Source organism: Peribacillus sp. TE19612 (assembly GCF_056279465.1).
Genome location: NZ_JBWCCL010000002.1, coordinates 1 through 115,343 on the forward strand (window position 1 = coordinate 1; position 115,343 = coordinate 115,343).

A 115,343-nucleotide genomic window follows, 5' to 3' on the forward strand; every position below is an offset into this window, starting at 1 on the left:
TGCGGGAAAAGCGTGTCTAGGGGAGACCCCGCAGGCGCAAGCCGAGGAGGCTTCCCGGACCGCCCGCGGAAAGCGAGTGCCTGAAGTGGAAATCAAGTCCCCCAATAACATTTCATGGTTCGGGGTGTGACCAGTCCTAGCCACCTTTTAGAAAAAAGGTTTTCTATCCAATTTCAAAACAAAGTTGATTGGAACGTAAGGTACGAGACTCCTGCGGGAAAAGCGTGTCAGGGGAGACCGCGCAGGCGCAAGCCGAGGGCAGACGTCCGCAGAAAGCGAGTGCCTGGAGCGGAAATCAACGTCCCCCAATAACATTTCATGGTTCGGGGTGTGACCAGTCCTAGCCACTTTTTAGAAAGAAAGGTTTTCTATCCAATTTCAAAACAAAGTTGATTGGAACGTAAGGTACGAGACTCCTGCGGGAAAAGCGTGTCTAGGGGAGACCCCGCAGGCGCAAGCCGAGGAGGCTTCCCGGACCGCCCGCGGAAAGCGAGTGCCTGAAGTGGAAATCAGTCCCCCAATAACATTTCATGGTTCGGGGTGTGACCAGTCCTAGCCACTTTTTTAGACAAAAGAGTTTCTATCTAAATTTCAAAACAAAGTTGATTGGAACGTAAGGTACGAGACTCCTGCGGGAAAAGCGTGTCTAGGGGAGACCCCGTAGGCGCAAGCCGAGGAGGCTTCTCGACCGCCCGCGGAAAGCGAGTGCCTGAAGTGGAAATCAATGTCCAAATTTTACACCTTGTATTTAATTTTCCTTTTACTTACTCATGGGTAAAATTTTGTAAAGGGAGTGGGCGCGAGAGATTCCTTAAATGAGGAATTTCAAAACGGAAAACGGTACATTAAATAATCGAAGAATGATGAGCAGGACGTACGGCTTGTATCTCTTTCTTCTTACCTTTAAAATAGGGACAGAATCAAACAGGAGGAATTAATAAGTGAAGTCTACCCCAGTTGAACAATTATTTTATGAATTTGATGAAACAGCTCAAATATTGCAAAGTGAACTATCATGTACGTATCTGGACGCCTTGGGCGAAACGGGCGAGAATTTCTTCCAAGGGAAAGTCCTGCAGGATGAAATCAGTGAAGTATCGAAGAAAAGGTTAGCGAAGCATTATGCAGATTTTTCACCAGAGAAATATGAGAAGGAAGCAATCCGTAAAGCGTATCAGCTTGCCATTTTAAAAGGCATGCAGCAGAGCGTTCAGCCGAATCATCATATGACTCCTGATGCAGTCGGCATGTTCGTCAGCTATTTAGTCGGTAAATTCACCAAGGACCAAAAAGAGATAGTCATGCTCGATCCAGCCATTGGGACGGGGAACTTACTATTTGCGATCATGAATCAACTTACTGATAAAAACATCGCTTCATATGGTGTCGAGATTGATGAAACCTTGATCAGGCTTGCTTATGCTGGTGCCAACTTGCAAGAACATCCACTGGAATTTTTCAATCAGGACAGCTTGGAGCCACTTTTCATCGATCCTTCAGATGTTGTGGTCAGTGATTTGCCGATTGGTTATTACCCGAATGATGTGCGTGCAGCTGAATATGAATTGAAGGCCGACAAGGGACATTCGTATGCACATCATTTGTTTATTGAACAAGGTGTTAAACACGCGAAGGATGGCGGACACCTATTCTTCATTGTCCCGAATAACCTGTTCGTCTCGGAAGAAGCTCCGAAACTCAATGATTTCCTGAAGAAGCATACACATATTCAAGGGATGGTGCAACTGCCGCTTTCCATGTTCAAGAATGAATCGGCTGCCAAAAGCATCCTGATTCTTCAAAAGAAAAAAGAGGGTATCGAAGCTCCGAAGAAGGCATTGCTTGTACAACTTCCGAAGTTGTCGGATTTCGAAGCGACAAGGTCTGTCATGCAACAGATGGATGATTGGTTTAAAGAGGAAAAATAATCAATGAAAGCTGATGCCGCAGGCATTGGCTTTCATTTTTTTTTGGAAAAGTGATGATTGGCAATTTTTCATTATTATTTGGTTGTAATCGCATGCCATGATAAGATTGTACAATACACTGCACGTCATCATTGAGATGCATATGGAAGAACTAACTTAGAGTAAAGGAGCAGGATCGATGTCAAAAGTCATGGCTATTAATGCGGGCAGCTCTTCATTGAAGTTTCAGCTTTTTGAGATGCCTTGTGAAAAAGTAATTACAAAAGGTATTGTAGAAAGAATCGGTTTAAAAAATTCCGCATTCACTTTAAGCGTCGAAGGCGAAGAGGTTTCTGAAACGGTGGATATACCCAATCATGAAGTGGCTGTAGGGCTTTTATTGAAAAAGCTCATTGACCATCGTATCATTGACTCCTTTGAAGAGATAGATGGCGTAGGGCATCGGGTGGTGCATGGCGGTGAGGTATTCAGTGAATCGGTCTTGATCACGGAGGATGTAATAGAGGAAATCGAAAAGCTTTCCGAGTTGGCGCCCCTTCATAATCCAGCCAATATCACCGGAATCCAAGCCTTCAGGCGAATACTTGATGATGTGCCAGCGGTTGCAGTATTCGATACGGCCTTCCATCAAACGATGGCAGCAGGTTCCTATTTGTACAGCTTACCTCTTGAATATTATGAAAAGTACGGAATAAGGAAGTATGGGTTTCATGGTACTTCACATAAATATGTATCGCAGCGTGCTGCCGAAATGATTGGCCGCCCAATTGAACAGCTTCGATTGATATCCTGCCATTTAGGGAATGGTGCAAGCATTACGGCCATAAAGGGAGGCAAATCAATTGATACATCAATGGGGTTTACTCCCTTGGCCGGTGTTACCATGGGAACGCGTTCAGGGAACATCGACCCTGCACTGATTCCTTATATCATGGAGAAGACGGGAAAAACAGCAGATGAAGTGCTGGATGTCCTGAATAAGAAAAGCGGCATGCTGGCCCTTTCCGGATTTTCCAGCGACCTGCGCGATATTCAAGTTGAAGCGGATAAAGGAAATGAACGGGCTGAACTTGCACTTAAAGTATTTGCAGACCGGATTCACAAGTACATAGGCTCCTATTCAGCTAAAATGGGAGGTGTGGACGGCATCATTTTTACAGCGGGCATCGGTGAAAACAGCCAAAAGATTAGAGGGCGTATCTTGGAGGGACTTGAATTCATGGGGGTATATTGGGATAAGGATCTCAATCATACCAAGGGCAAGGAAGCGTTCATCAATACACCTTATTCCCCTGTCAAAGTCATGGTCATCCCAACCAATGAAGAAATCATGATTGTCAGGGATACCGTGAAAATAGCTTTGAAAGAAACCTGGAAAGCATGACTTCCTGTTTTTTTATAATGATCTCCTTATCTCTCTGGTAAGGGGGTCTTTCCAGTGAATGCAGTCTATCAAATTTCTCGCCTTCTCATGGATTTTTTGTACTGGCAATCCATACCTTTGAACGCCGGATCGCCATCATCTATTCTCAGAAGTGCTTCCTTCTATGGTATACTTAAGGGAGAATCCACCAATTCTGTACATAGGAGGCTTGATGCATGGAATTCACGAACCGGGAAATGAAAGTTTGGAATGAAATTAGTGAATGGCAGGAAAAACTCTATCAATATGAGCCAACGGATCTTGCTGCATTGTATGATAAATGGTTGGAGCAGGGGTTTGCCCTGCTTCCGGAAAACGTCCAACAACAGTTTTTTGAAAAGCTTGATACTTGGCTTTTTCATTTGCATGCCATGGTTCAGAGCTCACAAGTTCAAATAGATGCAAGAGAGCGGATTTTAGCATCTGCGCGCGTGTTTGATGAAGAAATCGAAACGTTGAGTGATTTGAATCACTTATCGATCGATCAGTTGAATTACATAGCCAATCAGCATATCGCTAAGCATCGTTTATATTCTTTTGCACAAGGCGGGATGAGCGGATCAGGAGGCCTGCTTCTGCTGGGGAGCGATATTCCGGCCATGACCGTCATCAATGTCAGGATCGTACAGCTGATTGCGATGTCTTATGGTGTCGAGGTGAATACACCGTTTGAAATGATGCTGGCCCTTAAGGTATTCAATGCAGGAGCGATGCCAAAGAGGCTCCAAGGAATAGCCTGGGAAGAATTGATCCGGGAGGTCCAGACCGCAGAAGATGACTATTTTTATTTAGGAATCGAAGAATTGACAAACCCTACATGGATGGAACAGCCGCTCAAGCAGCTGTTGAAAGCATTATCCATTGCCGTTTTCCGCAAAAAACTGGTTCGGGGCATACCGTTCATCAGCATGGCCATCGGGGCTGGATCCAATTATCAAATGACCCGGAATGTCAGTGAATTTGCACAGAAGTTCTATCAATATCGTTATTTACTGGAAAAGAAGGCTGATGGTGAATGAGTGTCAAGAATCATAAAAAAGCCGTCACGGAGGCAGTTCGCTGCATGGTGATAACCGTCAGCGATACGCGTGATGAAGAAACGGATAAAAGCGGGGCACTGATGAAGGAATTATTGAAATCGAGTGGTCATGAAGTGACGGAATATGTAATCGTTAAAGATGAGCGGAAGGCGATTCAGGATGCGGTCACTTCTGGCAGCCAAAGCGGCATGGTTGATGTCATATTAACAAATGGGGGCACTGGCATCGCCAAAAGGGATGTAACGATCGAGGCGGTCAAAGAATTGATGACCAAGGAAATACCCGGTTTTGGTGAGATTTTCCGTATGCTCAGCTATCAAGAGGATATCGGGGCAGCTGCCATTCTCTCCAGGGCGATTGCCGGAGTCGTGAACAACAAAGCGGTTTTTTCCACCCCGGGTTCATCAGGGGCGGTTCGGCTTGCGATGAATAAATTGATTCTTCCGGAATTGGGACATGTCGTCGGTGAACTCCGCAAGGATTTATAAGAGGGATGCAAAAAAAGCCACAGTTTAAAACTGTGGCTTTTTTTTGCATGGAATAGGCCTTAATTATGCATCTTTTCCGTCACGGCTTGATTGGCACGATACCAAAGCCATAAATCATTGATGATGGAAGCAAGTTCCGCAATTTCGGAATTGAGCTGGCATGATTTGGCGAAATTACTCTCATCGGAGAGCCGAAACTGCTTTCGGTTAATCGTGGATTCCAGTTCCTTGATGCGGTCCGGGATGCTTCCCCGGATATTCTCCCAATGTACGAGTATTTGCTGCTGCTCGCCTTTTGTATATTCATCCCACTCCAGATTCAAATCGGGAATGGAGATGCCGAGCCTTTCATCATAGATAAATAGTTCTCTCATATGCCCTCCGCTTTTCGATTTATCATACTCCTAGTTTACTATATTCTCGCGGAAGCATCCAATGTGTAAATTCCCTGAAAATATTAGCGTATTATTTAGCGAAATCTTTAAAATACCCCTTGTATTCCATTAATAAAGATGATAAAGTACTAATCATAGATTGAATAAAAATAACAAACGATGAATTTTTATTCACACGAAAGGACGATGGAAATGGAAAATCAAAAAGTTGTTTTAGCATATTCCGGAGGTTTGGATACTTCCGTTGCAATTAAATGGTTACAAGATCAAGGGTACGAAGTTGTGGCATGCTGCTTGGATGTCGGAGAAGGAAAAGATTTGGACTTCATTAAGGAAAAAGCGATCACTGTCGGTGCGGTAAGTTCCTATGTCATTGATGCGAAGGACGAATTCGCTGATGAATTCGCATTGACGGCTCTTCAGGCACATACTTTGTATGAAGGGAAATATCCATTGGTATCTGCTTTATCACGTCCGCTGATCGCGAAGAAATTAGTGGAAGTGGCTGAAGCGGAAAACGCGGTAGCCGTTGCACACGGTTGTACGGGAAAAGGAAATGACCAAGTGCGTTTCGAAGTATCCATCTCCGCATTGAACCCTAATTTGCAAGTCCTTGCACCTGTTCGTGACTGGAAATGGTCTCGTGAAGAGGAGATTGAATATGCAGCGAAAAATGGCATTCCCGTTCCGATTGGCATGGCGAGCCCGTTCTCGATTGACCAAAACCTTTGGGGAAGAAGTAACGAATGCGGAATCCTGGAAGATCCTTGGGCAGCTCCGCCGGAAGAGGCCTATGATTTGACTACAAGCCTTGAATGTACGCCAGATACTGCCGATATCATTGAAATTGGTTTTGAACAAGGTGTGCCGGTTACATTGAATGATAAAAGCTATAAATTGGCTGACCTGATCGTCGAGTTGAATCAAATTGCCGGCAAACACGGAGTTGGACGTATCGATCACGTTGAAAATAGATTAGTAGGAATCAAATCACGTGAAGTCTATGAAGCTCCTGGTGCGATGACATTGATAGCTGCACACAAAGAACTTGAAGATATCACGCTTGTTAAAGAACTGGCTCACTTCAAACCGGTGATCGAGAAGAAAATGACTGAATTGATTTATGAGGGACTTTGGTTCTCTCCGCTTCAAAAAGCTTTGGCTGCATTCCTGAAAGAAACACAAGTGAATGTAACGGGTACGGTCCGTGTGAAACTATTCAAAGGTCATGCGATTGTTGAAGGAAGAAAATCCGAGTACTCCCTATATGACGAAAAATTGGCTACCTATACAAAAGCAGACGAATTCGATCATGATGCAGCAGTTGGATTCATTAAGCTATGGGGACTTCCGACGAAAGTGAACAGCATGGTCAATAACAAGAAGGTGACAGTGTGAGCAGCAAGCTTTGGGGAGGAAGATTTACGAAATCTGCCGAAGAATGGGTAGATGAATTTGGAGCTTCCATTTCCTTTGACCAGGAACTTGTCCTTGAAGATATTCAAGGCAGTTTAGCTCATGTAACCATGTTAAAGCAATGCAGCATTTTACCTGAAGAAGATGCGGATCAGATCATTGCGGGTCTGAAAAGTTTACAGGAAAAAGCTGAGAAGGGTGAATTGACTTTTAAGGTTGAGATGGAAGATATCCACCTCAACCTGGAAAGTATGCTAATAAGCGAAATCGGTCCAGTTGGCGGAAAGCTTCATACAGGAAGAAGCCGTAATGACCAAGTTGCGACCGACCTTCATCTGTATATGCGGAACCAAACGAAAGTGATTCTGGAACTCATCAATGATTTGCAAATAGCGATTTTGGGACAATCCAAGAAAAATGTGGAAACACTAATTCCAGGTTATACACATTTGCAGCGTGCACAGCCCATTTCGTTTGCCCACCATTTAATGGCTTATTTTTGGATGCTTGAGCGTGACAAGCAGCGCTTCACCGAGAGTTTCAAAAGAATCAACATTTCTCCATTGGGTGCTGGGGCATTAGCTGGGACGACTTTCCCGATTGACCGTGCCCTCAGTGCGGAGCTATTGGGGTTTGAGGGAATTTACGAAAACAGCCTTGATGCGGTAAGTGATCGTGATTTTGCCATTGAATTCATGAGCAACAGCGCGACAATGATGATGCATTTATCCCGTTTCAGCGAAGAAATCATTCTCTGGTCAAGCCAGGAATTCCAATTCATTGAATTGGATGATGCGTTTTCCACTGGAAGCAGCATCATGCCGCAAAAGAAAAACCCTGATATGGCGGAATTGATCCGTGGTAAAACAGGACGGGTTTACGGGAACCTAACGGGGTTATTGACTGTTTTGAAAGGACTGCCGCTTGCTTATAACAAAGATATGCAAGAAGATAAAGAAGGCGTTTTTGATACGGTTAAGACCATTGTTGGTTCACTTAAAATATTTGCCGGCATGATTTCAACGATGAAAGTGAAAACGGACGTAATGGAAAAAGCAACAAAAAATGACTTCTCGAATGCGACGGAATTAGCTGATTACCTGGCTTCAAAGGGAATGCCTTTCCGTGAGGCGCACGAAGTGGTCGGGAAGCTTGTATTATTCTGTGTCCAGAATGGCTGCTATTTAGTCGACCTGAGCATTGAACAATTCCAGGAAGCTTCCGAGTTGTTTGATCAGGATATTTATGATGCATTAAATCCTTATGAGGCAGTTAAACGCCGTAACAGTGCGGGCGGTACAGGTTTTGCCCAAGTCCTGCTGGCGATTGAAAAAGCGGAAAAACTGGTAAGTGAATAACAGGAAAAAGCTCGTTCACCAATTTGGCGAACGAGCTTTTTATCATTTTCTCTTATTGATTCGTACGCACGACCATTACATCACAGTTTGAATGGCGAACGATGCCTTCCGACACGCTGCCGATAAGGAAACGTTCGACTGCATTAAGGCCTGTTGCACCGCAGACAATTAAATCGATCGAATGCTTTTTCGCTAAATCCCTTGGAATTTGAACTTTAGGAGAACCATAGGCAACTTCTGTTTGGACCTTTGTAATCCCGGAGGCAATGGCTTCCGTTTTATACTTGTCCAATAGCTCATTGGCAAAGGTTTCAGAGTGATCACGGATAGTCATATCATAAGCTTCGACAGTAGGGAAATTCCTTGTATCCACGATGTGTGTGAGCACAAGGGTAGCGTCACTGAGTTTTGCTAAGTAGATGGCCTTTTTTAAGGCCCACTCTGCTTCTTCCGAGCCGTCCACCGCTACAAGAATATTTTTATAATCTATACTATTCAAGTGAATCTCCTCCTTCTATTTCATTCCTATTATACAATGATTTACCTAATGTATCTGATTTCAATTGTAACAAATTAGCGAATGTTTATGCCAATAATCTGGAAATCGCAAAATGAAACAATATGATTCCAACCTTATTATGATGTAATGAATCATGCAGTAACGAAAATCTCTCCTTTTTACCTTATTTATTTATTAATGGTAACCTTTGATGTGAGAGGGGAGTTTTTTCATTGAGTGTTTCAAAAATAGTAAACTATGCTTTATATTCATTTATGCTTTTGTATGCTTTGATCTATTTCATTTATATTTTCTTCATCAATTTTGTACATGCTTCGATCAGTTTTATGAGTATAGCAGCACTGCTGCTTCCATTTATTCTATTACTATTTTTTCAATGGATTTCATGGAAATATACCAATAAGCATAATAAAAGGAAACTCAAGATTAGATTTATAGTCATATTAAGCCTTGGCTTTGCCCTTCTAGTTTTTTGTGTGGTTCTGTTAGGGGTAAATGAATCTGAATCAAGGTTCACCAGTGTAAGATGGTTAAATGATGATAAAGGAAGAGTCTACCTGGTAGATGACTTAATCAATGAACATGAATTGATAGGCATGACAAAAGATGAAGTGTTCACGCTTTTAGGGTCTCCAACAGAAACGGAATATTTTAAAGAGGAAGATAATGTTGTTTATTATCTCGGTGACGAGAGGGGAATCATAAGAATAGATAGTGAATGGCTGGTCATTTGGTTTGACGGCAGTGATAAAGCAATGAAGTATGAACTGCGGACCGATTAGTTGATATGTTGAAAAAATACCCCCGTCTTAAATGAAGGCGGGGGTATTCGGATTTCGTTATATTAAATGGTTCATGCATTATCACTTTATGATTTGCAGGCTCTTCGGGAATTTGGTCAAAACCTCACAGCCGGCATCGGTGATCAATAGATCATCTTCAATCCTGACACCTGCAACATTTGGAACATATATGCCAGGTTCGATGGTATAAACCATTCCGGATTGAAGTTCGAGGGAATTCGTTTCAGTCAAGGATGGATACTCATGGACACTGATCCCAAGTCCGTGGCCGAGCCTGTGCGGGAAGAATTCACCGTATCCTTTATCCCTGATGATGTTTCTGGCCGTCAAGTCTATCTCGGAACAGGATACACCAGGTTTACTGGCTGCAACGGCAGCTTCTTGTGCTCTACGTACAGTTTCATATATTTCTGCCTGTTTATCATTGATATCTCCATAAGCAACCGTTCTAGTAATGTCAGAGCAGTACCCTTCATGAACGACGCCAAGGTCAAAGAGGACAAGGTCGCCGCGCTGAACCTTCGTATTCCCAGGTGTGCCATGCGGGGAAGCGCCATTTTTACCAGTCAGGACCATGGTGGAGAAAGACATTTGGCTCACTCCGGCCTTTTTCAATTCGTATTCAATCGCTGCAAGGATTTCCATTTCCGTTTTACCTTCATGAATTTCGCTGACACCCACTTCAATCGCAAAGTCGGCAAGGCGGCATGCTTCACGGATTTTGACCATTTCATCTTCCGATTTGATCATTCGCATCTTTTGAAGTTTTTCTTCTGCGGAAACAAGCTTCGGTGCTCCGAAGTGTTGTTGGACCTTTTCATAACGTTCCACATTCATATGCTCTTTTTCAATGGCCATTGTATGAATGGTTAAACCGCGATCCTTGACTGCTTGCTTAACTTTTTCCCAAGGGTTTTCAATGTCGGTGTAACCGATGATATCTCCATCCCATCCAGCCTGTTTAGCATCCGGAACTTCCATCTGCGGGCAGACAAGGAAAGGTTCGGCATTTGCAAAAATGGCAAGTGCCAGCAGTCTTTCATGAGGATCACTAAAAAACCCGCTCAAATAGAAGATGCTCTCTGTAGATGTAAGTAAAGCGGCTTCAGCTTCATTCGCCTGTAGCCAAGTTTGTAGTTCTTTCAAACGTTCATTCATGACGGTACCTCCATTAATAAGATATAATTACCTTAGCAATATTTAAAAGTATAGTAAATGGGAAAGGCCTAAGAAAGCTACATAAAAAAATTGTTGGTATTGGGAAGGGAGCATCAAAAATGAAAGTATCTTTTCATGGACATGCAGTTGTAAAAGTCGAAACGAATGGTAAAACGATTTTAATCGATCCATTCATTACTGGAAACGAATTGACCGATTTGAAGGTGGAAGATGTGAAACCGGATGTAATCATCTTAACACATGGCCATAATGACCACGTCGGTGATACGGTTGAATTGGCCAAAAGGCATGATGCGCTTGTCATCGGCATTGCAGAGATTGCCGACTACCTGGGTGATCAAGGGGTCAGGACCCACGGGATGAGCATCGGCGGAGCTTTCGAGTTCGACTTTGGAAAAGTGAAACTGACGCCAGCTTTCCATGGAACGGGATTCAATAATGGAGAGGGGCAAATCATTTATTTAGGAATGCCTGCTGGAATATTGCTTACGATAGAAGGGAAAACGATCTATCATGCAGGGGATACAGCGGTATTTTCCGATATGAAACTGATCGGGGAACGACATCCGATTGACTTGGCATTCTTGCCTATCGGCGACAATTACACCATGGGCCCGGAAGATGCAGCACTTGCAGCGAAATTCCTTCAAGCCAAACAAGTCGTGCCGATTCATTACAATACTTTCCCTGTCATCAAACAGGATCCTGAAAAATTCCTCGACTTGCTTGAAGAGGAAAATGGACTGATCATGGAAGCCGGGGATGAAATAGACTTTTAAAAGGAGCGGGAGCCTGCAGGGGCTTCCGTTTTTTATTTGGATTGTAAATGACGGATATACCTGTAGCATTTCCTTTTACGAAGATGATCCCGGCAAAATGAACGTTCAGCAGCCAAGTCTTTTTTCCTTTCACAGGCATAAAATGAATAGATGAAAAAAAAGGGGGGATTGGATGAAACAGAGGTTATTACTGTGTTTGCTTTTATGCGGTGTGATGCTGTATTATGCCGTGCCGCGCTTGTCGTTGGAAAGTGGCGGTCTGGAGGGTCTGTTTGCTGGATCCTGGCTGTTGTTTGCATTGTTGGCGGTAGCTGGAAACTTGACGGGCATACTATATTCTCCTAAGAAACAAAAGGTAAAACGCCAGCCGGAATACAAAAGGTTGCGCCAATACTAGTAGTTGTTTGATAAACTAGGCTCTTTGACCTTATAATGGAGAATAGGAATACCGTGAAAAGGGTGAAGCGCTTGGCTACAAAGCATGAACAAATATTAAAACATATCGATGGGCTCCCTGTCGGCGAAAAGATTTCCGTCCGTCAAATAGCGAAAGCATTGAATGTTAGTGAAGGTACGGCATACCGGGCAATTAAAGAGGCGGAGAACCAGGGCTACGTGAGCTCGATTGAGCGGGTAGGCACGATCCGCATTGAGAAAAAGAAAAAAGAGAATATTGAAAAGCTCACTTTTGCAGAGGTAGTCAATATTGTTGACGGACAAGTTCTTGGAGGGAAAACGGGACTTCATAAAACATTAAATAAATTCGTCATCGGGGCGATGAAGCTGGATGCCATGATGAGATATACAGGGGCAGGAAACCTGCTGATCGTCGGGAACCGTACACAGGCCCATGAGCACGCGTTAAAAGCGGGTGCAGCGGTGCTGATCACCGGGGGATTCGATACTGAAGAGCCTGTTAAAAGGTTAGCCGATGAATTGGAGATGCCTGTCATCTCAACGAGTTACGATACGTTTACCGTCGCAACGATGATCAATCGGGCGATTTATGACCAATTGATCAAAAAGGAAATCTTGCTGGTGGAGGATATTTTGACACCCGTACAGGAAACGACCTTTTTGACAGTGGGTGACCGGGTTCAGACCTGGCATGAACTGAATCAGGAATCGGGGCATAGCCGTTTCCCTGTTGTCGATGACAATATGAAGGTTCAAGGAATGGTCACATCAAAAGATATCATCGGACAGGAAGAGATGACTCTCATCGATAAGGTGATGACGAAAAACCCGATGACCGTAGGCGATAAAATGAGTGTGGCATCTTCTGCACATATGATGGTTTGGGAAGGGATCGAGTTAATCCCGGTCGTGAATGACAGTCATATCCTAAAGGGTATCGTGAGCAGGCAGGATGTGCTGAAGGCATTGCAAATGAGTCAAAGGCAGCCTCAGGTCGGCGAAACGATCGACGATACGATCACCAGCCAGCTTGTGATGACTTCGAATCGCGGCAAGGGCGAGGAAGTGTATAACTATGGCGTCACCCCGCAGATGACCAATTACCTTGGTACCATTTCAAGCGGTGTGTTCACGACATTGGTCACCGACTCGGCAAATCGTGCACTTAGAGGCTATAAGCGCGGTGACTTGGTCGTGGAAAACATGACGATCTACTTCATCAAGCCAGTCCAGATCGACAGTACACTTGAAATCCATCCGCGTGTCCTTGATGTAGGACGTAAATTCGGAAAAGTAGATGTCGAGGTGTTTAACCAAGGCAAACTTGTCGGCAAGGCGATGTTGACCTGTCAATTGCTGGACCGATCATGAAAAATAAAAAGGATAATCGAAATTCGATTATCCTTTTTGATTTGCAGCTTCTTCGATTGCATGCGGCAAATAAAATTTATACATTTTATAGCCGCCCCAAATACTGAATAAGCCAACGAAGATGAAAACGGCGGCAATGATATAAGTGATGGTCGTGTGGAATAGAAAAAGCTGATTGATTCCGAATAGTGCGACAAACGCACCGAGGGCAATGGAAGACTTCCCTGAAATCCACTTTTTCTCCATCGGCATTCTGGTTCGGACCGATTTGATTTTATAAAACAGATAGACCCCTAGTGAAAGAACGATCAAGGTGACAAGAATAGGCATCGTTTGAAATTCCCCCAATTTAACATATGTACCTTTTTATTGTAGCGGGAAATGAAAGAGAATGCCACAGTAAACAAGATGAGTCTTCCTATTTCCGCAATTTTTTGATTAAATGAAATATATCATCTTTATAAGGCTCGATAATACATATGTTAAGGGGAGATCAATATGAAAGCTGAAATATTAGCAGATATAAAGCGTTATGATACTATCATTCTCCATCGTCATGTCCGTCCAGATCCGGATGCTTATGGTTCTCAGGGGGGATTGGCGGAAATCCTGAAAGCATCTTTCCCCGAAAAGCGAATTTATACGGTCGGGAAAGAGGAACCGTCATTGAATTATTTAAGAAGGCTCGATGTGATTTCGGATGAAACATATCAAGGTGCTTTGGTCATCGTTTGTGATACCGCAAATACGGACCGGATTTGTGATGCACGTTACACGACGGGGGATAAACTGATTAAGATCGATCATCATCCTAATGAAGATCCATATGGGGATATGCGTTGGGTCGATACATCGGCAAGTTCCACAAGTGAAATGATTTACGAGTTTTACCAGTTCGGTAAAGAACAAGGCTTGAGAATGAGTGATGAAGCGGCACGCCTTCTATATGCAGGCATTGTTGGCGATACAGGTCGTTTTCTATTCCAAAGCACGACTGAAAAGACATTTGCCTATGCCAGTGAATTGATTCACTATTCGTTCTCCCGCCCGCAGTTATATCAGGAGATGTATGACGTTGAGGAAAGCATAGTCCGGTTGAATGGATATGTGCTGCAGCATTTTGAAATCCTTCCATATGGAACGGGGAAAATGATCATCACGAAAGATATACTTGAAAAATTCAATGCTTCCACATCTGAGGCATCGCAGCTCGTTTCCTCGCTAGGTTCGATTAAAAATGTTAAGTCATGGGTCTTTTTCATTGAAGAGGATCAAGAAATCAGGGTCCGTTTCCGTTCTAAAGGACCGATCATCAATACGATTGCCCGTAAATATAACGGCGGAGGCCACCCGTTTGCAGCAGGGGCTTCGATCTATTCTTGGGATGAAGTGGATAATATCCTTGCCGACATGGAAGAGTTGAATAAAGCGGAATGATAAAAACTTAAAGACCAAATCACAAATGATTTGGTCTTTTAAATTCGGTGGACACTCACCCATCCTTAAGAAGTAGTCCTTTTTAGTTTGATTTCTATATTCATTTTCGTATAAAACATGATTTCAACGACTTCAAGTCGATAGCGCTTTTTATTGATGGTCATGATCTTGTTTTCTATCGATTTTTTCAACAGCATCTTTCCGTCATAGACACTGGCGACATCTTTGGCGAGAAGAGAGGATAGGTCGTCCTCAATCACATCCTCCGCTTCTGCAATACTCAGCTGATCCAGACTGTATTTTTCATTCGTGATCGTTACTTCCACTTCCTGAATCGTCAGGATTTCCTCGTTTTTCTCGTTCAATTTTTTATAATCCTGCTCCCAAATTGCGATCTTCCCGTTTAAATCCTTGATCTTTTCTCTTTGTTCGTGAAGGGTCAGGATCTGCTTCTCCTGCTGGACACCATGCATATAAAAGAATATCCCCCAGCTGATCAATCCGCCAAGTGCGGCCCCGGCAAAAAAACGCTGCCAGGTAGGAGTCCGGTGATAGGGAGGAATCCTCATGGTGAAATATGCTCCTGCGTGAACCAGTTGATGATCAGTGCTCCTGTCTGTGCCCCTCCAAGTGCAGATAGTATCAATAGGACCTGCTTGACTATATCCTTCGTTTCCCCGTGGAAAATACCGCGTTCAAAATTATAGACCATATCAAAAGTTCCCCCGATCGCAGCGACAATCGCCCAAATACGAAGGCTGTCCGACAGCCGGAATACAGTCGTCATCGGGGCTTGTCCTGTAAAAAAAGCGGCGAGGCCCCCGATTATCGAGCCGCCAAGCAATACGCCAAGCGATATGAAAAAGCTGTTGAGGAAGGCTGGAACAAAGGCTTCATTCATATATCATCATCCTTTTTTGCTTGATATTCTTCTATACCATTTATATGGGATGTTCAGAGGTATTATGATAGTCGCCGGAAATCAGGAAGTTAAATTGCATTGGTAATGAGAACATATTTTCTTTTTTTGAAATAAACACTATAATGAAAAGAAACATGCCTTACAAAGGTGGGAGAAAAAAACGTGTATACTCATCTCCATATTCAGAGCGGATACAGCCTGCTGACAAGTACGGTGAAGATCACTGAACTTGTGGCCAAAGCGAAAGCGGATGGCTGTACAAGTCTTGCCTTAACCGATCGAAATGTTATGTACGGTTCGGTCTATTTTTATAAAGAATGCAAGAAGCAGGGCATTAAGCCGATCATCGGCATACTTGCGGATGTCCTTGATGAACGGGAATCTCCACATGGACTTCTTTTATTGGCAAAGAGTCTGCAAGGATATCAAAACCTGCTTAAAATAAGCAGTGCCATAAAAACGAAATCCCCGTCAGGCATTCCAATGAATTGGCTTAAAGCCTATTCCGGGGGCTTGATTGCAATCACACCAGGTGCAGAGGGGCAAGTAGAAACGCTATTGAGAGAAGAAAACCCTGAAGAAGCCAAACAGGCAGCAGGGCGATTTCTGCAAATTTTTGGTCATGATAACTTTTATTTATCCATACAGAGACTGTCGATTGCGGATGAGGAAAAAGGTAACGAAGCCATAAGTCAGTTGGCGAGAGATTTAGAGATAAAGATTGTCGCGACGAATCCAGTCTATTATTTGAACGAAAGCGATGCACTCGCTCATGAAGTCTTATTGGCAATCGGAAATGGCGACAAGCTTGCGGATGAGACGCATACGGTTCTTGAATCCGATCAATTTTATTTGAAAAGCCGGGCTCAGATGGCAGAACTATTCCATGACAGACCGGATGCACTCGAAAATACACTGCATATTGCCGCGCAATGCAATCTGGACATTCCATTTCATCGTTCACTTCTTCCTAAGTACCCTACTGAGGATGGAGCCACAGCCGAGGAAATGCTCGAAGCCATCTGCTTCCAAGGGCTGAAGAAAAGAGTGCCGGAACCATCCATTCAATATGAAGAGCGCCTGCGATATGAATTGGATATAATCACCAAGATGAAATTCAGCGATTACTTTTTAATCGTTTGGGACTTCATGAAATTCGCTAAGGACCATCAAATCCTGACTGGTCCAGGAAGGGGGTCGGCCGCAGGGTCGATGGTCGCTTATGTGCTGTCGATCACGGATGTCGATCCAATCGAACATTCCTTGCTATTCGAGCGTTTCCTGAATCCGGAACGTGTCTCGATGCCGGATATCGACATTGACTTTCCGGATAACCGCCGTGAAGAAGTGATTGCCTATGTCGCGAAGAAGTACGGGGAACTTCATGTAGCACAGATCATTACATTCGGAACATTGGCTGCCAAGGCTGCGTTAAGGGACACAGGACGTGTTTTCGGCCTGAATTCAAAGGAACAGGAAGCGGTATCGAAAATGATTCCAGGCCGTCTGGGCATCACGCTTCCCGAGGCTTTCAAGGAATCGAAAAGGCTTAGGGAATTCGTTAATGAGAGTGACCTGAATCAAAAATTATTTCAAACCGCGTTATTGCTTGAAGGGCTCCCTCGCCATGCTTCGACACATGCCGCCGGCGTCGTCATCAGTGACCAGGCACTGACCGAACATATCCCGATTCAGGGAGGGCATGAGGGCATCCACCTGACTCAATATCCAATGGACCTTCTCGAAGAACTGGGACTTCTTAAAATGGATTTTCTTGGACTCCGCAATTTAACGCTCATCGATAATATTATAAATAACATCAAAAAGGGAACGGGGAAAAAGCTCGACTTGTCCCATATTCCGATGGATGACCCTGAGACGCTGGCCCTTTTAGGCAGAGGCGAAACAACCGGAGTGTTCCAATTTGAATCGGATGGCATCCGAAAGGTTTTGATCAAGCTGAAACCGAACCGATTCGAGGATATCGTCGCGGTCAATGCCCTATATCGTCCAGGTCCGATGGAAAATATACCGCTGTTCATCGAGCGAAAACATGGACTTGCTCCGATTGATTACCTGCACGAGGATTTGAAGGATATCCTCGAGCCTACATACGGGGTCATCGTTTATCAAGAACAAATCATGCAAATCGCCTCCCGCTTAGCAGGGTTTTCATTAGGGGAGGCTGACCTGCTCCGACGTGCCGTTTCGAAGAAGAAGAAGGATGTTCTGGATCAAGAGCGGCAGCATTTCGTGAGCGGCGCATTGAAACAAGGATACTCCGAAAAAACGGCAGATGAGATTTATTCCTTGATTGTCCGCTTCGCTAACTATGGATTCAACCGAAGTCATGCGGTGGCGTATAGTTTCATCGCTTATCAGCTGGGTTACTTGAAAACCCACCATCCGGAATATTTCATGGCAGCACTTTTGACATCGGTCGTCGGGAATGATGAAAAGATTTCGCAATATATCCGAGAAGCAAAGAAGAAAGGGATAGCGGTTCTGCCTCCCTCGATTAACCGGAGCGGTTACCCGTTTTTACCGGAAAAGGAAGGGATCCGTTATAGCCTTGGAGCCATAAAAGGGATAGGCGGGACGGTCCTAAAAGATATCTTTGCTGCGAGGCGTCAGAAGAAGTTCGCTGATTTATTCGATTTCTGTTTGCGCGTTTCGGGGAAAATTGTAAATAGAAAAGTGTTGGAGGCGCTTGTCCATTCAGGTGCATTTGATGAATTCGGTGAAGACCGGGCAACATTGTTGGCGAGCTTGGACGTAGCGATCAATCATACGGAATTGGTTAATCCGGATGATGACCTATTCGATATGTTTTCGGATGGCGAGTTTTCACTCAAACCGAAATACCACCGGGTCGATCCTATCCCAATCGAGGACAAACTCTCGTTGGAAAAAAGCGCATTGGGGCTTTATCTATCGAATCATCCTGTGACAAGCTACAGAGAACTTTTTCAGCACTTCGGCTGTTTGACTATAGATGAAGCTATTAATAAAAAGGAATCAAAAGTCTTACTTGGCGCTTACATTACGTCGGTTAAAACCATAAGGACAAAAAAGGGCGATGTGATGGCTTTCTTGAGCGTCAGTGATGAAGAGGGGGATATTGAAGCGGTTGTTTTTCCGAATATTTACAAAAACCACTCTGCCGACTTGAATCATGGACAACTCGTTATGCTGCAAGGGACATTGGAAGAGCGGGATGGAAAAACACAGCTGCTCATCCGGAACGTATACCCGCTTGAAAAAGTGAAGCAGATGAAAGAGGAAAAAAACGGAACGATATTCCTGAAAATTGAGGCTGGCAAGCAAACGAAGGATACGCTGCAAAAAATAAAAAAAATTTTAATGCAGCATAGCGGTGAAACCAAGGTCATGCTTTTTTACGAGAGGGAAAACCGCTATGTACAGCTATCTTATTGGGATTGGGTCAATCCTACAGATAGATTGATGCAGGCATTATTTGACTTGGTGGGAAAAGGGAATGTGGTTTACAAGAAAGAATAACTGTTTTACAACTTTAATAGTTATGTTATATTGAAAACAGGCCGCTGTGGTCTGACCACTAGATTTCAGCATATAAGATAATGGGTTACCCAATTTGTTTTAGGAGTGAAACTATGACATTAAGAGAAGAAGCATTACATATGCACCGCTTGAATCAAGGAAAATTAGAAACAGTTTCGAAAGTGCCGGTTAGGAACGCAGTAGATTTGAGCCTGGCTTATTCTCCTGGTGTCGCAGAACCGTGTAAAGATATTTACGATAAGCCGGAAACCGTTTATGACTATACAATGAAGGGGAATACGGTTGCCGTCATTTCTGATGGAACGGCTGTTTTGGGACTTGGAAACATCGGTCCGGAAGCTGCTATGCCGGTCATGGAAGGAAAAGCCGTTTTATTTAAAAGTTTCGCCGGAGTGGACGCTTTCCCGATTTGTTTAAAAACGACGGATGTGGACAAAATTGTAGAGACCGTTAAATTACTCGAACCGACTTTCGGTGGAGTGAACTTAGAAGACATAGCCGCACCAAATTGTTTTGAAATTGAAGAACGACTCAAGAAAGAAATGAATATTCCTGTTTTCCATGATGATCAGCACGGTACAGCCATTGTTACTGTTGCCGGTCTTGTGAACGCGTTACGACTGGTGAATAAATCAATGTCAGAAATTAAAGTGGTAGCGAATGGCGCAGGTGCTGCGGGCATTGCCATCATTAAATTGCTTTATAGCTATGGAGTTCGCGACATCATCATGTGTGATACGAAGGGTGCCATTTATGAGGGCCGTTCGACAGGTATGAATGATACAAAAGAACAAGTGGCGAAAGTGACCAATCGAAATAAGGTTTCAGGACCTTTGGAATCTGTCATTGAAAACGCTGATGTATTTATAGGTGTTTCTGCCGCAGGTGCATTGACAAAAGAAATGGTTTCTTCGATGAATCGGGATGCGATCATTTTCGCTATGGCTAATCCAGATCCGGAAATCATGCCGGAAGATGCAAAAGCAGCGGGTGCCAAGGTTGTTGGAACTGGCCGTTCGGATTTCCCGAATCAGGTCAATAACGTCCTTGCTTTCCCAGGGATTTTCCGTGGTGCCTTGGATGTACGTGCGACTCATATCAATGAAAAAATGAAGGTCGCTGCAGTAAAAGCCATTGCTGGATTAATACAGGAGCATGAGTTGAACGAAGACTACGTGATCCCTGCTCCATTTGATGAGAGGGTGGCACCTGCCGTTGCGGCTGCTGTTGCCAAGGCAGCGATGGAAACTGGAGTAGCTAGAATCAATGTAGATCCAGAGGTAATTAAAGAAAAAACAAAGAAATTAGCGATCATTGGAAAAAGTGAGGAATAATTAATTTGGCAGGTCGTACTTCTTCATCCAAAATTTATCTCGATGTCGTTGAGAGCCTACGTAGCATGATTGAAGCGGACAGCCTCCTGCCGGGAGATAAAATCCCATCAGAACGGGAGTTATCGGATCGTTTTAATGTTGGGCGTTCCTCTGTCCGTGAAGCATTGCGTGCCTTAGAGCTATTAGGTTTAATAGAAACAAGGCGTGGTGAAGGGACGTTTATTAGGGATTTCCAGGAGCATAAGCTAGTCGAGCTTCTGGGAACCTTTTTTTTGCAAGATAAAAAAGTACAAGAAGATTTGGCTGAGACGAAAAGGCTGATTGAAATTGACTGTTTGCGGATCGTCGCTTTTTTCGCTACGGCTGAGGATATCAAAAGATTAATGGCCTGGGTCAAAGCGGATATGTTTCATGATGATGATTTCTTTTTAAGAATTGCCATTATGAATCGCAATCGTTTGCTGGAAAGAATTTGGCGCATTGTCAACAGCTATGCTAGAACATCAGAGATGGTACAGGGTAATGTGAAAAAAGAAGATTATCTGGCACTTCTTACATATTTGCTCGAACGTGATGAAGAAAAAGCCATCGAAACGTATCTTATTAGAATTAGAAATATGTCGAAGGGCGAATGACACCTTTTTACACGATACTAATTTTATTTCTGATATAGTTTTTACCAAGTATCATAAAATAGATAATTGGTGGTAAAGGGAGGATTAAGCTTGCTTAAAGAGCTATTTGCGAAGTCTAAGAAGAAATATGCAACGGTTCCTTTAGATCGGGAGAAACAAGATGTACCAGAAGGAATCATGACAAAGTGCACCGGCTGTAAAAAAATCATGTATACAAAAGAATTGGTGAAAAACAAGAAAGTCTGTCTGCATTGCGGGTACCATCATCCGATGTCTTCCCATGAGCGCATCGAATTTTTATTCGACGAAGGCACTTTTAATGAATTTGATAAAGAAATGATTTCCGTTAACCCGCTTGATTTTCCGGATTACTTGGAAAAATTGGAAAAAGATAGAAAGAAAGCCAAGATTAATGAGGCGGTTGTCACAGGAGTCGGAAGCATCAATGGGTACCAAGTTTCAACTGCCATCATGGATTCGAATTTCCGGATGGGAAGCATGGGATCCGTTGTTGGCGAAAAAATTACCCGTGCCATTGAACGTGCTGGTGAATTGAAGATTCCGTTCATCATATTTACGGCATCAGGCGGCGCCCGGATGCAGGAGGGTGTTTTGAGCTTGATGCAGATGGCAAAGACAAGTGCAGCACTCAAGATATTCAGCAATGAAGGCGGACTGATCATATCAATGATGACCCATCCTACCACAGGTGGGGTTTCGGCAAGTTTCGCGTCACTTGGCGATATTAATCTAGCCGAACCTGGAGCCCTTATTGGATTTGCGGGACGAAGAATCATTGAGCAGACGATTCGTGAAGAGCTTCCTGAAGATTTCCAAACGGCTGAATTCTTGTTGAAGCACGGTCAATTGGATGCGGTCGTCAAACGTACGGAAATGAAGGAAACCTTGACGACGATCCTTAAAATCCATGCCCCGGGCGGTGAGTGGTTATGATTTACGAATTAGAGTTCGAGCGTCCCATTACGGACCTGAGAAATAAAATTAAAGAGCTAAAGGCAATTTCGAAGGATGCTGATGTAGACCTTACAGCAGAAATCGAAACATTGGAAAAGCGTTTAGAGAAGCTGGAAGTGGATATCTACAACCATCTTAAACCGTGGGATCGTGTTCAGATTGCCCGGCATCCAGCCCGTCCGACGACGCTTGATTACATTCCGCTGTTATTCAATGACTTCATCGAGTTTCATGGTGATCGTTATTATGGGGATGATGAAGCGATTGTCTCTGGAATCGCAGAATTTAATGGACTTGCCGTGACTGTCATCGGTCATCAACGCGGGAAGGATACGAAGGAAAACATCCGTCGTAACTTCGGCATGCCCCATCCTGAAGGCTATCGAAAAGCTTTGCGTCTGATGAAACAGGCTGAAAAATTCAACAGGCCGATTATTTGTTTCATTGATACGAAGGGAGCTTTTCCTGGTAAAGCTGCTGAAGAGCGCGGGCAAAGTGAAGCCATTGCGAAAAACCTTTTCGAAATGGCAGGGCTGAAGGTGCCGGTCATCAGTATTGTCATTGGTGAAGGCGGAAGCGGCGGTGCATTGGCGCTTGGCGTCGGAGACCGAATTTTCATGCTTGAGAACTCAACATATTCCGTGATTTCCCCTGAAGGGGCTGCAGCCTTGCTGTGGAAGGATGCCTCTCAGGCTAAGAGGGCTGCGGAAACGATGAAAATCACGGCTCCCGACTTAAACCGCTTAGGAGTCATCGATGAGATCATTCCTGAAGTGAGGGGCGGCGCCCATCGGGATTCGAATTTACAGGCAGAAGCCATCAAGGAAATCCTGAAACGTTCATTCAATGAACTGTTGCCATTGAATAGTGATGATCTTATCAACCAGCGTTATATGAAATTCAAGAAAATCGGTGAATATGAATTTGCAAAACAACAACCTGAGGGCGAACCTAAGGAAGTGGAACAGCATTCATAAACACATTTTGGAAAAGGAAAAACGTGCTGCCTGGGGCAACACGTTTTTTCATCCTTTCATTCGCGCATATGTATTCATTACCGAAACGAGTAAAGAATATGGTTTGTGGGTAGAATGTAAAGTTTCACACCATTTTACTTCAATTTCTGAAGAGAATCGGTTAGGCTTATAACATCAAGTATGCATAAGTGAAACAGTTACTGCTTATTGAAGCTTGAAAAAGGGTACAATGATATAGCGAAGCTTAAAATTGATTAGTGCTGTAGAGAGGTGACATTTATGAAAAGAATAGGTGTATTGACAAGTGGAGGAGATTCTCCAGGAATGAATGCGGCAGTCCGAGCAGTTGTCCGGAAAGCAATTTTTCATGAAATGGAGGTCTTCGGTATTTATCATGGCTATCAGGGTCTGATAAATGGCAATATAAAGAAGCTTGAACTTGGGTCGGTCGGGGATATCATTCATAGAGGCGGCACGATGTTACATACGGCTCGCTGTCCGGAATTTAAGACGGAGGAAGGCCAGCTGAAAGCGATTGAACAATTGAATAAACATGGTATCGAGGGCATTGTCATAATTGGTGGCGATGGTTCTTACCGCGGGGCGAGAGCTTTAACGGAAAGGGGTTTCCCTTGTATCGGGGTTCCTGGAACGATTGATAATGACATACCGGGTACGGACTTTACGATTGGTTTCGATACGGCCCTGAATACAGTCATCGATGCTATCGATAAAATTCGGGATACGGCTACTTCTCATGAAAGGACTTATGTGGTTGAAGTGATGGGAAGAGATGCCGGTGATATTGCGCTTTGGGCTGGATTGGCTGGCGGAGCTGAAACGATTCTTTGTCCTGAATATGAATATGAAATAGATGATTTGATTGGAAAGCTGAACCGCGGACATGACCGAGGGAAAAAGCACAGTATCATCATAGTAGCTGAAGGTGTAGGAAGTGCCGTTGATATCTCCAGGAGTATTGAGGCGAAAGCAGGAATTGAAACCCGTGTAACTGTACTGGGCCATGTTCAGCGCGGAGGATCTCCCTCTGCAAATGACCGGGTATTGGCAAGCCGGCTTGGGGCAAGAGCCGTTGAATTGCTTCTTGAAGGAAAAGGGGGCAGGGCTGTCGGAATCGAACAAAATCAACTTGTTGATTATGATATCATCGAAGCTCTTGCCAAACCGCATACAATTGACAAGAAAATGTATGAATTATCCGCTGAGCTATCCATTTAATCATTTTTATTGACCGATAGGAATCGCTTTTTAGTAATGGGTATTTAAAAGAAGACATAAAACACTGCGCCCCCTGTCTTCAAGAAGTGGACAGGCGGCGAGTTTTCCTTAAAGGAGGATGACACTATGCGTAAAACCAAGATTGTTTGTACGATTGGCCCCGCAAGTGAAAGTATAGAAAAGCTGGTTCAATTAATAGAGGCGGGAATGAATGTAGCACGGCTTAACTTTTCTCATGGAAATCATGAAGAACATGCAGCTAGAATCCGCAATATCAGAGAAGCGAGCGAAAAAACGGGTAAACAGGTTGCCATCCTGTTGGACACAAAAGGACCTGAAATACGGACAAATAATATGGAAAATGATTCTATGGAGCTTGTAGCCGGCAATGAAGTCATTATTTCCATGAATGAAGTCCTGGGAACACCTGAAAAATTCTCCATTACCTATGAAGGGCTTCTGCATGATGTCCACCCAGGATCTAAAATCCTTTTGGATGATGGATTGATCGGGCTTGAAGTGTTGAAGATTGATGAGGTCAGAAAAGAAATCCATACGAAAATCTTGAATAGCGGTACACTTAAGAACAAAAAAGGCGTCAATGTTCCAGGAGTTTCGGTTAACCTGCCTGGCATAACGGAGAAAGACGAACAGGATATCCTTTTTGGGATCGAACAGGGTATCGACTTCATTGCTGCCTCATTTGTACGCAGGGCTTCCGACGTGCTTGAAGTAAGTGAATTATTGCAGCAAAATGGTGCGGATCATATTCAAATCATCCCTAAAATCGAAAATCAAGAGGGCGTGGACCGTCTTGATGAGATCTTGGAAGTTTCAGATGGCTTGATGGTGGCACGTGGAGACTTGGGAGTGGAAATTCCTGCAGAAGAAGTGCCATTAGTCCAAAAACAAATGATCAAAAAATGTAATAATGCCGGGAAACCAGTCATAACGGCTACACAAATGCTCGATTCGATGCAGCGTAATCCAAGGCCGACCCGTGCAGAAGCAAGTGACGTGGCCAATGCCATATTTGATGGAACGGATGCAATCATGCTTTCTGGCGAAACAGCTGCTGGAACCTATCCTGTCGAAGCGGTGCAAACGATGCATAACATTGCTTCACGTGCTGAAACTGCCCTTGATTATCGGGATATATTATCAGTCAGAAGCAAAGTGAACCGTCATAATGTCACGGATGCTATTGGTCAATCCGTTGCCCACACTGCGCTTAATCTTAATGCCGGGGCAATCATCACGCCTACAGAAAGCGGTCATACGGCAAGGATGATCTCCAAATACCGCCCTAAAGCACCGATCATTGCGGTTACATCCAATGATCATGTTTCAAGAAGGCTTGCTTTGGCATGGGGAGTCTATCCGCAGATTGGTCCAAAAGCGACGACTACCGATGAAATGCTTCAAACCGCAATAGATGAAAGCCTGCATTCTGGCTTAGTTTCCCATGGGGATTTAGTCGTCATTACAGCCGGTGTGCCTGTAGGTGAAACAGGTACGACTAACTTGATGAAAATTCATGTGTTAGGAGAGGTTCTTTTGAAGGCTCAAGGAATCGGCAGGAAATCAGCGAAAGGTGAAGTGGTTATCGCTAAGAATGCCAAGGAAGCTTTGGAAAAAGTGAAGGAAGGCTCTGTATTGGTTACAATCGGTTCTGACCGCGAAATGATGCCGGCAATTGAAAAGTGTGCGGCATTGATTACGGAAGAAGGCGGTTTGACAAGCCATGCAGCTGTTGTAGGAGTCACATTGGGCATACCGGTCATAGTTGGGGCGGAGGACGCAACCAAGGTTTTCACGGATGGTCAAAGAATAACGGTCGATGCAGGTCGTGGAGTCATTTATGATGGACATGCAAACGTTCTGTAAAACGAAATTTTGGCTGATTCCTTGCCAATGAGGTAAGATGGATGTACCGCACCAGAAATGGGCTGTGCAGGAGGAATGAAGATGAAATATTTTTTAATGTTTATCATTGCGATGCCGGTCGTTGAAATTATTGTCCTTTTGCTGTCAGGCAATCTGATTGGTTTTTGGCCAACGCTGTTCCTGATTGTAGCCACAGGTTTGATCGGAGCCTATTTGGCTAAACGGCAAGGGATGGAAACGTGGAAAAAGGCACAGGAACAGATTCGTTACGGAATGATGCCAGGAAATGAAATCATTGATGGAATCTGTATCTTTATCGGAGCTGCACTGTTGCTGTCCCCTGGGCTCATCTCGGATATCATGGGATTGATCCTTGTGTTTCCGCCAACCCGGAATCTCCTCAAACCGATTGTTATCCGGTTTATCATGAACAGGATGAATAAAGGGAAAGTTACCATTATTCGGCATAAATAATATAAGGCTGTCTAAAGGCGTAAGCTTTTAGGCAGCCTTTTTGGTCTTTGAAAAAGGTCCGCAACAGCATCCCGGTTTTTTATGGGGTGCTTTTTTGCTTTACAAATGGCTCCCTGTTTCACCATTGAATGATGATTTCCACGAGAATGAAATGTGTATAATAACAGGATTGTTAAATGATTAACCCTTGGAAACATTGGTAAATAAGGCTTTTCCATGCTAAAAAATCTTTTTTTAGATTTTTTTGAAAAAAATGGTGACAAATTTATACAACGTGTTATATAATACAAACAGGAAATAAAACATCTGTATTATAACATAAAAGAGTTGGAAAGGGTGTGGAGAGGCAACATGATTACGGAAGCAAAAGGCTTACAGATTACAGGCAACTTTAAGCCAGGATATGAACAAATACTTACAACGGAAGCTCTTCAATTCATCGAAAGAATGGAACGGCATTTCAGTGGAAGAAGAGCAGAACTTCTAGAACGGCGGAAAAGCGTTCAGGAAGAACTGAATCAAGGCATGCTTCCTGATTTCCTTGAAGAAACGAAGCATATTCGTGCAAGTGATTGGACGATTGCGCCCCTCCCGAATGATTTGCAGGATCGCAGGGTTGAAATCACTGGACCTGTTGATCGTAAAATGATCATAAATGCCATGAACTCAGGTGCCAATGTATTCATGGCGGACTTTGAAGATGCCAATTCACCCACTTGGGAGAATTGCATCGATGGCCAATTGAATCTGCGCGATGCAATCCGCGGAACCATATCATTTAAAAATCCAAATGGCAAAGTGTATGAATTAAATGAAAGAACAGCTGTGCTAAAGGTAAGGCCACGCGGCTGGCATTTGGAGGAAAAACATGTCCTTTTGGATGGACAGCCTATATCAGCCAGCATTTTTGACTTTGGACTATACTTTTACCACAACGCAAAAGCATTGGTCGAAAAACAAAGCGGTCCATACTTTTACTTACCGAAAATGGAAAGCCATCTCGAAGCAAGATTATGGAATGAAATATTCGTATATGCACAGAACGATTTGAGAATCCCGCAAGGAACCATCAAGGCAACGGTCCTGATAGAAACAATTCTTGCTGCATTCGAAATGGACGAAATTCTGTACGAGCTGAAAGAACATTCGGCAGGCCTGAACTGTGGCCGCTGGGATTATATCTTTAGTTTCCTGAAAAAATTCCGTAACTCGGATGATGTCATTTTCCCAGATCGGCAGCAGGTCACGATGACCGTCCCGAACATGAGGGCGTATTCCTTACTGGCAATCAAAACATGTCACAGCCGTAATGCTCCTGCAATTGGCGGGATGGCCGCGCAAATTCCCGTTAAAAATGACCCGGTTAAGAACGATGAGGCTTTTGCGAAAGTAAAGGCAGATAAAGAACGCGAAGCAAGAGACGGTCATGATGGAACATGGGTTGCCCACCCAGGTATGGTAAGCACGGCAAAAGAGGTTTTTGACCTGCTCGTCCCAAAACCGAATCAAATTTTCCGGAAACGGGAAGATGTCCATGTAACAGCACAAGAGTTGCTGGCTGTACCGGAAGGAACGATCACAGAGGCAGGCTTAAGGACGAATATTAATGTAGGCATCCAATATATCGCCTCATGGTTAAGCGGCAGAGGTGCGGCACCTATCAATAACTTAATGGAAGATGCTGCAACCGCTGAAATTTCAAGGGCTCAAGTCTGGCAATGGATCCGTCATCCAAAAGGCATTCTCGAAGATGGCAGGAAAATAACCGAGGAATTATTCCATCAAATCAAAGAAGAAGAATTGGCGGTCATTAAATCGGAAGTAGGGGAAGAAACTTTCAAATCAGGAAAGTTTGAAGAGTCTACTAAACTATTTGAACAATTGATTGAAGCCGATGACTTTGCAGATTTCTTAACTAACGCGGCATATGAAAAATTATCTTAATATTCAAAATATATAATATGAATTAGGAGGAAATAATGATGATGAATGAGAGAGCGCAAAAATTACAACAAAGCTGGGAAAATGACTCACGGTGGACTGGTATTAAACGTCCTTATACGGCCGAGGAAGTCATTAAACTGAGAGGTTCCATCGATATTGAACAAACATTGGCACGCCGCGGTTCAGAAAAACTATGGAATCTATTAAAAACAGAGGATTTCATCAATGCATTAGGAGCATTGACCGGTAACCAAGCCATGCAGCAGGTGAAAGCTGGTTTAAAAGCAATCTACTTAAGCGGCTGGCAAGTGGCGGCAGATGCTAACATCGCAGGGCAAATGTACCCTGACCAAAGTTTATATCCAGCCAACTCCGTGCCGCAAGTTGTTAAACGCATTAATCAGACACTTCAGCGTGCAGACCAAATCAGCTTTGCTGAAGGGAAAAATGATATCGATTGGTTCGCTCCAATCGTGGCGGATGCTGAAGCAGGTTTTGGCGGTTCCCTTAACGTCTTCGAATTAATGAAAGGCATGATCGAAGCTGGAGCGGCTGGCGTTCACTTCGAAGACCAGCTTTCTTCCGAGAAAAAATGCGGTCACCTAGGCGGTAAAGTCCTTCTTCCAACCCAAACGGCAGTACGTAATTTAGTTTCGGCCCGATTGGCAGCCGATGTAATGGGTACACCGACCATCTTGATTGCCCGTACGGATGCTGATGCTGCAGATTTGATCACCGACGATATTGATCCGGTCGATGCACCATTCATCACTGGTGAAAGGACTCCAGAGGGATTCTACCGCACGAATGCAGGTCTTGACCAAGCAATTGCAAGAGGCCTTGCTTATGCGCCATATGCCGACCTTATTTGGTGTGAGACTTCTGAACCTAATCTAGCGGATGCTCGCCGCTTTGCCGAGGCCATCCATGCAGAGTTCCCGGGAAAATTGCTTGCTTACAATTGTTCCCCATCATTTAACTGGAAAGCGAAATTAAGTGATGAAGAGATTGCCAATTATCAAGTGGAATTGGGTAAATTGGGTTATAAATTCCAATTCGTTACACTTGCAGGCTTCCATTCATTGAATCATAGCATGTTCAACCTAGCTCTTGGTTATAAAGAACGCGGCATGGCTGCATACTCTGAACTTCAACAAGCGGAATTCGCTAGTGAGCCGGACGGCTATACAGCAACACGTCATCAGCGTGAAGTGGGAACGGGTTACTTTGATGAAGTGGCACAAGTCGTTTCTGGTGGAACATCATCCACAACAGCACTTGCAGGATCTACTGAAACAGAACAATTCGAGACGTCGAAATAATTCTAGTTTAAAACCAAAAATCCGCCTTGTACCCGAGGCGGATTTTTAAATGGAAAAGAGTGAATGCTAATAGATGTCTGGATTGCCTTAAGTGGTTTTCTTTGTATCCCCGATGATGAAAGTCCATATGGCCTTGAAGACATTGGCACGCTGAAGTGTATTGAATATGACAAGTACGACAGGTCCTGCAATCAGACCTAGGAAACCGATCAATTTGAATCCGATGAACAAGGCGATGAGAGTGGCAAGCGGATCCAAACCAATACTGGATGAAAGTACTTTTGGCTCTATTAGCTGACGCTGGACAACGACGATTATGTACAGGACGGACAAACCGATTGCGAGACTTGTATTCCCGGCGATGAATTCAAAGATGATCCAAGGAATGAAAATCGTACCTGTCCCTAAATAGGGAATAATATCAACCAGTCCGCATATCAGGGCAATGGTAATTGAATAATTCACCCCTAAAATGAGAAATCCGATTAAAATCGTGACAGTCGTCAATGAAACAAGAGTGAATTGTGCCCGGATGAACCCGAATAAAGCCCGTTTTAAATCCCTGAATAATCGCTTTGCACCTGCAAAAATCTTATCAGGCAACACTTTTCCGGTCATGCGGCCGAAGGTATCCCAATCTTTGCTGATGAAAAATGTGCCAAGCAAAGTAAAAAGAAGTGCCGTTGCTGTAGTTGGAAACCATCCGATGATTGTGGGGATGTTCTTCAAGAAGGCTTGAATGAAGCCGCTTACTCCCGTCGTGATGGATTCACCGATATTTTGGATATTCTTGAGGATTGTGTCTTGCTGTTCGGTATCCAAATTATTGAACATGGCAGCTATTTGATTATATAAAGGGATGACGGTGGTAGCGATATATGTTTCTATATAATCCACGATGGTTTCAATGTGTTTCGGGATGACTCCGGCAAGGTAATTGGTCCCTGAAATGATCTCGGTGACCAGTAAGGTGATAAGACCCGCAAATAAAAGGAAAATGAGTAAAAGGGAAACGAATACGGCCAACCCCCGTGGCAGCCGCCCTTTCCTTTCGAAAAAAATGACCAGGGGATTCATCAAGAAAGCGATGATCATGGCAATGATGAAAGGATATGTATATTTAGATAAATAAAACAAGGCAATTCCACCTAAAATTATCCCTCCGACGACCAGTAAAGAACGAATGAAACGATACATATATACCGGATTCAAGTCATATCCTCCTTCAACCATTAAGTTTGTATTATAATTGTAACGATGATGGAAAAGAAAGGAAAGATTCTTTCATCTTTCGTTTTGAATTTTTTCTGCAGATGCATCGTTCCTTACATCATTTTTCTCCCAAGAACAAGGGAGTTTGTTATGTTAAAATAACAAAAAACAGAAGGAAGAAGGTGAAGGGATAATGATAAACGGTCCTGTCGTATTTTTAATTCTGCTTGCTGCAATCGGTTGGTTTGGGAAAAATACCTCACTGATCATGGCTGCGGGTTTTCTTTTAAGCATGAAACTGATTGGCCTTGACGCTAAAGTGTTTCCATACCTGGAAGCGAAAGGAATCAACCTGGGCGTCACGATCATCACGATTTCATACTCATTCCCATAGCAAACGGGGCGATTGGTTTCAAGGAACTAGGAGACGCGATAAAATCCCCTTATGCCTGGATTGCACTTGCATCCGGAATAGCCGTTGCGCTCATAGCAAAAAATGGGATTACACTGCTGTCGCATGATCCGCACATTACCACCGCTCTTGTATTTGGGACGATTCTTGCGGTCGCCTTATTCAAAGGTGTGGCTGTCGGTCCGTTAATCGGGGCAGGAATTGCTTATTTATGCATGCAGATCTTCAATTTTTTTAAATGAAGCGAGAGGCTAAGGGGAGAAAAGCCCGTCAGTACTGGAAATGTAAATTTTCTATTTAATGTTTCGTTTATTCTGCTTTGAGACATTTTTTTTGAAAAAAACGATTTTAAACGCATGAATAAAGCAAGAGAATATGTAGCTAATTTTTCTAATAAAATAATAATTTTTTCACATTTTAAGTGCTTTTCATTCCCAAAAAAGTGTTTATTGTTTATAATAATCATGTAACTGCTCTGATTTATTAAAATTGGGATTCAGAATATCATTGATATTTTTGAGGAATCTTAAAAAAAAGATGTAGTTATTGAGCAAGCGCTCACTAGGAATAGCTACAAGCATTATTTTTAGAATTTCTTATTAAAGATTATCGTACATTTTACTATTGTTGGGGTCATATTCTGTGAACGCTTCCAATACAAGATGTATGTCTTCTGCTAAAAAATAGATGGTTGTTTACAATAGCTAATTTCTTGGAAGCGCTACATTTATACGCTAATAGCAAGGGCATAGGGGAATATCTAGGAAAAGGAGAGATTTAGTATGACAGCAACAAAAGGTCTTGAAGGTGTGGTAGCAACAACTTCATCAGTAAGCTCCATTATCGATGACACATTAACGTATGTAGGTTATGACATCGATGATTTGGCTTCGAACGCAACATTCGAGGAAGTAATCTATCTTTTATGGCACGGAGCTCTTCCGAACAAAAGCCAACTAGAAGAATTAACTAAACAACTTGCTGAAAATGCTGAAATTCCAGCTGAAGTGGTTAATCACTTCAAAACATACCCAATTGATAAAGTACATCCAATGGGAGCTCTTCGCACTGCAGTATCTCTTCTTGGTCTTTATGATGAAGAAGCAGATGTAATGAGTGAAGAAGCTAACTATCGTAAAGCAATCCGCATCCAAGCAAAAATCCCTACATTGGTAACAACTTTCGCTCGCGTCCGTCAAGGGAAAGAAGCTGTTGCTCCACGTACAGATTTAAGCTTTGCTGCTAACTTCTTATATATGTTAAGCGGTAATGAACCAACGGCAATCGAAGAAGAAGCATTCAACAAAGCATTGGTTCTTCATGCTGACCATGAATTAAACGCTTCTACATTCACTGCACGCGTTTGTGTGGCTACATTAGCTGATATCTATTCTGGTGTAACTGCTGCCATCGGCGCTTTAAAAGGCCCACTTCACGGCGGAGCTAACGAACAAGTCATGAAAATGCTTACAGAAATTGGTTCAGTTGATAACGTTGAGCCATATATCAACGAAAAATTAGCCAATAAAGAAAAAATCATGGGCTTTGGCCACCGTGTATACCGTAAAGGTGATCCTCGTGCTAAACACCTTAAAGAAATGTCACAAAAACTGACTGAACTTACTGGACAACCGCAATATTATGATATGTCCATCAAAATTCATGAAATCGTAACCGGTCAAAAGAATCTTCCGCCGAACGTGGATTTCTATTCTGCTTCCGTATACCACAGTTTAGGCATCGAGCATGACCTATTTACACCAATCTTTGCTGTAAGCCGTGCTTCAGGCTGGATCGCTCATATCCTTGAGCAATATTCAAACAACCGCCTTATCCGTCCGCGTGCAGAGTATGTTGGACCAGGTATGCAAAAATATGTACCGATTGAAAACCGCTAATTAAAAGTTTTTTCGAAAAATCATTTTTTATTTCATCGAATTTGTAGTAAATTAATAGATGTGAGTAAAAAAGGTTAGTGGTTCTGCCTTATTTAAGGACAGTCCATCTAACCTTTGAATTTGAATCGGAGGTAAGAGACATGACACAAAGCCAAAAAATCACAGTTACTAACGGTGTTCTTAACGTACCAAACAATCCAATCGTTCCTTATATTGAGGGAGACGGAATCGGTCCTGATATCTGGGCTGCAGCATCCCGCGTTTTAGACGCAGCAGTTGAAAAAGCTTACAATGGCGAAAAGAAAATCGAATGGAAAGAAGTTTTAGCTGGACAAAAAGCATTTGACCAAACGGGCGAATGGCTTCCACAAGAAACTCTCGATGTCATTAACGAATATCTAATCGCTATTAAAGGACCTCTTACAACTCCAATCGGTGGCGGTATCCGCTCATTGAACGTTGCATTGCGTCAAGTATTGGACTTATTCGTATGTCTTCGTCCAGTGCGTTACTTTGATGGTGTACCTTCACCAGTTAAACGTCCAGAAGACACTGACATGGTCATCTTCCGTGAAAACACTGAAGACATCTATGCTGGTATCGAATATGCAAAAGGTTCTGACGAAGCTAAGAAATTAATCGAATTCCTTCAAAATGAATTCGGTGTTCAAAAAATTCGTTTCCCTGAAACCTCAGGTATCGGAATTAAACCGATTTCCGAAGAAGGAACAAAACGTCTTGTTCGCGCTGCACTTAATTATGCGATCAAAGAAGGCCGTAAGTCATTAACGCTTGTTCATAAAGGTAACATCATGAAATTCACTGAAGGTGCATTCAAAACTTGGGGTTATGAAGTTGCAGAACAAGAATTCGCCGATAAAGTGTTCACGTGGAACCAATATGACAAAATTAAAGATGCTGAAGGCACTGAAGCTGCTAACAAAGCACAATCTGCTGCTGAAGCTGAAGGCAAAATCATCGTTAAAGATTCCATTGCTGATATCTTCTTACAACAAATCCTGACTCGTCCTAAAGAGTTTGATGTTGTTGCAACAATGAACTTGAACGGAGATTACATTTCTGATGCATTAGCTGCACAAGTTGGCGGAATCGGTATCGCTCCAGGAGCAAACATCAACTACGAAACTGGACATGCCATCTTCGAAGCAACTCACGGAACGGCTCCTAAATATGCTGGTCTTGATAAAGTTAATCCATCTTCAGTTCTTCTTTCAGGCGTTCTTTTACTTGAGCACCTTGGCTGGAACGAAGCTGCAAACAGCATCACTAAATCAGTGGAACAAACAATCGCTTCTAAAGTTGTTACATACGACTTTGCCCGCCTAATGGATGGTGCAACGGAAGTTAAATGTTCTGAGTTCGCTGACGAGCTTATCAAAAACCTTAAATAATTCATTATATGCTTTCTGGAAAAGTGCCTGAACGGGCTGCTTTTCCAGGAGGCTTATATATATTTTCAGAGGATGTTAAAAGTATTCCAAAAGTATTTATATATTTTAAGGAGGAAATAACATGTCTAAACGTAAAAAAATCACAGTTGTAGGTGCTGGATTCACTGGTGCTACAGCAGCATTCCTGGCAGCTCAAAAAGAGCTTGGTGATATCGTTTTAGTTGATATTCCGCAAGCTGAAAACCCTACAAAAGGTAAAGCTCTTGATATGGCGGAAGCAGGACCTGTTCTAGGTTTCGATGCTAACATCATCGGTACATCCGACTATGCAGAAACAGCTGATTCCGACGTGGTGATCATCACTGCCGGAATTGCCCGTAAGCCCGGCATGAGCCGTGACGACTTAGTTCAAACTAACCAAAAAGTTATGAAATCAGTAACTAAAGAAGTCGTTAAATATTCCCCTAATACAACAATCATCGTTTTGACTAACCCTGTAGATGCAATGACTTATACTGTATACAAAGAATCCGGTTTCCCTAAAGAACGCGTTATCGGACAATCAGGTGTTCTTGATACAGCTCGTTTCCGCACTTTCGTGGCTCAAGAATTAAACTTATCCGTTAAAGATGTAACTGGATTCGTACTTGGCGGACACGGAGACGATATGGTTCCTCTAGTGCGTTACTCTTATGCAGGCGGAATTCCTTTGGAAAAATTGATCCCTCAAGATCGTTTAGAAGCAATAGTGGCTCGTACCCGCACTGGCGGCGGGGAAATCGTAAACCTTCTAGGAAACGGAAGCGCTTATTATGCACCGGCTGCATCCCTGGTGGAAATGGCTGAAGCGATCCTTAAAGATCAACGTCGCGTTCTTCCATCAATCGCTTATCTCGAAGGTGAATACGGATTTGAAGGCATCTACCTTGGAGTGCCGACTGTACTTGGTGCAAACGGCATTGAACAAATCATCGAACTTGATTTGACTGAAGGCGAAAAAGCGGCACTTTCAAAATCAGTTGAATCAGTTAAAGCAGTCATGCAAGTCCTTCAATAAGAGATCATAATCGAACTGCCCGGATATTGGAAGAAAAGGCCAAGGCCTTATTCCGACTCCGGGCGGTTTTTTAATCCGTTTCAAAAGAACCCTGGAACTTATAATCTCCCTGCTGAAGATAGGAATAACTTTATTTCCGTTTTTTTTATGTGTAAATTTCATATAATATTCTTTATAATGGAATTGGATGAGTAGACCAAGAAATTGGTCTTTTGGGTAATACATAATTCAGGAGGATCTAATGTCAAAGAAAATTCTCGTAGTGGATGATGAGCAATCAATAGTTACCTTACTTCAGTACAATTTAGAACAATCAGGCTATACGGTGATCACAGCTTTGGATGGAGAACAAGGGCTGGAGGCTGCCGTGGATATACGACCCGATTTAGTGGTATTGGATTTGATGCTGCCTAAAATGGACGGGCTTGAAGTATGTAAGCAGCTTCGCCAGCAAAAAATCAATATACCGATATTGATGCTGACAGCTAAGGACGATGAATTTGACAAGGTGCTGGGACTGGAGCTGGGGGCGGATGATTACTTGACCAAGCCATTTAGTCCCAGGGAGGTAGTGGCCCGGATTAAAGCCATTTTAAGAAGATCCCAATTGCAATCGAACGGAAGTGAGTCAAATCAGGATCAGGAAGAGGGTCTCCTGAAATTAGGGGAATTGAAAGTGTTCCCGGAACGATACGAAGCATTCTTTGATGAACAGCAATTAGAATTGACTCCAAAGGAATTTGAATTACTTTTATATTTGGCGAAGAATAAAGGAAGAGTTCTGACCAGGGATCAACTTCTCAGTGCGGTATGGAATTATGATTTCGCGGGAGATTCACGGATCGTCGATGTCCATATTAGCCATCTTCGTGAAAAAATAGAGAAAGATACAAAAAAACCACTCTATATTAAAACGATAAGGGGCTTGGGGTATAAGCTTGAGGAGCCTAAAAAAGAATGACGACCTATCGTAAAAAGCTCTTATATACCCTCATCACATTGGTGATGGTCGTCCTGATGGCCGTGGGCTTTTTATTAGGGCACTTGTTCAAAAGTTATTATATTAAAACGTTCAATGAGCGTATACAGAACGAAACATTTTTCATTTCTACATATATTCAGGAGCATGGCGGGATCGAGTCCTTTTTGGAAAAAGGGAAGACGGCAAAACTGACACCCCTTTTAGATTCTAATTTAACCATTCTTTCCACGAGTGGGGAAATATTATACGATTCGACATCATCCAATGAAATACTTAAAAGCCATGCCAATGTCCTTCGCAAAATAACTTTGGAAAAAGGGCTTAAGAATGGGGAAGGGTATGAAGTGGTCGAAGGCGAATCGGACCTCCATTATTATTGGAAGACGGTTGAAAAGGACGGCGAGATCGAAGGCTTTGTCGTCCATAGCAATGAAATAGAGGCCATCCATCAAGTGAATAAACAAATGTGGCAAATATTGATCATTTGTTTAGGGGTTGCCTTGATCATCATCCTGATGCTTGCGAGTAAAATCACTTCATATTATACCCGTCCGATCGAAGAGGCGACGATGGCAGCCATTGAACTGGCAAAAGGGAATTACGGAACCCGGACATTCGGGAGGCATTCCGATGAAACGGGAATGCTGACAACTTCCTTGAACATATTGGCGAGGAATCTCCAGGAAACAGAGATAGCGAGGGAAATGAATCAGGATCGTTTGGAAACTCTTGTTGAGAATATCGGTAGCGGGGTCTTGCTGATAGACAGTAAAGGGTATACGACCTTGATCAACCGGGAATTCAAGAAAAGCTTCCGTGTGAACGCCGCTACGTTTTTGTTTCAGGAATATTATTCGGTCATTAAAGACCAGGAAGTGATAGCCATCATCGAAGAGATCTTTCGAACGGAAAAAACGATAAAACGGCAGGTGAAGATACCGCTTGCCATAGAACGTAAGCATTTTGAGATTTACGGCGCTCCAATAATCGGGAATCATGATGAATGGAAGGGGATCCTCCTCATTTTCCATGATATCACCGAATTGAAAAGGCTCGAGCAGATGCGGAAGGATTTCGTGGCTAATGTGTCCCATGAATTGAGGACTCCGATCACTTCCATTAAAGGCTTCTCTGAAACATTGTTAGATGGCGCCTTAAAAGACGAAAAGACCTTAAAGCACTTTTTATCGATTATCTTGAAAGAAAGTGACCGGCTGCAAGAACTCATTCAGGAGCTTTTGAATTTATCCAAAATGGAGCAACAGGAATTCGTTTTAAATGCAGGGGTCGTGGATATTACGAAAGTGCTTGGTGAAATACAAGAGATGCTTATAGGCAAGCTGAAGGAAAAAGAAGTATCCCTTGAAATTAAAACATCACCGGAACCAGTTTTCATTGAAGGGGAATCTGACAGGATCAAACAGGTTTTCATCAATTTGATTACGAACGCATTGACCTATACACCAAATGGCGGCAGGGTCACCGTTGACATCATTGAAAATGAACAGACCGTCGATATTACAGTTCAAGACAACGGGATCGGCATCGAAGAAAAAGAACTGCCAAGGATCTTTGAACGGTTCTACCGGATCGATAAGGCGAGGAGTCGCGATTCAGGAGGAACGGGCATTGGACTGGCAATCGTCAAGCATATAATAGAAGTCCATAAAGGTAAAATCAACGTGGAAAGCACACCTGGAACCGGGACGACTTTTACAGTGACTTTAAATAAAAGCTTAAAAGGGAAAATGTAGCGGGCATCTTATTTACATGTCCTTTACAATTCCTTAAAACGGACTTCATAATGCAGGGGTACAATGGTTGTACAACCCCTCATCCAAGGAGTTAAACATTGACAGAGACATAGTCTCTGTTTGATTATTTAGAAGTTCAACCAAAATTTTAAAGCAAAGATGATTGGAACAGGTAGACAAAACTCCTGTAGGAATAGCGTCTAAGTTGCAATCAACATTCAAATCGTACTAAACCCTTAATAAACTGTAGGCAGAGACATGGTCTCTGTCTTTTAATTTTGGCTATATTCCCCGGGAGCCATTCCTCTATCCTATTTTTCTAGGAAAATATTTGATTTTCATGAAACTTTAGGCCCTTTCTTGCGTAAATAAGATATAACTGCAAAGAAGGGGTGATACATATCGTTAGCTTAAAAAGGATATATACAATTACAGGACTTGTCTTTCTTATTTTAATTTTGGGTGTAGTTGCGATATCGACCTGGTACACGGTTGATGAATCCGATCAAGCTGTCATAATGACGTTTGGTAAAGTGGAGGAGACGATAACGGAACCGGGACTTCACTTTAAACTGCCTTGGCCAGTTCAATCGGTCGAGAAATTATCCAAAGAAACATTCAGTCTTAAATTTGGATATAAGGAAGAGGATGGAGAGGTGACGGATTACCCGAGTGAGACCAAAATGATTACGGGTGATGAAAATATTGTGCTGGCTGACCTAGTCGTTCAGTGGAAAATCACCGACCCTCCAAAATATCTATACAATGCAGAAGATCCAGAAAAAATATTATATGATACGACTTCAGCTGCATTACGGAGCATAATCGGAAGCACGAAAATCGATGATGCCCTTACATCTGGTAAAGCGCAAATCGAAGCGGATGTACGCGATTTATTGTCACAGCTAATGGAGAAGTATGATGTCGGGATTTCCATATCTGCGGTTAAACTCCAGGACGTGGAGTTACCGAATGAAGAAGTGCGGAAAGCATTTACCAATGTAACGGATGCCCGTGAAACGGCGAATACGAAAATCAACGAAGCGGATAAATATGAAAATAAGCGTATGAATGAAGCGGAAGGGGAAAAAGATGCCATCATTTCACAGGCTAATGGGGATAAAGCTGCCCGTACGGAAGCTGCCCGCGGAGATGTTGCGGTCTTTGAAAAATTACTCAGTGAGTATAAAGGCAATAAGGGGATTACGAAGGACCGCCTTATTATTGAGACCCTTGAGGAAGTATTGCCGAATGCAGAGATTTATATTATGAATGATGATGGAAACACAATGAAGTACTTGCCGCTTCGCTCGCTTGAAAAGGAGGAAACGAAAAAAACTCCTGCCCCTGATGAAGCCGCCATACCTGAAGAAGAAACGAAAAAAGGGAATGCATCGGAAGAAAAAGCGACAGGGGAAGGGGGCACTAAACAATGAGTGGAAAAATAATAGATTTCTCTGAGTTGAAAAAAGGGGATTTTCATTGGAGGGGCTATGTGAGAATCGGCATTTTCCTGATTATTTTCATCGCGCTGCTGCTAATCATCTTCACCAATGTCTATATCGTCAAAGAGGGCGAATACAAGGTCGTCCGCCAATTCGGTGAGGTGGTAAGGATCGATAAGACCCCGGGATTGAAGGCGAAGGTGCCATTCATTCAGAGTATCATGACCTTACCGAAGTATCAGATGACTTCCGATGTTTCCGAAGCGGAAATCAATACGAAAGATAAAAAGCGGATGCTGATCGATAACTATGCAGTTTGGAGAATAGAAGATCCGAAGAAATTGATTACAAATGCAAGGACACTTGAGAATGCAGAAACGAAAATGGAAGAGTTCATCTATTCGGCAGTTCGTTCAGAGCTGGGCCAGCTGAATTATGATGAGATCATCAATGATGAGAAGTCATCCAGGGGAAGTTTAAACGACCGCATAACCGAAAAAGTCAATGATTTGCTGCAAAAGGACAGTTATGGAATCAGCTTGACGGATGTCCGGATCAAGCGGACTGACCTGCCTTCCGAAAACGAAGCATCCGTCTTCAAGAGGATGATTTCCGAGCGGGAATCGAAAGCGCAAGAATACCTGTCCAAAGGTGATGCGAAGAAAAACCGTATCATTGCAGATACCGATCGGAAAGTGAAGGAACTGCTTTCTACTGCGGAGGCTGATGCAGAAGTGATCAGGGCAGAAGGGGAAGGGGAAGCAGCGAAAATCTATAATAAATCGTTTTCCAAAGACCCCGAATTCTATAAACTATACCGGACTCTTGAATCCTACAAGAAAACGATTGGAGATCAAACGGTCATCGTTCTGCCTTCTGATTCCCCTTATGCCAGCTTGTTAATGGGAAATACTAAATAACCTTGATGCCGTCATTTTTCTTTCCGCTTCTACTCATGGTAGAATAGAGAAGGAAAATGAACGGCTTTTTGCGTTTTTATATAGAAGCTATAACTACATAAACCTGTATGACTGGAGGAAGACGGATTTGGATAAAAAGCTAGTGCTCATAGATGGAAACAGCATCGCATACCGTGCGTTTTTTGCGCTTCCGCTCTTGAATAATGATAAGGGGGTCCATACGAATTCCGTGTACGGATTCACCATGATGCTCAACCGCATTCTTGAAGAAGAAAAGCCGACGCACATACTTGTGGCATTCGATGCGGGTAAAACGACATTCAGGCATGCATCATTTAAAGAATATAAGGGGGGGCGCCAAAAAACGCCGCCAGAATTATCCGAGCAATTCCCTTTCATTCGGGAGCTGCTTGATTGTTTTCAAATAAAAAGGTATGAACTTGAGAACTACGAAGCCGATGATATTATCGGTACGCTGTCTTTACAAGCGGAAAAAGATGGTTTTGAAGTGAAGGTAATTTCCGGTGATAAGGATTTAACACAATTATCCTCCCCTAGTACGACAGTTTCCATCACGAAAAAGGGGATTACTGAAATTGAGGAATACACTCCAAAGCATATACATGAAAAATACGGTCTATCCCCTTTGCAAATCATTGATTTAAAAGGGCTGATGGGAGATGCCTCCGACAATATCCCCGGCATTCCGGGTGTTGGTGAAAAGACTGCCCTTAAATTATTGCATCAATTTGAAACGGTTGAAAACCTTCTGCAGTCGATTGATGAGGTAAGCGGACAAAAATTGAAAGAGAAAATTGAAGAACATAAAGACCTGGCCTTATTAAGCAAAGAGCTGGCTACGATAACGAGGGAAGCGCCGCTTGAAGTTTCCGTTAACGAGACCGAGTACACTGGCATGGATCAGGATCGAGTCATCTCATTCTATAAGGAGCTTGGTTTTTCGACTTTGCTCGATAAATTGGATGTAACGGAAAGCGCACCGCTTGAACAGGAGAAGATAGAGGTGCACACTGCTGAAATGACAGAAGGAATGTTTGCAGATGAAAGTGCCTTGTATGTTGAAATTTTAGAAGATAATTATCATCGAGCCGACATAATAGGGATCGCCATCAGTAATGAACAAGGTCATTTTTACTTCAATGGAGAGGATGCTCTGAGCTCCGATGCATTTAAATCCTGGGCAGAGGATGAAACAAAAAAGAAAACGGTTTTCGATGCGAAGCGTACGGTCGTGGCACTGCGTCATCGGGGAGTCGAAATAAAAGGCATCGATTTTGATGTGTTTTTGGCATCCTATATCCTTGATCCGGCAGAGTCAGTGGACGAAGTCGCAGAAATCACGAAAACCCAAGGTACGATCCGGCTTGAAACAGATGATGTTTTTTATGGAAAAGGTGCAAAACGCAAAATACCTGAGGAAGCGGAATTGAGGGAGCATATCGCCAGAAAATCGAAGGCGATCTTTTCTCTGAAAGAACCGATGATAGATAAGCTGCAAGAGTTCGAGCAGTATCACCTATTTACGGAACTGGAGCTGCCATTGTCGATCATCCTGGCAAATATGGAATGGCAGGGAATCAAGGTGGACATAGGCCGATTGAAAAACATGGGACAGGAATTAGCCATTCGCTTAAGAAATATCGAAGCGCGAATTTTCGAATTGGCTGGAGAGGCGTTCAATATCAATTCACCTAAACAGCTTGGGGCCATCCTGTTTGAAAAGTTGGAGCTTCCGGTCATGAAGAAAACCAAAACAGGTTATTCGACTTCGGCCGATGTGCTGGAAAAACTGGAGAGCAAGCATGATATCGTTAAGGAGATACTGCTGTATCGCCAGCTTGGTAAGCTGCAATCCACTTACATTGAAGGATTGCTTAAAGTGGTCAATGGCAAAACGGACAAGGTGCACACCCGGTTCAACCAAGCGTTGACCCAGACCGGCCGGTTAAGTTCTACAGATCCCAATCTCCAGAATATCCCGATCAGACTGGAAGAAGGAAGGAAGATCAGGCAGGCCTTCATTCCTTCCGAAAAGGATTGGATCATTTTTGCTGCCGACTACTCCCAGATCGAGTTACGTGTCCTGGCGCATATCGCCAATGACAGCGGATTGGTGGAAGCATTCCAGGCCGGGATGGACATCCATACAAGGACAGCCATGGATGTATTCCATGTATCGGCAGATCAAGTCACTTCGAACATGAGGCGTCATGCCAAAGCGGTCAACTTCGGAATCGTTTATGGTATAAGTGATTACGGACTATCGCAAAGTCTTGGAATCACGAGAAAAGAAGCTGGAGAGTTCATCGAGAAGTATTTACGAAGCTTTCCAGGTGTTCAGGAATATATGGAAGAAAGCATACATAAGGCCCGTCAAAAAGGATATAGCACGACTCTGATGCAAAGAAGGCGATATATACCTGAGATAACAAGCAGGAATTTCAACATCAGGAGTTTTGCCGAACGGACAGCGATGAACACGCCGATTCAAGGCAGTGCCGCTGATATCATCAAGCTTGCCATGATCAACATGAATAAACGCCTGAAAAGGGAAGGGCTCAAAACGAGAATGCTTCTACAGGTGCATGATGAATTGATTTTTGAAACCCCTCCTGAGGAACTCGAAATCCTTAAAGTGATCGTTCCGGAGGAAATGGAAAATGCCATTGAATTGAACGTGCCCCTTAAAGTGGATTATGCTTTCGGGCCAACATGGTTTGATGCCAAATAATAAAAGATAGGTGATTGCAATGCCAGAACTTCCAGAAGTGGAAACAGTCAGAAGAACGTTAGAGCAGCTCGTACTCGGAAAAGAGATCAAGGAAGTGTCCGTTTTCTGGCCAAAGATCATTAAAGCGCCTGAGCCTGTCGAACAGTTTCAGGATGCCTTAAGGGGGCAGACGATTTCTGCAATAGGCCGTCGGGGCAAGTTCCTCATTTTCACCTTGGATGATTATTCGATGGTTTCGCATTTAAGGATGGAAGGGAAATACGGCGTCCATCCAAAAGAAGAGCCGTATGATAAGCATACCCATGTGATCTTCACTTTCACGGATGGCAGTGAACTTCGGTACAGGGATGTCCGGAAATTCGGAACGATGCATCTATTTGCCAAAGGGGAAGAATTTGAACAGTTGCCCCTGTTGCACTTAGGGCCTGAACCGTTGTCCGAGGATTTTACTGTCGAGGGGCTAAGCAGGAAGTTGGCTAGGACCAACAGGAAAATTAAGCCCGTTCTCCTAGATCAAACCGTTGTCGTCGGGATTGGGAATATATATGTGGACGAGTCGTTATTCCGTTCCGGTATCCATCCGGAGAGAATGGCATCTTCACTCTCGTTGCAGGAAATCGAAACGTTGCATGCTGAAATCATTGCGACGTTAGGTGAAGCTGTGGAAAAAGGCGGAAGCACGATTCGTTCATACATTAATTCCCAAGGGCAAATCGGCATGTTTCAGTTGGAACTGAATGTTTATGGACGAAAAGGCGAGAACTGCAAAACATGCGGCACGCCACTTGAAAAACTGGTTGTTGCAGGACGCGGCACACATATTTGCCCGTCATGCCAGCCGTTAAAATAGGTCAGTTTTTTCAAACACATCGGATGGGCTCCTTCCATATACTAGGGTAGCAACGAGTAGGGAAGGAGTATTATTCCGATGTGGCTACAAATTATTTTTCTCGCTTTTGCAGTTAGTATTGACGGATTTGGCGTCGGTTTGACATTCGGTATGCGGAAGATGAAAATCCCCTTAAGGTCAATAGCGGTCATCTCATTTTGTTCTGCATTGAGTTTAGGTATAGCGATGGTCATCGGACAATTCATCAGTCAGCTCATATCTATCGGGGCGGCTGAAAAAACAGGCGGCATCATCCTCATTTTTCTTGGTGCCTGGATGGTATACCAGTATTTTAAGCCTGAAAAAGATTTGAAAGATGATAGATATCATGAAAAGATCATCTTTAATTTTGAAATTAAATCACTTGGGGTAGTCATTAATATTTTACAAAAACCATTGAATGCCGATTTTGATAAATCAGGTACGATTACAGGTGTTGAAGCGCTTGTTCTGGGGTTTGCACTTTCGTTAGATGCGTTCGGGGCCGGAGTTGGAGCGGCTATGATCGGGATTTCACCGATCATCCTCGCAGGGTGCATCGCTGTTATGAGTTCGATTTTCATTTGGAGCGGAATCCAAAGCGGAAAATTGCTTTCGAATAATAAAGTTGTCCAGCATTTGACCTTTCTTCCAGGAGTATTATTGATTATCATTGGTTTATTCAAGTTATGATAAGGGTAAAAGGGGGAGCTTATGGGACAAATCATCGGAATCACCGGAGGCATTGCCAGTGGGAAAAGCACCGTCAGCCTCTATTTACAGGAACTCGGATTCACGATTGTCGATGCAGATCTGGCTTCCCGTGCTGTCGTTGAGCCAGGTGAAGAAGCCTATCACCAAGTTGTGAAGGCATTTGGAGAAGATATCTTATTGACGGATGGGAATATAGATCGCGTAAAGCTCGGGTCGATCATATTTAATGATCAAGAAAAGAGATTGCTGTTGAATGGCATCGTGCATCCTGCCGTCAGGAATTGGATGCGGGTGAAAACGGAAGCCGCACTAGCATCAGGAGAAGAAACGGTGTTCATGGATATTCCGCTCCTATTTGAAAGCAAGCTGACATTCATGGTGGATAAGACGCTTTTGATTTATGTGGATGAGCAAGTTCAATTGCAGCGATTAATGAACAGGAATGGTCTTTCGGAGACGGAGGCACTTGCCAGGATCAATTCGCAAATGCCCTTGGCCGATAAAAAGGCATTAGCGGATGCCGTCATCGATAATAATGGTGACATTAATGAAACGAAGCGGCAAGTGAAGGCCATACTTAGCGAATGGTATGTCATATAATCATGATAAAAAGAAGAAACCGGGCGGTTTCTTCTTTTTATGTTGAAAAAATAAGAACAATCCGCATTTTTATTAGCACAATTCCTCTGAATTATGTTATACTAATTACATGTGAAAGGTAATAAGTATAACACTAATATTTCTGGAGGGTCCGAACAATGAATTCAAGAATAGCGATTAACGGATTTGGGAGAATTGGAAGAATGGTTTTCCGAAAAGCCATATTAGATGAGAGTTTGGACATTGTTGCCATAAATGCAAGCTATCCAGCTGAAACTTTAGCACACTTACTAAAATATGATACGATACATGGTAAATTCGACGGTATCATTATAGCTGAAGATGATTCACTAGTAGTGAATGGCCGCCGAGTAAAACTAATAAATAACCGCGATCCAAAGCTATTGCCTTGGAAAGAGATGAACATAGATATTGTAATTGAAGCCACTGGCAAATTCAATGATCGTTCTAAAGCGGCTCTTCATTTAGACGCAGGAGCAAAAAGAGTTATATTATCAGCCCCGGGTAAAAATGAAGACGTTACCATTGTAATGGGAGTGAATCAGGAGGTGCTGGAAATTGACAAGCATTTCGTCATATCCAATGCATCTTGTACAACGAACTGCCTTGGACCAGTTGCAAAAGTGCTTGATGAAAAATTCGGCATAGACAACGGTTTAATGACAACGATACATTCTTATACAAATGATCAAAATAATATCGATAACCCGCACAAAGACTTGAGACGTGCCCGTGCCGCTGCGGAAAGCATGATTCCTACGACTACAGGAGCTGCAAAAGCCATCTCACTAGTGTTGCCGCAATTAAAAGGCAAGCTTCATGGAATGGCGATACGCGTACCGACACCAAACGTATCTTTAGTCGATCTTGTTGTGGATTTAAACCGTGATGTCACGATTGAAGAAGTGAACCAAGCCTTCATCGATGCTTCAGAAAATGAACTCAAAGGAATCATGGAATTCACGATGGAACCTTTAGTTTCCAGTGATTTCAAAACGAATCCACACTCTGCAATCATCGATGGATTGACGACGATGATGATCGGGGACAGGAAAGTGAAGGTCCTTGCTTGGTATGATAATGAGTGGGGTTACTCCAACCGTGTAGTGGACCTTGTAAAATTGGTTGGCTCCGAGTTGAAAAAAATGTCCGAAGTCGAATTATCAGTAAAATAAAATGAAAAACCCGAGCCTGCTAAAATTTTTTAGCGGGCTATTTTTCATGCAGTGATCCATGAATTCCCGCCTGCTTTATGCTGCTGAATAAACCGAAGACGGAATTTGGTCCACATTGGAACCTTCGCTATATCCCCATTACATATAAAGTTTATCTTTCCAAAAATTAAATTTGGAGTTGCAAAAAAAATTCAAACCATATATACTATGAATCGTGAACTTCTTCAAAACGGTTTGCATGATGGCTACTTAAAGGGTTAGGACCTCTTTGGACTAACTTTCCCCCGTGGTAGTTATCAGAACTTATTTTTAAATCATGGTAAGGGGGAAGCTTAATATGGAAACAGCTTACACTATGGAAACAATGGGTAGACATGTCATTTCTGAACTTTGGGGTTGTGACTTTGAAAAACTGAACAATATCGATTTAATTGAAAAGATTTTTGTTGACGCTGCTTTGAAATCAGGTGCAGAGGTACGAGAAGTTGCCTTTCACAAATTTGCTCCACAAGGAGTCAGCGGGGTTGTCATCATTTCTGAATCACACTTAACGATTCACAGTTTTCCAGAACACGGCTATGCGAGCATTGATGTCTATACATGCGGTAACTTGGATCCGAATATTGCGGCAGATTATATTGCAGAAGCTTTGAATGCGCAAACACGTGAAAACATAGAATTACCACGTGGATTAGGTCCTGTACAAATGAAAAAAGCCAATATAAGTGCCCTATAAAAAAATGTATACACAGAGATGCCATGGGTGCATCTCTTTTTTAATGCAATGAATCGGCAGTCTGCTTCACTTTATTGGAGAGGATTGCCTTGTAGCACAATGCCCTTGGCAACGGTGCTTCAACGGCAGAACAAAAAGTGCCTGCTGCCGGAAGTTACACTTTTTACTTGTACTGTCCGTTCCTTTTAATATAAGATTAAGATAGAGAAGTAATTCCTTGGGGAACATTTAGATAGGGGAGTCCTACATAAAATACGGAGCTGATAATGATGAAATGCCCATCATGTCAATATAACGGAACAAGAGTGCTCGATTCCAGGCCAGTCGATGAAAGTAAATCGATTCGACGACGCCGTGAATGTGAGGCATGTGGTTTTCGATTCACGACATTTGAAAAGGTGGAGGAAACACCGCTTATTGTAGTGAAAAAGGGCGGGACACGTGAAGAGTTCAGTCGTGATAAAATCCTGCGTGGCTTAATCAGGGCTTGCGAAAAACGTCCGGTTCCCTTGAAAGAACTAGAGCAAATTACCAGTTATGTAGAAAAAGAACTACGCAACCAGGGCATATCGGAAGTGAAAAGCGACAGTGTCGGCGAAATGGTAATGGACAAGCTGGCAGAAGTCGATGAGGTTGCCTATGTAAGGTTCGCATCCGTCTATCGACAATTTAAAGATATCAATGTCTTTATTGATGAACTGAAAGATTTAATAAATAAAGAAAGAAAGTAGAGCTGAAGATTCACTTTGGCTCTTTTTTCACTACATCTTTTGAAAGGTTTGAATGGAGATGTCAATGCATTGGCAAGAATTGCTCCCAGCTGATTCATATTTGGTCTCATCTGCGGGGCTGCTTCATGATTATGATCGGAAAATACTTACCCGACTATATCAACCTCTTATTGGACCTATCTGCATTAGCCTATATATGACGTTATGGAGTGAGTTGGAGGAAAACAGGCTATGGTCGGAAACCTCCTCGCATTATCAATTAATGAATACCATCGGCCTTAAGTTAGGTGATATTTACGAAGCACGCCTTTTACTTGAAGGAATCGGCCTGTTGAATGTATATAAGAAATCGAAAAATGAAACGAAGGAATTCATTTATGAGTTAAACCCGCCGCTTTCACCCCAGCAGTTTTTCACGGATGGAATGCTGAATATTTACTTATACAAAAAAATCGGTAAAGCTCAATTCAACCGGTTAAAGAGATTCTTTTGTGATGACCATATCTTAACCGATCAATATGAAGGTGTGACTAAATCTTTTGCGGAAGTATTCTCATCAGATCATTTGGACTCTTTATATGTAACGGATGAAGCGAAAAACGAATGGAAACCGGTGCCTGAACAGCAATACATCGATCGGGCGGAAGGCGTTGAGCCATCGGGGTTTGATGACTTATTCGATTTTGACCTTTTATTTGCCGGGATGAAATCCTCGATCGTGCCGAAAAAGGCTTTTACTCCGAAAATAAAAAGTACGATTGCCAAACTCGCTTTTTTATATGGCATTGATCCGCTGGAAATGCAAAAACTAGTAATGGATGCCGTTTCATTGGATGATGAGATTGATGAGGAATTGCTTAGAAAGGCGGCAAGGGACTGGTACCAGATCGAACGCCAGGCCGATATGCCTTCCCTTGTCAATCGGGTGCAGCCAATTCGTGAACGGACACAAAAAGAAGAACCGAAAACAAAGGAACAAGAGTTAATCCGTCATTTGGAGACGATTTCCCCGAGGGAGCGGCTAATGCAATTGTCTGGCGGTGCAGAGCCGTCAAGCGGTGATTTGAAAGTGGTTGAGGGCGTGATGATCAATCAAAAGCTGAATCCGGGTGTCGTCAATGTCTTGATTGAATATGTCATGCTCAAAACGGATATGAAGTTCACGAAGGGTTATGTGGAAAAGCTGGCAGGCCATTGGGCACGGCTAAAGGTCTCAACAGTCGTCGAGGCGATGGAACTGGCCAAAAATGAACATAGGAAATATCAGGACTGGGCTCAAGGAAGCAGGAATGCTGCGAAGGGCAGCCGGAAAAAGGCGATACGGGAAGAAGTGGTTCCTGAGTGGCTTGAGAAAAAAGAAGAAGCACAGCAGGAGCAGAATGCGGATCAGCCTGAATTGGATGCTCAGAAACGCGAACTTCTGGAGAAATGGAAGCTGTGGAAAGCGGGAGGTGAAATGAACGATGGAAAAGATTAATAGGTCCCTTAATAAATTGGCCAATACAAATCAATTTCAACAGCGTTATGAAAAGCTGAAACAGGAGATTTTTGAAAACGAACAAGTGCGGTTATTCATGAATGCCAACAGCTCGACGGTCACGAAGGAAATGATTGATAAAAACTTGGGGAAGCTTTATGAGTTCACTTCACAGAGCAATAAGTGTGATAAATGTCCGAGCTTGGATGGCTGCATCAATATGATGCAAGGGTATTATCCTAAATTGGTGGTTCAAGGAAAAGCCCTGAACCTGCATTATGAAGTCTGCCCGAGGAAATTGGCAGAGGATGAAAAGCGGAAACGGGAAAAGCTGATCCGCAGCCTGTATGTACCGAAGGATATTTTAAAGGCGAGCATTGAAGATTTTACCCAAACGGATAATGAAAACAAACGCTTGTCTGTTCTAAGTAAAGCGATGGCGTTCATTATGGAATATGAGCCGGGTAAAAGGCAAAAAGGCTTGTATATATATGGGAAATTCGGTGTTGGGAAAACGTACTTATTAGGTGCGATCGCCAATGAACTTGCAAAAAGGCAAATTTCCTCCCTTATAGTCTATGTACCTGACTATTTGAGGGAACTTAAGGGATCTATAGGTGATAATACGGTCAATGAAAAAATTGAAATGGTGAAAACGGCACCTATCCTCATGCTTGATGATATTGGAGCGGAATCCATGACGAGCTGGGGACGCGATGAGGTTTTTGGTCCGATTTTGCAATTTAGGATGCTGGAAAACCTGCCGACGTTTTTCACTTCGAATTTTGACTTGAATGGCCTGGAGAACCACCTGACCTTTTCACAGCGCGGTGAGAAAGAAGAAGTGAAGGCGGCCCGGGTACTGGAAAGAATTCAATATTTAGCTGAGCCGGTCAAGCTTGATGGCGTGAATCGGAGAAGATGAAGAAAAGTGGTCTCTTAATGGAGGTCACTTTTTTCTTCTTACAAGGCCCATCCTACTTCTAAACACGTCCCCATCCCCATATACATGAAAAAAGAAGCAAGGGGGAAGGGGGGATGTCGTAGTGCAAATTTTGTTTCAAAACGATTCAGAGGCATTGAAATTACTGAATTTCGTTTCTGTCCATCCACTGGGGGCAGAATTTCAAGCATATATTCGATTTATTCCTCAACAAGGCATGCATGTGGATATGACGGATTCTTCAGGTGATGAATGGCTAATTCTGCTTCGTGATGCATTCCATTCTTTTTTATTGGAAGAAAAGACGCTTCCTGTTCTGGAGCAAATAATAGTCGGTAAATTTTTTTATAGGGAACGGGAAGAAATTGAAGCCATCATTGAAATTGCATCATCCATCATCGAGGCGGAAAGAGCCAGGAATCAAGATGAAGCATTCAGTACGGAGAAACGATTGATTGAGGAAGGACTTCAAAGCATTTTGGCTGGAAAGGTATCTTTTTCATTCGATTCTTTTACGACCTTCCGTTTAAAATCGTTTCAGCACACTTTGGAAAAGTATGTCGTCAAGGCGATTGATGAATATAAGCTGGAACAGGACTATCAAAATTTCATTGCTACGCTCCGGGATTGCCTTCAAGGGCAGGAGTCGAAATTAAGAAAGCTTCACCTGGTCAACCGGGATGGTTTTCACTTCTATGATCAGAAATTCAGCAAACTCGACCGTCCAAAAATCAATAGTATGATCGACAGGAGGCTTCTTGCCAAAAGCTCACTTTTTCTCGATACGGTGATACTTGCCCCGCTTTTATCGATTGCTCCTGAAAACTTGTGCATCTATACCGATGACAAGGAAGAGGGGCTCATCCAGACCATTTCAAGGATTTTCGAAGAACGGGCGACTATCTTGCCACTTTCGTCATTTTCTATGCAGTTGAATGAACTTTCGTGGAAAAAAGAAAATTAACCTTGATTTTCACCGTATAACAAATTATAATTTCCTACATACTATTAAAAAACTAAAAGTTATGATGAGGACAAGGGTATTCTAGTCGCCGATTATCAGAGAGGGAAGCCAACAGGCTGTAAGCTTCCTATTCGCATGGAACACTTACCACCTTTAAACTTCGGCTCGGAAAGCAGTCATTCTGCGAATATGAGCTGACGGGAAGCTGCCGTTACCAAGTTACAAGTGCCATTTTGCCGTGAAAAGCAAGCTGGAACGAGGGTGGAACCGCGGGTTAATGATATTTATTACTAAGCTCGTCCCTGTTTTATACAGGGGCGGGCTTTTTTGTGTTGTAATGGAATCAAAAACCTGTAATTTGTTCGAACAAATAAGAAGGAGTGAAACTGAATGTCAGAACTACTGAAAATATCTTTTCCTGACGGAGCGGTCAAGGAGTTTGCTAAAGGCACAACAACTGAAGACATCGCTGCATCCATCAGTCCTGGTTTAAGGAAAAAATCCATTGCCGGAAAATTCAATGGTGAATTATATGATTTAAAACGTCCGATTGAACAAGATGGTACAATCGAAATCGTCACACAGGACGCAGCGGATGCTCTTGAAGTATTGCGTCACAGTACAGCGCACTTGATGGCACAAGCGGTCAAACGTTTGTACAAAAACGCTAAATTCGGCGTAGGGCCAGTCATTGAGGGCGGCTTTTACTATGATATGGATCTGGAGGAATCCTTGACTCCCGAAGACCTTCCATTGATTGAAAAAGAAATGAAGAAAATCGTCAATGAAAACTTGGCAATCTCCCGCATCGAAGTGAGTCGTGATGAAGCGATTTCCCGTTTTAAAGAAATCGGCGACGAGTATAAATTGGAGTTGATCGATGCAATTCCTGCCGATCAGCAGGTAACACTTTATGAGCAAGGGGAATTCTTTGACCTTTGTCGTGGAATTCATGTTCCATCTACTGGGAAAATCAAAGAATTCAAGCTATTGAGCATCGCTGGAGCTTACTGGAGAGGCGATAGCAAAAATAAAATGCTTCAACGCATTTACGGTACGGCTTTCTATAAAAAAGAAGATTTGGCCGAACACCTGCGTCTCCTTGAGGAAGCCAAGGAACGTGACCATCGTAAAATCGGCAAAGAATTGAACTTGTTCATGAGCTCACAGAAAGTGGGGCAAGGGCTGCCGATGTGGTTGCCAAAAGGCGCGACAATTCGCCGTACAATCGAAAGATATATCGTCGATAAGGAAGAACGTTTAGGCTATGACCATGTCTACACACCTGTAATGGGAAGCGTGGACCTTTATAAAACATCCGGACACTGGGATCATTACCAGGACGGCATGTTCCCGGTCATGGAGATGGAAAACGAACAGCTTGTCCTGCGTCCGATGAACTGTCCGCATCACATGATGGTCTATAAAAACAGCATCCACAGCTACCGCGAACTGCCAATCCGGATTGCCGAGCTGGGCTTGATGCACCGCTATGAAATGTCAGGTGCCCTTTCAGGCCTTCAGCGTGTACGTGGGATGACATTGAATGATGCGCACATTTTCGTCCGCCCCGACCAAATCAAAGAAGAGTTCAAGCGCGTTGTGAACCTTGTTCTGGAAGTATATAAAGATTTCGATATCAAGGATTATTCATTCCGTCTGTCTTATCGCGATCCTCAGGATACAGAAAAATACTTCGATGATGATGACATGTGGGAAAAAGCGCAAAGCATGTTAAAAGGCGCCATGGATGAGCTTGGTCTTGATTACTTTGAAGCGGAAGGTGAAGCGGCATTCTACGGTCCTAAGCTTGATGTTCAGGTGCGTACTGCCTTAGGGAAAGATGAAACGCTTTCCACTGTTCAGCTTGATTTCTTGCTTCCTGAACGTTTTGACCTTAATTACGTCGGTGAGGACGGCAAGCAGCACCGTCCGGTTGTTATCCACCGCGGCGTCGTTTCCACAATGGAACGTTTTGTCGCTTACTTGATTGAAGAATACAAGGGGGCATTCCCGACTTGGCTTGCACCTATCCAAGCACAAGTGATCCCGGTCTCACCTGAAGTGCACTTGGATTATGCGAAAGAAGTACAGGAAAAACTTAAAGCGCAAGGCATTCGTGTCGACCTGGATACACGTGACGAGAAAATCGGTTACAAAATCCGTGAAGCGCAAATGCAAAAAATCCCGTATATGCTGGTCGTTGGAGATAATGAAGCCAAAGAAGGCAGCGTGAATGTACGTAAATACGGTGAACAAAAATCCGAAACGATCGCTTTTGAAGATTTCGTTTCAGCGATTAAGGCGGAAGTGAGCCGTTAACAGCAAAAAGAGGGGCACATATAGTTGTGTCCCTCTTTTTAATTATGGCATGATGAAATCATCATGTGAAAATATGTACAGCAATGAAAAGGAGGGGCAGCATGAAAAAGAAATTTACTTATCTATTCGGACCGACATTCCTTGTCATCATCATCTTATTGTTATTGGATGGTTATCGACAATATGCCATCGTCCCGGTCCTGTTTTTTTGGATAGCGCTATTTTCTTGGGACGCCATTGAGAAAAAGAAAAAGGCGAAAGAAGACTCTTAACTTTGGATGGCTTCGGCCAGTATGGACTGTAACTAAAGGGGGAATGGGGATAAATGGAGATTAGAAAGGCTTCAAGGAAAGACGCGGATAACTTGGCTGCTCTGATCAATCATGTAGAAAATTCCGGGTATATGCTGTTTAACCCTGGGGAAAGAAAAGCTACGGCGAAACAAATGGAAAAGCAATTGGAGCAAATCGAAAAAAATCCCCCTTCCATTGTCCTCGTTTCTGCTAGCGGCAATGAGTTGAATGGTTACCTAATCTTATTGGGCAATCAAATGGGCCGAACGAGGCATTCCGCCAAAATCGTCATCGGTATCCATGAACAGGATAGAGGAAAAGGCATCGGTCCGAAGCTATTTCAGAAAATGGAGGAGCATGCACGGACAAACGAAATACGGCGCCTGGAATTGTCCGTGATTGCAAACAACGCCCCTGCGCTTTCCTTATATCGAAAGATGGGGTTCGAAAAGGAAGGAATAAAGCGGGAATCACTGTTTTTTGATGGAAAGTATCATGATGAATATTTTTTGTCCAAATTACTTTAAAAAAACGTATTGTCAAATAACTGAATGTCTGATAATATTAATTTTGTTGTGAAAAACGAATAAATTAGCATTTGACAAGTCATCAGTGTTTATGATATATTTCTAAAGTGAATTGAATACGTGTTTGAGGAAAAGAAGAAGCACCCGCTTCTCACCTGGTTGACGCAAACAATGCAGTTAACAGGTCATGATTTGATTATTTGGATCTTTCTGAATGAGTCTATCAGTGTGGGTGCAACATGCATCCACACTTTTTTATTATGATTATATCCTGTAAGCGAGTTGTGAGCGTGACCGAATTTATTCAAATATTCGTATTCGCCAATATCTTTGGAGGTGGCTAACTATTAGTAAAGACGCGATGGTAAACGAGGGCATCCGAGCCCGTGAAGTTCGTCTTATTGACCAAAACGGAGAACAACTTGGAATTAAAACGAAATTCGAAGCATTGGAAATTGCCGCTCGTGTAAATCTTGATCTAGTTTTAGTTGCTGCAAATGCAAAGCCTCCGGTAGCCCGGATCATGGACTACGGAAAACACCGCTTCGAGCAGCAAAAGAAAGACAAGGAAGCACGTAAAAATCAAAAAGTCATCAGTCTGAAAGAGGTTCGTTTGAGCCCGACGATTGAAGAGCATGATTTCAATACGAAGCTTCGCAACGGTATTAAATTCCTTGAAAAAGGCGATAAAGTAAAAGCTTCTATCCGATTCAAAGGACGTGCCATTACGCATAAGGAAATTGGTCAACGTGTACTCGTTCGTTTTTCTGAAGCATGTAAAGAAGTGGCTACAATCGAGCAACACCCAAAAATGGACGGGCGCAGCATGTTCATTATCTTAGCACCGAAAAACGAAAAGTAATTGTAAAGTAATTTGTAATGAGGAGGAATACCTTATGCCTAAAATGAAAACTCACCGCGGATCTGCTAAACGTTTCAAAAAGACTGGATCCGGCAAACTTAAGCGTTCTAACGCTTACACAAGCCATTTATTTGCTAACAAATCTACTAAGCAAAAGCGTAAGCTTCGCAAAGCTAGCCTTGTAAGCAAAGGTGACTTCAAACGTATTCGTCATATGCTAGACAACATTAAATAAGTTCGATTTATCGAGTTAAATAGGAGGGAAATAACATGCCACGTGTAAAAGGCGGTACTGTTACTCGCAAACGTCGTAAAAAGGTAATAAAATTAGCTAAAGGTTACTATGGCGCGAAACATATTCTTTTCAAAGTAGCTAACCAACAAGTAATGAAGTCAGGAAACTATGCTTTCCGTGACCGTCGTCAAAAGAAACGTGATTTCCGCAAACTTTGGATCACTCGTATCAACGCTGCAGCACGCATCAACGGTCTTTCTTACAGCCGTTTAATGCATGGCCTAAAGCTTGCTGGTATCGAAGTGAACCGCAAAATGCTTGCTGATCTTGCTGTTGCTGACGAACAAGCTTTTGCTCAATTAGCAACTGCTGCTAAACAACAATTAGACAAATAAGTCTGACTGATACAGCCACTCTCTTTTCAAGAGGGTGGCTTTTTACATATTTAAAGGAGGGAATGGAATGCAAGGAGTATGGTTCATTGCTGCTTATATGATCATCACGAACATCATCGGCTTTGCCTTAATGGGAATCGATAAAAGGAAAGCGCGTAATGGGGAGTACAGGATCAGCGAAAAGACACTTTGGTTTTGGGCAGTCATAGGAGGAGGGACTGGGTCCTTTTTGGGGATGAAGCAATTCCGCCATAAGACGAAGCATGCCGCTTTTAAGTGGGGCCTGCCTATATTGATGATTCTTCAGATAGGCTTATTGATTAAGTTATTCATTCAATTGTAATATGTAGCCCGTATAGTGTATATGCTTGTAGAAGCAGCAAAGAGTAGCTGGAGGGAGAGCATGAATGATAAACTGACACTTGTGATGAGCTACGTTCAATCTGGAAGCGTGTTTGCACCGTTGATTTTTATCACTTTTCATTTATTAAGGCAATTTTTATTCATTCCCGTCATTGTGGTTTGCATGTCTGGAGGAGTATTATTCGGGGCAGCTTTTGGAACCATCTATTCGGTAATCGGTTTGACGCTGTCCAGCCTGGCCTTTTATTTCGTGATAGGCAAATTTCCGAAAACAAAGGATAGGCTGCTGCGGCTTAAGAATAAGCTGTTTGGAAACCGAAAGCTGAACAGCCGGCAAATTGCAGTACTCAGGCTAATACCATTCATACACTTTTATTTACTGTCGCTTTGTTTATTGGAATCCAATAAAGGACTGAAAAACTATTTTTACCTATCCTTCATGACCAATCTCCCTGTAGCATTCGTATACACGGTTTTTGGCCACTATATTGCAGATTTCAGTCCCACGCTGATCGTCATCATTTTATTATCCTTAACCTTATTGATCTATTTGTTGAGAGAGAAGCAGACGGTCGTCCCCTGGAAGGAATTTTTTCGTTCAGATGATTAATATAGAGCCTTGAGTCCATTTTCCTCAAGGCTCTTCATTATGCGTGATTTTTTTCAATTTTGTAAGAACTCCTTGACCGGGCTCTTCCAATCAATAACGGCATCCGGGTATTGTTTTTTTATGGCTGCCTCGATTTTTAAGAAATCATTTCGCTTCAAGCCTTTCAGGCCTGCCACTTTTTTAGGCCAAATGAAGATGGAGATGACCTCGAAGGAGCGTTCCGTCGTCCCTAAATACTTTTCCCCTTCAAACATCACCCCGTTGTACGTCAATAGAAAATTCTTTCGTATATTGGCTGTATCGTCGAGCAGAAAGAATTTTTTCTGTTCATGTGCCAGCTCTAATTTTCTTTTCGGATTAAATAGGTATTTAATGACTGTATAAATTAAGAAAATGATGAGAGCCAAAAGAATGAACCGCATGATCAATACCATGGAGCTACCTCCTTAAACAGAGTGATTCCCTTTCATTTACGTATGGGTTTTTAATAAGTTTCATTTATTTGATATAATTTAGGGGAGACGAAGGAAAGAAGTGATGAAAATGAACATAAGTAAATTAATGGAAATGCAGGCAGCTTTGGATGAGCATATACAATCCAAGCATGATTTGGGTGCGGAAGACTTGGTGGAACGGAAGATACTTGCTCTTTTAGTGGAGCTTGGAGAGCTTGCCAATGAAACAAGATGTTTTAAATTCTGGAGTCTTAAAGGACCCTCTGATAAAGAAACGATTTTGGCTGAATACGTGGATGGCATTCATTTCATTTTGTCACTCGGGATCGAACGGGGATTTGTACCGGAAGCTCCATCTGCCCTAAAGTTCCATCAGGAGGATTTGACGGTTCAATTTACTGCCATTTACGGCTACATCAGTGAATTTCGCACACAGTTGACAGAGTCATCTTACCAAAAGGTTTTTACCGCTTATTTACAGTTAGGGGAGTTGCTTGGATTCTCCGCAGCGGATGTGGAAAAAGCATATGTAAGCAAAAATGAAGTGAATTACGAAAGGCAAAAGCAAGGCTACTGATTGTTTATGAAATCGATTGTCTGTATAATTATTCTTGTAATGTAAGTTATAAGGAGGTAAGGGAATGGCTCAATTGGATGAAACGTTAAAGATGCTTGCTGCCTTAACGGATGCTAAAGGCATTGCAGGAAATGAAAGTGAAGTAAGAAAAGTGATGACCGAATACATAACACCATTTGCGGATGAAATATCGACAGATGGCCTGGGAAGTTTGATTGCCAAGAAAACGGGAGATGAAAACGGACCGAAAATCGTCGTTACCGGGCATATGGACGAAGTCGGTTTCATGATCACCCAAATTGATGATAAAGGCTTTTTGCGTTTTCAGCCGGTAGGGGGCTGGTGGTCACAGGTAATGCTGGCCCAGCGCGTGACGATCGTTACGGGTAAAGGGGATATAACTGGCATTATCGGTTCCAAGCCGCCACATATCCTGTCAGCGGAAGCGCGGAAGAAGCCGATTGATATTAAGGATATGTTTATTGATATTGGGGCATCCAGTAAAGAAGAGGTTAAGGAATGGGGCGTCAAGCCAGGGGATATGGTTGTGCCATATTTTGAATTCACGGTTATGAATAATGAAAAGATGCTGCTCGCCAAAGCCTGGGACAATCGAATTGGCTGTGCAATCGCCATTGATGTGCTTAAACAGCTGAAAGACAGCGACCACCCTAACGTAGTTTATGGAATTGGCGCAGTGCAAGAAGAGGTCGGCCTGCGTGGCTCCAAAACATCCACATTCAAAATTCAGCCGGATATCGGTTTTGCCGTCGATGTCGGCATTGCTGGTGATACACCGGGGATTTCCGAAAAAGAAGCGATGAGCAAGATGGGGGAAGGCCCGCAAATCGTCATCTATGACTCATCAATGGTGGCACATAAGGGATTACGCGATTTCGTCACCGACACAGCTGATGAAATGAATATTCCTTATCAATACGAATCGATTCCGGGCGGCGGGACGGATGCCGGCTCCATCCATTTAACGGCAAATGGTGTTCCCGCTCTGGCGATCACGATTGCCACACGCTACATTCATTCACACGCAGCAATGCTTCACAGGGATGATTATGAGAATGCAGTTAAGCTCATTGTCGAAGTGATTAAACGACTCGATCGCGAAGCGGTTGATCGGATCATTTATGAGTAATATAGTAAGTTAAAAATGGAGAGGCCTAATTTAGGTCCTCTCCATTTTCTTTTTCTTATTTCTACTTGTCTTCGACCATAATATAGACGGCTTTGATGGGTCCATGGACGCCGACGACAAGGTCCATTTCGATATCAGCCGAATTGCTCGGCCCTGTTATGAAATTGATGCAGGAAGGAACGACTTCGCCCCGGGTAACCTTTGAACGGATGGCCGCAGCAGCCTGGGTCATTCGCGGAACGATGGTGCTTTTTGGAATGATGGAAACATGGCAGGAAGGAAGGAAGCTTATGGAACGGCCGTGGTCCTTGTCGCTGAACAAGACGACGGTCGCTGATTCTGCTAGTGTCATCTCACTGAATGTGATTCCGATGTTAGCACTTTCTGCTTTTTCGATATTTTCATTCCCGGCTTGGTGATCCCATATATGGACATCTTTTTCCTTTAAGATACCCTCTAACCCATACTCGGTAAATCGATCGTCCTTAGGGATGATCACGGGGCCGTTTCCAAGTTCCTCGATCACCTGTGTTAAGCAATTCACCACTTGCTTGGAATCGGTAATGTGAAATTGAGTATGCACCCGTTTACATTGCTCCTTCAATTCCGCGACAAGATCATTTTGTGTCGCATGTTTCATAACTTCTTTTTGGGGGGCATGCTTCCATTCCGGAACGGAGATGCCTTCCGTAATAGGAGCCCTTCCCAGGTTTTTGGCTATATTGTTTAAAAATGTCCCTTCATTATGGATGGTTCCATTCATGATGGTTTCCCTCCTTTTTCCCGATTTTTGAACCAGTCTCGAAAGCTCTCTTTTCCTGGAGCAGGGAACTCGCGGCTTTCTGTCCAAGTTTTGAGCGGTCCCGGTCCTTTCGAGATGATATCCCCGGTTTTAAAAGGTGACATCGCTGATGGGGCCATTTTGGAGCCGAACTTATAAAGCATAGGCGATGCCGCACCAATTCCGAAGGCCTTCATGGCCATCTTTTCTGAAAACGGCGCCATTTTTTCCTTTTCAACGATGACTTCCCGATGCTTCCTCAGTAAATCATGGAGAGGAATCTTAACCGGACAGGCATCCGTACAGGCTGCACAAAGAGTGGAGGCATATGGCAGTTCCTTGAAATCATCATATCCTCCGAGTAAAGGTGAAAGCACAGCACCGATTGGTCCGGGGTATATTGAACCATATGAATGACCGCCAACCTGGCGATAGACCGGACAGACATTTATACAGGCAGCACAGCGAATGCATTGAAGAACGGATTGAAACTCAGTCCCTAAGATGGAGGAGCGGCCATTATCTACGATAACAAGGTGAAACTCCTCGGGTCCGTCTGCATCGCCTTCATCACGCGGACCGGTAAGTGCGGTGATGTAACTGGTCAATCTTTGGCCGACAGCGCTTCTTGTCAATAAGCTGACAAGGACTTCGAATTCATCGAATGTAGGTACAAGCCGTTCCATTCCCATCACGGTGATTTGCGTTTTTGGGAGGGCAGTGACCAAATCGGCATTTCCTTCATTCGTCACCAGTCCGATCGAGCCCGTTTCCGCAATCGCAAAATTACAGCCGGTAATGCCCACATCGGCGCTTAAGAAATCTTTCCGCAGAATGCCCCGCACATGGGCGGTAAGCTCCTCCGGTTTTTCGGTTTGCGTATAAGCAAGCTTTTCTTTAAAAACATCCCTAATCTGCTCTTTATTTTTGTGGAGCGCAGGTGCGACGATATGGGAAGGGGGATCATGATCATCCACTTGTAAAATGTATTCTCCAAGGTCTGTTTCAACGACATCGAGGCCAACTGCCTCAAGAGTTGCATTCAAATTGATCTCTTCCGTGACCATCGATTTGGATTTCACGACCTTTTTGGCATTCTTTTTTACAATGACATCCTTAATGTAGCCGCTTGCTTGTTCAGTGGTTTCAGCGAAAAAGACATGACCGCCCCTTTTCGAAACGTTTTCGGCAAGCTGGTGCAAATAGAAATCAAGGTTACTGAGCACATGCTGCCGGATTTCTTCCCCAAGGGAACGCCAATCCTCCCAGCTCCCCAATTCATCAACGGCAGTCAGCCGCCTTCCGTGTAATCGTTCTTGGGCACTGGATACGGCCAATCGCATAAAGTCATTATGTATTCCTTCATCCACCCGGTCTTTAAATTTGGCAGAGCTGGTTTTCATAGCCATAAGTTTTTCCCTCCTCGCTTTCTTTAAATGCTATTCAGGACTTCCGCAATGTGAAGGACTTTCACCGGTTGCCCCTTCCTTTTGATCCGTCCGCCGATATTCATCAAACATCCTGCATCCCCGCCGATTAAAAAGTCGGCACCGGTAGCTTCAATATTGCATACCTTCTCCTCGACCATTTGCCCGGAAATGTCACCCATCTTAACCGAAAAGGTCCCCCCGAACCCGCAGCAGTTTTGGGCATCCGGAAGTGGTGTCATTTCCAGCCCCCTGACATGGCTTAATAAAATGGCAGGGGCTTCCTTCACCTTAAGCAGCCGTGTCATATGGCATGAAGTATGATAAGTGGCCTTTCCCTTGAGGGTAGCCCCGACGTCGGTCACTTTTAAGACATCCACGATGAATTGGGACAATTCATATGTTTTAGCAGCTAATGATGCCGCTTTCCTTTCCCATACGGCATCGCCTTTGAAAAGAACCGGATATTCCTTGAACATCGCTGCACAGGAACCGGAAGGGGTTACGATGTATTCAGCATCCGCGAACGTTTTAATCATCTTTTTCATGGCTTCCTTCGATTCCTTCGTATACCCGCTATTATATGCCGGCTGTCCGCAGCATATCTGGGACTCCGGGAAATCGATCTCACAGCCTAATCTCTCGAGTAGCTCCACTGTCGCTTTGCCGACATTGGATTGAAACAAATCCACTAAACATGTTGCAAAGAGAGTAACTTTCAATCTGAACTCCTCCTTTTTCAAAATAGGTTAACAGGTCATCTGATGACTAGAAAATGGAAAAAGGAAATGGCTAAGAGAAGATACCAATTTCCAAGATTTTTTAAATGAAGTAATCGTTTTCAAAATAATATATCAATTTAATCCTTTTTTGTATAGGGTATTTTTGAAATTTAAAGGAATGTCAATGATTCTTTTGCTGATTTTTTTGGATGACCCGGTCCAGCGATTCCTCGACGCTTTGAAGATGAAACAGCATGGCACTGCGGGCTCCGTCTTCATCCTGTGCCACGATTGCATCATATATCCTGACATGCTGCTGGTAAAGCTGCTTGAGTGTCATCTCTTCGGAATAAAGCGCAACCCGGCGGATATCACGCATCTTTTCCGTCATTAATTCTGAAACATGGTTCATCAATGTAATCAGCAGCTCATTTTGTGATGCGTTTGCCACGGCAACATGGAAGGAGATATCCGCTTCATCACTTAGTTCTTCATCATCCGAGACCTTGTCCATATTAAAAAGCATGTCCTTGAGTTCGATAAGGTTTTCTTCCGTTCTCTTCTTCGCTGCCACTTCTGCCGTACCGGACTCAAGGATTTTCCGAACTTCCAGTAAATGCTTGATATTGTCTTGATCCATCAAAAGGGCGGCAGACAATGGGTGGTTCATGATGGCGGGGTCGAAGGTTTTGACGAATGTTCCTTCACCTTGTTTTATTTCAATAAGACCCATTGAACTCAATGCACTTAATGCTTCGCGGATGGCCGGGCGCCCGACTTGGAAATTTTCCGCAAGCTGCTGAATGGAATCCAATTGTTCACCTGGTTTCAGGCTGCCTGACCGAATCATTTCATAAAGTTCATCGCTGACTTCTTCATAAATTTTTTTCGGCTTTATTTTTTTATATACCAAGTAGTAGCACCTCTATTTTCTATGAGTTTCTCTAGTTAATATTATATAACACAAATGATCTTTGACACTTCCAGAAGCGTTAAAAAATCAACAAAAAATAAAAAAAATCTTGATTTTATATTTTCAATCATTTAATTTAAATGAGTACTCATCAAGTCATCTGATGACTTTGAATATTTGAATATGTAAGGGGTTTCAATTATCGTTTAATTTCTGAATTTTTTAAAAAATTTATTGAAAAAGGAGTCGAAATGAATGACATGGACACAAAACTTTACGCCGATTACCGATAATTTAGTTTTATCATCTCTTGCCGCACTCATTCCAATTCTTTACTTTTTCTGGGCGCTTACCATCAAACGCATGAAAGGTTACATGGCAGGTATAACCACGTTGCTTGTAGCTCTTGCAGTGGCTGTATTGATATATGGGATGCCTGCAGGAAAAGCAGTGATGTCCGCTTCACAAGGAGGCGTATATGGGCTGCTCCCAATCGGATGGATAATCATCACTTCCGTATTTTTGTACAAGATGACTGTTAAAAGCGGACAATTCAATATCATTCGTTCTTCTGTGCTTTCGCTTACGGAAGATCGGCGCCTCCAGGCATTATTGGTGGCATTTTCTTTCGGGGCCTTTTTAGAAGGTGCTGCGGGATTTGGAGCACCGGTCGCCATTTCAGCCGCGCTTTTAGTCGGTCTCGGCTTTAACCCGCTATATGCAGCCGGGATTTGTTTGATCGCGAATACCGCTCCGGTAGCATTCGGGGCGGTTGGAATACCGATCATCGCCATGGAAGGCCCTACTGGCATAGCCGCCATGGAGATTTCCAAAATGGTCGGCCGCCAATTGCCATTCCTTTCGGCTTTCATTCCGCTTTATCTCATTTTAATCATGACTGGGTGGAAGAGGTCGCTTGAGGTCTTGCCGGCAATTTTGGTTTCCGGAATTTCCTTTGCCATCACACAATACTTAAGTTCGAATTTTCTTGGGCCCGAATTACCGGACATCCTTTCCGCGTTAGTGTCACTGTTTGCTTTGGCGATTTTCCTTAAATTCTGGAAACCTAAAACGATCTTTCGCTTTGCATCAGAGGAAACGGCAGCTGCTGTCGAACCATTATATACAGCCGAAACGGAAACAAAATACACGAAATGGCAGATATTCCATGCTTGGTCACCATTCCTTCTGTTAACGCTTTTCATCACAATATGGGGGATGAACCCAATAAAGCCGGCACTATCCGGACATTATGAAGGCAACAATGTGCTGCTTGGCGGAATCAATGAAATCGGGAAACTATTAACCTTCCAAATCGAAGTGCCAGGTCTGCATAATGAGATAATCGGAAGCAATGGATTGCCGATTGCGGCTTTCTATAAAATAGAACTGCTCGGAGCAGCCGGGACGGCCATTTTACTGGCTGCCATCGTAACGAAGTTCATCGCACACATGTCTGCAAAAGACTTTTATGGCACCTTTGTTGAAGCGATGAAAGAGTTGGCCAAACCAATCTTGATGATTTCTACCGTGGTCGCTTTTGCTTATGTGACGAATGCTTCAGGCATGTCGACAACATTAGGGATGACCCTGGCAAAATCGGGTGATTTATTTCCGTTCTTCGCACCTGTTCTCGGCTGGCTGGGTGTGTTCATTACCGGATCGGATACATCAGCCAACCTCTTATTTGGCAGTCTGCAGAAAGTGACTGCGCTTAAAGTGGGGATGGAACCGGTCTTGGCACTGGCGGCGAACTCTTCCGGAGGGGTCACCGGAAAGATGATTTCCCCCCAATCGATAGCGATAGCTTGTGCTGCCGTAGGATTGGCGGGCAGGGAATCGGAATTATTGAGATTCACGCTTAAACATAGCTTATTTTTATTGCTGCTTGTTTGTGTGATTACCTTCTTGCAAAATGGCGTCCTTTCCTGGATGATTCCATAAGTAGAATGAGGCTCCCTTTTCATCGGGGAGCCTCGAAATATTTTCAAGTCCATTCAAAAAAGGAGGACATATCATGCAATTGGCAGCTGTTGCAGGAAAATTGGTGCATGAGGTTCGAAAACTGATTGATGAGGAGATCATCATTATTGATCATGCTGGCATGATTATCGCCAGCACCGATGGCAGCCGTATTGGATCTTTTCATGAAGGAGCCATCCACGCTTTCAACAATCGTGAGAAATTGATCATCAATAAACAGGATGAACGAAGTTGGAAAGGAGTGAAGGCAGGGATAAACCTGCCTATTTTCTTTAATCAGGAAGCCGTTTGTGTCATTGGAATTACAGGTGACCCCAAACATGTTTCCCCTTATGCGGAACTATTAAAAAAGATGACGGAGATGTTCATTCAGGAAAGCTATCATATTGAACAAGCAGAATCCCAATCACGTCTGATGGAATTCTTTGTATTTGAATGGCATCAGCTGCAGACGTTCAATGAGCACTTCCTTCAGAAGGCCAAGTTGCTTGGGGTCGATGTTCATGCGGACCGGATCATCACCCTTGGTGAATTCAAGACGGAGGAAATCATTGAACCTCATGTATGGAGAACGCTTCAGATATTCATAAGACAGCAGCATCCCAATGACATCGCAGTACGTTGGGGGAGGAACCGATTCGTCATTCTTTCAATGGCCGATTTCATCGGTTCAAAAAACCAGCAATATATGAAACTAAGTAAACTGCAAAAAAAGCTGGAAGAGAGTTCGGGTTATAAAGTGTGTGCAGGAGTTAGTTCGCGTGCATCAGGATCCGCTTTCAGGCCAGCGTTTTTTAAAGCGGAACGTTCCTTGAAAATCGCGTCTTCTTCATCAGGTATCATATTTGACGAGGACTTGAAACTTGAGGTCCTGCTTGATGAAGTTACCGCTGAAACAAGACAGGAATATTTATCCCGGACGATTCAGGAGTTGCTACCTAATGAGGAGCTGCTTAAAACCCTTTCCATGTATTTTGCATGTGATCTATCTTTAAAAGAGACCGCTAGAGCCCTCCATATTCATATCAATACCCTCCATTACAGGCTCAAGCGCATAGAGGATTTGACCCGGCTGAATCCTAGGAAACCAGTCGATTTAGTCACGATATATCTAGCATTAAGTGTATTGGATAAACATACAAATTAATTCTATGAAAAGCTCAAAATTCTATATATTCATACATAGAAGGCCGAGTGTTTTTTTCTTATACTTACATCATATAAAAAATCTCGAATTTCCTATGTTTATATGAGGAGGATGTACATGTTAACAAAGCAGGTTAAGCAGCTACTTCTTACCATCGTCGGTCAGGAGAATTACGATGACTCGAAAGTGGAATGTCTAGTCTATTCATATGATGCAACGCCTGGGTTTCAAGCGATGCCGGATGCTGTCATCAAACCGGGCAGCACAGCTGAAGTCGCAGCCATCGTCAAAGTTTGCAACGAATACAATGTTCCGATCGTTCCACGCGGGTCTGGGACGAATTTAAGCGGAGGCACATGCCCGACAGACGGGGGGCTTGTCCTTTTATTCAATCGAATGAATTCATTACTTGAAATAGATGAGGAGAACTTAACGGCGACCGTACAGCCTGGGCTCATCACTTTGGACTTGATTTCAGCAGTTGAAGAGAAGGGGTTGTTTTATCCGCCGGATCCAAGTTCGATGAAAATCTCCACGATTGGCGGCAACATTAATGAGAATTCAGGTGGACTGCGAGGCTTAAAGTATGGAGTCACCCGGGATTATGTCATCGGGCTTGAAGTGGTCCTTCCAAATGGGGACATCATTCGAACAGGGGGCAAGCTTGCCAAAGATGTAGCCGGATATGATTTAACGAAACTTTTTGTCGGATCGGAAGGGACCTTGGGCATCGTTACGGAAGCGACCTTAAAGCTGATTCCAATGCCGGAAACGACTAAGACGATGCTTGCCTTATATCAAGATCTGGATGCTGCAGCCCAGTCAGTGGCCAAGATCATTTCAAATAAGATCATTCCTGTGACATTGGAATTTCTGGATCGGCCGACGTTGATCGTGGTTGAGGACTTTGCGAAAATCGGTTTACCTACCAATGTGGAAGCCGTCCTGCTGATTGAACAGGATGGACCGCCTGAAGTGGTGGAACGTGATATGAAAAGAATGGCCGATATCTGTCTAGAGGAAAAGGCGGTTTCCGTGGAAATTGCCGAAACTGAATCTGACGCTGTCGCCTTGAAAACGGCAAGACGGACAGCACTTTCCGCATTGGCACGCCTCAAGCCGACGACCATTTTGGAAGATGCCACCGTTCCTCGCTCGGAAATTGCCAAAATGGTTAGAGCGATTAATGAGATCGCTGACAAGCATAACGTGGACATTTGCACGTTCGGTCATGCTGGGGATGGGAACCTCCATCCGACATGCATTACCGATGCTCGTGATCATGAGGAAATGGAGAGGGTGGAGCTCGCTTTTGCCGACATTTTTGCCGCGGCTATCGACCTTGGCGGGACGATAACCGGTGAACATGGTGTAGGAGCGATGAAGGCCCCGTATCTTGAATGGAAGCTGAAGAAAGAAGGGATTGATGCCATGAGGGCGATTAAACAGGCTTTCGATCCCAATAACATCATGAATCCCGGCAAAGTATTTGCCAAGGAAACCAGGAAAAGGGTGGTGGTTTCTACATGACGACAGTTCAGGAAAGGGAAACCATTGCCATTCAATTCGCGGAAAAAATGAATGAAGATGAATTGTTGAATTGTATGCGCTGCGGCTTTTGCTTACCCCATTGCCCGACATACATAGAATCGGGGCTGAAGGAATCCCATTCACCAAGGGGCCGGATTGCACTTATGAAAGCGGTGGCCGATGGCGTGATTGAGCCAGATAGGGATGTAGAACGGTCGTTGAGTCTTTGCCTCGGCTGCAGGGCTTGTGAACCTGTGTGCCCTTCAGGTGTGAAATACGGACATCTTCTTGAAGAAGCAAGGGATATCATCCATCAGAATAAAAAACACAGCTTCCCTGTAAAAACGATCCGCAAGGCCGTTTTTAGTGGACTATTCCCGCACCAGGAGCGAATGCAGACCATGACAAGTTTGCTTGGCTTCTATCAGAAATCAGGCCTTCAATACATGGCCCGTAAAACGGGAGTCCTCAACATGCTTCCGGATAATTTGGCAGCCATGGAAAAAGTGCTGCCGAAAGTCCCGAAAAAATCAGAAATGAAAAATCGGCCAACCGAACTGCCTGCTATCGGAACCCCCCTCAAAAAGGTGGCTTTCTTTTCCGGCTGCTTGATGGATACGATGTTTTTGGAAACGAACAAGGCCACACTAAAGCTTCTTCAGCTGGCCGGATGTGAAATCGTGATTCCGAAATCCCAGGCCTGTTGCGGGGCGCTGCATGGTCACAGTGGTGAAAAAGCAGGTGCAAAGCAACTGGCCAAGCGTAATATTGAAGCCTTTGAAACGGAGGAAGTTGATTATATCATTACGAATGCCGGCGGCTGCGGCGCTTTTCTCATAGATTATGATCATCTGCTCCAAGATGAACCGGAATGGCACGACCGTGCAATCTCATTTAAAAATAAGTTGAAAGATATCAGCCAGATCCTTGTTGATTTGCGTTTTCAGGAAAAAGTTCGCCTGAAACTGCCAGCTCAATCCGTAACTTTCCAGGATTCCTGTCACTTACGGAATGTGATGAACACCTCCTCGGCTCCGCGAATTCTCCTTCAATCAATAGAAGGAATCGATTTCAGGGAAATGAAGGATGCCGATCGCTGCTGCGGCTCAGCTGGGATATATAATATTGTTGAATCAGAGATGTCCATGAACATTCTCGACTCTAAAATGGAGCACACTAAATCGACACAGGCAGATATTGTTGTCACGGCAAACCCTGGCTGCCTGTTGCAAATGCAATTGGGGATCGAGAGGGAAAACTTGGGGGAATGCACAAAAGCGGTGCATATCGCGGACCTGCTAATAAAGGCTGTGGCTTTATAATAGAAGAAAAAAGATCACAAGCAGTTTATGAAAAAATGAAATGGCAGGATTTGGTTAAATGTTACATTTTTATAAAGGGGGAAACCCTTGTAAAGCTTGGATTTCAATTAAAAATGCGTTCTGTGCTGAGAACGAATTGTAAATGATATAACAAAAATGAAATATGGATTCCTCGTTTACTTAGGAACATGGCGGGTATTGTTTATATATAGCATCCACTAAACGAAACAACAAAACCTAAGGAGGAATGTAAAATGAATAAAACAGTATATGGAGTATATGAATCAAATGGAGAAGTGATCCAAGCAATTAATGCACTTAAGGCAAAAGGCTTTGAAGGGGACGATATTACGGTCGTCGCAGATAAGGAAGAAACACTGGATTTCACGAACCATCAACGTGAAACGGATGTTCACACAATGACGAATGTTCCTAACGACGAATCGTTTATGGACAAGGTGGCACGTTTCTTCATGCCGGAAGATACGGCAGACCTTTCAACAAGATTGGCGAATGCAGGCCTTTCGAATAGTGATGCGGCTGAACATGTCTTTGATGTAGAAAATGGAAAAGTCCTGGTTCTGGTTGAAGAAGGTGAAGGCCATCTTGGAACGGCAAGAGATAAATTCACGACCGGAACAATGGACACTGCCGGTACAAGGCTTGATACCAACTCCACCAACCCACTATATAATGGCACGGAAAAAACCGATGCTTTAAATAAAGAAGATGTTTATGGAGTCAACGGACAAGGCCGTGAATTGCCAGAAGATGAAAGGACACTTACACTTCGGGAAGAACAGCTGAACATTGACAAAGATAGAGTTCAGACAGGAGAAGTCGTCATTAATAAAGAAGTCAATGAACAGCATAAAACGATCAATGTCCCTGTTGAACACGAAGAAGTGACAGTTGAGCATAGATCGGTTTCAGGACGTGAAGCGAATCGGGAAACCGGAACCATTGAAGATGGGGAAACATTACGAATCCCGGTTGTTGAAGAAAAACTGGAAGTTTCGAAAAAACCGGTTGTCACCGATGAAATTGTCATCAAGAAACATGCTGTACAAGAAACGGAACAAGTTCAGGATACTCTTAAAAAGGAAGATATCCAGCTTGATAGTACAGATGAATCGATCGTGAATGAGAAAAAGGCAACTGAACGTAGAACCGACCGCTTCTATGAGTGAAGGAAATGGCCTGCAGTTTTAAAACTGCAGGTTTCCTTTTGGTTTTTAAAGACTGATTAAAGGTTCGAGCCTTAGGGAAGGCAAACCTTTTTGTTTAATTGGCACCCATCAGGGTATAAATACACATATGAAGAAATATCGGAAAAAGGAGGAGGAATATGCATGGGAAAAACGTTATATGGTGTTTTTAATACGGAAAGAGAAATGATCCAGGCTATACAATCCCTCAAGGAAAAGGGGGTTCATGAAGGGGAAATAACGGTAATGGCTGATAAGAAAGAAGATTTGGATTTCGTTAATGAAAAGCATGATCCGGATGTCGAAGTCGTTACTAACTCTAACGAGGAATCCTTCATTGATAAAATGAAACACTTTTTCCTGAACGAGGGTTCTAAAGATATAAGGAACCGTCTAGGTGAGTTAGGTCTTGCCGATAGTGAAGCAACCGCTTATATAAATGAAGTGGAGGCCGGAAAATTCCTCATTCTTTTAGATGAATCGGAAACCGCAACATCACGAGAGAACATAACTTCCAATCGCATCGAGGATACGGACGCACCTGCAGAGAATCCGCTTAAAACAGGGGTGGTGAACAATCCGGACCCGAACCTTTTTCCGGAAACAACCGCGAATGCCTATCAAACAAGGGAAATGGAAGCACAGCCAGGAAGAAGCGAAGAGCTTCACGGAAATTCCGCCAATATCTATGAAAATGAAGAGCTGGATATGAAGCGAGCTCAAGAAAGGGAAATCTGGGGGAATTCCACAGAAAAATTCAAGAAGAAAAAACCAGGGATTCATGAAGGAACACTGGCAAGCGACCCGTTTGCAGACGATGCTGACAAAAACCTGGACGCTCAAGGATCACTGGATCGGACCGCGGGCCCGACAGCCAGCGGACAGCAAGAGGAAGGCTTACAAGATGAATACATCAAAAATCGAATCAATACCGACAATCTGTAATACGCAACAAGAACAGCCTGCATAAGGCTGTTTTTGTTTGTTTTTTCTGTATTCGTTATTGGATTGAATAATGTGCGGCACTCCTGCCGAATTACTGGCTAGCCGAGCCACCGCAGCCGCTTTTTGATGTGGCTTGGCAGACAGTTGGCGGAAAGGGAGCGGATTCTGAAATCAACTGCAACGTTTTTTAATAAAACTGCAGAGTTTGCTACAGGCTGTTATTTTTATAAAAACCCTTTAGGCTGAGGGTTCCCTTGTTCGTCTCCATAGACTATTTGCTTGTTTATTGATAAAGCTGCAAGGTATAATGACAAAGGAATTTTATTTTAAGTAGAGTAAAAAGGAGGGGGAGAAACATGGAAAAAAACGTATATGGTGTTTTTGACTCTAATCCGGAACTACTTGCTGCAATTTCAGACTTAAAAGCAAAAGGCGTATCTGGCACCCAAATGACAGTGGCAGCTGATATAAAAAATTATGTGCAGCTTGGAAATGAACATACGGATATACTGATCATCGCCAATCAGGATAAGGAGGACACTCTTTTTTTAAAAATCTTCCATTACTTCACAGATGAAGGATCTGGAGATTTACGCAGCTTTTTCACGAAATACGGCTACTCCTTTGCTGAGACAAAAGCGATGCTTGAAGAAGTGAAAGCAAAGAAATTCATCTTACTGCTTGATGAAGAAGTCTCCATCCAAGAACTGAAGGCTGGCGAAGCGAGATTAAAAAAATAACAGCCTTTGAAGGCTGTTATTTTTTTAATCCTGCTTCGAGGGCAGTGATCATTTCCTGTTTTTCCTGCTCAGATGAATTTTGCCAGATGACCTCGAATAATACTCCCAATCCAGGAAGCATTTTTTCCTCGCCATTTTGTATGGCATCGACAATCGTGTCTTCCAGCTGCTCTTGCGTATTTCCAGATACATTTTGAATGATCGCATTACGTAAGTTTAAATTCATAATTATTCCTCCTCTAACACATAATGACTGACATTAATAGCATTTCACAAACTCGCATGCAATATGTATGTGAATTGCGTTATAATAGGAAAATCAGTGTGAAGTTAAAGGAGCGTTTACCCTTGAAATATATCGAATCCGTAAAAAACCCGCAAGTTAAGCAATGGAAAAAACTTTTGACGAAAAAAGAACGAGATAAAACAGGTAAATATTTAGTTGAGGGTTTTCACCTAGTTGAAGAAGCTTTAAAGGAAGAAATCGTCTTGGAAGTGATCATCAATGAAGAAACTGAAATGCCTGCCCATTTTAAGGTGGAAGGCACAGAACTCATTTATGTGAAAAATGATATTATGAAGGCGATTTGCGATACCGAAGCCCCGCAGGGAATTGCTGCGGTTTGTGAACAGAAATCAACGAGCATGGCTTCCATCAATCCGGAGAAATTATTGTTGATCGATGCCGTCCAAGATCCTGGGAATATTGGAACGATGATCAGGACAGCGGATGCAGCGGGAATCGATGCGGTCATCCTTGGGGAAGGGTGTGCTGACTTGTATAATCCCAAAGTGGTCCGTTCGACGCAAGGGAGCCTCTTCCATATGCCTGTCATTAAAGGGAACCTATCCGAAATCATCGATGGGCTGAAGCAAAGCGGCACACCGGTTTATGGCACGGCATTAGAAGGGGCATCGCCATTTGAAGAAGTGGAAAAGTCTTCCCGATTTGCCCTGCTGGTCGGTAATGAAGGCCAAGGAGTATCGAAGGAATTACTGGAGAAAACGACTAAAAACCTCTATATTCCCATCTACGGAAAAAGTGAATCTTTGAATGTGGGGATCGCTGCCGGGATTTTAATGTACCATTTACGAAAATCGATTTGAAACTGCCGAAGAATTATAATATAATAAAACAGAATTTTATAATGAAAACAACGATGACAAAGAGTAGTAGCTTAAAGTTAACCATATCCAGGGAGAAAATGCCTTGACTGAAAGCATTTTTATGGCACTGCTTAAGTGAATTCACCTTTCGAGTTGGCATTGGGAAGACAGAATGTCCGAAAAATGTTCCGGTGAAGAGCCGTTATTTTTAATGAAGTGAGTGCAGAAGTTTTTTTGTTTGTGCACTAATAAGGGTGGTACCGCGATACATAAACCTCGTCCCTTTAGGGATCGGGGTTTTTTTGTGTTCATTTTTACAAAAGGAAAATAAAGGAGGAAGACATGATGCAGGAACGTTTACTAGAACTGCAGGAAGAAGCGTTGCAAAAAGTTGCCGCCGCTTCCGAATTAAAAGAACTGAATGAAGTCCGTGTTGCTTATTTAGGGAAAAAAGGGCCAATCACTGAGGTATTGCGCGGCATGGGTAAATTATCTGCCGAAGAACGCCCGAAAATCGGGGCACTAGCCAATGAAGTACGTGAAGCGATCGCAACAAAGATCGAGGAGAAACAAAAAGCGCTTGAAACCGCGGCAGTCAACGCAAAGCTAGCAACTGAAACGATTGACGTCACACTTCCAGGACGTCCGGTAAACAAGGGGAATCTTCACCCATTAACACGAATCGTGGAGGAAATCGAAGACTTATTCATCGGGATGGGTTATACGGTTGCGGAAGGTCCTGAAGTCGAGAGCGACTACTACAACTTCGAGGCACTTAACTTGCCAAAAAGCCATCCGGCACGTGATATGCAGGACTCCTTCTACATCACGGATGAAATCCTGATGCGCACGCACACTTCACCTGTTCAAGCCAGAACGATGGAAAAACATAAAGGTCAAGGCCCTGTTAAAATCATTTGCCCAGGAAAAGTATATCGCCGGGATAACGATGATGCGACACACTCCCATCAATTCCAGCAAATTGAAGGCTTGGTCATCGATGAGAACATCAGCATGAGCGACCTGAAAGGAACGCTAGACGTATTTGCGAAAAAAGTATTCGGTCAAGACCGTGAAATCCGTCTTCGTCCAAGTTTCTTCCCATTTACTGAGCCTTCCGTCGAAGTGGATATTTCTTGTAAAATCTGCAGCGGCAAAGGCTGCAGCGTATGTAAAAAAACAGGCTGGATCGAAGTGCTTGGCGCTGGGATCGTTCATCCGAATGTTCTTGAGATGGCTGGCTTCGATTCCAAGAAATACTCTGGATTCGCATTTGGAATGGGCGTGGAACGGATTGCCATGTTGAAGTACGGTGTGGACGATATCCGTCATTTCTATACGAATGATGTTCGATTCTTAAAACAATTCAACCATCACGAAGCATAAATTTTTATTTTAAAAAGGAGGACCTACCATGTTTGTGTCATATAAATGGTTACAAGATTATGTTGACCTTTCAGGCATCAATGCGACGGAGCTAGCTGACAAAATCACGAAAAGCGGCATTGAGGTTGAAGGGGTGGAAAAGAAAAGTGAAGGGCTAAAAGGGGTCGTCATCGGGCATGTCTTAGAACGTGAACAGCATCCAAATGCGGATAAATTGAATAAATGCCAAGTTGATATCGGGGCCGAAAATCCCGTTCAGATCATCTGCGGGGCACCGAATGTCGATAAGGGCCAAAAAGTCGCAGTCGCTACTGTTGGCGCAGTCCTTCCAGGTAATTTCAAAATCAAGAAAGCGAAACTTCGCGGAGAAGAATCGCACGGAATGATTTGCTCGCTTCAAGAATTGGGCTTCGAATCCAAGCTTGTTTCCAAGGATTATGCTACAGGAATCTTCGTCTTCCCTAATGATGTGGAAGTAGGGAAAGATGCATTGGAGGAACTTGGTTTAAGTGATGAAGTGCTGGAACTTGGGCTGACTCCAAACCGCTCCGACGCGCTAAGCATGCTTGGTGTTGCATACGAAGTGGGAGCCATTCTAGGCCGGGAAGTGAAATGGCCGGTAGTCGAGAAAGAAGAGGCAGCTGAAAAAGCAACTGATTATATCAGTGTCAAAGTGGAAGCGAAAGAAGATAACCCGATATACATGGCTAAAATCATCAAGGATGTTAAGATCGGACCCTCACCGCTTTGGATGCAGACTAGGTTGATGTCTGCAGGTATCCGACCTCATAATAATGTGGTGGATATCACGAACTACATTTTACTTGAATACGGCCAACCGCTCCATGCCTTTGATTATGACCGCTTTGGTTCAAAGGAAATCGTCATCCGCAGAGCGAAGGATGCTGAAAAAATAGTAACATTGGATGAAGCGGAACGTACTTTGACACCTGACCATTTAGTGATCACGAATGGCAGTGAGCCTGTTGCGATTGCTGGTGTGATGGGCGGAGCGGATTCCGAAGTCAAAAATGATACGACGAACATCATTATTGAAAGTGCATATTTTGCAGGTACAGTAGTTCGCAAAGCTTCAAAGGACCATGGATTACGCAGTGAAGCCAGTGCCCGCTTTGAAAAAGGCGTCGACCCGGCACGTGTTCGTGAAGCAGGGGAACGTGCTGCACAATTGATTGCACAATATGCAGGCGGAACAGTCTTACAAGGAGCAGCAGCAGTTGACGAATTGTCAATGGAACCTGCGGTCATTAGCATCACGCTTGAAAAATTCAACACACTCCTTGGAACAAGCATGACCGTATCAGTTGTCGAGTCAATCTTCAAACGTCTGCAATTCGGCGTGGAACTTGACAATGAAACATTCACGATCACTGTCCCGACGCGCCGTGGTGATATTACGATTGAAGCCGATTTAGTCGAAGAGGCTGCACGTTTATATGGATATGATAACATCCCCGTTACACTGCCGATCGGTTCTGCTAACCCAGGCCAATTGACAGACTATCAAATTAAACGGCGGAAGGCACGCCGTACACTTGAAGGCGCAGGCCTTTATCAAGCAGTGACCTATTCACTGACAAGCCAGGAAAAAGCGTCCCAATTCGCATTGGAAGCAAGAGAATCCATTCGATTGGCAATGCCAATAAGTGAAGAAAGAAGCCAGCTGCGTTTAAGCATCGTGCCTCAATTGCTGGAAGTCGTGAAATATAACAATGCCCGCCAAATTGATTCACTGGCACTGTATGAAATCGGTTCGGTATTCTTTAAGCGTGAGGAACAAGAACTGCCTGAAGAAAAAGAACATGTTGCTGGAGCAATCACCGGCCTATGGGAGTCACATCTATGGCAGGGTGAAAAGAAACCAGTGGATTTCTTTGTAGCCAAAGGCGTGATCGAAGCATTATTCGACACACTTGGATTAGCTGATCAAATCAGTTACCGCCAAGCGGAAATCAACGACATGCATCCAGGACGGACAGCGGAAGTACTATTGAATGGTGAAGTAATTGGCTTTATCGGCCAAGTGCACCCAACTGTCCAAAAAGACTTGGATATTAAAGAAACATACATTTTCGAACTTTCCTTAAAAGCATTGGCCGAAGCAGAAGTCGCGCCGATAGCATACCAAACGATTCCGCGCTATCCATCAACCACACGCGATATCGCGCTCGTTGTGGATCAAGCTACGAAAGCTGGGGACATTCAGGATATTATTGAAGAAGCCGGCGGCAAACTGCTGAAAGAAGTAAGCATCTTCGACTTATACGAAGGTGAAAGAATGGAGGAAGGCAAGAAATCCATTGCCTACTCACTGAAATACTACGACCCGGAACGTACACTGACGGACGAGGACATTACAAAAGCACATGATAAAGTGCTTGATGCCGTTAAAGAAAAAGCCGGCGCAGAGCTAAGAGGATAAAACCAAAAAGACAGCTCCCTGAATCATGGGGAGCTGTCTTTTTTTATTTTACGAGTAAAAGGCGTGAATTCACGAGTAAAAGGCGCAAACTCACGAGTAAATGGCGTGAATTCACGAGTAAAAGGCGCAAACTCACGAGTAAAAGGCGTGAATTCACGAGTAAATAGTGGAAACTCACGAGAAAATGGAGCAAACTCACGAGTAAACCGCAAACTCACGAGTAAAAGGTGCAAATTCACGAGTAACCCGCGCAAACTTACGAGTAAATAGCGTGAATTCACGAGGAAACCGCGTAAATTCACAAGTAAACCGCGCAAATTCACGAGAAAAAGGCGGCTGTTCAGGAAGATCAGCCGCTTTCTTCTATTTATTATATTTCTGTTGATAGAGTCGCTTCGCTTTTTCTGTGTTGGCAAAATGGGTTTTCGTGAATTCGTGTAATGAATCGATTCCTTTTTCGTGAATCAATCTTGCGGCCGCTTCATCGACTGCAAATCCGGCACCTTTAGGGATTTTGAACCCGGCTTTCTCACTCAGCAAGTCAAAGCGTTTGACGAATGCATATCGGGCCAGGATGGATGCGGCTGCCACTCCAAGGTGAACGCCTTCCGCTTTTGTGCATAGATAGGTGGCATTAGCTTGGAATAGTTCTTGGCCTTTTAAGTAATTGAAAAATACCTCTGGTTGAGCAAATTGATCAATAAGGACGGCTTCTGCTTGTTCTGGCTGGATTTTTTGCACGAGGTGCTTGATTGCTTGGTTATGGAGGAGTGCCTTCATTTTTCCTTGTGACATTCCCTTTGCCTGCAGCGCATTATATTTCGGGTTGTCGCATGTGAGCAGGCTGAAGGGCACTACATCCTTAATCTGTTTGGCAATGTCGATGATCTGTGGGTCTTTCAGATTTTTGGAATCCTGGACACCAAGCTCCTTTAATAGAGCGAGTTGCTCCTTCTTGGCATATACGGCTACGACGGTCATCGGGCCGAAATAGTCTCCTGTTCCGACCTCGTCTGAACCAATCACTGACATGGTTCCGATATTTGCAGGCGGCGAATATCGATGGACGTTGACCGATGCAGAGGATGCCTTTTTTTTCTTTGGAGCCGCAGCAGTGGTACCTTTTTGCCATTTTACCGCTTCTATTTCGGCATTCTTACCTTGAAAAAGGACCTTCCCGGATTTATAGGCCGTCACCGTACATAGCGGCGGTTTGGCGGAAAAGATGCTCCCCGGCGGCTGCTTGGCGGCCAAGGATGAGGAATAATGGGACTTCATCGCCTTTATTTGTTCAGGACTGATAAGTAAAACAACATGGGACATAATGGGTTAGCTCCTAACTTCATTTTGTTTAATAGGTAATCTTCTTCCTGAATTCGATATCGTTTGACAAATTATTGAAATTTTTATGCAAGAAATGACGATGTACTCTCTTTCATGACGAAAAACTTCATGATATGATAGAATTAGGATTGTTTAGATTGGGGGCATCATTTTGTCAGACGATAAACGAAATAAAACAACAGTTGATATATACGGACAGCCATATACAATCGTCGGCACAGAAAGCGCAAGTCATATGCGCCTGGTCGCTTCGATGGTTGACGAAAAAATGAGAGAGATCAGGATGAAAAATCCATACTTGGATACAAGCAAGCTAGCGGTGCTAACGGCCGTGAATACCATCCATGAATATATTAAATTAAAAGATGAACTAGACCAGCTTCAACTGGAATTAAAGAGAGAGAAGGACTGAGTACATGCTTGATTTAGCAATTCTGGCCATTCTTTTAATCGGTTTATTAATCGGTTTAAAGCGTGGCTTCATTTTACAAACGGTTCATATGACTGGGTTCATTGTAGCCTTCATCGTCGCCTATGTATTTTACGGAGATCTTGCTCCCAATTTGAAATTATGGATTCCGTTCCCAACGATGGGTGATTCCTCGACCCTTAATATGTTTTTCAATACAGTCGGGCTTGATACGGCGTATTACAATGCAATTGCCTTTGCAATCATTTTCTTTGCTGCCAAGATTCTTTGGCAAATGATAGGATCCATGCTCAATTTCATTACCCATCTACCGATACTAAAGCAGCTGAATCGCTGGGGCGGAGGGATATTGGGTTTTCTCGAAGTCTATCTTATCATGTTTATTATATTAAATATAGCTGCCATGCTGCCAATGGATTCCATCCAGAAACCATTAACCGGCTCATTTCTGGCAGAATCGATCGTGAAACATACGCCGTTCCTTTCCGAGCAAGTGAAGGAACTTTGGTTTCATGATGTAAAACAATCTTAATGTCAGTATAAGAGGGCCTGCCTCCCTTTCTCAAAGTCCTGGATTCCTATACTTTGAACACGGGGGAGGCCCCTTTTTATGTAGCGGCATGTAGCTTCCTTCTATTTGATTCGATGGTTAAGAATCTGACTGCTTGTACTTTACCTCCAAGAAAGGTATCTTTAAGAAAGTGAACATGGGACACCCTACTAATTTTTTCGGCGGTGAATTAAATGACAATTAATAAAAAAGATATCATTAAACTATTAGAAAAAATTGCAATATATATGGAACTAAAAGGAGAGAACCCGTTTAAGGTTTCAGCTTTCCGAAAGGCAGCGGGCGCCTTGGAAACGGATGACCGGAGCCTGACGGAGATCGAAGATTTTACCGCTTTGAATGGAATCGGGAAAGGAACGGCATCCGTCATCGAAGAGTATATAAATGAAGGGAAATCGACTGTACTTGAAGAGCTTCAGGAGCAGGTGCCAAAAGGATTGATTCCGCTTCTGCAGCTTCAAGGTTTGGGCGGTAAGAAAATTGCCAAGCTTCATAAAGAGCTGCATGTCAAAGATGTGAATGATCTTAAAATCGCCTGTGAGGAAGGCAGGGTCGCTGCGCTTGCCGGTTTCGGCAAAAAAACGGAAGAGAAGATCCTGTCTGCAATTGCCGAGGCGGGTTCAAGGCCCGATCGACTGCCCCTAGCCTTCATGAAGCCGATTGCGGCTGATATTGAAACGGCCCTTGCTAACATGGATTACATCATCCGTTCCTCCAGGGCGGGCAGCATCCGGCGTATGAGGGAAACGATCAAGGACCTCGATTTCATCATTTCAACAGATCATCCCGAAGAGGTCAAGAATCAACTGCTTGCAATAAAAGGGATAAAACAGGTGATTGCGGCCGGTGATACAAAAGTATCGGTCGTGCTTGATTATGAATATGACATTTCTGTCGATTTCCGAATCGTCAAGGATAAGGAATTCATCACGACACTTCATCATTTTACAGGTTCGAAGGATCACAATGTGCGGATGCGCCAGCTTGCTAAAGATCGCGGAGAGAAAATCAGTGAATATGGGGTGGAAGTGACTGAAACCGGTGATGTATTGACGTTTGAAACGGAAGAACAATTTTATAATCATTTTGGCCTTCCTTTCATTCCCCCAGAAATACGTGAAGACGGAACGGAAGTGGAGCATTATGATGCTAATGAACCTCTCATATCTTTAGAGGCCATTAAAGGTGATCTGCATATGCATACAACATGGAGTGATGGTGCTCATACGATTGAAGAAATGATTGAAGCATGCCGTGCAAAAGGGTATCGATATATGGCCATCACCGATCATTCGCAATATCTGAAAGTGGCGAACGGCTTGACCGCTGAACGTTTACGTGAACAAAAACGGATCATCCATGAACTTAATGAAAAATACACTGACATTACCGTTCTTTCAGGGATAGAGATGGATATACTTCCTGATGGGACACTTGATTATGACGATGAGCTGCTTGCAGAGATGGATTTGGTGATCGCATCGATTCACTCAAGTTTTTCACAGCCTCGGGAAACGATCATGGAGCGCTTAAAAACGGCTCTGAATAATCCGCATGTCGATATCATCGCCCATCCAACGGGAAGGATCATCGGCAGACGCACCGGTTATGATGTGGATATAGAAATGCTGATTGAACTGGCCCGTGAAACGAATACGGCCTTGGAATTGAATGCGAATCCGAACCGGTTGGATTTGGCACCTCCGCATCTGCGCAAGGCTCAGGAAGCAGGCGTTCCGATCGTGATCAATACGGATGCCCACAGCATCGACATGCTTGAACATATGCCTGTAGGGGTCTCGTCAGCCAAAAAAGGCTGGATTAAAGAATCCACGGTTCTTAATGCAAGGGATACGGATGGCTTATTGGCGTTTTTAAAGAGAAATGATTAACTATTTGCCCATAAATAAGGAGGAGCTTTAACTCCATGCATAATAAAGCTTTAAAGACATTGGAATTTCATAAGATAAAAGAACAATTAATCTCACACGCATCCTCATCCATAGGAAAAGAAAAGGCAGAGCAATTGATGCCTTCCACGGATTTTGAAGAAGTGTCGAGATGGCAGGAAGAAACAGATGAGGCTGCCAAAATCGTAAGGTTGAAAGGTAACTTGCCATTGGGCGGAATTTTCGATATCCGTCCACATGCAAAAAGGGCACAGATTGGCGGTATGCTCTCACCGATGGAACTGATGGAACTAGCGAGTACGATTCGTGCCGGCAGGATCTTAAGCCGTTTCTTCGAAGAACTAGCAGAGCAGGAAATTGATGTTCCGCTTTTAGCCGAATATATCGATTCCCTTCATCCATTGATTGATTTGCAGCAGGAAATTACGTATGCAGTAAGCGAACATGGCGAAGTGATGGATTCGGCCAGCGACAAGCTTCGTACCCTAAGAAACCAAATTCGGACGAACGAAAGTCGTGTAAGGGAAAAATTGGAAAGTATGATCCGTTCTTCCAATGCATCAACAATGTTATCCGATGCCATCATCACCATCCGGAATGACCGATTCGTCATTCCGGTAAAACAGGAATACCGCAGTGTGTATGGCGGGATCATTCATGATCAATCATCATCAGGGCAGACGTTGTTCATTGAACCGCAAGCAATCGTTCAGCTGAATAATGTCCTGCAGGAAACCCGAGTGAAGGAAACGCAGGAAATAGAACGGATATTGGTCGAACTATCGGAAAAAGTCGGTGCGTTCACCCCTGAATTGCTTCATAATGTCAAAGTGCTGGCACAAATCGATTTCCTTGTCGCCAAGGCAAAATATGCAAAAGCGATAAAAGGATCCAAGCCGATTCTGAATAATGAGGGGCGCGTAAAATTATTCAAAGCGAAACACCCGCTCATTCCGAATGATGTCGTCGTGGCCAATGATATTTTTCTTGGTGATGAATTTACGACAATCGTCATCACCGGTCCGAATACAGGTGGTAAGACGGTTACCCTGAAAACGATTGGACTCTGTACGTTAATGGCCCAGTCCGGTCTGCAGATCCCTGCGCTGGATGGTTCCGAAACGGCTGTGTTTTCCTCTGTTTATGCCGATATTGGCGATGAACAGTCGATTGAACAAAGCTTAAGTACATTCTCTTCGCATATGGTCAATATTGTCGATATCCTTAAGCATGTCGATTATGACAGTCTTGTTTTATTCGATGAGCTTGGAGCGGGAACTGACCCACAGGAAGGTGCAGCTTTGGCCATTTCCATTTTGGATGAAGTGTATAAGCGCGGAGCACGTGTGATTGCAACGACACATTACCCGGAATTAAAAGCGTATGGATATGATCGGGAAGGCGTCATTAATGCAAGCGTCGAATTTAATGTGGAAACTTTGAGTCCCACCTATAAACTTTTAATCGGTGTACCAGGGCGGAGTAATGCGTTTGAAATTTCCAAGCGCCTTGGTTTGGAAGAAAACGTGATCAGCAACGCCCGCAGCCATATTGGTGAGGATACGAATAAAGTTGAAAATATGATAGCGTCCCTTGAGGACAGCCGCAAGAAGGCTGAAGAAGAGGAACTGGAAGCCAAGAATCACCTGAAACAGGCGGAAATTCTTCATAAAGACCTTCAAAAGCAAATTGATGAGTACCATCAAGAACGGGATTCGATGGTTGAAAAGGCAGCAAAAGAGGCAGCGGCAATCGTTGAAAATGCACAAAGGGAAGCGGAAGCGATCATTGCCGACTTACGTAAACTGCGACTTGAAAAGCATGCCGATGTTAAAGAGCATGAACTGATCGATGCCAAAAAACGGCTTGAAGAAGCAGCGCCTAAAGTGAAAAAAACAACAAATAAAGCGGCGAAGCCGCTGGATAAAAGCTTGAGACCTGGAGATGAAGTAAAGGTCATAAGCTTTGGTCAAAAAGGTCACTTGATTGAGAAGGTTTCAAATAATGAATGGCAGGTTCAGATCGGCATCATGAAAATGAAGGTGAAGGAGTCTGACCTGGAATTCATCAAGAGCACAAAAGTAAAAGAAACAAAGCCGCTTACCACGATCAAAGGCCGCGATTATCACGTTAGCGTCGAACTTGACCTTCGTGGAGAGCGCTTTGAAAATGCCATATCAAGAGTGGAAAAGTACGTTGATGATGCTCTTTTGGCCGGTTATTCGAGTGTCTCCATCATTCATGGTAAAGGGACGGGTGCTCTTCGGTCCGGGGTCCAGGAATACTTGAAAAATCACCGCTCTGTCAAAAGGATTCGCTTCGGCGAAGCCGGTGAAGGCGGAACAGGTGTTACGGTGGTGGAATTTAAATAAAGGAAAGCGGTCATTCCGGCAATTCAGCCAAGCCGGGTGGCTAGTTACCATTCGGGAGTTGGACCATGGAGAACATGTGGGAAAATGAATATGTATATATAGCTGCTCGTTACAGTGTCGTTATTCTGTGCATGATTGTTTTTTTAGCCATTTTTGAACTTGTCACAAAGTACAAGAACTGGGAGGAAATCAAACAGGGAAACCTTTCTGTCGCGTTGGCAACAGGTGGTAAAATTTTTGGGATCGCCTATGTATTCCAACAGTCCATTCTCCATCAGAATTCGCTTCTTACCATGATTGGCTGGGGCGTCTACGGTTTTGTCCTGCTGTTGATCGGTTATTTCATTTTTGAATTTATGACTCCTGGATTTAAAATAGATGAAGAAATACAAAAAGATAATCGGGCAGTTGGATTCCTATCGATGATCATATCAATCGCATTATCTTTTGTCATCGGAGCCGGAATTTCTTAATGCCCTTCATGAGAGGGAGTAAGCTGTGGAGAAACTTGCAAAAGTCTTAATAGTTTGTTGCGGAATCTTTTTTCTGTTTGGAATCATTTATATGACATTGTTCAACTGAAGCGGCCATTGTGCCGCTTCTTTTATTTGGTTCTATTAAAAAAAATGGGGCGGCATGTATAATAATAATGATCAAATAGACTTTTGGAGAGGAGGAGGAATATGGAACAGTCCAAATGGATACAGAAGATTGAAGAATTATCGCTGAATGCTTTACCCGCCATGCAAACGCAAATCTATGATGGATGGGTTATCCGATTTGCGGATGGATATACGAAACGGGCGAATTCCATCAGCCCCATCTATACATCGAATGAAAATGTGAAAAAGAAAATTTCGAATTGTGAACAATTATATTTTGCAAGGAATGATAAGGCCGTGTACAAAGTGACTCCACAGGCAAACCCTATCAACTTGGATCGTGTACTGGAAGAGTCTGGGTATGCCCTTGAAGGAACAACAAGTGTCCAGGTATTGAATTTGGTAGATACAGAGTCACCGAATGAAACCAATGTCATAAAGTATGATCATTTACATGATGAATGGTTTCACGATTTCTGCCTGCTAAGTAATATTGATGATCATGATCAAACCATCCTGAAAAAGATGTTAGGGAATATCATTCCAAAAACATGCTTTATGTTGTTGACTGATGAAGGCGGAACCGTGACAGCAAGTGGACTGGGTGTTTTGGAAGACGAATACATAGGCCTGTACAATATCATTACCCATGAAAACTTTCGAAACCAAGGCAATGGTGCAATTCTCATTCGTAATCTATTGCATTGGGGTAAAGAAAATGGAGCAAAAAATGCTTATCTTCAGGTGATAGAAACGAACGCACCTGCTTTAAGCTTGTACGGAAAATTGGGGTTTGAAGAAAAATATAAGTATTGGTATAGAATTAAAACCAAGAAGTAGAACGCCTCTTTTCAGTAGACGACAAAAGAGGATCGGAATGCCCTCACCCCGATCTGTGACTTAAAGAAAATTTGAATATCCATTATGTTTTTTACTTGAGGGGTTGTGAAATTTGAGCGTTGATTTCCACTCCAGGCACTCGCTTTCCGCGGGCGGTCGGGGAGCCTCCTCGGCTTGCGCCTGCGGGGTCTCCCCTAGACACGCTTTTCCCGCAGGAGTCTCGTACCTTCCATTCCAATCACTGGAACTTTTTTAAATAGAAATATTGTAGGGAAACTGGCTCTTCTTCTCTAACTCGTCTACAGTCTTGCGGTTCCATCAATTTTCCGGCAAAAGGAGTTCCGAATTGCTCTCGCCCCGAACCAAAATTTTAAAAGTAAACTAGATTATTCTTCATAGTTTTTACAGTATTCCTTAAAGGATTGAAGAGATTTACGACACTCCTGCCGAATAACTGGCTAGCCAAGACCCCAAAGGCGCTTGCGTCGAGGAGGCTCGGCAGGCAGTCGGCGGAAAGGGGGCGGATTTCTGAAATCAGCTGGAACTTTTTTTTTGAGGGGTTGTAAAATTTGAGCGTTGATTTCCACTCCAGGCACTCGCTTTCCGCGGGCGGTCCTCCCTCGGCTTGCGCTTGCGGGGTCTCCCTTGGCGACGCTTTTCCCACAGGAGTCTCGTACCTTCCGTTCCAATCACTGGAACTTTTTTAAATAGAAATATTGTAGGGAAACTGGCTCTTCTTCTCTAACTCGTCTACAGTCTTGCGGTTCCATCAATTTTCCGGCAAAAGGAGTTCCGAATTGCTCTCGCCCCGAACCAAAATTTTAAAAGTAAACTAGATTATTCTTCATAGTTTTTACAGTATTCCATAAAGGATGGAAGAAATGGCGACACTCCTGCCGAATAAATGGCAAGCCGAGACCCCAAAGGCGCTTGCGTCGAGGAGGCTTGGCAGACAGTCGGCGGAAAGGGAGCGGATTTCTGAAATCAGCTGGAACTTTTTTAAAAGAAAAAAATGAGGGTAAAAGGGTTGTCTACATTCTGAAATGAGTTTTGTTTCCCTTTTATATGTTTCATCCAATATTCCCTGTGGTTGGTATAGGATATATTTACTATCCTGCTTCTCATCGTAAGGTCTTTATACTCTGAAATTCGGCAATTGTAAGAAAATCCCGATTGTATTATAATGATTAAGAGTATTGAGAATATTCAGAAGGAGGGGGCAAATGAGCAATAAGCCATGGCAAGCTATTTATCCGGAACAGATACCCGCTGTTTTGTCGTACGAAGATAAACCTCTTTATTCTTTTTTGAAGGAATCAGCCGAAGAATTCCCTGAAAAAGTATCGATTCATTTCCAGGGAAAAGAATTAACTTTCCGGGAAGTGCATGAATCTGCTTTAAAGTTTGCAGCCTATTTAAAAAGTATCGGACTTCAAAAAGGTGAACGCGTTGCTGTCATGCTTCCTAACTGCCCTCAAGGTGTCATAAGCTTTTTTGGGATATTGATGGCCGGAGGAGTCGTGGTTCAAACGAACCCAACCTATACTGAACGTGAATTAGAATATCAAATGAAAGATTCCGGAGCGAAAATGATTTTAGTGATGGATATTTTATTTCCCCGTGTTTCTGCAGTGGCATCAAGAACGGATATTGAACATATAATTGTAACCGCTATCAAGGAATATTTGCCATTCCCAAAAAATCTTATCTATCCTTTTATTCAAAAAAAGCAATACGGCATTGTCATCAATGTGGAGCATGAAGGGAATCATCATTTATTTTCCAAAATCATGAAAAGAAAGATCACTGAAGAAGTCACTGTGCCGATCGATGTGGATAATGACCTTGCCCTTTTGCAATATACAGGTGGTACAACTGGCTTTCCCAAAGGGGTCATGCTTACACATAAGAACTTGCTGGCCAATACGAAAATGTGCAATGCATGGCTTTATAAAAATAAGCGCGGTGAGGAAAGGATCCTTGCGATTCTGCCTTTCTTCCATGTGTACGGTATGACTACAGTCTTGGTTCTTTCCGTCATGGAAGGGAACACCATGATCATCATGCCAAAGTTTGATGTCGAAGCGACGCTTAAAACCATCCAAAAACAGAAACCGACCATGTTTCCAGGAGCGCCAACGATGTATATCGGGCTCTTGAACCATCCGGATATCGCTAAATATGATCTTTCTTCCATCAATGCCTGTATTAGCGGTTCTGCATCATTGCCCTTAGAGGTTCAAGAGCAGTTTGAGAAAATTACCGGCGGGAAGCTTGTTGAAGGCTATGGACTTTCTGAAACCTCACCTGTGACACATGCTAATTTCATTTGGGATCAGCCGCGTGTAAAAGGAAGCGTTGGACTGCCGTGGCCGGACACTGACTCGGCGATCCTATCCCTGGAGTCCTATGAAGAGCTTCCTCCGAATGAAATAGGCGAGATTGCCATAAAAGGACCACAGGTAATGAAAGGTTATTGGAACCGTCCGGATGAAACGGAAAAAACCTTTAAAAATGGCTGGCTGCTTACTGGCGATCTGGGTTATATGGATGAGCAGGGGTTCTTTTATGTCGTCGAGAGGAAAAAGGATACAATCATTGCAGGCGGTTTCAATATATATCCACGTGAGGTGGAAGAGGTGCTATACGAGCATGAGGCCATACAGGAAGTAGTTGTGGCAGGAATCCCTGACCCTTATCGGGGAGAGACCGTCAAGGCCTATGTCGTCCTGAAAAAAAATGCCAGGGTCACTGAAGAGGAATTGAATGAATTTGCCAGAAAGAACCTAGCTTCGTATAAAGTGCCGCGACGCTATGAATTCAGGGATGAACTTCCTAAAACGACGATAGGAAAGATCCTGAGAAGAGTCCTTATCGAGGAAGAAAAGAAAAAAATATCCGAGGAAAGAAAAGAAGCTTAAACAAGCACCCCCTTTTAACGGAGCAGCGGAAGAGGGCTCCGTTTTGCAGAACAGCTGGACAAGCTATGGATGGTGGCTGTACAATGGACAGAAGTGGAATGTAGAGATCCTTAAATAAGTTTTGCTTGACAGTAAAGGGGCATCATTTTATGATAGAAATATGAATGATGGTTCATTCATTTTTCTGAAAGGGGACATCCAGTGAAAAGCAACAGACCAAAGTATAATCAAATTATTGATGCGGCCGTTATTGTCATTGCCCAAAACGGTTACTATCAAGCCCAAGTATCCAAAATCGCCAAGCAGGCAGGCGTAGCGGATGGCACCATATATCTTTATTTTAAAAATAAAGAAGATATCTTAATATCATTATTCCATGAAAAGATGGGCTATTTTGTGGAACAGATCGAAGAAGAGATAAAAGGAAAGAGCACTGCTTCGGAAAAACTGCATGTGCTCATCCAAAAACATTTTAAAAACCTTTCAGAAGACGTGAATTTAGCAATTGTCACTCAGTTGGAATTAAGACAGTCGAATAAAGAATTGCGCCTTAGGATTAATGATGTGTTAAGAGGGTATTTAAATTTAATTGATCAGATCATTATAGAAGGAAAAGAGAACGGCGAATTCCTGCCTGATTTAAATAATTTACTTGCCAGGCAGATGATTTTTGGAACGATTGATGAAACTGTGACGACTTGGGTCATGAATGAGCAAAAGTATTCGCTTCCTGACCTTGCACCAGACGTTCACCGCCTGCTGATTGGCGGTTGTGGCCTAAAAAGTTAACGATTTAAATAGAGGATGGCTAGCCATCCTCGAAAGAATCGGTTAATTCTGCTTCTAGCTTTAACTGGAAGTGATACATATAGAATTTTCAAAAAAGTTTGACTAGCATGACTGGAGGGATTGATATGGAATATCTTAAGCTTTCTGTCGAAAATCATGTGGCTTTTATAACGATTGATCATGCACCAGCAAATGCACTTTCTTCGACTATCATCGGAGAGCTTTCACAGGCATTCGATCAAATTGAGAAAGACGAAGCCGTACGGGTTGTCCTTCTTCATGGTGAAGGAAGATTCTTCTCTGCAGGAGCGGACATTAAAGAGTTTACGGAAGTGAAAAATGGGAAAGCCTTCGAGAAGCTGACCAAGAATGGTCAATCTGTATTTGAGAAAATCGAATCTTTTCCAAAACCGGTCATTGCAGCCATCCATGGAGCGGCGCTTGGCGGAGGATTGGAGCTGGCTATGGCCTGCCACATCCGCTTAGTCACCGAAAGGGCTAAACTTGGTTTGCCTGAGCTGCAGTTGGGCTTAATCCCCGGGTTTGCTGGGACCCAACGTCTTCCCCGTTACGTAGGCATGGCAAAGGCAGCTGAAATGCTGTTTACAAGTGAACCGATTTCAGGCACCCAAGCTGTGCAATGCGGATTGGCGAATCATGCCTTCACGGATGAAGAACTGATTCCAAAAGCTAAGGATCTAGCCAATAAAATTGCCAAGAAGAGCCCACTGGCATTAAAGTCGGCCATTGAATTATTGAATTATTCCAAGCATGATTCCTACCATAAAGGTGTGGAAAGGGAAGCTGCCCTCTTTGGCCAGGCTTTCGATACTGCTGATGCACAAGAAGGAATCGCCGCTTTCATTGAAAAAAGGGAAGCTGTATTCAAAGGGAAATGATGTTTCGGTTTAAATAACTATTTTTATATATCATGCAGGATTTTGGTGAAATCTGTAGAACATTACTATATATCAATAAAATTCATAATCTTCAAAACTCAAATTATTCGGGAGGTATTATCGTGAACATTTATGTACTGCTGAAAAGAACATTTGATACAGAAGAAAAAATTACACTATCCAACGGGAAAATCAATGAGGATGGAGCAGAATTCATCATTAATCCATACGATGAGTATGCAGTAGAAGAAGCAATCCAGGTGCGTGATGCACAAGGCGGCGAAGTAACGGTTATTTCTGTCGGAACGGAAGAGGCTGAAAAGCAATTACGCACAGCGCTGGCAATGGGTGCTGACAAAGCTGTATTGATAAATATAGAAGACGACATAGAAAATGGCGACCAATTCACGACTGCCAAAATTATTGGCGAATACTTAAAAGATAAAAATGCCGATCTAATCATTGCAGGGAACGTTGCAATCGATGGCGGCTCCGGTCAAGTGGGACCACGCGTTGCCGAAATTTTGGAGATTCCTTATATTACAACCATTACTAAATTGGACATAGAAAATGGAAATGTAAGCGTTATCCGTGATGTCGAAGGGGACTCTGAAACGATCGAAGCCTCTCTTCCATTATTGGTGACAGCGCAACAAGGGCTAAATGAGCCACGTTATCCTTCATTGCCAGGAATCATGAAGGCAAAGAAAAAACCGCTTGAAGAATTGGAATTGGATGACCTGGATTTGGAAGAAGACGATGTTGAGGCCAAAACAAAAACGATTGAAATTTACCTTCCTGCTAAAAAAGAAGCTGGAAAAGTTTTGGACGGGGAAATCAGTGCTCAAGTTACCGAGCTTGTTCAGTTATTACGCAGTGAAGCAAAAGTGATTTAATCGAAACGGTACTTCTCAAAACAACAACACACGACAAAAAGAAAAATAGAGCACAGGAGGTTTTTATAAATGGCTAGAAAGTTTCTTGTATTGGGCGAAGTTCGTGATGGTTCACTAAGAAATGTATCATTTGAAGCTATCGGTGCGGCTAAGCTTGCTGCGGATGGCGGGGAAATCGTTGGTGTTTTAGTTGGTGACAGTGTTCAGAATTTCGGTAATGAATTGATCCAGTATGGTGCAGACCGGGTTATTGCAGTCGAAAATGATCAATTGAAACAATATACTTCAGATGGATATGCGCAAAGCTTGCTTGCCGTCATCGAGCAGGAAAAGCCGGAAGGGATTTTCTTTGGACATACGGCCTTAGGAAAAGACCTTGCCCCTAAATTGGCTGGAAAACTTGAATCAGGACTGATTTCCGACGTTACATCCATTGAAGAAGAAGGCGGAAATATCGTTTTCACCCGCCCGATATATTCTGGTAAAGCGTTTGAAAAGAAAATTGTTACAGCTGGCGTGATTTTCGCGACAATCCGTCCGAACAATATCGAACCATTAGCGAAAGATGAGTCCCGTTCTGGTGATGTTTCTACATTAAGTGTGGATATTAAGGACTTACGGACAATCATTAAGGATGTTGTTAGAAAAGCCAGTGAAGGGGTCGACCTTTCAGAAGCGAAAGTAATCATCGCGGGTGGCCGTGGCGTGAAAAGTGAAGATGGTTTTGAACCATTAAAGGAACTGGCACAGGTTCTTGGCGGAGCGGTAGGAGCTTCCCGAGGAGCATGTGATGCAGACTATTGCGATTACTCATTACAAATCGGGCAAACGGGTAAAGTCGTAACACCTGACCTTTATATCGCGTGCGGAATTTCCGGTGCGATCCAGCATTTAGCGGGAATGTCCAACTCCAAGGTTATCGTTGCCATCAATAAAGACCCGGAAGCTAACATATTCAATGTGGCTGATTATGGAATTGTCGGAGATCTTTTCGAAGTCGTTCCATTACTTACGGAAGAATTCAAAAAACTTAAAGTTAACGCGTAATAGAAATAATACAGATGAGGGGCAAGACATTCGGCATAAGCCGAAACATGTCTTGCCCCTTTATTTGCGCTAATGGGGAGGGTTTTTGGCCTGCATAATTACTCTTTTTTTGGACATCCTACCACTGAAGCAAAATATTAGCATCGATTTGAGCACAGTGGTATACTGTTTTTAGTTATTTGAGTAAATTTGAGGAGGAAATATATATGGCTATTGTAAATGCAACTGACCAAACTTTCACAACAGATACTAGCGAAGGTGTCGTTCTTGTAGACTTTTGGGCTCCATGGTGTGGACCTTGTAAAATGATCGCTCCTGTTCTTCAAGAGCTTGATACTGAAATTGGCGATACAGCAAAAATCGTAAAAGTGGATGTAGATGAAAACCAAGAAACAGCTGGAAAATTCGGTGTGATGAGCATCCCGACATTAATCGTCCTTAAAGACGGTGAAGTGGTCGATAAGGTTGTTGGTTTCCAACCTAAAGAAGCACTTGCTGAACTTATTGCAAAACACGCGTAATAGTAAGTTAGCTAAAAAAAGCTTCAAGTCTGCGGACTTGAAGCTTTTTTCGCTATCTTGATATATAATGATTGTAAAAATGGGAGAACAGGAGGCTGAATGCATGAATCAACAAATAAAGAATAAACTTGCCCTTCTTCCCGATCAACCTGGTTGTTATTTAATGAAAGATCGTCAGGGAACGATCATATATGTAGGCAAAGCGAAAGTGTTGAAAAATCGTGTCCGTTCTTATTTTACGGGATCTCATGATGGGAAAACATTTCGACTCGTGAACGAGATTGAGGATTTCGAATACATCGTCACCTCTTCCAATATCGAGGCTCTTATTTTAGAGTTGAACTTAATCAAAAAACATGACCCAAAATATAATGTCATGCTAAAGGATGATAAGACGTATCCTTTCATCAAGCTGACTGCGGAACGCCACCCGCGTCTAATCATTACGCGAAAAGTCAAAAAAGACAAAGGGAAATATTTCGGTCCTTATCCGAATGCATTTGCAGCTAACGAAACGAAAAAATTGCTCGACCGCATCTATCCCCTAAGAAAATGCAATACGTTACCGGATCGCGTTTGTCTCTACTATCACCTTGGCCAGTGCCTTGCCCCATGTGTATATGATGTAGAGGAACAGGAATATAAAAAAATGGTCGATGATATCAACCGGTTCTTGAACGGCGGGCATACTGAAATAAAAAAAGAACTGACTGAAAAAATGCTGGAGGCATCGGAAGAGCTCGATTTCGAGAGGGCCAAGGAGTTCCGTGACAAGATTGCCCACATCGATATTACGATGGAAAAGCAGAAAATGATGACGACCGATTTCATCGACAGGGATGTATTTGGCTTTGCCTATGATAAAGGCTGGATGTGCGTTCAGGTATTTTTTGTCCGGCAGGGTAAATTGATAGAAAGGGATGTTTCGCTTTTTCCGGTCTACGATGAACCGGAACAGGAACTTCTTACATTCCTCGGTCAGTTTTACGAGATTACGAACCACTTTAAACCAAAGGAAATCTTGCTGCCAGAATCTGTGGATGCCGAAATGGCCGAAGGGCTGCTTGGTGTCAAAACGATTCACCCGAAAAGGGGAGCGAAAAAAGACATGCTTAAATTGGCGAATAAAAATGCCTCCATCGCCCTTCAGGAAAAATTCTCTTTGATTGAAAGGGATGAAGAAAGAACGATCAATGCGGTGGAAAACCTCGGGAAACAACTGGGTATCTACACCCCGCATCGAATTGAAGCTTTTGATAACTCCAATATCCAGGGAAGTGACCCCGTTTCCGCTTTAGTCGTGTTCATTGATGGGAAGCCGGAAAAAAGAGAGTACCGCAAATATAAGATCAAGACGGTCCAGGGACCTGATGATTATGAATCGATGCGTGAAGTGGTCAGAAGAAGATATTCACGAGTATTGAAAGAAGGGCTGCCGCTTCCGGACTTGATCATCATTGATGGCGGAAAGGGACATGTCGAAGCAGTACGGGATATTCTGGAAAATGAATTAGGCTTGGATATTCCACTTTCAGGCCTCATTAAGGATGAAAAGCATAGAACCTCGCAATTGATGATCGGAAATCCGCTTGAACTTGTACCTCTTGATTCAAGGAGCCAGGAATTTTACCTATTGCAAAGAATTCAGGATGAAGTGCATCGGTTCGCGATTACGTTTCATCGCCAGCTACGCGGGAAAAATGCGGTTCACTCCCAGCTTGATGATATTCCAGGAGTCGGGGAAAAGCGAAGGAAGCAATTATTAAGGCATTTTGGATCATTGAAGAAAATCAAAGAGGCGACGGCCGAGGAAATCATGGAAGCTGGCATGCCAAAAGGGGTAGCCGAGGGAATCGTTAGAAAATTACAAGAATAATCTTGCTACCGATAAATCTCTATGCTATGATTAAAAGGAATTTTTAACTAGACAACTTAAAAGTGCTGATAGAGGTGCGGAATTCAAGAGTAAAAACCTGGAGAAGTATGAGCTTCCATGAAAGGTTTTGAAAGGGGACGCCGCCGAAGGAAGACAAGACTCATACCTTGTCCTCCTGGTCCGACATTTAAGAAATGGCGGATTGTCAGGGTTTATACCCTGGAGAGCTATCTCACTGTGATTACAGTATTAGGATATGTGACCACAGCAATGAGATATTTCTCATTGCTTTTTTTATTGCCTAAAAAGTAGAGAGGGTGCATGAGGATGGCATTAATCGTTCAAAAATTCGGCGGAACATCCGTCGGTAGCGTAGAAAAAATCAAAAATGTTGCCAATCGGGTAATCGAGGAAGCGGAGAATGGAAATGAGGTTGTCGTCGTTGTTTCAGCTATGGGGAAAACAACGGACCAATTGGTTTCCATGGCGCGTGATATTTCCGGATCCCCGAGCAAGAGGGAAATGGATATGCTTTTGACGACTGGGGAACAGGTAACGATTTCCCTGTTAACGATGGCATTGATTGAAGAAGGACATGAAGCCATTTCGTATACTGGCTGGCAGGCTGGCATGCAAACGGAATCCGTTCATGGGAATGCCCGGATTTTAAACATCGATGCCACGAGGATCCAAGCTCAGCTTCAGGAGAAGAAAATAGTGGTCGTAGCCGGTTTCCAGGGTAACGATGCAAATGGGGAAATCACTACCTTAGGGCGAGGCGGTTCCGATACGACGGCAGTTGCCATCGCTGCAGCGCTGAATGCGGATAGATGCGATATTTATACGGATGTAACGGGTGTTTTCACAACGGACCCACGCTACATAAAAGGCGCGCGAAAACTCCAATCCATTTCTTACGATGAAATGCTGGAACTTGCCAACCTGGGGGCGGGCGTCCTTCACCCAAGGGCTGTCGAATATGCAAAAAATTATCAAATTCCGCTTGAAGTACGTTCAAGCATGGAGAGAGAATCAGGTACGATCATAGAGGAGGAAGCAACTATGGAAGAAAACTTAATTGTACGCGGCATTGCTTTTGAAGACAGTATTACGAGAGTCACAATATATGGTTTGCCCCAATCACTTGGTGCTTTATCCACGATCTTCACCACACTTGCGAAAAACCGGATCAATGTGGACATCATCATTCAAAGCATGACTGCCGAGGATACGACGAATCTATCTTTTTCCACAAAAAGTGAAGATACGGAAGCGGCCTTGATCGTGCTGGAAAATAATAAAGAACAATTGGGGTTCGACCGAGTCGAAACGGAGAGCGGATTGGCCAAAGTTTCCATCGTCGGTTCTGGTATGGTATCCAATCCGGGAGTGGCTGCCGAAATGTTTGAAGTGATGGCCAATACAGGCATCCAGGTGAAAATGGTCAGCACATCGGAAATTAAAGTTTCGACCGTCGTCAATGAAAAGGAAATGGTGAAGGCGGTTGAATCCCTTCATGAAGCATTTAAACTTGGTCAGCATGCAAATGTGCTAGCTTAAGTGTCAGGAGTCCAATAAAAAACAGACTTCCGGTAAAAAGGGTAAGTCTGTTTTCAGGGCTCATTAGATTGGATCTCTGGGATCCCATTGGATGGTGAATATCACTTTTTTTGCGCGGCGTTTGATTTCTTCCGTTGATTCGCTGAGGAATTTTTTTTGCAGTGTAAACTGCTCGGCAAGGAAACCGGCTTCAAGTTGGAAGTGACAATCAGGGTGTAAATCCAAACGGCGGCTGATTATTTCACCTGTCAGGGATAATTCCATCTCGTGTTTCGTATATTTCAAGATTTCCAGATTGCCCCATCCAGCGCTTTGGAAAAATTCAATCACTTCCTGATCGCCATTCAATGGGAATTTTCTTGCTAATTGTTTACCTGCCCAATAGAGGATTTGATTAGAGTCTTTTCCGAGAATATCGTTCAATAGAACTTCTCTGATTAATTCGTATCCGAAAGCTGGAACTTGGAATTCTTCAGTTGTTTGAATTTCTTCAGTTTGAATCTCTTCTTCTATCGCAGCAGCAATATTTTTTTTCATAATTTATCGCCTCTTTCTGTAAATCTATTATAAACGTATTTCTTTTGCAAATTATACTGTTTTTTATTTATTTAAATCGCAATTGGAAAAAAATGAGAAATTATACCGGGATATTAATAGTTAAATTAGAAATTTCTTCAAAATATCATCTTGACAAACAAAAAATACCCAATATAATCCAATAAAATCTATTCTGAAAAAGAGATTTCTTGTATCCGTTTTCTTGACGCACATTGAAGTCAGGAGTAAAATGGACATGTCACATAATTGTAAAGGAAGTATAGAGGAGTTTTTTGACTCTATACTGTATTTTCACGCGGAGATAAAAGGGAGCCACCAGTTTATCTTTGCATGATTTTTCACAAATTAAGGGGGGGCACTTAGTGGCAAAAAATCGTGAGTTTGGGAATCGCAGGCTTCATTCACTTCTAGGAGTAATTCCAATTGGTCTATTCCTAATTTTTCATTTATCGGTAAACTTTATGGCAACAAAAGGAGAAGAAACTTTTAATGGGGCAGTTCATTTAATTGAGTATACGCCCGTGAAGATTTTGGTAGAGTGGGTCGTCATCTATCTACCGCTCATTTTCCATGCTGTGTACGGAATTTATATTGCCTTTACAGCAAAAAACAATTTAGGCAGATTTAGTTTCTTCCGTAACTGGATGTTCATGCTGCAACGCCTAACTGGAATCATAACGTTGATTTTCCTTGTTTGGCATATATGGGCAACTAGAATTCAAGCAGCTATGGGTGCTGAAGTTAACTTTGACATGATGGCAGAGATTTTCTCTAGTCCATTCATGATTGTGTTCTATATTGTTGGTATTATCTCGGCAATCTTCCACTTTGCTAATGGATTATGGTCATTTGCTGTGAGCTGGGGTCTTACAGTTTCACCAAGATCGCAAAGAATCATGACTTACTTTACATTGATCGTTTTCGTTCTTCTTTCTTATATCGGAATCAGCGCAATTTTCGCATTCGTATAAGAAGATAGAGTTCATTTATAAGAATTAGGAAAAACATAGCTTGGCTAATGGAAATAAGGGAGTGACAGAATTGGGTAAAGGTAAAATAGTTATCGTTGGTGGAGGTCTAGCTGGATTAATGGCTACGATCAAAGCAGCAGAGCTGGGACAACAGGTTGATTTATTTTCTTTAGTGCCTGTTAAACGCTCTCACTCAGTTTGTGCCCAAGGCGGAATAAACGGGGCAGTAAATACAAAAGGTGAAGGGGATTCTCCATATATCCACTTCGACGATACAGTTTATGGCGGAGATTTCTTGGCTAACCAACCGCCGGTTAAAGCGATGTGCGAAGCAGCACCATCGATCATTCATATGTTTGACCGTATGGGTGTTATGTTCAACCGTACTCCGGAAGGTCTTCTTGATTTCCGTCGTTTCGGTGGTACTCAACATAGCCGTACAGCATTCGCTGGTGCAACAACTGGTCAGCAATTACTTTACGCATTGGACGAGCAGGTTCGCCGTTATGAAGTTGAAGGCCTTGTAACGAAATATGAAGGCTGGGAATTCCTTGGAGCTGTTATCGATGATGAGCAAACAGCACGCGGTATCGTAGCACAAAACCTGACTTCAATGGAAATCAAATCATTCCCTGGAGACGCAGTCATCATGGCGAGCGGCGGCCCTGGAATCATTTTCGGTAAATCAACGAACTCAATGATCAATACAGGCTCAGCAGCTTCCATCGTTTATCAGCAAGGTGTTAATTATGCTAATGGTGAGTTCATTCAAATTCACCCGACAGCAATCCCTGGCGATGACAAACTTCGTCTAATGAGTGAATCCGCTCGTGGTGAAGGTGGACGTATCTGGACATATAAAGACGGGAAACCTTGGTATTTCCTTGAAGAAAAATACCCTGCTTATGGTAATCTAGTACCTCGTGATATCGCGACTCGTGAAATCTTCGACGTATGTATGAACATGAAGCTTGGCATTAATGGTGAAAACATGGTTTACCTGGATCTATCACATAAAGATCCTAAATTACTTGATATTAAACTTGGCGGAATCATTGAAATCTACGAGAAATTCATGGGTGAAGATCCTCGTAAAGTTCCAATGAAAATTTTCCCTGCCGTTCACTATTCTATGGGCGGACTTTGGGTTGATTATGACCAAATGACTAACATCAAAGGTTTATTCGCTGCAGGTGAGTGCGATTATTCACAACATGGCGGTAACCGTCTTGGTGCCAACTCACTTCTTTCTGCAATCTATGGTGGTTCAGTCGCTGGACCGAACGCCGTTAAATATATTGAAGGCCTTGCTAAAACTTCAGAATCCATTCCTTCTTCATTGTATGAAGGGTACGAAAAACAAGAACAAGAGAAATGGAATGAAGTCATGTCTCTTGATGGTAACGAAAATGCGTACGTCCTTCACAAAGAACTTGGTGAGTGGATGACACAGCATGTTACTGTAGTTCGTTACAATGACAAGCTGAAAGAAACGGATAACAAGATTCTTGAGCTGATGGAACGTTACAAGAAAATTAACATCAATGACACGGCTAAATGGAGTAACCAAGGAGCTGCATTCACTAGACAGCTGCAAAACATGATGCAATTGGCTCGTGTAATCACAATTGGTGCATTAAACCGTGACGAAAGCCGCGGAGCGCATTACAAACCTGATTTCCCAGAACGTAATGATGAGGAATTCATGAAAACTACTATGGCAACATTCAAAGGCTTGGATCAAGCACCTGAATTCCATTATGAAGACATAGATGTATCACTGATCGCACCGCGTAAACGTGACTACACTACGAAACACTAAAGAGGGGGAGCAAAAAAATGGTTGAAACTAAATCTGAGACTAAAACAGTCCGTTTTATAATCACTCGTCAAGATACACCGGATTCAGCTCCTTATGATGAGGAATTCGAATTAGCGTACCGTCCGAATATGAACGTAATTTCCGCCCTAATGGAAATTCGTCGTAATCCAGTAACGGTACAAGGCAAGCACACTACAGCAATCGCATGGGACATGAACTGTCTTGAAGAGGTATGTGGTGCTTGTTCAATGGTTATCAATGGTAAACCAAGACAATCATGTACAGCTCTTATCGATCAATTGGAGCAGCCGGTTCGTCTAGCACCAATGCGTACATTCCCTGTTGTTCGTGACCTGCAGGTCGATCGCAGCCGTATGTTCGACTCATTGAAAAAGGTAAAAGCATGGATTCCAATCGATGGAACGTACAACCTTGGACCAGGACCGCGTATGCCAGAAAAGAAACGTCAATGGGCTTACGAGTTATCTAAATGTATGACTTGCGGTGTTTGTTTGGAAGCTTGTCCGAACGTAAACAGCAATTCAGACTTCATGGGGCCACAACCATTATCACAAGTTCGTTTATTCAACGCACATCCAACTGGTGCAATGAACAAAGCTGAACGTTTAAATACGATCATGGGTGATGGAGGACTTGCAAACTGCGGTAACTCACAAAACTGCGTGCAGTCTTGCCCTAAAGGCATTCCATTAACGACTTCGATTGCAGCGTTGAACCGTGATACTACGATCCAACAATTCCGTAACTTCTTCGGCAGTGATGAAGTTTAATAATGAACAAGAAAGAACCTGTATCTTATGATATGGGTTCTTTTTTTGTCCTTGTTTTACATACGCAGACTTGGTTGGGAATCGAGAGAATCATAAACGATTGATAACTGGGGTTGAAGTGTAAATCCGGCACCAGGCCAACTGTGAAGGATTTGTGAAGTGAGCTTGATAATTTACCCTGCTTTCAATAGAAAATCCTTTTCATAATCGTTGTTTTCTTATAAAATGAGTGAATAGTCATTCAATTCAGAAAGGGTGTGCACAAGTTGGGCAAAATATCATATATCGATAATATTACGGAGTGGATCAATGATTTTTCTTTTAAACATGAGATTAAGATCCGCTTTTCGGAAACTGATATGTTTGGGCACTTGAATAACACGATTCCTTTTACTTATTTTGAGGAAGCTCGGATTGAGTATTTCAACAGTATGGGGTTCATGAAGGATTGGACCTCGGCTGAATGCGGTGAGATGCCGGTTGTTGCCAATTTACAGTGTGATTACCTTAAGCAGATGTTTTTCAATGATCAATTGACAATCCATGTGAAAGCTGACCATATCGGAAATTCTTCAGTGGACCTACACTATATGGGGACTAAACAAGATGGTTCAATTTGTTTAACGGGCAGGGGGACGATTGTGCAAGTATCCAAGGCCACTGGGAAGCCGGTACCTTGGACGGAAGACATGAAGCGTTCGATGCTGTATACTGTGCTGGAACATTCCTAAAAATATTTCCATTTAGACAAGTAAAAGAGTCACTCCATTGCCCCAGCCGACATACTATATCTTGACTAAATAGACACCCACTCCGGGTTTTATGCTGGTGAAGGCAAGGAGGGTAACATTACTTGAAGGAGAACGAATTCACTCATAAGCCATTACTCACCAAAAGAGAAAAAGAAGTATTTGAGTTACTAGTACAAGACAAAACAACAAAAGAAATCGCAGGTGAATTGTTTATTAGCGAAAAAACAGTTCGAAACCATATTTCGAATGCGATGCAGAAGCTTGGAGTTAAAGGACGTTCGCAGGCAGTCATAGAACTCCTTCGTATGGGAGAACTTAAGCTTTAATGTGTTAACTCTTAATACGTAAGCCTTATAAATAATTTCTCTCCCGTTCATTGGCAGCATATAAGGAAGGGCAAAACAATTTGGTTGTTTTGACTTCTTTGGATGCTGCTTATTTTTATGGCGGGGTTTCATTATGATTCCAGTCAATCAATCTTGAAAATCATTTCACTTTCATCCAAAATGGTAGTATGATAAGTTTCATGAAGTGGGGAGCTGTGTTTATGGATGAAGAGAAGCAGGCGGCATATGTAGCCGATATCGAGAAGGAATTGCGCTATGTATCGTCATGGCTTAAGCAAAGGGGAAGAGAAATTCTCCATGATTATAAAATTACCATTCCTCAATTCGTGGCTTTGCAATGGCTTTTTGAATCAGGGGACATGACGATTGGCGAATTGTCCACGAAGATGTTTCTCGCCTTCAGTACAACGACGGACCTGATTGACCGCATGGAGAAACATCAGCTTGTCCAGCGTGTCAGGGATGAAAAGGATCGGCGTGTGGTTCGAATTCACCTTCTTGAAGAAGGCGAACGGATAATCGAAGAAGTGATTAATAAACGGAGGCAGTACTTGAGTGGCGTGTTAGTCAATTTTAACGAATCTGACATCATGTCCCTCAAAGGGATTCTAGTAAAACTACATCAAGAAATGAAAGAAAAATGAGGCGAGTTTTTTGAAACAACCGATAGGCATCATTGATTCAGGGGTAGGCGGCTTGACAGTAGCTAAAGAAGTCATGCGTCAGCTTCCAAATGAAAATATAATTTACTTAGGTGATACAGCAAGATGCCCATATGGGCCGAGGACAAAAAAAGATGTCCAAACCTTCACATGGCAAATGACGAGATTTTTGATGAAGAAGGATATAAAAATGCTGATCATCGCTTGCAATACAGCAACTGCAGCTGTATTGGATGAAATCAGGGCTATACTTCCGATTCCTGTGTTGGGTGTCATACACCCAGGGGCAAGGGCAGCATTGAAAGTTTCTGATTCCTTGCATATTGGAGTTATCGGTACGGAAGGCACGGTAAAAAGCAAAGCTTATGACGATGCACTTGCTTCCATCAATTCCGATGTGAAAGTAGATAGTTTAGCATGCCCGAAATTTGTCCCGATCGTAGAAAGCGGGGAGTTTCAAGGGGGGATCGTCAATCGGGTCGTGGCACAAACCTTGAACCCGTTGAAGAAAACGAAGATCGATACACTGATCCTTGGCTGTACCCATTATCCACTGCTGGGGCCTGTAATCTCTTCCTATATGGGGGATGAAGTACAAGTCATTTCCTCTGGCGAAGAGACGGCCCGGGAGGCAAGTGTCATTTTGGATTACTATAAATTAATCAATAAAAGCAAGCTCCGTCCAGTTCATCGCTTTTATACAACCGGTTCCAGAGATATGTTTGGTTCCATCGCATCGAGCTGGCTCGGTATTCATGCCAATACCATAGAAACAATTAAAATCGATCACTTATAAGACTTCCATTTGGAAGTTTTCAGACTGTAGACATACTCGATGAAAATGGAGTTTGTCTGCAGTTTTTTTGGGCTTGTACATTTGGCCGTTGATTGGAGCGTGAGGCACTCGTTTTCCCCGCAGATGGATGAAATGATCCTATCCATCATTCCGATTATACTTGGGGATGGGAGTCGATTGTTCCATTCGGGAAGTCTCCCCAAGTACTAATGAAGCTAAAAAAGATGCATCAGTACGGGCAAATTGCCCAGCTCCATTATCGGAGGGGAAAATAATTGGTCTATTTTCCCCTAGGGCTCGTATAAATAGGAGTACAAACTGTCCTAGGAGTGATTTTATGTCCAATAAATCAAAAGTAACAATGGCTGTGACCATTCTGGCATCTTCTTTTTGGCTTTCAGGCTGCGGATTATTTGGCGGTGAAGAGAAAAAGGAAATTGATCCCCCGAAGGATGTTTCATTAGTCGAGGATGAATCTTCATTAAAAGAAACAGAAACGAATGGTGAGGAAAAGCCAGCGACTGAGGGAGAAGAAGGCGCTGTAGAATCGAAAACGGTGAAGACGGAGTTATATTTAATTGATAAAAGCGGGTATGTGGTTCCACAGACATTGGAACTTCCTAAATCGGAAGCTGTCGCTAAACAAGCCCTTGATTACCTTGTCAATAACGGACCAGTCACGGATAAACTTCCAAATGGATTCAGGGCCGTCATTCCTGCCGATACCCAAATAAGCGTGAACATTAAAGACGGGGTGGCTGTGGCGGACTTTTCGCCGGAATTCAAAAACTATCAGAAAGAGGATGAACTTAAAATCCTTCAAGCCATCACATGGACCCTGACACAATTCGACTCGGTCGATAAAATCCAAATGAGAATCAATGGGGAAGATATTTCCGAAATGCCGGTCAATGGCACACCTATAGATGAAAATATCTCGAGGTCGTCAGGAATCAATATCGATACAAGTGATGTAGTGGACATTTCCAATACCAAAGCACTGACCGTTTATTATGTAGGCGGTGATGAGGAGTACACTTATTATGTTCCGGTGACGCGCAGGATCAGCGAAACGGTGTCTGATAATGTAACAGCAGTCATTCAGGAATTAACGAAGAGTCCTTCAGGTTCTAACCTGCAAACAGGGTTCATGAGTGATGTAGCTTTACTTGACGAGCCTAAAGTGGCAGAAGGTAAGGTCAGCCTGAATTTTAACGAAAATATCCTTGGAAGCTTTAAAGAGAAAAAGGTATCACAAGAGGTCCTTGATGCCTTGGTCCTTTCCTTGACGGAACAGAAAGGAATTGAAAGCGTTGAAGTGCAAGTGCAGGGCAGCGCAGATGTTCTTAATGAAGAAGGTAAGAAATTATCCGAACCAGTCGTCCGTCCAGAGAAAGTCAACACAGGCAGTTTTTAAATATATGTAGAAATAAAACAATGAGGCAGCTTGCAGCTGCCTCTTATTTTTTTGCCTCCGCCATTGAATGACCACGCTGTTAGAGAGTTGAAAGCTATACAGCCCCGAAGCAATTTCCCGTGTTGTGGGAAAGTTTTTACATAAATAAATTTTTAAAAGGGGAAATTACTTTTAAACATGTAATTAATGGGGGGGTATTATGGATCAAAAGGTAATTCAGGCTTTACACATCTATGTTTTAATCATCATGAATACAGGGTTCATGGTACATGTCCTGCTCCTTCCCAATATCTTATCCGCATCTCAACGCGACGGATGGATAAGTGTCATGATAAGTGTTGTTCCATGTATCGTTTGGACACTATTTATTTTTTATATTTATAAAAAACTAGATAAAGAAGATATAATCTCTTTTCTGAAAAAATGGTCTACACCTTTTGTTACATATATTTTCACGATAGCATTTGGATTGTACTTTATAATTAACGCCTTCATAACCATCAAATTTACATTGATTTGGGCAAAAGCTAATTATACTCATGACATACCAAACATCGTAGTCGTCAGCCTATTCACTTTTATTTGTATTTTTGCAAGTTATAAAGGAATACGCACCATAAGTACTTTGGCCCTCCTATTTCTTCCGGTCGTCACTTTTTTCGGGATATTCGTGGGGCTGGGGAACACGAGTAATAAGAATTACGAATTATTGTTCCCGATATTTGAAAGCGGGTATCGCCATACTCTAAATGGAATGATGTATACGAGTGCAGGATATTTAGAAATCATCGTTTTTTTATTTTTAACTCCTTACTTGAAAAATAAGCTAAAAGCCAAGTGGCTTTTACTGGTTGGTATTATCCTCATCATGCTGACGTTAGGACCCCTCATGGGAGCGATTGCAGAATTTGGTTCTGTGGAAGCAGTGAAAATGAGGAATCCAGCTTATGAACAGTGGAAGTTGCTAAGGTTTGGCTATTATATTACTCGACTCGATTTCCTTTCCATTTTCCAATGGCTTTCGGGTGCCATGATTCGAATAAGTTTATGTTTATTTATAGGCTATAAGTTAATCTCAAATTCAAAACATCAGAAGTGGATACTGCTTTCGCTATATTTGTTAATTGTTATTGGCACGCTAATCCATTGGGATGCTACTTCATTTTTTTATTTTATATACAAATATTTCTTTCCAATAAGCAGTCTGTTTCTTTTAAGTGCTGCAATTATACTGTTATTTCTTATTTTTATAAAGGGAAAAGGAAAAGGTGAAACATTATGAAGAAGGGAAAATTGAATGGAACTCCTTCTTGTATTGACCAAATCCAAAAATGGTTCGAACATTCTTCCGATGTTGTTTTAAGAACAAAAACTTTTGATAAAGAAGATCGTTATTTGTTAGGGTTTTTATATGCGCCTAACTTAGTGGATATGCCATTTATCAATGAAGTGATACTGCCTACAATATCAAAAGCGGTTCAAGTAAATGGGGAATTAACAATTGATCAATTAAGCAATATTATGGAAATCAGTACGCTTAAAAAGGGCTCCGATTTAAAAGAGGAAGTGGAAAGCATTCTTTTTTCAGGGGACCTGATCATTATTAATGAATCTTCTGATGAAATTTACTATACCCCATTAGCCAATTCCCCTAAGCGCAGTCCTGAAGAATCCAATATAGAATCTTCCATTCGGGGACCTAGGGATGGATTTGTTGAGAATATATCGGATAACATGTCTTTAATTCGCCAAAGGTTAAAAACGGCATCACTTAAATGTATAGAATATACAATCGGGAAAAGAAGTAAAACTAAAATATTGCTGCTATATATTGATGACATTATCAATCCCTCGATTCTTTTGGATATTAAAAAACGATTGGATTCATTAAAGGCTGATATCATAGTCAGCAGCTACCAAGTTGAAGAACTCTTATATGATAATCAATTTTCCATTTTCCCCTTAATGGATTATATCGGTCGACCGGACTATGTTGTTGAATCCTTGAATCAAGGGCGCTTTGCCATCCTGGTAGACGGGAATCCCACAGGCTTGATCGGACCAACCAGTATTAATCAGTTACTTTATTCTGCTGATGACGCACATGCAAGCTTTTTTTACATTAGTTTTATTCGCATCATTCGTGTAGTTGCCTTATTTGTAACGGTTACGTTACCGGGGTTTTTTATAGCGTTAGTTTCCTATCAATTCGATCAAATTCCCTTTTCGCTTCTTGCGACGATTTCAATCACGAGACAGGGCTTACCCATACCTGCTTCTTTGGAGGCATTCGTAATGATCATATTGTTTGAACTATTTAAAGAAGCCGGTCTTCGTCTGCCAAAAGCTGTAGGTCCGACAGTTTCTGTATTGGGTGGATTGATTATAGGTGATGCAGCGATTCGGGCAGGGCTGACTTCACCCTCCATGCTCGTTGTAATAGCTGTTACAGTTCTCTCAAGCTATACCATAATCAATCAGAATATCGCTGGGAATATCGTTCTGATAAGGTTATTCATATTTGCATGTTCAGCATTTCTAGGCTTGTTTGGATTCTTCATGGGAATATTTCTTATCTTGATTGTTGTGGTTTCCTTGGAAAGTTTCGGACAGCCTTTTGTGAATCCATTTTCCAAACCAAATAAATCGGATATGTTAAAAGTATTATTCAAGCTTCCATATGGGATGTTAAGGCAGCGGAATCAAGCTCTACAATCCAGTGATAATGAACCGCAAAAGGAGTCGGACAAATGAGGAAGCTAATTGCAGTCATGGTAATTGGCTGTCAACTTTTATTGACGACAGGCTGCTGGGGAATGAAGGAAATTCAAGCTCAAACATATGGATCCGCTCTAGGAATCGATTATAAAGAGGGTGAATTCATCTTATACTTTCAAGCATTGAATTTTGCGGATATAGCAAAACAAGAGGGGGCCACAGCATTACAAGAAAAAACTGGTGTTGTCATTGGGAAAGGTAAAGGGGGAAGTATCGAAGAAGCATTTACTGAATTAGAACAAAATGCAGCATTGCCACTATATATCGGGCATGTTAACTCCTTCATTTTAAGTGAGGATGTAATCAATAAGAAAATGAAGGATTTCATTGAATATGTAGGCAAAGAGCCCTTATTACGATACAATTCATGGCTGTTTGTTACAAACGAGGATATTAAAAAGGTGTTAGACAGTGATAGTTTCTTTAATCTTCCTAACTTATTCACGATCATTCAAAGGCCAGAGACCGTTATTAATGAAAACTATTTCATTTCCCCGTTAAAATTCAGTGAACTGGTTTCGAAATTTTATCAACCGGTTGGTTCCATTTTAATTCCCTCTTTGGTAATAAATGAGCGTCATTACACAGACAAGGGGAAAGAAAAAAAGATACCAACGTTGAATGGCGGCTATGTTTTATCAAAACAACAGTATAAAGGGTTCGTAAGTAAACAAGATTTGATTGGTATGAAATGGGTTGAAAATAAGGCTACAGTCATGTTTTTTTCTCTGAATAAACAAAAGGTAAGTGTTGAAATTATGGACCCCAAAACAAACATCAGAATATTGGAACAACAAAAGAAACCCTTATATGATTTAGAAGTTAAAGCAAATGGGATATTAAAACAAAATATAGATAACTTGGATATGGAAAAAATCGAAAAAAAGGTAGAAATAAAAATTAAGCAAGATATTTTAAAGACATTGGAGACGGGGGAAAAAATCAATACAGACCTTTTTAACATAAGTGAAAAGGCATACAGATACCATGTCAATAAGTGGGATAATAAAATTATTAATTCCTTTGATAAGACTTCAATAAATAACATAAAAGTAAATATCCATATTGAACATAGTGAAAATTACAAACGTTAGTTTATAAGTTTCAGGTTATTGCAGATGAGGGAGTTGTGTTAGACTTAACTTATCTGGAAAATTCAGCGGCTGTTGTTGATCATGATAGGCAGAGCTGAATCCGTCCGTTGGCACTGGAGAAGAAAGAGCTTTTACATATGACGAATGACAGCAAATTCTTTCTCAGCCCTAAAAGAGCTCCCGTGCCGATAAAATGAAAAAGGGTGAAATGAAAAATGAAGACAGTAATCATTGCAACGAAAAATAAAGGGAAAGCAAAGGAGTTCGAAAGCTTATTTTCTGCTAAAGGTTATGAAGTCAAAACACTTCTCGATGTACCGGATGCCCCGGATGTGGAGGAAACAGGCACGACCTTTGAAGAAAATGCGATCCTGAAGGCAGAGGCCATTGCCCATCAGCTAGGCCACTTTGTCATTGCTGATGATTCCGGATTGATTGTTGATGCATTGGAGGGCCGTCCAGGCGTATATTCTGCCCGCTATGCTGGAGAGGCCAAGAGTGATGAAGCAAACACGGAAAAAGTCCTCCGCGAACTGGTAGGTGTGCCAAAAGAGGCTAGGACGGCGAGATTTTATTGCGCCTTGGCACTAGCGTCACCCAACCAGGAAACGATTACGGTATCGGGATCGATGGAAGGCTTGATCACGGAACAGCCTTCAGGAACGAATGGATTTGGTTATGATCCCATCTTTTTTGTAGAGGAACAGGGCAAAACAAACGCTGAATTGACAAAAGAGGAAAAAAACAAAATCAGCCACCGTGCCAACGCATTGAGGGCTCTAGATGAAAAACTTGATCTATTTCTAAAAAGGGAAGAAGGAATGGGACGATGAAAGTGCTAATAATGAGTGACAGTCATGGCTTAACTCATGAAATCAGCATGATTGCCGACCGTCATAAACAAGAGGTCGCTGCCATGATCCATTGCGGTGATTCAGAGTTGGAAAGAAATGACCCTCACATGTCGGAGTTTTTGGCCGTTCGCGGGAATTGCGACTATGATTCGGCATATCCGAATGATATTGTGGAGAATATCTCAGGCAAGCGTTTCTTCGTAACGCATGGACACCTCTATAACATAAATATGACCTTGATGAACCTATCTTATAAAAGTGAAGAGACAGGGGCGGATATTATTTGCTTTGGTCACTCCCATGCTGCAGGCTCAGAGTGGATGGACGGCAAGCTCTTCATCAACCCGGGAAGCATACGGCAGCCGCGGGGACGAAAAGAGAAAACCTATGCCATTTTGGAGATTGGAAATGACCAACTTGAAATCATCTATTATGATCTTGAAGGAAAAATCGTTGAGGAACTAAGAAATGCTTATTGAATGGAATGACTTCATGTATAATGAACAGGAAGCGTTTTTCCCCGCTTCCTGGTTCTTTTTAAAAAAAAAACTTTTTTTGAAAAACCGTTGACTTCCTTTTGATATCCTACTATAATAAGAAGTGTCCTAAGGGAACAGTTAAGGTAATACATAAGTTTTACCGCAACTTATATCATAAACGTCTCAGTAGCTCAGCTGGATAGAGCAACGCCCTTCTAAGGCGTCGGTCGGGAGTTCGAATCTCTCCTGGGACACTAATCAAGCGGCTTTAAAGCCCGATACGTAAAACCTTCAATATCGTTTAGTGAAACGGTCATTATAATGGTCATGTAAGAAATTACACCGATTATTGACTTGTATTACTTACGATATAGGAGGTTTTTTGTTGTGACCAAAAGAAAAGGAATCTTAGATGTTAAAGTTGATGTAAAGAAACTACTTGATGAAACTACCTACACCCCGCTCTAACGCTCCCGAAATAGAAGATAAACAACTTATATTATCAAGTGACACTATGTTGATTACAAACGCTTTTGACGTTATTACAAGGCAAATGAAGGTAAGTGGTAATAGAAGTCGGACAATTAGTGATTACATTCTCCATGTAAAACATTTTCAATCAATAACAAAGGTGCAATTTGTTTCGGAAATTTAACGCAAGCTAATAAACCTCGTCTTTTTATATTGTCTGCTACAGATTGAGATAATGCTTCGAGTTTGTGGAGTCTAAGACAGAATAAAACAATGTAGCTGAAGTCAACGGGGGTGCAAACTAAAAATAAACCCTTCTATGACCTCCTATATAACTAACTACCCCCTCCGTGTCCTTGTCCTTGCACCCCCACCTATTTACAAAGCATATGATAAGTTGACTATTTAACATCGGGAGGACAATCAATAATGTATTCAAATGAAGATTTCTATAATTATAATCCATATTATAATGGATATTTTCGTCAAACGAATGACACCCAATTAGCAAGCGATATTCAGAAAGCAATTAATGCGGAGTTTAGTGCTATTGCTTGTTATGAAAAGTTAGCCAATATTGCACCTACACAGGATGAAAGGAACAAAATACTTGAGATTCAAAAAGATGAAAGACGTCATCTTGAAGAGTTCAGCGGAATTTATTCAAATTTAACAGGTAGGCAGCCCACTTATAAAATCACTGAAGAATGTCCTGAAAAGTATAGAGCAGGAATCGAATTTGCCTTTAAAGATGAACAAGAAGCCGTTGATTTTTATTTAGATATAGCAGATAAGGCACAGGATACTTTTATTAAAGAAAGATTTCGACGTGCAGCAGCAGACGAACAAAATCACGCTGTATGGTTTTTGTTTTTTTTTTCACAAAATCCAAAGTTAACGCACACCGATCGGCAAGTTGAAAATTACGGTGCTAAAGGGGCATTAAGTGCTTCAACATTGTCCTTACCTCAAATGCTGACTTATGCCCTTCAGGACGAATATTTGGCACAAGCAAGATATGATAATATTTTAGCAACCTTTGGATATATTCGTATATTTGCACAAATAAAAGAAGCGGAAATGAGACATATAAATGCATTATTGCCCCTTTTTGAACGTTATCAAGTGCCTTTACCTGAAAATATATCGCAGTCATTCGTTTCAACTCCAGAAAACATTAAGGCAGCATATGCTGCTGGCGTTCAAGGGGAAATAGACAATATCTCTATGTATGAAAGGTTCTTAACATTTGATATTCCTACCGATGTGAGAAATATCTTTACACAATTACGTAACGCATCACTTAATCATCTCGCAGCCTTTGAAAGAGGTCTTGAAAGAACTTTTCATGGCAGAAATAAAATTGAGGTAAAAGATTATGGACCGAAACCATTTGTAGTGAATATCAATGAGGCTACGAAGCAAAACACTACCTATCGTACCGCTTTATGGACAGGAAAACATTTGCAAGTTAAATTGATGAGTCTTAACGTTGGTGAAGATATTGGTTTAGAAATTCACCCTAACGTTGACCAATTTTTACGTATTGAAGAAGGTCAAGGGATTGTTCAAATGGGCAAGAGAAAGGATAATTTAGACTTTGTAAGAAACGTTTATGATGATTCTGCCATTATGATACCTGCAGGAACATGGCATAATGTAACCAATACAGGTAATACCCCTTTAAAACTTTACTCGATATATGCTCCTCCACAACATCCATTGGGTACGGTTCATGTAACTAAAGAAGATGCAATAGCTGCGGAAGAAGGCTACGGTCATGGCAATGGAGATACAACAGTTATTTCTGGCAAGACTCCAGATGAATGGATACGGTACACTGAATTTTTGGTTAAAGAAGGGTTAGAGGATGTTAAAAGAGGAATAAATGCCACACACATTCTTCAAGAATTTATTCTAATGGGAGTTCTTGTAGGGAAAGGGTATTCTCCTGAAAGAGCATATGAAACAGTAGAAGAATGGGAACGTACAGGAGAATCCAAACTTCTTCAGCAAAGCAAAAATATGTAGAAATGGAGTGAAAACTAACATGCTGCAAGCTGGAGACAGTTCCCTTAGCCATTTTAAAGACCACGGGTAGAATCAGAATTATCATGGTGAACCGATCACAAATAGAAATTGTTATTCATTATGAATATATCGAAAAGTTAATATGAAATATACTAATGTTGATGACAGGGAAACCTGTCTTTTTCTTATATATCGAGAAAGCGGTAAATACAATGTGAAATAAATAAAAAAATCAGGATATAATATGACTAACAATAGATAAAATCGGGGTGGGAAAATGCCTGAACATATTGAAGTAATTTTGAGGTCAATTACTTCTTTCAGTTTATTACTAATTGGAACAAAAATATTAGGTAAACAAACGATATCTCAAATGACAATGTTTGATTTTGTTGCAACAATTTCGCTAGGAGCTATTTCAGCGAATTTAGCCTTCAATACTTCTATTAAGGTACATCATACAATTATTGCATTTACTATATATATAGCAATTATTTTCCTGATGGCACTTATTTCATTAAAAAATAGTAAAGGAAGAAAATTTCTGGCTGGAGATCCCACAATTGTGATGCAAAATGGAAAAATATTAGGATGAAACATGAATAAAATGCGATATACATTGGATTATTTAAATCAACAACTAAGGGAAAGGGATATTTTTAACATTGAAGAGGTTCTATTTGCCACAGTTGAAACGAATGGAACGTTAACAGTACTAAAAAAGCCGCAATTTAGGAATGTTACAAAACAGGATTTAATGATTGCGGTAATGCCTGAACAGAAGTTACCCATTGAACTTATTATGGATGGAGAAATAATTAAAGAGAATTTAGAACAAAATAATATAACGTTTTCATGGTTAGAATCAGAGTTAATAAAACGTAATTTATTAAAACATGATGTTGTTTATGCAGTACTGGCTGCCAATGGTAATCTGTACGTTGATACATTTAGGGATCATATTCATTCCCCTATTGATAAAGAATAATTATTTCTTTAAAATATTCACAAGTATATTATCGTTGGATTTTTGTTGTGATTTTTTTGTCTGTTAAGAATTTCCATCATCACAGTTTATGTCAACTCTGAGATAAGTCTTATAGGACTAACGGGTGCTTTACTTCAATAAGGAGTAAAGCTTTTTTGGTGTACTGGTTAGGTAACCGGTTGAAGGAGAATGCTTTTCCTATTACCGATAGACTACACTTTAACGGTAATTAACAGGTGCATAACAAAATCCACTCATATCAATGGTTACAAGATGCTCATTTATTACCGTTTGACCATTACCGTAATTGTCGTTAAATGTGATTATAAATAACGGTAAAGGAGTGGTTTAAATGAAAACGGTTGGATACATACGAGTAAGTAGTGAAGGGCAAAACATTGCACGTCAAAAGAAGTCCTTGAAAGAAGCAGGTTGTTCAGACTTTTTTATTGAGAAGATAAGCGGTGCTTCAATGGATCGTCCAGAACTTCAAAGAATGTTAGAGGAACTTGAAGAAGGAGATATAGTCATCATTCATGAAATTAGTCGCTTATCTCGTTCAACAAAAGACTTATTAACAATCGTTGAAATGATTCAAAGAAAAGGAGCGGGACTAAGGTCAATGACAGATAAGTGGCAAGACCTCTCTGACGATAATCCTATGAGTGAGCTTCTATTTACTATTTTTTCAGGATTGGCACAGTTTGAACGGAAAATGATAAAGCAACGCCAAAAGGAAGGTATTGAGATTGCAAAAGTGAAGGGAAATTTAAAGGGCGAAAAACAAAGTTAGTTGAAGGTGGAAAAGAGGAACAAAGAATGAAGGCTATCATTGAAGCTTATAAACAAGGTAAGTCTATAAATGATATTCGTACTACCTTTAAGGTAGGAACAGGCACAATTTACAGATTGTTGGAGAGGGGAGGAATTAAGTAAGAAAGAAGGCACTTTTGTGTCTTTTGTGCTATGGGGGCATATCACCAAATGGAGAGAAGAATTGGTTGAATTAGTTGGTAGCTCTATCACCCCTGCAATCATTAATCTTTATTAATTAATAACTATGTATTGAAATCTTTAATTCAATTGATTATAATAAAAAAATGAAATGACGGTCTAAGTTCGAAAAGTGACCGTTATACAGCAATATGTCTCAGTAGCTCAGCTGGATAGAGCAACGCCCTTCTAAGGCGTCGGTCGGGAGTTCGAATCTCTCCTGGGACACTAACTTAAAAAAGCCAAAACCTTCTAAAGGTTTTGGCTTTTTTACTTTTTTGGGTTGTTTAAGCTAACGAGGGTCATTTCGATTTGCATCCTTTTAACCATGAAATTTTTTATTTCATATTTATCGCAGGTGGATGACCATTTATGTCGAACTTGTAATAAATAAGGAGATGTTTAAATGAATAAAGATAGATTATTCAAGTTCATTCAAACTTCCACTCGGGGCAATTTCTTCTCAGTCGAAATAACCGAAGATGGAACAGAAGTGGTTCAATTAGCCAAAGAGTTAGAAAAAGAAGGAAGAATCAAGTTGAGGGAATGTAAACGTAAAGAACAAGGTGTTTATTTGGAAGGAATACTTAAGTTTGTGCCTAGCTAATACTTAATGAGCTCTGCGAAGGATTTTTATAAGGAATTTGATAAAACATCCTTCGCGACGAAATGGGAAGCGGATTCCGAATAGTGAGGGTAAGGGTTGAATAAATTCATGAACGGTCGAATATTGTTTGGTTAGGGTCGATAAACTGCTCCGATCTTTATGGTTTTAACTGTAATCCTCACTGGATTGAAGAAATTTGCAGCGCTCCTGCCGAATAACTGGCAGCCGAAACACCAAAAATGCTTGCTTTGATGCGACTTGGCAGACAGGAGCGGATATCTGAAATCAACTTCCGCTTTCTCAAATAAAAACTGTAGGCAAAAAGAGTTCTATCTGAATTTTTAAACATAGTTGATTGGGCGGGTGTGCGAGACTCCTGCGGGAATAGCGAGTCCAAGGGAGACCCCACAGGCGCAAGTGCGCCGAGGGCGGACTGCCCGCGGAAAGCTAGTGCCTGGGGCAACGTTCAATTTGTACAAGCTAAAAAAACTGTAGGTAAAATCGACTTACATCGAATTTTGTCTACAGCTGAGGCATCCATACTTGGATGTCTTTTTTTCGATATCAAATTCTATTTAAGGTTTGGAGATTTTTTTTAATGATTTCACGGTTTTTGATTATTGCCGTATTCAATTCTTCGACGGTTGAACTTTTATCATCTGCTTCACTCATCTGCATCGATTGTTTTTGTATAAGTGATTCAATCGTATCGCGTAATTCTGGCAGTGAGACCTTGAATTGTTCGGATACATGTTGTAATGCCTTGTGTAAATCGGTGTTATGGATTGATGGAATCGCCTCGTTTTCCTCTTTCAATAAGATATCCTCCTCTAAAGCTTATTCACGTTTATAAAGCATATTATTGGGGAAATTCGGCTTATTATTCAGGATACCATATCGGCTTAGTGCCATGGGAACCGTAAAATGGAAGGTGAAATCCCTTGTCAGCTTTATGTTATGAAGCCCTCTGACTAAGATGGCCATAATTTGCTGGAGTTATAAAAAAACAGAAAAAACATTGACATAATACAA

104 protein-coding genes, 2 tRNA genes, 4 pseudogenes, 1 riboswitch and 2 other annotated features are annotated in these 115,343 nt (G+C 42.5%); of the genes and pseudogenes, 93 read left to right on the top strand and 17 right to left on the bottom strand.

Annotated elements, in window-relative coordinates:
* Positions 1-941 precede the first annotated feature (941 nt).
* The 4 genes from ACZ9AO_RS03345 (at position 942) to ACZ9AO_RS03360 (ending at position 4,879) form a co-directional block, all read left to right on the top strand.
* Positions 942-1,928 (top strand): class I SAM-dependent methyltransferase, encoded by a 987-nt coding sequence (locus tag ACZ9AO_RS03345; protein ID WP_034309170.1) that lies wholly within the window; start codon positions 942-944, stop codon positions 1,926-1,928.
* 178 nt (positions 1,929-2,106) lie between these two features.
* Positions 2,107-3,312, top strand: coding sequence for an acetate kinase (locus ACZ9AO_RS03350; RefSeq protein WP_476108488.1), 1,206 nt, complete (start codon positions 2,107-2,109; stop codon positions 3,310-3,312).
* Positions 3,313-3,527: 215 nt separating this feature from the next.
* Positions 3,528-4,370 (top strand): EcsC family protein, encoded by an 843-nt coding sequence (locus tag ACZ9AO_RS03355; protein ID WP_476108489.1) that lies wholly within the window; start codon positions 3,528-3,530, stop codon positions 4,368-4,370.
* Positions 4,367-4,879 (top strand): MogA/MoaB family molybdenum cofactor biosynthesis protein, encoded by a 513-nt coding sequence (locus ACZ9AO_RS03360; protein WP_034309163.1) that lies wholly within the window; start codon positions 4,367-4,369, stop codon positions 4,877-4,879. The genes ACZ9AO_RS03355 and ACZ9AO_RS03360 overlap by 4 nt, the downstream gene beginning before the upstream one ends.
* A 59-nt stretch (positions 4,880-4,938) precedes the next feature.
* Here the strand turns inward: ACZ9AO_RS03360 and ACZ9AO_RS03365 are convergent, their stop codons facing one another.
* Positions 4,939-5,253, bottom strand: a complete 315-nt coding sequence (locus ACZ9AO_RS03365; protein WP_034309161.1) for a hypothetical protein — start codon at positions 5,251-5,253, stop codon at positions 4,939-4,941.
* Between the two features lie 213 nt (positions 5,254-5,466).
* On the opposite strand from ACZ9AO_RS03365, the gene ACZ9AO_RS03370 reads away from it, so the two are divergent.
* Together ACZ9AO_RS03370 and argH are read left to right on the top strand one after the other, a co-directional pair.
* Entirely contained in the window at positions 5,467-6,672 is a 1,206-nt protein-coding gene (locus ACZ9AO_RS03370) for an argininosuccinate synthase (RefSeq protein ID WP_289350597.1), read from the top strand.
* Positions 6,669-8,048, top strand: coding sequence for an argininosuccinate lyase (gene argH / locus ACZ9AO_RS03375; protein WP_034309155.1), 1,380 nt, complete (start codon positions 6,669-6,671; stop codon positions 8,046-8,048). Before ACZ9AO_RS03370 ends, argH begins: the two co-directional genes overlap by 4 nt.
* A gap of 52 nt (positions 8,049-8,100) precedes the next feature.
* Here argH and ACZ9AO_RS03380 read toward each other — a convergent pair whose 3' ends face one another.
* A complete protein-coding gene (locus ACZ9AO_RS03380; protein ID WP_034311454.1) occupies positions 8,101-8,538 on the bottom strand; it encodes a universal stress protein in 438 nt (145 codons plus the stop codon).
* Positions 8,539-8,780: 242 nt separating this feature from the next.
* Between ACZ9AO_RS03380 and ACZ9AO_RS03385 the strand changes: the two genes are divergently transcribed.
* A complete protein-coding gene (locus tag ACZ9AO_RS03385; RefSeq protein ID WP_476108490.1) occupies positions 8,781-9,350 on the top strand; it encodes a hypothetical protein in 570 nt (189 codons plus the stop codon).
* Between the two features lie 81 nt (positions 9,351-9,431).
* Here ACZ9AO_RS03385 and ACZ9AO_RS03390 read toward each other — a convergent pair whose 3' ends face one another.
* Positions 9,432-10,529 (bottom strand): M24 family metallopeptidase, encoded by a 1,098-nt coding sequence (locus tag ACZ9AO_RS03390; RefSeq protein WP_048681093.1) that lies wholly within the window; start codon positions 10,527-10,529, stop codon positions 9,432-9,434.
* Between the two features lie 119 nt (positions 10,530-10,648).
* Here ACZ9AO_RS03390 and ACZ9AO_RS03395 point away from each other — a divergent pair, with 119 nt between their 5' ends.
* From ACZ9AO_RS03395 to ACZ9AO_RS03405, 3 genes are all read left to right on the top strand, one after another.
* Positions 10,649-11,329: a metal-dependent hydrolase gene (locus ACZ9AO_RS03395; protein ID WP_048681095.1), complete on the top strand. Its 681-nt coding sequence runs from the start codon at positions 10,649-10,651 to the stop codon at positions 11,327-11,329.
* A gap of 172 nt (positions 11,330-11,501) precedes the next feature.
* Positions 11,502-11,726 (top strand): hypothetical protein, encoded by a 225-nt coding sequence (locus tag ACZ9AO_RS03400; RefSeq protein ID WP_034309145.1) that lies wholly within the window; start codon positions 11,502-11,504, stop codon positions 11,724-11,726.
* A gap of 71 nt (positions 11,727-11,797) precedes the next feature.
* Positions 11,798-13,117, top strand: coding sequence for a DRTGG domain-containing protein (locus ACZ9AO_RS03405; protein WP_251539781.1), 1,320 nt, complete (start codon positions 11,798-11,800; stop codon positions 13,115-13,117).
* 27 nt (positions 13,118-13,144) lie between these two features.
* Here the strand turns inward: ACZ9AO_RS03405 and ACZ9AO_RS03410 are convergent, their stop codons facing one another.
* Entirely contained in the window at positions 13,145-13,447 is a 303-nt protein-coding gene (locus ACZ9AO_RS03410) for a YtpI family protein (protein ID WP_034309143.1), read from the bottom strand.
* A 168-nt stretch (positions 13,448-13,615) separates the two neighbouring features.
* On the opposite strand from ACZ9AO_RS03410, the gene ACZ9AO_RS03415 reads away from it, so the two are divergent.
* Positions 13,616-14,554, top strand: coding sequence for a DHH family phosphoesterase (locus ACZ9AO_RS03415; protein WP_476108491.1), 939 nt, complete (start codon positions 13,616-13,618; stop codon positions 14,552-14,554).
* A 65-nt stretch (positions 14,555-14,619) separates the two neighbouring features.
* Here ACZ9AO_RS03415 and ytrI read toward each other — a convergent pair whose 3' ends face one another.
* Complete coding sequence (gene ytrI, locus ACZ9AO_RS03420; protein ID WP_251539779.1) at positions 14,620-15,123, bottom strand: sporulation membrane protein YtrI; 504 nt, start codon at positions 15,121-15,123, stop codon at positions 14,620-14,622.
* Positions 15,120-15,455, bottom strand: a complete 336-nt coding sequence (gene ytrH / locus ACZ9AO_RS03425) for a sporulation membrane protein YtrH (protein ID WP_034309135.1) — start codon at positions 15,453-15,455, stop codon at positions 15,120-15,122. Before ytrH ends, ytrI begins: the two co-directional genes overlap by 4 nt.
* 183 nt (positions 15,456-15,638) lie before the next feature.
* Between ytrH and dnaE the strand changes: the two genes are divergently transcribed.
* The 10 genes from dnaE to aceA all read left to right on the top strand — a co-directional run bounded on the left by dnaE (position 15,639) and on the right by aceA (position 29,806).
* Positions 15,639-18,998: a DNA polymerase III subunit alpha gene (gene dnaE, locus ACZ9AO_RS03430; protein ID WP_476108492.1), complete on the top strand. Its 3,360-nt coding sequence runs from the start codon at positions 15,639-15,641 to the stop codon at positions 18,996-18,998.
* 113 nt (positions 18,999-19,111) lie between these two features.
* A complete protein-coding gene (gene ystJ, locus ACZ9AO_RS03435; RefSeq protein ID WP_048681112.1) occupies positions 19,112-20,353 on the top strand; it encodes an NADP-dependent malic enzyme in 1,242 nt (413 codons plus the stop codon).
* Positions 20,354-20,358: 5 nt separating this feature from the next.
* Positions 20,359-20,988 (top strand): FadR/GntR family transcriptional regulator, encoded by a 630-nt coding sequence (locus ACZ9AO_RS03440; RefSeq protein WP_156319654.1) that lies wholly within the window; start codon positions 20,359-20,361, stop codon positions 20,986-20,988.
* A 90-nt stretch (positions 20,989-21,078) separates the two neighbouring features.
* Positions 21,079-21,942, top strand: a complete 864-nt coding sequence (gene accD / locus ACZ9AO_RS03445; RefSeq protein WP_063594386.1) for an acetyl-CoA carboxylase, carboxyltransferase subunit beta — start codon at positions 21,079-21,081, stop codon at positions 21,940-21,942.
* Entirely contained in the window at positions 21,939-22,940 is a 1,002-nt protein-coding gene (accA, locus tag ACZ9AO_RS03450) for an acetyl-CoA carboxylase carboxyl transferase subunit alpha (RefSeq protein WP_034309128.1), read from the top strand. The genes accD and accA overlap by 4 nt, the downstream gene beginning before the upstream one ends.
* 279 nt (positions 22,941-23,219) lie before the next feature.
* Positions 23,220-24,179, top strand: a complete 960-nt coding sequence (pfkA, locus tag ACZ9AO_RS03455) for a 6-phosphofructokinase (protein ID WP_048681124.1) — start codon at positions 23,220-23,222, stop codon at positions 24,177-24,179.
* A gap of 126 nt (positions 24,180-24,305) precedes the next feature.
* Complete coding sequence (gene pyk, locus ACZ9AO_RS03460; RefSeq protein WP_251539777.1) at positions 24,306-26,066, top strand: pyruvate kinase; 1,761 nt, start codon at positions 24,306-24,308, stop codon at positions 26,064-26,066.
* An 81-nt stretch (positions 26,067-26,147) separates the two neighbouring features.
* The gene (locus tag ACZ9AO_RS03465; RefSeq protein ID WP_034309123.1) at positions 26,148-26,540 is read left to right on the top strand and encodes an FxsA family protein; all 393 of its coding nucleotides are present in this window, start codon (positions 26,148-26,150) and stop codon (positions 26,538-26,540) included.
* A 351-nt stretch (positions 26,541-26,891) separates the two neighbouring features.
* Complete coding sequence (gene aceB, locus ACZ9AO_RS03470) at positions 26,892-28,484, top strand: malate synthase A (RefSeq protein ID WP_476108493.1); 1,593 nt, start codon at positions 26,892-26,894, stop codon at positions 28,482-28,484.
* A 38-nt stretch (positions 28,485-28,522) separates the two neighbouring features.
* A complete protein-coding gene (gene aceA / locus ACZ9AO_RS03475) occupies positions 28,523-29,806 on the top strand; it encodes an isocitrate lyase (protein WP_034309118.1) in 1,284 nt (427 codons plus the stop codon).
* A gap of 87 nt (positions 29,807-29,893) precedes the next feature.
* On the opposite strand, the gene ytvI is transcribed toward aceA, so the two are convergent.
* Complete coding sequence (gene ytvI, locus ACZ9AO_RS03480) at positions 29,894-31,018, bottom strand: sporulation integral membrane protein YtvI (RefSeq protein WP_057276705.1); 1,125 nt, start codon at positions 31,016-31,018, stop codon at positions 29,894-29,896.
* A gap of 193 nt (positions 31,019-31,211) precedes the next feature.
* Between ytvI and ACZ9AO_RS03485 the strand changes: the two are divergent.
* From ACZ9AO_RS03485 to ACZ9AO_RS03610, 26 genes and pseudogenes are all read left to right on the top strand, one after another.
* A pseudogene (locus ACZ9AO_RS03485) lies at positions 31,212-31,672 on the top strand (DUF441 domain-containing protein).
* 540 nt (positions 31,673-32,212) lie between these two features.
* The gene (gene citZ, locus ACZ9AO_RS03490) at positions 32,213-33,328 is read left to right on the top strand and encodes a citrate synthase (protein WP_048681140.1); all 1,116 of its coding nucleotides are present in this window, start codon (positions 32,213-32,215) and stop codon (positions 33,326-33,328) included.
* 83 nt (positions 33,329-33,411) lie between these two features.
* Positions 33,412-34,740, top strand: coding sequence for an NADP-dependent isocitrate dehydrogenase (gene icd / locus ACZ9AO_RS03495; RefSeq protein WP_285856465.1), 1,329 nt, complete (start codon positions 33,412-33,414; stop codon positions 34,738-34,740).
* 121 nt (positions 34,741-34,861) lie between these two features.
* A complete protein-coding gene (gene mdh, locus ACZ9AO_RS03500) occupies positions 34,862-35,797 on the top strand; it encodes a malate dehydrogenase (RefSeq protein WP_034309103.1) in 936 nt (311 codons plus the stop codon).
* A gap of 241 nt (positions 35,798-36,038) precedes the next feature.
* The gene (locus tag ACZ9AO_RS03505) at positions 36,039-36,758 is read left to right on the top strand and encodes a response regulator transcription factor (protein ID WP_034309100.1); all 720 of its coding nucleotides are present in this window, start codon (positions 36,039-36,041) and stop codon (positions 36,756-36,758) included.
* A complete protein-coding gene (gene pnpS, locus ACZ9AO_RS03510; RefSeq protein ID WP_053535909.1) occupies positions 36,755-38,533 on the top strand; it encodes a two-component system histidine kinase PnpS in 1,779 nt (592 codons plus the stop codon). The genes ACZ9AO_RS03505 and pnpS overlap by 4 nt, the downstream gene beginning before the upstream one ends.
* Before the next feature lie 401 nt (positions 38,534-38,934).
* Positions 38,935-39,969, top strand: coding sequence for an FtsH protease activity modulator HflK (hflK, locus tag ACZ9AO_RS03515; RefSeq protein WP_048681237.1), 1,035 nt, complete (start codon positions 38,935-38,937; stop codon positions 39,967-39,969).
* On the top strand, positions 39,966-40,898 hold the full coding sequence (hflC, locus tag ACZ9AO_RS03520; protein ID WP_034309097.1) for a protease modulator HflC: 933 nt from the start codon (positions 39,966-39,968) through the stop codon (positions 40,896-40,898). Before hflK ends, hflC begins: the two co-directional genes overlap by 4 nt.
* A gap of 127 nt (positions 40,899-41,025) precedes the next feature.
* Complete coding sequence (polA, locus tag ACZ9AO_RS03525) at positions 41,026-43,650, top strand: DNA polymerase I (RefSeq protein WP_476108494.1); 2,625 nt, start codon at positions 41,026-41,028, stop codon at positions 43,648-43,650.
* Positions 43,651-43,669: 19 nt separating this feature from the next.
* A complete protein-coding gene (gene mutM, locus ACZ9AO_RS03530; RefSeq protein WP_048681155.1) occupies positions 43,670-44,500 on the top strand; it encodes a DNA-formamidopyrimidine glycosylase in 831 nt (276 codons plus the stop codon).
* Positions 44,501-44,578: 78 nt separating this feature from the next.
* Complete coding sequence (ytaF, locus tag ACZ9AO_RS03535; RefSeq protein WP_034309090.1) at positions 44,579-45,211, top strand: sporulation membrane protein YtaF; 633 nt, start codon at positions 44,579-44,581, stop codon at positions 45,209-45,211.
* 21 nt (positions 45,212-45,232) lie between these two features.
* A complete protein-coding gene (coaE, locus tag ACZ9AO_RS03540) occupies positions 45,233-45,832 on the top strand; it encodes a dephospho-CoA kinase (RefSeq protein WP_251539773.1) in 600 nt (199 codons plus the stop codon).
* Positions 45,833-45,990: 158 nt separating this feature from the next.
* Positions 45,991-47,028: a glyceraldehyde-3-phosphate dehydrogenase gene (locus ACZ9AO_RS03545; protein ID WP_048681161.1), complete on the top strand. Its 1,038-nt coding sequence runs from the start codon at positions 45,991-45,993 to the stop codon at positions 47,026-47,028.
* Between the two features lie 355 nt (positions 47,029-47,383).
* Complete coding sequence (gene speD, locus ACZ9AO_RS03550) at positions 47,384-47,764, top strand: adenosylmethionine decarboxylase (protein ID WP_034311443.1); 381 nt, start codon at positions 47,384-47,386, stop codon at positions 47,762-47,764.
* Positions 47,765-48,033: 269 nt separating this feature from the next.
* Positions 48,034-48,495, top strand: coding sequence for a transcriptional regulator NrdR (nrdR, locus tag ACZ9AO_RS03555; protein ID WP_034309080.1), 462 nt, complete (start codon positions 48,034-48,036; stop codon positions 48,493-48,495).
* A 64-nt stretch (positions 48,496-48,559) separates the two neighbouring features.
* Entirely contained in the window at positions 48,560-49,972 is a 1,413-nt protein-coding gene (locus ACZ9AO_RS03560; RefSeq protein WP_309138933.1) for a replication initiation and membrane attachment family protein, read from the top strand.
* On the top strand, positions 49,959-50,897 hold the full coding sequence (gene dnaI, locus ACZ9AO_RS03565; RefSeq protein WP_251539771.1) for a primosomal protein DnaI: 939 nt from the start codon (positions 49,959-49,961) through the stop codon (positions 50,895-50,897). The genes ACZ9AO_RS03560 and dnaI overlap by 14 nt, the downstream gene beginning before the upstream one ends.
* A gap of 121 nt (positions 50,898-51,018) precedes the next feature.
* Positions 51,019-51,879, top strand: coding sequence for a sporulation protein YtxC (gene ytxC / locus ACZ9AO_RS03570; RefSeq protein ID WP_063594374.1), 861 nt, complete (start codon positions 51,019-51,021; stop codon positions 51,877-51,879).
* 390 nt (positions 51,880-52,269) lie between these two features.
* On the top strand, positions 52,270-54,201 hold the full coding sequence (thrS, locus tag ACZ9AO_RS03575; protein WP_476108495.1) for a threonine--tRNA ligase: 1,932 nt from the start codon (positions 52,270-52,272) through the stop codon (positions 54,199-54,201).
* A 101-nt stretch (positions 54,202-54,302) separates the two neighbouring features.
* Complete coding sequence (locus tag ACZ9AO_RS03580; protein ID WP_153246102.1) at positions 54,303-54,473, top strand: hypothetical protein; 171 nt, start codon at positions 54,303-54,305, stop codon at positions 54,471-54,473.
* 53 nt (positions 54,474-54,526) lie between these two features.
* Positions 54,527-55,021: an N-acetyltransferase family protein gene (locus ACZ9AO_RS03585; protein WP_476108496.1), complete on the top strand. Its 495-nt coding sequence runs from the start codon at positions 54,527-54,529 to the stop codon at positions 55,019-55,021.
* A 126-nt stretch (positions 55,022-55,147) separates the two neighbouring features.
* Positions 55,148-55,284: a sequence feature (ribosomal protein L20 leader region), on the top strand.
* Between the two features lie 98 nt (positions 55,285-55,382).
* Positions 55,383-55,883, top strand: a complete 501-nt coding sequence (infC, locus tag ACZ9AO_RS03590) for a translation initiation factor IF-3 (RefSeq protein ID WP_034309072.1) — start codon at positions 55,383-55,385, stop codon at positions 55,881-55,883.
* Between the two features lie 34 nt (positions 55,884-55,917).
* Positions 55,918-56,118 carry a 50S ribosomal protein L35 gene (rpmI, locus tag ACZ9AO_RS03595; RefSeq protein ID WP_034309070.1) on the top strand — a complete coding sequence of 67 codons (201 nt, stop codon included), beginning with the start codon at positions 55,918-55,920 and terminating at the stop codon, positions 56,116-56,118.
* A 35-nt stretch (positions 56,119-56,153) separates the two neighbouring features.
* Positions 56,154-56,513, top strand: coding sequence for a 50S ribosomal protein L20 (gene rplT / locus ACZ9AO_RS03600; protein WP_034309067.1), 360 nt, complete (start codon positions 56,154-56,156; stop codon positions 56,511-56,513).
* Between the two features lie 67 nt (positions 56,514-56,580).
* Positions 56,581-56,856: a DUF1294 domain-containing protein gene (locus ACZ9AO_RS03605; protein ID WP_048681184.1), complete on the top strand. Its 276-nt coding sequence runs from the start codon at positions 56,581-56,583 to the stop codon at positions 56,854-56,856.
* A 60-nt stretch (positions 56,857-56,916) separates the two neighbouring features.
* The gene (locus ACZ9AO_RS03610; RefSeq protein WP_048681189.1) at positions 56,917-57,486 is read left to right on the top strand and encodes a TVP38/TMEM64 family protein; all 570 of its coding nucleotides are present in this window, start codon (positions 56,917-56,919) and stop codon (positions 57,484-57,486) included.
* Between the two features lie 53 nt (positions 57,487-57,539).
* Here the strand turns inward: ACZ9AO_RS03610 and ACZ9AO_RS03615 are convergent, their stop codons facing one another.
* Positions 57,540-57,920 (bottom strand): hypothetical protein, encoded by a 381-nt coding sequence (locus ACZ9AO_RS03615; protein WP_048681192.1) that lies wholly within the window; start codon positions 57,918-57,920, stop codon positions 57,540-57,542.
* A gap of 109 nt (positions 57,921-58,029) precedes the next feature.
* Here ACZ9AO_RS03615 and ACZ9AO_RS03620 point away from each other — a divergent pair, with 109 nt between their 5' ends.
* Positions 58,030-58,518 (top strand): dUTP diphosphatase, encoded by a 489-nt coding sequence (locus ACZ9AO_RS03620; RefSeq protein ID WP_251539843.1) that lies wholly within the window; start codon positions 58,030-58,032, stop codon positions 58,516-58,518.
* Between the two features lie 64 nt (positions 58,519-58,582).
* Complete coding sequence (locus tag ACZ9AO_RS03625) at positions 58,583-59,668, top strand: M42 family metallopeptidase (protein WP_048681196.1); 1,086 nt, start codon at positions 58,583-58,585, stop codon at positions 59,666-59,668.
* A gap of 61 nt (positions 59,669-59,729) precedes the next feature.
* On the opposite strand, the gene ACZ9AO_RS03630 is transcribed toward ACZ9AO_RS03625, so the two are convergent.
* From ACZ9AO_RS03630 to ACZ9AO_RS03645, 4 genes are all read right to left on the bottom strand, one after another.
* A complete protein-coding gene (locus ACZ9AO_RS03630) occupies positions 59,730-60,434 on the bottom strand; it encodes a LutC/YkgG family protein (protein WP_476108640.1) in 705 nt (234 codons plus the stop codon).
* Complete coding sequence (locus tag ACZ9AO_RS03635; protein ID WP_476108497.1) at positions 60,428-61,858, bottom strand: LutB/LldF family L-lactate oxidation iron-sulfur protein; 1,431 nt, start codon at positions 61,856-61,858, stop codon at positions 60,428-60,430. Before ACZ9AO_RS03635 ends, ACZ9AO_RS03630 begins: the two co-directional genes overlap by 7 nt.
* 23 nt (positions 61,859-61,881) lie before the next feature.
* Entirely contained in the window at positions 61,882-62,598 is a 717-nt protein-coding gene (locus ACZ9AO_RS03640) for a (Fe-S)-binding protein (RefSeq protein ID WP_476108498.1), read from the bottom strand.
* 181 nt (positions 62,599-62,779) lie between these two features.
* Complete coding sequence (locus ACZ9AO_RS03645; RefSeq protein ID WP_476108499.1) at positions 62,780-63,511, bottom strand: FadR/GntR family transcriptional regulator; 732 nt, start codon at positions 63,509-63,511, stop codon at positions 62,780-62,782.
* A 255-nt stretch (positions 63,512-63,766) separates the two neighbouring features.
* Between ACZ9AO_RS03645 and ACZ9AO_RS03650 the strand changes: the two genes are divergently transcribed.
* From ACZ9AO_RS03650 to ACZ9AO_RS03680, 7 genes are all read left to right on the top strand, one after another.
* Positions 63,767-65,455, top strand: a complete 1,689-nt coding sequence (locus ACZ9AO_RS03650; RefSeq protein WP_072273361.1) for an L-lactate permease — start codon at positions 63,767-63,769, stop codon at positions 65,453-65,455.
* A 73-nt stretch (positions 65,456-65,528) separates the two neighbouring features.
* Positions 65,529-66,641 (top strand): PucR family transcriptional regulator, encoded by a 1,113-nt coding sequence (locus ACZ9AO_RS03655; protein WP_476108500.1) that lies wholly within the window; start codon positions 65,529-65,531, stop codon positions 66,639-66,641.
* Between the two features lie 117 nt (positions 66,642-66,758).
* Positions 66,759-68,171 carry a glycolate oxidase subunit GlcD gene (gene glcD / locus ACZ9AO_RS03660; protein ID WP_476108501.1) on the top strand — a complete coding sequence of 471 codons (1,413 nt, stop codon included), beginning with the start codon at positions 66,759-66,761 and terminating at the stop codon, positions 68,169-68,171.
* Positions 68,168-69,493 (top strand): (Fe-S)-binding protein, encoded by a 1,326-nt coding sequence (locus ACZ9AO_RS03665; RefSeq protein WP_251539766.1) that lies wholly within the window; start codon positions 68,168-68,170, stop codon positions 69,491-69,493. Before glcD ends, ACZ9AO_RS03665 begins: the two co-directional genes overlap by 4 nt.
* A gap of 254 nt (positions 69,494-69,747) precedes the next feature.
* Positions 69,748-70,683, top strand: a complete 936-nt coding sequence (locus ACZ9AO_RS03670; RefSeq protein WP_476108502.1) for a YsnF/AvaK domain-containing protein — start codon at positions 69,748-69,750, stop codon at positions 70,681-70,683.
* A 162-nt stretch (positions 70,684-70,845) separates the two neighbouring features.
* Positions 70,846-71,646 (top strand): YflT domain-containing protein, encoded by an 801-nt coding sequence (locus ACZ9AO_RS03675; RefSeq protein WP_251539764.1) that lies wholly within the window; start codon positions 70,846-70,848, stop codon positions 71,644-71,646.
* A 356-nt stretch (positions 71,647-72,002) separates the two neighbouring features.
* Positions 72,003-72,386: a hypothetical protein gene (locus ACZ9AO_RS03680; protein ID WP_476108503.1), complete on the top strand. Its 384-nt coding sequence runs from the start codon at positions 72,003-72,005 to the stop codon at positions 72,384-72,386.
* A 16-nt stretch (positions 72,387-72,402) separates the two neighbouring features.
* On the opposite strand, the gene sspI is transcribed toward ACZ9AO_RS03680, so the two are convergent.
* Positions 72,403-72,612, bottom strand: coding sequence for a small acid-soluble spore protein SspI (gene sspI / locus ACZ9AO_RS03685; protein ID WP_034309032.1), 210 nt, complete (start codon positions 72,610-72,612; stop codon positions 72,403-72,405).
* A 122-nt stretch (positions 72,613-72,734) separates the two neighbouring features.
* On the opposite strand from sspI, the gene ACZ9AO_RS03690 reads away from it, so the two are divergent.
* From ACZ9AO_RS03690 to pheT, 3 genes are all read left to right on the top strand, one after another.
* Complete coding sequence (locus ACZ9AO_RS03690; RefSeq protein WP_127778346.1) at positions 72,735-73,493, top strand: TrmH family RNA methyltransferase; 759 nt, start codon at positions 72,735-72,737, stop codon at positions 73,491-73,493.
* A gap of 44 nt (positions 73,494-73,537) precedes the next feature.
* Positions 73,538-73,780: a binding site (T-box leader), on the top strand.
* 58 nt (positions 73,781-73,838) lie between these two features.
* Positions 73,839-74,879, top strand: a complete 1,041-nt coding sequence (gene pheS, locus ACZ9AO_RS03695; RefSeq protein WP_053535889.1) for a phenylalanine--tRNA ligase subunit alpha — start codon at positions 73,839-73,841, stop codon at positions 74,877-74,879.
* Positions 74,880-74,907: 28 nt separating this feature from the next.
* Positions 74,908-77,322: a phenylalanine--tRNA ligase subunit beta gene (pheT, locus tag ACZ9AO_RS03700; RefSeq protein WP_476108504.1), complete on the top strand. Its 2,415-nt coding sequence runs from the start codon at positions 74,908-74,910 to the stop codon at positions 77,320-77,322.
* 23 nt (positions 77,323-77,345) lie between these two features.
* On the opposite strand, the gene ACZ9AO_RS03705 is transcribed toward pheT, so the two are convergent.
* Both ACZ9AO_RS03705 and rnhC read right to left on the bottom strand, forming a co-directional pair.
* The gene (locus tag ACZ9AO_RS03705; RefSeq protein WP_476108505.1) at positions 77,346-77,624 is read right to left on the bottom strand and encodes a hypothetical protein; all 279 of its coding nucleotides are present in this window, start codon (positions 77,622-77,624) and stop codon (positions 77,346-77,348) included.
* 61 nt (positions 77,625-77,685) lie between these two features.
* A complete protein-coding gene (gene rnhC / locus ACZ9AO_RS03710; RefSeq protein ID WP_476108506.1) occupies positions 77,686-78,645 on the bottom strand; it encodes a ribonuclease HIII in 960 nt (319 codons plus the stop codon).
* Between the two features lie 172 nt (positions 78,646-78,817).
* Between rnhC and zapA the strand changes: the two genes are divergently transcribed.
* The 14 genes from zapA to ACZ9AO_RS03780 all read left to right on the top strand — a co-directional run bounded on the left by zapA (position 78,818) and on the right by ACZ9AO_RS03780 (position 95,900).
* Positions 78,818-79,078, top strand: a complete 261-nt coding sequence (zapA, locus tag ACZ9AO_RS03715; RefSeq protein WP_048678967.1) for a cell division protein ZapA — start codon at positions 78,818-78,820, stop codon at positions 79,076-79,078.
* A 4-nt stretch (positions 79,079-79,082) separates the two neighbouring features.
* Positions 79,083-79,628, top strand: a complete 546-nt coding sequence (locus ACZ9AO_RS03720; RefSeq protein ID WP_476108507.1) for a CvpA family protein — start codon at positions 79,083-79,085, stop codon at positions 79,626-79,628.
* Positions 79,629-79,840: 212 nt separating this feature from the next.
* Positions 79,841-81,559, top strand: coding sequence for a DNA polymerase/3'-5' exonuclease PolX (gene polX / locus ACZ9AO_RS03725; protein WP_476108508.1), 1,719 nt, complete (start codon positions 79,841-79,843; stop codon positions 81,557-81,559).
* A gap of 35 nt (positions 81,560-81,594) precedes the next feature.
* Positions 81,595-83,949 carry an endonuclease MutS2 gene (locus ACZ9AO_RS03730; protein WP_476108509.1) on the top strand — a complete coding sequence of 785 codons (2,355 nt, stop codon included), beginning with the start codon at positions 81,595-81,597 and terminating at the stop codon, positions 83,947-83,949.
* Positions 83,950-84,014: 65 nt separating this feature from the next.
* Positions 84,015-84,422 carry a DUF350 domain-containing protein gene (locus tag ACZ9AO_RS03735; RefSeq protein WP_034309012.1) on the top strand — a complete coding sequence of 136 codons (408 nt, stop codon included), beginning with the start codon at positions 84,015-84,017 and terminating at the stop codon, positions 84,420-84,422.
* 210 nt (positions 84,423-84,632) lie between these two features.
* Positions 84,633-85,391, top strand: coding sequence for a GNAT family N-acetyltransferase (locus ACZ9AO_RS03740; RefSeq protein ID WP_476108510.1), 759 nt, complete (start codon positions 84,633-84,635; stop codon positions 85,389-85,391).
* Between the two features lie 1,223 nt (positions 85,392-86,614).
* Entirely contained in the window at positions 86,615-88,312 is a 1,698-nt protein-coding gene (locus ACZ9AO_RS03745) for a long-chain-fatty-acid--CoA ligase (protein WP_251539760.1), read from the top strand.
* A 201-nt stretch (positions 88,313-88,513) separates the two neighbouring features.
* Positions 88,514-89,101: a TetR/AcrR family transcriptional regulator gene (locus ACZ9AO_RS03750; protein ID WP_048689000.1), complete on the top strand. Its 588-nt coding sequence runs from the start codon at positions 88,514-88,516 to the stop codon at positions 89,099-89,101.
* A gap of 125 nt (positions 89,102-89,226) precedes the next feature.
* Entirely contained in the window at positions 89,227-90,000 is a 774-nt protein-coding gene (locus tag ACZ9AO_RS03755; RefSeq protein ID WP_476108511.1) for an enoyl-CoA hydratase, read from the top strand.
* Between the two features lie 122 nt (positions 90,001-90,122).
* Positions 90,123-90,896, top strand: coding sequence for an electron transfer flavoprotein subunit beta/FixA family protein (locus tag ACZ9AO_RS03760; RefSeq protein WP_048689004.1), 774 nt, complete (start codon positions 90,123-90,125; stop codon positions 90,894-90,896).
* Positions 90,897-90,965: 69 nt separating this feature from the next.
* Positions 90,966-91,943, top strand: coding sequence for an electron transfer flavoprotein subunit alpha/FixB family protein (locus ACZ9AO_RS03765; RefSeq protein WP_048689007.1), 978 nt, complete (start codon positions 90,966-90,968; stop codon positions 91,941-91,943).
* A gap of 206 nt (positions 91,944-92,149) precedes the next feature.
* Positions 92,150-92,464, top strand: a complete 315-nt coding sequence (gene trxA, locus ACZ9AO_RS03770; protein ID WP_034308995.1) for a thioredoxin — start codon at positions 92,150-92,152, stop codon at positions 92,462-92,464.
* Positions 92,465-92,567: 103 nt separating this feature from the next.
* Positions 92,568-94,340, top strand: coding sequence for an excinuclease ABC subunit UvrC (uvrC, locus tag ACZ9AO_RS03775; RefSeq protein ID WP_053535876.1), 1,773 nt, complete (start codon positions 92,568-92,570; stop codon positions 94,338-94,340).
* 61 nt (positions 94,341-94,401) lie between these two features.
* Positions 94,402-94,578: riboswitch (Lysine riboswitch) on the top strand.
* An 89-nt stretch (positions 94,579-94,667) separates the two neighbouring features.
* Positions 94,668-95,900: an aspartate kinase gene (locus ACZ9AO_RS03780; protein ID WP_048689012.1), complete on the top strand. Its 1,233-nt coding sequence runs from the start codon at positions 94,668-94,670 to the stop codon at positions 95,898-95,900.
* 63 nt (positions 95,901-95,963) lie between these two features.
* On the opposite strand, the gene ACZ9AO_RS03785 is transcribed toward ACZ9AO_RS03780, so the two are convergent.
* On the bottom strand, positions 95,964-96,437 hold the full coding sequence (locus ACZ9AO_RS03785) for a YslB family protein (RefSeq protein WP_082196468.1): 474 nt from the start codon (positions 96,435-96,437) through the stop codon (positions 95,964-95,966).
* A 383-nt stretch (positions 96,438-96,820) separates the two neighbouring features.
* On the opposite strand from ACZ9AO_RS03785, the gene ACZ9AO_RS03790 reads away from it, so the two are divergent.
* From ACZ9AO_RS03790 to ACZ9AO_RS03885, 20 genes and pseudogenes are all read left to right on the top strand, one after another.
* On the top strand, positions 96,821-97,429 hold the full coding sequence (locus ACZ9AO_RS03790) for a succinate dehydrogenase cytochrome b558 subunit (RefSeq protein ID WP_034308986.1): 609 nt from the start codon (positions 96,821-96,823) through the stop codon (positions 97,427-97,429).
* Between the two features lie 70 nt (positions 97,430-97,499).
* A complete protein-coding gene (sdhA, locus tag ACZ9AO_RS03795) occupies positions 97,500-99,251 on the top strand; it encodes a succinate dehydrogenase flavoprotein subunit (protein WP_048689080.1) in 1,752 nt (583 codons plus the stop codon).
* 17 nt (positions 99,252-99,268) lie between these two features.
* A complete protein-coding gene (gene sdhB, locus ACZ9AO_RS03800) occupies positions 99,269-100,042 on the top strand; it encodes a succinate dehydrogenase iron-sulfur subunit (RefSeq protein WP_048689018.1) in 774 nt (257 codons plus the stop codon).
* 266 nt (positions 100,043-100,308) lie between these two features.
* A complete protein-coding gene (locus tag ACZ9AO_RS03805; protein ID WP_057276667.1) occupies positions 100,309-100,773 on the top strand; it encodes an acyl-CoA thioesterase in 465 nt (154 codons plus the stop codon).
* A 122-nt stretch (positions 100,774-100,895) separates the two neighbouring features.
* The gene (locus ACZ9AO_RS03810) at positions 100,896-101,120 is read left to right on the top strand and encodes a helix-turn-helix domain-containing protein (protein WP_028392149.1); all 225 of its coding nucleotides are present in this window, start codon (positions 100,896-100,898) and stop codon (positions 101,118-101,120) included.
* A gap of 221 nt (positions 101,121-101,341) precedes the next feature.
* The gene (locus ACZ9AO_RS03815) at positions 101,342-101,785 is read left to right on the top strand and encodes a MarR family winged helix-turn-helix transcriptional regulator (protein ID WP_034308979.1); all 444 of its coding nucleotides are present in this window, start codon (positions 101,342-101,344) and stop codon (positions 101,783-101,785) included.
* A 10-nt stretch (positions 101,786-101,795) separates the two neighbouring features.
* On the top strand, positions 101,796-102,599 hold the full coding sequence (gene racE / locus ACZ9AO_RS03820; RefSeq protein ID WP_048689031.1) for a glutamate racemase: 804 nt from the start codon (positions 101,796-101,798) through the stop codon (positions 102,597-102,599).
* 337 nt (positions 102,600-102,936) lie between these two features.
* Positions 102,937-104,016, top strand: a complete 1,080-nt coding sequence (locus tag ACZ9AO_RS03825) for a GerMN domain-containing protein (RefSeq protein ID WP_063594348.1) — start codon at positions 102,937-102,939, stop codon at positions 104,014-104,016.
* A 199-nt stretch (positions 104,017-104,215) separates the two neighbouring features.
* Positions 104,216-105,298 carry a GerAB/ArcD/ProY family transporter gene (locus ACZ9AO_RS03830; RefSeq protein WP_476108512.1) on the top strand — a complete coding sequence of 361 codons (1,083 nt, stop codon included), beginning with the start codon at positions 104,216-104,218 and terminating at the stop codon, positions 105,296-105,298.
* Positions 105,295-106,770, top strand: coding sequence for a spore germination protein (locus tag ACZ9AO_RS03835; RefSeq protein ID WP_251539757.1), 1,476 nt, complete (start codon positions 105,295-105,297; stop codon positions 106,768-106,770). The genes ACZ9AO_RS03830 and ACZ9AO_RS03835 overlap by 4 nt, the downstream gene beginning before the upstream one ends.
* Positions 106,767-107,888, top strand: coding sequence for a Ger(x)C family spore germination protein (locus ACZ9AO_RS03840; RefSeq protein WP_476108513.1), 1,122 nt, complete (start codon positions 106,767-106,769; stop codon positions 107,886-107,888). Before ACZ9AO_RS03835 ends, ACZ9AO_RS03840 begins: the two co-directional genes overlap by 4 nt.
* Before the next feature lie 215 nt (positions 107,889-108,103).
* The gene (locus ACZ9AO_RS03845; RefSeq protein ID WP_251539755.1) at positions 108,104-108,721 is read left to right on the top strand and encodes an XTP/dITP diphosphatase; all 618 of its coding nucleotides are present in this window, start codon (positions 108,104-108,106) and stop codon (positions 108,719-108,721) included.
* Entirely contained in the window at positions 108,718-109,221 is a 504-nt protein-coding gene (locus ACZ9AO_RS03850; RefSeq protein WP_476108514.1) for a metallophosphoesterase, read from the top strand. The genes ACZ9AO_RS03845 and ACZ9AO_RS03850 overlap by 4 nt, the downstream gene beginning before the upstream one ends.
* Before the next feature lie 180 nt (positions 109,222-109,401).
* Positions 109,402-109,475, top strand: a tRNA-Arg gene (locus tag ACZ9AO_RS03855).
* A 646-nt stretch (positions 109,476-110,121) separates the two neighbouring features.
* Positions 110,122-111,033: pseudogene (locus ACZ9AO_RS03860) on the top strand (ferritin family protein); the annotation flags it as partial.
* 27 nt (positions 111,034-111,060) lie between these two features.
* Positions 111,061-111,462: pseudogene (locus ACZ9AO_RS03865) on the top strand (cupin domain-containing protein); the annotation flags it as partial.
* A 538-nt stretch (positions 111,463-112,000) separates the two neighbouring features.
* Positions 112,001-112,711: pseudogene (locus ACZ9AO_RS03870) on the top strand (DUF421 domain-containing protein).
* 352 nt (positions 112,712-113,063) lie between these two features.
* Positions 113,064-113,504, top strand: coding sequence for a recombinase family protein (locus ACZ9AO_RS03875; protein WP_476108515.1), 441 nt, complete (start codon positions 113,064-113,066; stop codon positions 113,502-113,504).
* 354 nt (positions 113,505-113,858) lie between these two features.
* Positions 113,859-113,932, top strand: a tRNA-Arg gene (locus ACZ9AO_RS03880).
* Between the two features lie 178 nt (positions 113,933-114,110).
* Positions 114,111-114,311: a hypothetical protein gene (locus tag ACZ9AO_RS03885; protein ID WP_063575539.1), complete on the top strand. Its 201-nt coding sequence runs from the start codon at positions 114,111-114,113 to the stop codon at positions 114,309-114,311.
* 564 nt (positions 114,312-114,875) lie between these two features.
* Here the strand turns inward: ACZ9AO_RS03885 and ACZ9AO_RS03890 are convergent.
* Complete coding sequence (locus tag ACZ9AO_RS03890) at positions 114,876-115,127, bottom strand: hypothetical protein (protein WP_476108516.1); 252 nt, start codon at positions 115,125-115,127, stop codon at positions 114,876-114,878.
* Positions 115,128-115,343: the final 216 nt, after the last annotated feature.

Excerpts from the sequence above, each read along its gene's own strand:
- ACZ9AO_RS03350 (WP_476108488.1), top strand. The coding sequence starts at position 2,107 with ATGTCAAAAGTCATGGCTATTAATGCGGGCAGCTCTTCATTGAAGTTT.
- ACZ9AO_RS03355 (WP_476108489.1), top strand. The coding sequence starts at position 3,528 with ATGGAATTCACGAACCGGGAAATGAAAGTTTGGAATGAAATTAGTGAA.
- ACZ9AO_RS03360 (WP_034309163.1), top strand. The coding sequence starts at position 4,367 with ATGAGTGTCAAGAATCATAAAAAAGCCGTCACGGAGGCAGTTCGCTGC.
- ACZ9AO_RS03365 (WP_034309161.1), bottom strand. The coding sequence starts at position 5,253 with ATGAGAGAACTATTTATCTATGATGAAAGGCTCGGCATCTCCATTCCC.
- ACZ9AO_RS03370 (WP_289350597.1), top strand. The coding sequence starts at position 5,467 with ATGGAAAATCAAAAAGTTGTTTTAGCATATTCCGGAGGTTTGGATACT.
- ACZ9AO_RS03390 (WP_048681093.1), bottom strand. The coding sequence starts at position 10,529 with ATGAATGAACGTTTGAAAGAACTACAAACTTGGCTACAGGCGAATGAA.
- ACZ9AO_RS03395 (WP_048681095.1), top strand. The coding sequence starts at position 10,649 with ATGAAAGTATCTTTTCATGGACATGCAGTTGTAAAAGTCGAAACGAAT.
- ACZ9AO_RS03400 (WP_034309145.1), top strand. The coding sequence starts at position 11,502 with ATGAAACAGAGGTTATTACTGTGTTTGCTTTTATGCGGTGTGATGCTG.
- ACZ9AO_RS03410 (WP_034309143.1), bottom strand. The coding sequence starts at position 13,447 with ATGCCTATTCTTGTCACCTTGATCGTTCTTTCACTAGGGGTCTATCTG.
- ACZ9AO_RS03415 (WP_476108491.1), top strand. The coding sequence starts at position 13,616 with ATGAAAGCTGAAATATTAGCAGATATAAAGCGTTATGATACTATCATT.
- ytrI (WP_251539779.1), bottom strand. The coding sequence starts at position 15,123 with ATGAGGATTCCTCCCTATCACCGGACTCCTACCTGGCAGCGTTTTTTT.
- ytrH (WP_034309135.1), bottom strand. The coding sequence starts at position 15,455 with ATGAATGAAGCCTTTGTTCCAGCCTTCCTCAACAGCTTTTTCATATCG.
- ystJ (WP_048681112.1), top strand. The coding sequence starts at position 19,112 with ATGACATTAAGAGAAGAAGCATTACATATGCACCGCTTGAATCAAGGA.
- accA (WP_034309128.1), top strand. The coding sequence starts at position 21,939 with ATGATTTACGAATTAGAGTTCGAGCGTCCCATTACGGACCTGAGAAAT.
- pfkA (WP_048681124.1), top strand. The coding sequence starts at position 23,220 with ATGAAAAGAATAGGTGTATTGACAAGTGGAGGAGATTCTCCAGGAATG.
- pyk (WP_251539777.1), top strand. The coding sequence starts at position 24,306 with ATGCGTAAAACCAAGATTGTTTGTACGATTGGCCCCGCAAGTGAAAGT.
- ACZ9AO_RS03465 (WP_034309123.1), top strand. The coding sequence starts at position 26,148 with ATGAAATATTTTTTAATGTTTATCATTGCGATGCCGGTCGTTGAAATT.
- aceB (WP_476108493.1), top strand. The coding sequence starts at position 26,892 with ATGATTACGGAAGCAAAAGGCTTACAGATTACAGGCAACTTTAAGCCA.
- aceA (WP_034309118.1), top strand. The coding sequence starts at position 28,523 with ATGATGAATGAGAGAGCGCAAAAATTACAACAAAGCTGGGAAAATGAC.
- citZ (WP_048681140.1), top strand. The coding sequence starts at position 32,213 with ATGACAGCAACAAAAGGTCTTGAAGGTGTGGTAGCAACAACTTCATCA.
- mdh (WP_034309103.1), top strand. The coding sequence starts at position 34,862 with ATGTCTAAACGTAAAAAAATCACAGTTGTAGGTGCTGGATTCACTGGT.
- ACZ9AO_RS03505 (WP_034309100.1), top strand. The coding sequence starts at position 36,039 with ATGTCAAAGAAAATTCTCGTAGTGGATGATGAGCAATCAATAGTTACC.
- pnpS (WP_053535909.1), top strand. The coding sequence starts at position 36,755 with ATGACGACCTATCGTAAAAAGCTCTTATATACCCTCATCACATTGGTG.
- hflC (WP_034309097.1), top strand. The coding sequence starts at position 39,966 with ATGAGTGGAAAAATAATAGATTTCTCTGAGTTGAAAAAAGGGGATTTT.
- mutM (WP_048681155.1), top strand. The coding sequence starts at position 43,670 with ATGCCAGAACTTCCAGAAGTGGAAACAGTCAGAAGAACGTTAGAGCAG.
- ytaF (WP_034309090.1), top strand. The coding sequence starts at position 44,579 with ATGTGGCTACAAATTATTTTTCTCGCTTTTGCAGTTAGTATTGACGGA.
- coaE (WP_251539773.1), top strand. The coding sequence starts at position 45,233 with ATGGGACAAATCATCGGAATCACCGGAGGCATTGCCAGTGGGAAAAGC.
- ACZ9AO_RS03545 (WP_048681161.1), top strand. The coding sequence starts at position 45,991 with ATGAATTCAAGAATAGCGATTAACGGATTTGGGAGAATTGGAAGAATG.
- speD (WP_034311443.1), top strand. The coding sequence starts at position 47,384 with ATGGAAACAATGGGTAGACATGTCATTTCTGAACTTTGGGGTTGTGAC.
- nrdR (WP_034309080.1), top strand. The coding sequence starts at position 48,034 with ATGAAATGCCCATCATGTCAATATAACGGAACAAGAGTGCTCGATTCC.
- ACZ9AO_RS03560 (WP_309138933.1), top strand. The coding sequence starts at position 48,560 with ATGCATTGGCAAGAATTGCTCCCAGCTGATTCATATTTGGTCTCATCT.
- dnaI (WP_251539771.1), top strand. The coding sequence starts at position 49,959 with ATGGAAAAGATTAATAGGTCCCTTAATAAATTGGCCAATACAAATCAA.
- thrS (WP_476108495.1), top strand. The coding sequence starts at position 52,270 with ATGTCAGAACTACTGAAAATATCTTTTCCTGACGGAGCGGTCAAGGAG.
- ACZ9AO_RS03580 (WP_153246102.1), top strand. The coding sequence starts at position 54,303 with ATGAAAAAGAAATTTACTTATCTATTCGGACCGACATTCCTTGTCATC.
- ACZ9AO_RS03585 (WP_476108496.1), top strand. The coding sequence starts at position 54,527 with ATGGAGATTAGAAAGGCTTCAAGGAAAGACGCGGATAACTTGGCTGCT.
- infC (WP_034309072.1), top strand. The coding sequence starts at position 55,383 with ATGGTAAACGAGGGCATCCGAGCCCGTGAAGTTCGTCTTATTGACCAA.
- rpmI (WP_034309070.1), top strand. The coding sequence starts at position 55,918 with ATGCCTAAAATGAAAACTCACCGCGGATCTGCTAAACGTTTCAAAAAG.
- rplT (WP_034309067.1), top strand. The coding sequence starts at position 56,154 with ATGCCACGTGTAAAAGGCGGTACTGTTACTCGCAAACGTCGTAAAAAG.
- ACZ9AO_RS03605 (WP_048681184.1), top strand. The coding sequence starts at position 56,581 with ATGCAAGGAGTATGGTTCATTGCTGCTTATATGATCATCACGAACATC.
- ACZ9AO_RS03610 (WP_048681189.1), top strand. The coding sequence starts at position 56,917 with ATGAATGATAAACTGACACTTGTGATGAGCTACGTTCAATCTGGAAGC.
- ACZ9AO_RS03615 (WP_048681192.1), bottom strand. The coding sequence starts at position 57,920 with ATGGTATTGATCATGCGGTTCATTCTTTTGGCTCTCATCATTTTCTTA.
- ACZ9AO_RS03620 (WP_251539843.1), top strand. The coding sequence starts at position 58,030 with ATGAACATAAGTAAATTAATGGAAATGCAGGCAGCTTTGGATGAGCAT.
- ACZ9AO_RS03625 (WP_048681196.1), top strand. The coding sequence starts at position 58,583 with ATGGCTCAATTGGATGAAACGTTAAAGATGCTTGCTGCCTTAACGGAT.
- ACZ9AO_RS03635 (WP_476108497.1), bottom strand. The coding sequence starts at position 61,858 with ATGGCTATGAAAACCAGCTCTGCCAAATTTAAAGACCGGGTGGATGAA.
- ACZ9AO_RS03650 (WP_072273361.1), top strand. The coding sequence starts at position 63,767 with ATGACATGGACACAAAACTTTACGCCGATTACCGATAATTTAGTTTTA.
- ACZ9AO_RS03655 (WP_476108500.1), top strand. The coding sequence starts at position 65,529 with ATGCAATTGGCAGCTGTTGCAGGAAAATTGGTGCATGAGGTTCGAAAA.
- glcD (WP_476108501.1), top strand. The coding sequence starts at position 66,759 with ATGTTAACAAAGCAGGTTAAGCAGCTACTTCTTACCATCGTCGGTCAG.
- ACZ9AO_RS03665 (WP_251539766.1), top strand. The coding sequence starts at position 68,168 with ATGACGACAGTTCAGGAAAGGGAAACCATTGCCATTCAATTCGCGGAA.
- ACZ9AO_RS03670 (WP_476108502.1), top strand. The coding sequence starts at position 69,748 with ATGAATAAAACAGTATATGGAGTATATGAATCAAATGGAGAAGTGATC.
- ACZ9AO_RS03675 (WP_251539764.1), top strand. The coding sequence starts at position 70,846 with ATGGGAAAAACGTTATATGGTGTTTTTAATACGGAAAGAGAAATGATC.
- ACZ9AO_RS03680 (WP_476108503.1), top strand. The coding sequence starts at position 72,003 with ATGGAAAAAAACGTATATGGTGTTTTTGACTCTAATCCGGAACTACTT.
- sspI (WP_034309032.1), bottom strand. The coding sequence starts at position 72,612 with ATGAATTTAAACTTACGTAATGCGATCATTCAAAATGTATCTGGAAAT.
- pheS (WP_053535889.1), top strand. The coding sequence starts at position 73,839 with ATGCAGGAACGTTTACTAGAACTGCAGGAAGAAGCGTTGCAAAAAGTT.
- pheT (WP_476108504.1), top strand. The coding sequence starts at position 74,908 with ATGTTTGTGTCATATAAATGGTTACAAGATTATGTTGACCTTTCAGGC.
- rnhC (WP_476108506.1), bottom strand. The coding sequence starts at position 78,645 with ATGTCCCATGTTGTTTTACTTATCAGTCCTGAACAAATAAAGGCGATG.
- ACZ9AO_RS03720 (WP_476108507.1), top strand. The coding sequence starts at position 79,083 with ATGCTTGATTTAGCAATTCTGGCCATTCTTTTAATCGGTTTATTAATC.
- polX (WP_476108508.1), top strand. The coding sequence starts at position 79,841 with ATGACAATTAATAAAAAAGATATCATTAAACTATTAGAAAAAATTGCA.
- ACZ9AO_RS03730 (WP_476108509.1), top strand. The coding sequence starts at position 81,595 with ATGCATAATAAAGCTTTAAAGACATTGGAATTTCATAAGATAAAAGAA.
- ACZ9AO_RS03735 (WP_034309012.1), top strand. The coding sequence starts at position 84,015 with ATGGAGAACATGTGGGAAAATGAATATGTATATATAGCTGCTCGTTAC.
- ACZ9AO_RS03740 (WP_476108510.1), top strand. The coding sequence starts at position 84,633 with ATGGAACAGTCCAAATGGATACAGAAGATTGAAGAATTATCGCTGAAT.
- ACZ9AO_RS03745 (WP_251539760.1), top strand. The coding sequence starts at position 86,615 with ATGAGCAATAAGCCATGGCAAGCTATTTATCCGGAACAGATACCCGCT.
- ACZ9AO_RS03755 (WP_476108511.1), top strand. The coding sequence starts at position 89,227 with ATGGAATATCTTAAGCTTTCTGTCGAAAATCATGTGGCTTTTATAACG.
- ACZ9AO_RS03765 (WP_048689007.1), top strand. The coding sequence starts at position 90,966 with ATGGCTAGAAAGTTTCTTGTATTGGGCGAAGTTCGTGATGGTTCACTA.
- trxA (WP_034308995.1), top strand. The coding sequence starts at position 92,150 with ATGGCTATTGTAAATGCAACTGACCAAACTTTCACAACAGATACTAGC.
- uvrC (WP_053535876.1), top strand. The coding sequence starts at position 92,568 with ATGAATCAACAAATAAAGAATAAACTTGCCCTTCTTCCCGATCAACCT.
- ACZ9AO_RS03780 (WP_048689012.1), top strand. The coding sequence starts at position 94,668 with ATGGCATTAATCGTTCAAAAATTCGGCGGAACATCCGTCGGTAGCGTA.
- ACZ9AO_RS03785 (WP_082196468.1), bottom strand. The coding sequence starts at position 96,437 with ATGAAAAAAAATATTGCTGCTGCGATAGAAGAAGAGATTCAAACTGAA.
- sdhB (WP_048689018.1), top strand. The coding sequence starts at position 99,269 with ATGGTTGAAACTAAATCTGAGACTAAAACAGTCCGTTTTATAATCACT.
- ACZ9AO_RS03815 (WP_034308979.1), top strand. The coding sequence starts at position 101,342 with ATGGATGAAGAGAAGCAGGCGGCATATGTAGCCGATATCGAGAAGGAA.
- ACZ9AO_RS03825 (WP_063594348.1), top strand. The coding sequence starts at position 102,937 with ATGTCCAATAAATCAAAAGTAACAATGGCTGTGACCATTCTGGCATCT.
- ACZ9AO_RS03830 (WP_476108512.1), top strand. The coding sequence starts at position 104,216 with ATGGATCAAAAGGTAATTCAGGCTTTACACATCTATGTTTTAATCATC.
- ACZ9AO_RS03835 (WP_251539757.1), top strand. The coding sequence starts at position 105,295 with ATGAAGAAGGGAAAATTGAATGGAACTCCTTCTTGTATTGACCAAATC.
- ACZ9AO_RS03840 (WP_476108513.1), top strand. The coding sequence starts at position 106,767 with ATGAGGAAGCTAATTGCAGTCATGGTAATTGGCTGTCAACTTTTATTG.
- ACZ9AO_RS03845 (WP_251539755.1), top strand. The coding sequence starts at position 108,104 with ATGAAGACAGTAATCATTGCAACGAAAAATAAAGGGAAAGCAAAGGAG.
- ACZ9AO_RS03850 (WP_476108514.1), top strand. The coding sequence starts at position 108,718 with ATGAAAGTGCTAATAATGAGTGACAGTCATGGCTTAACTCATGAAATC.
- ACZ9AO_RS03875 (WP_476108515.1), top strand. The coding sequence starts at position 113,064 with ATGAAAACGGTTGGATACATACGAGTAAGTAGTGAAGGGCAAAACATT.
- ACZ9AO_RS03885 (WP_063575539.1), top strand. The coding sequence starts at position 114,111 with ATGAATAAAGATAGATTATTCAAGTTCATTCAAACTTCCACTCGGGGC.